This is a genomic window from Pseudomonas sp. 1176_21 (genome assembly GCF_052850635.1).
This window is the reverse complement of the sequence record NZ_VXCV01000002.1, coordinates 1-114727: the sequence shown is the minus strand read 5'-3', so window position 1 is coordinate 114727 and position 114727 is coordinate 1. Positions and strand designations below refer to the sequence as shown.

The following is a 114727-nucleotide window of genomic DNA, read 5'->3' as shown; positions in this document are numbered from 1 at the left end:
GGATGTCGGTCAGCAGCTCGCCCAGGCGCTTGGTGAAGCGCGCGGCAGCGGCACCGTTGATCACGCGGTGATCGTACGACAGCGACAGCGGCAGCATCAGCTTGGGCTGGAACGCCTTGCCATCCCACACCGGCTGGATGGTGGCCTTGGACACACCCAGGATCGCCACTTCCGGCGCGTTGACGATCGGCGTGAAGCCGGTGCCGCCAATGTGACCGAGGCTGGAGATGGTGAAGCAGGCGCCCTGCATGTCGTCGGCAGAAAGCTTCTTGGTGCGGGCCTTTTCAGCCAGGGCCGCCGCTTCTGCAGCCAGCTGCAGCAGGCTCTTCTGGTCGACGTTCTTGATCACGGGGACCAGCAGGCCGTCTGGCGTATCCACGGCGAAACCGACGTTGACGTACTTCTTGCGAATGATCGCCTTGCCGCTAGGGGCCAGCGACGCGTTGAAGTCCGGCAGTTCCTTGAGCAGGTGCGCACAGGCCTTGAGCAGCAAGGGCAGCACGGTCAGCTTGACGCCGGCTTTCTCGGCCACGGCCTTCTGCGCAACGCGGAAGGCTTCCAGCTCGGTGATGTCGGCGCTGTCGAACTGGGTCACGTGCGGCACGTTCAGCCAGCTGCGGTGCAGGTTGGTGGCGCCAGCCTGCATCAGGCGGGTCATCGGCACTTCTTCGGTTTCACCGAAGCGGCTGAAGTCGACTGCCGGGATCGGCGGGATGCCCGCACCACCGGTCGCGCCGGCAGCCGGTGCTTCCTTGGCCTTCTGCATCATGGCCTTGACGTACACCTGCACGTCTTCCTTGAGCACGCGGCCGTGCGGGCCGCTGGCAGCCACGGCGCTCAGCTCGACGCCGAACTCGCGGGCCAGCTGACGCACGGCAGGGCCGGCGTGAACCTTGGCACCGCTTGGCGCTGGCGCAGCGGCCGGGGCCGGTGCGGCTTCGGCCTTGGCAGCCGGTGCGGCGGCAGGCGCAGCAGCCGGGGCCGCTTCAGCCTTGGCAGCCGGTGCAGCAGCGGCAGGCGCTGCTGGCGCGGCGGCGCCCTGGACCTTGAGCTTGAGGATGAAGTCGCCAGTGCCGACTTCGTCTTCGAGCTTGACGCCGATGCTTTCCACCACGCCGGCAGCTGGCGACGGGATTTCCATCGAGGCCTTGTCGGACTCCAGGGTAATCAGCGACTGGTCGGCTTCGACGCTGTCGCCGACCTTGACCAGCAGCTCGATGATCTTGGCCTTGCCCGACGAGCCGATGTCCGGCACGTGGATGTCCTGCACAGTGGCAGCCGCAGGTGCAGCGGCCGGTGCCGGGGCAGCCTCTGCAGCCGGGGCGGCAGCAGGCTTTTGTTCGGCGGCAGGCGCAGCGTCAGCCGGTGCCTCGGGCGCCGCAGCGGCGCCCTCGACTTCCAGTTCCAGCAGTTCGTCGCCTTCTTTCAGGCGGTCGCCCAGCTTGACCTTCAGGGCCTTGATCACACCGGCCTTGGGGGCCGGGATCTCCATGGAGGCCTTGTCCGACTCCAGGGTCAGCAGGCTCTGGTCGGCTTCGATACGGTCGCCGACTTTGACGAACAGCTCGATGATTTCACCTTCACCGCTGCCGATGTCAGGTACGCGAATGAGTTCGCTCACTTAAAAATACTCCTCAGCAGTCCAGTGGGTTGCGCTTGTCCGGGTCGATGCCGAACTTGGTGATGGCATCGGCCACGACCTTCGGTTCGATCTCGCCACGGTCAGCCAGGGCTTCCAGGGCAGCCAGCACCACGAAGTGACGGTCGACTTCGAAGAAGTGACGCAGCTTCTTGCGGCTGTCGCTGCGACCGAAGCCATCGGTACCCAGGACCTTGAATTCCTTGCTCGGTACCCACTGACGAATCTGCTCGGCGAACAGCTTCATGTAGTCGGTAGAGGCGATGACCGGGCCCTTGCGGCCGCCCAGGCACTCCTCGATGTAGGTCTGCTTGGGCTTCTGGCCAGGGTGCAGGCGGTTGCTGCGCTCCACGGCCAGGCCGTCGCGACGCAGTTCGTTGAAGCTGGTGACGCTCCACACGTCGGCACCGACGTTGAACTCTTCACGCAGGATCTTCGCCGCTTCACGCACTTCGCGCAGGATGGTGCCGGAGCCCATCAGCTGGACGTGGTGCGCTGCGTCCTTGGTATCTTCCTCGAGCAGGTACATGCCCTTGATGATGCCTTCCTCGACACCGGCCGGAATGGCAGGCTGCTGGTAGGACTCGTTCATCACGGTGATGTAGTAGAAGACGTCCTGTTGCTCTTCGGTCATCTTCTTCATGCCGTCCTGGATGATCACCGCCAGCTCGTAGCCGTAGGTCGGATCATAGGTGCGGCAGTTCGGGATGGTCGCGGCCAGCATGTGGCTGTGACCGTCTTCGTGCTGCAGGCCTTCACCGTTGAGGGTGGTACGCCCGGCAGTACCGCCGATCAGGAAGCCACGGGTGCGGCTGTCGCCAGCGGCCCAGGCCAGGTCGCCGATACGCTGGAAGCCGAACATCGAGTAGAAGATGTAGAACGGCAGCATCGGCTGGTTGTGGTTCGAGTACGAGGTACCGGCGGCGATGAACGACGACATGGCGCCGGCTTCGTTGATGCCTTCCTCGAGGATCTGGCCCTTCTTGTCCTCGCGGTAGAACATCACCTGGTCCTTGTCGACGGGCTCGTAGAGCTGACCGACGGACGAGTAGATGCCCAGTTGGCGGAACATGCCTTCCATACCGAAGGTACGCGCTTCGTCCGGGATGATCGGGACGATGCGCTGGCCGATTTCCTTGTCCTTGACCAGCTGCGCGAGGATGCGCACGAAGGCCATGGTGGTGGAGATTTCACGGTCGCCCGAGCCGTCCAGGATTGCCTTGAGGGTTTCCAGTGGCGGGGTCGGGATGCTGAAGCTCTTGGCCCGGCGCTGTGGCACGAAACCGCCCAGGGCAGAACGGCGCTCGCTCAGGTAACGGGCTTCGGCGCTGCCTTCTTCAGGCTTGAAGAACGGCAGGTTCTCCAGGTCTTCGTCCTTGACCGGGATGTCGAAACGATCGCGGAAGTGACGCAGGCTGTCGACGTCGACCTTCTTGGTGTTGTGCGCGGTGTTCTTGGCTTCGCCAGCACCGGTGCCGTAACCCTTGATGGTCTTGGCCAGGATGACCGTAGGCTGGTCCTTGTGGTTGACCGCCTGGTGGTAGGCTGCATAGACCTTGTACGGGTCGTGGCCACCACGGTTGAGCTTCCAGATCTCGTCGTCGGACAGGTCGGCGACCATGGCCTTGAGTTCCGGGGTGTTGAAGAAGTGCTCACGGACGAACGCGCCGTCCTTGGCCTTGTAGTTCTGGTACTCGCCGTCGATGACTTCGTCCATGCGGCGCTGCAGGATGCCGTCGACGTCCTTGGCCAGCAGTGGGTCCCAGAAACGGCCCCAGACCACCTTGTTGACGTTCCAGCCACCACCACGGAACACGCCTTCGAGTTCCTGGATGATCTTGCCGTTGCCGCGAACCGGGCCGTCGAGGCGCTGCAGGTTGCAGTTGATGACGAAGATCAGGTTGTCCAGCTTCTCGCGGCCTGCCAGGGAGATCGCACCCAGGGATTCCGGCTCGTCGCACTCGCCGTCGCCCATGAAGCACCAGATCTTCTGCTTGCCGGCAGGGATGTAGCCGCGGCTTTCCATGTACTTCATGAAACGTGCCTGGTAGATCGCCTGGATCGGGCCCAGACCCATCGAAACGGTCGGGAACTGCCAGAAGTCAGGCATCAGCCACGGGTGCGGGTAGGACGACAGGCCTTGACCATCGACTTCCTGACGGAAGTTGTTCATCTGGTCTTCGCTGATGCGGCCTTCCATGAAGGCACGGGCGTAGACGCCCGGCGAGGCATGGCCCTGGAAGTAGATCAGGTCGCCGCCGTGCTCGTCGGTCGGGGCCTGGAAGAAGTAGTTGAAGCCGATGTCGTACAGCGTGGCGCTGGAGGCGAAGCTGGAGATGTGGCCGCCCAGGTCCGAGTCTTTCAGGTTGGTGCGCATTACCATGGCCAGCGCGTTCCAGCGGACCAACGAGCGAATGCGGCGTTCCATGAACAGGTCGCCAGGCATGCGTGCTTCGTGGGTGACGGGAATCGTGTTGCGGTATGGCGTGGTGATGGCATACGGCAGCTGGGAGCCACTACGGGTGGCCAGCTCGCCCATACGGGTCATCAGATAGTGAGCGCGGTCTTCGCCTTCTTTGTCGAGAACCGACTCCAGGGCGTCCAGCCATTCCTGGGTTTCGACGGGATCGAGGTCTTGCATGGCTTGCTCCAGGGCGGAAAGGCTTCCAGAATCGGTTGCCTGAGTTTGCGACTGGCCTTTTGGGCAGACGACATGAAATTCTTGGATTACCGGGCGTTGTACCGGCGGCGTGTAGTTTTACTACAAATCGATCCTCATTACATGCGTTGACAGTAAAAAAGCAGTAGTAAAACTACACGGATAAGGCTCGTGGCCCCTGTTCGGGTTGTGGGATAAAACGATACCGGTGGTTAAAAGCTGGTCGGCATGCGGTTGTTTGCGATGATTTCTATCAAAGAATTACGTTTTTCAGCTATTTATGACCTTTGTACGACAGTCGAACCGTACGCCGAGTTCCCTTGCCCAAGTGCCACCAACCCTTTCACGCCGATCAAGGATAGACCATGAGCCTGCCCCTGCTGGCCGAACTGCCCGCTGCCCTGCAACCGCTGGTCAGCCGTAATGCCACCTCTTTGCGCAACGCCGTCGCGGCCGTCGACGGGCTGAGCCTGGACGACTGGAACGAGCAGCGCTGGGCCGAGTTCGCCCGCGTGGCGGCAGCCAGCGATTTCGTGCTTGAACAGAGCGTGCGCGACCCGGCGATGCTGCTGGCCCTGGCCGCCAGCGGCGAGCTCGACCGCGCCTTCGCCGCCGGCGAGTTGTGTGCCCAGGTGGCCGGTGCGGCGCAGGCCGCCGGCAGCGAAGACGAACTGGCGCGCAACCTGCGCCGCCAGCGCACCCGCCAGCAGGTGCGCATCATCTGGCGCGACCTGACCCGCCAGGCCGACCTGGTGCAGACCTGCCGCGACCTGTCCGAACTGGCCGATGCCGCCATCGACCAGGCGTATCAATGGCTGTACCCGCGCCTGTGCGCGCAGTTCGGGACCCCCACCGGCAATCGCAGCGGCCTGCCCCAGCAGATGGTGGTGCTGGGCATGGGCAAGCTGGGGGCGGTGGAACTGAACCTGTCGTCGGACATCGACCTGATCTTCGCCTACCCCGAGGGCGGCGAAACCGTGGGCGTGAAGCGCCCGCTGGACAACCAGGAGTTCTTCACCCGGCTGGGCCAGCGCCTGATCAAGGCGCTGGACCCGATCACCGTCGACGGCTTCGTGTTCCGCGTCGACATGCGCCTGCGCCCCTACGGCTCGTCCGGCGCGCTGGTGCTCAGCTTCAATGCACTGGAGCAGTACTACCAGGACCAGGGCCGCGACTGGGAACGCTACGCCATGATCAAGGCCCGTGTGGTGGCCGGCGACCAGCAGGCCGGCGCGCAGCTGCAGGACCTGCTGCGCCCGTTCGTGTACCGGCGCTACCTGGACTTCTCGGCGATCGAGGCGCTGCGCACCATGAAGCAGCTGATCCAGCAGGAGGTGCGGCGCAAGGGCATGGCCGAGAACATCAAGCTGGGCGCCGGTGGCATCCGCGAGGTGGAGTTCATCGCCCAGGCGTTCCAGCTGATCCACGGCGGGCGCGACCTGAGCCTGCAGCAGCGACCGTTGCTCAAGGTGCTGGCGACGCTCGAAGGCCAGGGCTACCTGCCGCCGGCGGTAGTGAGCGAGCTGCGCGAGGGCTATGAGTTCCTGCGTTATACCGAACACGCCATCCAGGCCATCGCCGACCGCCAGACCCAGATGCTGCCCGACGACGAACTGGACCGCGCACGTATCGCCTTCATGCTCGGTTTTGCCGACTGGGCGAGCTTCCACGCGCAACTGATGCACTGGCGCGGGCGCATCGACTGGCACTTCCGCCAGGTGATCGCCGACCCCGATGAAGAGGAAGGCGAAGAGGGCGAAGTGGTGGTCGGTGGCGAGTGGCTGCCGCTGTGGGAAGAAGCCCAGGACGAAGAGGCCGCCTGCCGTCAGTTGACCGACGCCGGCTTCGCCGATGCGGCCAGGGCGCTCAAGCAGCTGGCCAGCCTGCGCGCCAGCCCGCAGTTGCGTGCCATGCAGCGCCTGGGCCGCGAACGCCTCGATGCCTTTATACCGCGCCTGCTGGCGCAGGCGGTGGAGCATGCCGACCCGGACCTGGTGCTCGAACGCGTGCTACCGCTGGTGGAGGCCGTGGCGCGGCGCTCGGCCTACCTGGTGCTGCTGACCGAAAACCCCGGTGCGTTGCGCCGCCTGCTGACCCTGTGCGCCGCCAGCCCGTGGATCGCCGAGCAGATCACGCGCTTCCCGCTGCTGCTCGATGAACTGCTCAACGAAGGCCGCCTGTTCAGCCCGCCCCAAGCACCGGAGCTGGCCGCCGAGCTGCGCGAGCGTCTCACGCGCATCCCCGAGGATGACCTTGAACAGCAGATGGAAGCGCTGCGTCACTTCAAGCTGGCCCACAGCTTGCGCGTGGCCGCCTCGGAAATCGCCGGCAACCTGCCGCTGATGAAGGTCAGCGACTACCTGACCTGGCTGGCCGAAGCCATTCTCAACCAGGTGCTGGCCCTGGCCTGGCGCCAGACCGTGGCGCGTCATGGCCAGCCAAAGCGCAGCGATGGCAGCCTGTGCGACCCCGGCTTCATCATCGTCGGCTATGGCAAGGTCGGCGGCATCGAGCTGGGCCACGGCTCGGACCTGGACCTGGTGTTCATCCACGACGGTGACCCCCAGGCCGAGACCGATGGCGCCAAGCCCATCGACAGTGCGCAGTTCTTCACCCGCCTGGGTCAGCGCATCATTCACCTGCTGACCACCCAGACCAACTCCGGCCAGCTGTATGACGTGGACATGCGCCTGCGCCCGTCCGGCGCTTCGGGTTTGCTGGTGAGTTCGCTGGGCGCCTTCGAGCGCTACCAGCGCAACGAGGCCTGGACCTGGGAACACCAGGCACTGGTGCGTGCGCGGGTGTTGGTGGGCTGCCCGCAGGTGGGGGCGGCCTTCGAGGGGGTGCGGGCGCAGGTGCTGGGACAGGCCCGCGACCTGGACAAGCTGCGGGCCGAAGTCAGCGACATGCGCGCCAAGATGCGCGACAACCTCGGCACCCGGGCGACCCAGGCCGGGCTTGGGCCCAACGCCTTCGACAGCGGGGTTGCCTTCGATATCAAGCAGGATGCCGGTGGTATCGTCGATATTGAATTTATGGTGCAATACGCGGCCCTGGCCTGGTCCCACACGCACCCGGCACTGCTGCGCTACACCGACAACATCCGCATTCTCGAAGGGCTGGAGGAGGTCGGGCTGATGCCGGCCAGCGATGCAATTTTGTTGCGTGAAGTGTACAAGGCCTTCCGCTCCGCCGCGCACCGCCAGGCCTTGCAGAAGCAGGCCGGGGTGATCGACGCCGGGCAGTTCGTCGACGAGCGCCGGCAGGTACGGCGCATCTGGGGCGAGCTGGGGTTGACCTGAACGCGGGCTGAACAGCCACCAGGCGATACGGCGCAATGAAGCGGCGGCGACCACGTCCTACACTGAGTGGCGTACACTGGTCGCACCACGCCTGATTATAAAGAGGGGAGGCCAGGCTGTTGGAAAACAGGCTGTAGCCTCCCTGATCGTTTCTGGATAAAGCATGAGAATTTTGATCATTGGGCCCAGTTGGGTGGGCGACATGGTAATGGCGCAGACGCTGTTCCATGTGCTGAAGCAGCGTCACCCTGCGTGCGTGATCGATGTGCTGGCACCCGAATGGAGCCGCCCGATCCTCGAGCGCATGCCCGAAGTGCGCCAGGCCTTGAGCTTCCCGCTCGGCCACGGCGCGCTGGAACTGGCCACGCGCCGGCGCATCGGCAAGTCGCTGGCCGGTCAGTACGACCAGGCGATCCTGCTGCCCAATTCGCTCAAGTCTGCGCTGGTGCCGTTCTTTGCCGGTATCGCGCAGCGCACCGGCTGGCGTGGCGAGCTGCGCTACGGCCTGCTCAACGATGTGCGCACCCTCGACAAGGCGCGCTACCCGCTGATGATCGAGCGCTTCATGGCCCTGGGCTACCCCGCCGGTGCCGAGCTGCCCAAACCCTACCCGCGCCCCAGCCTGCAGATCGAGACCGCCAGCCGCGATGCGGCGCTGGCCAAGTTCGGCCTGAGCCTGGACCGCCCGGTGCTGGCGCTGTGCCCCGGCGCCGAGTTCGGCGAGGCCAAGCGCTGGCCCTCGGAGCATTACGCCAAGGTCGCGGAAATCAAGATTCGCGAAGGCTGGCAGGTGTGGCTGTTCGGCTCCAAAAACGACCATGCGGTAGGTGAATCGATCCGCGAGTGGCTGATCCCGGGCCTGCGTGAAGAGTCGGTGAACCTCAGCGGCGAGACCTCGCTCGCCGAGGCGATCGACCTGCTGTCGTGCAGCGATGCGGTGGTGTCCAACGATTCGGGGCTGATGCACGTGGCTGCAGCGCTCAATCGCCCGCTGGTGGCGGTGTACGGGTCGACCTCGCCGGGCTTCACCCCACCGCTGGCCGACCAGGTCGAGGTGGTGCGCCTGGGGCTGGAATGCAGCCCGTGCTTCGACCGCACCTGCCGCTTCGGCCACTACAATTGCCTGCGTCTGCTGGAACCGGAGGCGGTGGCCTCGGCGTTGCAGCGGCTCAACGGTCCGTCGCTGGTCGACGTCACGGTCGAGGTCGATTAAGTTGCGGGTACTGCTGATCAAGACCTCCTCGCTGGGGGATGTCATCCACGCGCTGCCGGCACTGACCGACGCGGCGCACGCCATTCCCGGCATCCGCTTCGACTGGGTGGTCGAGGAAGGCTTCGCCGAAATCCCCACCTGGCACCCTGCGGTCGATCACGTGATCCCGGTGGCCATCCGTCGCTGGCGCAAGAACCTCTGGCAAACCTTGAAGAACGGCGAATGGCGCCAGTTCAAGAAGCGCCTGCGCGAGCGCAAGTACGACCTGGTGATCGACGCCCAGGGCCTGGTGAAAAGCGCCTGGCTGACCCGCTACGTCAAGGCGCCGGTGGCCGGGCTGGACCGCTACTCGGCACGCGAGGGGCTGGCCAGCCGCTTCTACGACCGGCGCCTGTCGGTGGCCCGCGGGCAGCATGCGGTGGAGCGGGTGCGCCAGTTGTTCGCCCTGGCGCTGGGCTACGACCTGCCCTCGGGGCTGGGTGACTACGGCCTGGATCGCTCGCGCCTGGAAGAGATACCCACCAAGCCCTACGTGGTGTTCCTGCATGGCACCACCTGGGACACCAAGCACTGGCCCGAACTGTACTGGCGCCAGTTGGCCGAACGCCTGGGGCGTGCCGGCCTGCATATCTGCCTGCCATGGGGCAACCCGGCCGAAAAGGCCCGCGCCGAGCGCATCGCCCAGGGCCTGAAGAACGCCCAGGTGCTGCCCAGGCTGAACCTGGCCGGGGTCGCCCGGGTGCTGGCTGCCGCCAAGGCCTGCGTGGCCGTCGACACCGGCCTTGGGCACCTGGCGGCGGCACTCGATGTGCCTACCCTGTCGCTGTTCGGCCCTACCAACCCGGGCTTGACCGGGGCCTACGGCAAGGCCCAGGTGCACCTGGGCAGTGACTTCCCCTGCGCCCCGTGCCTGCAGAAGAAGTGCACCTACAAGCCGAGCGCCGACGACCGGCGCCGGTTCGATCTCAAACGCGAGTGGCCGCTGTGCTTCACTCGCCTGAACCCCGAGCGTGTGGCGAGCCAGTTGAGCGCGTTGCTGCGGGCAGAGGATGTGCGTTGATGCAACTGGCCTTTGTGCTCTACAAGTATTTCCCCTTCGGCGGCCTGCAGCGTGACTTCATGCGCATCGCCCTGGAGTGCCAGCGCCGTGGCCACCAGATCCGGGTGTATACCCTGATCTGGGAGGGCGACGTGCCCGAGGGCTTCGAAGTGCTGGTGGCGCCGGTCAAGGCGCTGTTCAACCATCGGCGCAACGAGAAACTCACCGACTGGATGCAGGCCGACCTGGCCAGGCGCCCGGTCGACCGCCTGATCGGCTTCAACAAGATGCCGGGGCTGGACGTGTACTACGCCGCCGACGGCTGCTTCGAGGACAAGGCGCAGAACCTGCGCCACTCGCTGTACCGCCGCTGGGGCCGCTACCGCCACTTTGCCGAGTACGAGCGTGCGGTGTTCGGCAAGGACGCCAAGACCCAGATCCTGATGATCTCCGAGGTCCAGCAGCCGCTGTTCGTCAAGCACTACGACACCCCCGCCGAGCGCTTCCACCTGCTGCCTCCGGGCATCAGCCAGGACCGCCGGGCGCCGGCCAATGCCGCCGAGATCCGCGCCGAGTTTCGCCGCGAGTTCAACCTGGCGGACGACGAGCGCCTGCTGGTGCAGATCGGCTCGGGCTTCAAGACCAAGGGCGTGGACCGCAGCCTCAAGGCGCTGGCCGCCTTGCCCAACAGCCTGCGCAAGCGCACCCGGCTGATGGTCATCGGCCAGGACGACCCCAAGGTGTTCCAGCTGCAGAGCGCGACCCTGGGGCTGACCGAGCAGGTGCAGTTCCTCAAGGGCCGCAGCGATATCCCGCGCTTTCTGCTCGGGGCCGACGCACTGATCCACCCGGCCTACAACGAGAACACCGGCACCGTGCTGCTCGAAGCCGTGGTGGCCGGGTTGCCGGTACTGGTTTCGGCAGTGTGCGGCTATGCCCACTACATCGCTGAGGCCGATGCCGGCCTGGTGCTCGACGAGCCGTTCGAGCAGGAGCAACTCAACCGCTACCTGCAACGTATGCTCGAAGACGATGCGGCGCGTGCCGACTGGGGCCGCAACGGCCTGGCATTCGCCGACACCGCCGACCTGTACAGCATGCCGCAGCATGCGGCCGACGTGATCCTGGCGCAGGAGCGCGCATGAAACTGATACTGGCTGAACCCTTCAAGCGCCTGTGGGCCGGGCGCGATGCCTTCGACGCCGTCGAGGCCCTGCAAGGCGAGGTGTACCGCGAGCTGGAAGGCCGGCGCACGCTGCGCACCGAGGTCGAGGGCAACGGTTATTTCGTCAAGATCCACCGGGGCATCGGCTGGGGCGAGATCTTCAAGAACCTGTTCACCGCCAAGCTGCCGGTGCTCGGTGCCGGCCAGGAATGGCAGGCCATCCAGCGCCTGCACGAAGTCGGGGTGCCGACCATGACCGCGGTGGCCTACGGCGAACGCGGCAGCAACCCGGCGACCCAGCATTCGTTCATCGTCACCGAGGAGCTGGCGCCCACCGTCAGCCTCGAGGACTTCAGCCTCGACTGGGTCAGGACGCCGCCGGCGCCGCGTCTCAAGCGCGCGCTGATCGCCGAGGTGGCGCGCATGACCGGCATGATGCACCGCGCCGGGGTCAACCACCGCGACTGCTACATCTGCCACTTTCTGCTGCACACCGACCGCCCGGTAACCCCGGACGACTTCAGGCTGTCGGTGATCGACCTGCACCGGGCCCAGACCCGCGCCAGCATTTCCCGACGCTGGCGCGACAAGGACCTGGCCGCGCTGTACTTCTCGGCGCTGGACATCGGCCTGACCCGACGCGACAAGCTGCGCTTTCTGCGCGGCTACTTCCAGCAGCCGCTGCGCCAGATCCTGGCCGAGCACGCCACCTTGCTGCGCTGGCTGGAGGGCAAGGCAAACAAGCTCTACGAGCGTAAACAACGGTATGGGGACGCGCTCTGATGGCGGGTTGGACACTGGAACCGGCCTACTCGGCCCTGGCACAGGATTTCGGCAGCATCGACGCGGTGTTCGCGCTCAAGGGCGAACGCCTCACCCACGACCCGCTCAGCGAAGTGATTCGCGTGGAGCGCGGCGGGGTGAACTACTACGTCAAGCGCTACACCGGCGCCGGCAAGGGCCTGCGCCGCTACCTGGGGCGCCCGCGGATCAAGGCCGAGTGGCAGAACCTCAAGCAGTTCGCCAAGTGGGACATCCCCACCGCCGAGGTGGTGGCCTGCGGCCTGGAACGGCGAGGCTTCGCCTTCCACCGGGGCGCCATGATCACCCGCGAGCTGCCGCGCACCGAGGACCTCTCGGCGCTGGCCAAGCGCAACGACCCGCGCCTGGCAGATGCCGGCTGGGTCGACCATGTCAGCCGACAGCTGGCCCGCCACACGCGGGTGATGCACGACCATCACTTCACCCACAACGACCTCAAGTGGCGCAACCTGCTGGTCGATGACAAGGGCATGCTGTTCTTCATCGACTGCCCGACCGGTGCGTTCTGGGTCGGCTTCATGCTGCGCTATCGCATCACCAAGGATCTGGCCTGCCTGGACAAGGTGGCCAAGTATCACCTGTCGGCCACCCAGCGCCTGCGGTTCTACCTGCAATATCGCCGTCGCGATCGCCTGAACGCGTCGGACAAGCGCCGCGTGCGGCACGTCGTGACGTTTTTCGAGGGGCGCGAATGAGTGATTTCCTGGCCAGTGCCGAAGCTGCACTGCTTGAACGCCACGGCCTGAACAGCTTCGAGGCGCTGTGGGCGCTGCAGCTGGACGCCGTGGACGAGCCCAACACCGGGCGCGGCGGCTGGAGCCGCGTGTACCGCCTGGAGCTGGAGGGCAAGGGGTTCTACCTCAAGCGCCAGAGCGACTACCTCACGCGCACCCTGCACAGCCCCTTCGGCGAGCCGACCTTCGCCCGCGAGTTTCGCAACATCAAACGCTACCAGAAGCTGCAAATCCCGGCCTTGCAGGCGGTGTTCTACGCCGAGCGCCAGGTCGACGGCGAGCGCCGTGCGATCCTGATGACCCGTGCGCTGGATGACTGGAGCGATCTTGACCACCTGCTCGGGCAGTGGCCGCAACTGGCCCTGGAGCAGCGCCAGGGCATCCTGCGCGCCTGTGGCGAACTGGCCCGCACGGTGCACGCGGCGGGGCAGGTGCATGGCTGCTTCTACCCCAAGCACATCTTTTTGCGCGAGCGCAGCGAAGGCTGGCAGGCGCAGTTGATCGACCTGGAGAAAACCCGGCCGCTGCTGCTGGGCCAGCGTGATCGCCTCAAGGACCTGGAGCCGCTGCTGCGTCGTGCCGGCGCATGGAGCGAGAGCGATGTACGGCTGATGCTGGCCGCCTACCTGGAGCAACCGGCCGACAGTACGCTGGTGGATACCTGGCTGCAGCGCCTGCTGCATCGCCGTCGTGAAAAAGAGGCCCGCTGATGCGTTTGTCTGAACTCAAGGACGCCGGGCGCAGCCCGCAACTGCCATTGAGCATTGCCCTGGCCGACGCCGCCGGGCCGGCCGAGCTGCAACTGCTCAGCCTGCTGCGGGTGCTGCCGGGGCAGCGGTATGTCGGTGCCGGGATCTGGCGTGGCAAGCCGGTGCTGGCCAAGCTGCTGGTGGGCAGCAGTGCCGCCCGCCACTTCCAGCGCGAACTGGACGGTGCGCGCCTGCTGGCCAGCCAGGGGCTGACCACGCCGTTGCTGCTGGCCGACGGCCTGCGTGAAGGCGAGGGCGGCTGGCTGCTGTTCGAATTTCTTGAGCACGCCCACAGCCTGGCGGATGCCTGGGCGGCGGTCGAGGGCCTGCCGGTGCTTGCCGATGCCCAGCAGGAAGTGCTGGGCGAAGCCCTGCGCGCCGTGGCGCAGATGCATGCCAAGGGCCTGTGGCAGGCCGACCTGCACCTGGACAACCTGCTGCGCCATGGCGGGGAGCTGTACCTGATCGATGGCGCGGGGGTGAAGGCCGAAACCCCGGGCCAGCCGCTGTCGCGTCAGCAGGTGCTGCAGAACCTGGGGGTGTTCTTTGCGCAGTTGCCCAAGCGCCTGGAGCCCTTCGTCGAGGAACTGCTGGTGCACTACGTGCTGGTCAACGGCGAGCATGCGCTGCCGCTGGAAGCCTTGCAGAAGCAGATCGACAAGGTGCGCAGCTGGCGTCTGAAGGACTACCTGGACAAGGCCGGTCGCGAGTGCACGCTGTTCAGCGTGCAGCGCGGGGCCTCGGGCCTGCGCGCGATCCGTCGATCGGAGGTGGCGGCCATGCTGCCGGTGCTGGAGCAGGCCGACGCGCTGATCGACCAGGGCCACCTGTACAAGACTGGCGGCGCGGCGAGCGTGGCACGGGTCGAGGCGGGCGGTCGCAGCCTGGTGCTCAAGCGCTACAACATCAAGAACACCGCCCACTGGTTCAAGCGCTTCTGGCGCCCCAGCCGGGCCTGGCATTCGTGGATCGAAGGGCATCGCCTGGAGTTCCTCGGCATCGCCACGCCCAGGCCGCTGGCGGTGCTGGAGCAGCGCGTGCTGGGGCTGCGCAGCCGTGCGTACCTGGTGACCGAGTATGCCGACGGGCCGGACCTGATCGAGAGCTTTGCGCCCTACGTCGACAGCGCCGAGGTGCCAGAGGAGCAGCTGCAAGCGCTGCAGACCCTGTTGCAGCAGCTGATGGGCGAACGCATCAGCCACGGCGACCTTAAGGGCCACAACCTGTTCTGGCAGGACGGTCAATGGTCGCTGATCGACCTTGATGCGATGTGCCAGCACGCCACCCAGCTCAGTTTCGCCAAGGCCTTCGCCCGTGACCGGGCGCGGTTGTTGCGCAACTGGCCGGCGGACAGTGCGTTGCACCAGCGGCTGGATGAGTGCCTGCCGAAACTGGCTGACTGACCTGCGCCTTCGCCGACAAGGCCGGCTCCTGCAGACGACGTGAAACCTTGCAGGCGCCGGCCTTGCCGACCAAGACTATCGCGCGGCCGGCCAAAAACCTCGCAGGCTGTACCCCACCGGCAGGGCCAGCCCCACCCACGCCAGCACATCCCACGGGCCATCCCCCAGCAGCGCCGCGAACAGCCCCACTGCGCCCAGCAGGGCAATCAGGCCCGGCATGCCGAACACCTTCCAGAACCTCGATTCACGCTTCATCACGTCGCCTGCGTACCCACCACAAATACACGCCGCTGCCGAGCACGATGATCGTCAGCACATCCAGCAGCGCCCATAGAATCTGCATCGGCCGGCCGCCGTAGTCGCCAAAGTGCAGCGGCTGCGACAGGCCCATCGCGTCCATGTACCACGGCCGCTCGCCAATCGCCGTCACCTGCAAGGTGCTGGCATCGATCAGTACCGGGGTCAGCAGGTGAGCGGTCAGGTGGGTGCTGCCCTTCATGAACACCGCATAGTGGTGCTCGCTGGAAAAGCGCGTGCCGGGGAAGGCGATGAAGTCCGGCTGCATGCCCGGCGCCGCCTCGGCGGCAATGTCCAGCAGACGGCTGGCCGGGGCCAGTGCGGTCAGCGGCGGTGCATCGCGGTACGGTGCGATCATCGCGCTGAGGCTGTCGTTGCGCCAGGCGGCGATGACCAGGTCGGACAGCGCGCTGATCACCCCGGTCACGCCCACCACCAGCGTCCAGGTCAGGGTCACGATGCCGATCAGGTTGTGCAGGTCGAGCCAGCGCAGGCGCCGCGATTTGTCGTGGCGTACCGTGGCGAACTTCAGCCTGCGCATGAATGGCGCGTACAGCACCCCCCCGGAGATGATCGCCACCACGAACAGCAGGCCCATGAAGGCCAGCAGCAGCTTGCCCGGCAAGCCGGCGAACATGTCCACATGCAGGCGCAGCATGGTCAGCATGAAGCCGCCGTTGGCCGAGGGCATCTCCACCACCTCGCCAGTACGCCCGTCGAGCATGAAGGTGTGCGACGAGTTGGGCTCGGTACCGGCGGTGGCGGCCATGATCGCGATCACGCCGTTGCTGTCGTCCTCGTCCCAGCCGAAGTACTGCATCACCTCGCCCGGGCGATGGGCCTGGGCCTTGAGCACCAGGGCCTGCAGGTCGAGTCTGGGTGTGTCGGCCGGCATTACCTTGAGCTCGGGCGCATCGCCCAGCAGGTGGTCGATCTCGTGGTGGAAGATCAGCGGCAGCCCGGTCAGTGCCAGCAACAGCAGAAACAGCGTGCACACCAGGCTGCTCCAGGTATGCACCCACGACCAGCGACGTATGGTTTGGCTCTTCATCGTTGGCCCTAGAACGTGTAGTTCACGCTGGCGACCACGTTGCGCTGGTCGCCGTAGTAGCACCAGAACCCGTCGCAGTTGGCCAGGTAGTCCTTGTTGAACAGGTTCTTGGCTTCCACCGCCACGCTCAGCCCCTTCATGCTGCTGTCCAGGCGACCCAGGTCGTAGTGCACGGCAGCGTCGTACACGGTGTAGGAGCCTACATGCGCCACCTCGGTGTTGGCGGTGTTGCCGTAGGTATCGCCGACATAGCGAACCCCGGCGCCCATGCCGAAGCCGTCCAGCGGGCCGGCGTGCCAGGTGTAGTCGGCCCACAGGGTGGCCTGGTTGCGCGGGATCAGCGCCATGCGGTTGCCGACTTCGCCAGGCACGCCCTTGCGGATCTCGGTATCGGTGTAGGTGTAGGAGCCGACCAGTTTGAGGTTGTCGGTGATGGCGCTGGTGGCTTCCAGCTCGATGCCGCGCACCTGCAATTCACCGACACTGCGAGAGATGCTGCCTTCGGTGACCTTCACGTTGCTCTGGCGCAGGTCGTAGGCGGCTGCGGTCAGCAGGGTGTTGCTGCCCACCGGCTGGAACTTGACGCCCACTTCGTACTGGCGGCCTTCGGTGGGCTTGAACGACTGTGCTGCATCCACGTTGGCGCCGGTGGTCGGCTGGAACGACTCGGTGTAGGACAGGTACGGGGTGAGGCCGTTGTCGAACACGTAGCTCAGGCCCACGTTGCCGGTGAAGGCCTTGTCGCGCTGGGTGCTGGTGGCGTCGCCCTTGTTGTGGAAGGTGGTGCCGGTGTGAATCCAGTCCTCACGCCCGCCCAGGGTCAGGCGCCAGTTGTCCAGGGCGATCTGGTCCTGCACGTAGACGCCGGTCTGGCGGGTTTTCTGGCCGTAGTCCTGCAGTGCGAAGTAGTTCACGTTGGACATGTCGGCGCCATACACCGGTCGGATCACGCTGATTGGCGGCACGTTGATGCCGCTGATGTTGCCGTTGGCGTCGTAGTTGTACGAGCCGCCATACAGCCACTGGTAGTTGGTGTTGGAGCGCTGGTGGTCCAGGCCCAGCAGCAGGGTGTGCTCCAGCGCGCCGGTGCTGAAGTTGGCCTGCAGGTTGTTGTCGACAGCGAACTGGCTGATGTCTTCGTTGACGATCCCGGCCTCGCGGTTGACCGTACCGTCGGGTTCTACGGTATTGAAGGTGGCCACGTTGACCGCGCGAAACGACAGGTCGCTCTTGGTGTAGCGCAGGTTCTGGCGCAGCTGCCATACGTCGTCGAGGCGGTGCTCGAAAGCGTAGCCCAGGGCGTAATAGGTGCGGTCGTAGAAGTCCCAGCCCGGCTCACCGAGGTTCTTGTGATGGGAAATCTTCGCCCCGGCAGGCGAGGCCAGCCGGGTGCCCTGCAAGGGCAGGAACTGCCCGGTGATGCCGGTATCGTCGCGGGTGAACTGCGAGATGAAGGTCAGGCTGGTGTCGTCGTCGACGTTCCAGGTCAGGCTGGGGGCGAGGTTGTAGCGCTTGTCGGGAATATGGTCGACCGGTGCGTTGCTGTCGCGTACCACGCCGCTGACGCGGTACAGAAACTGGCCGGCGTCGTCGATCTTGCCGGTGCTGTCGAAGTTGATCTGCCGGTGTTCGTTGCTGCCGACCTGGGCTTCGATCTGGTGCGCGCTTTCGACCTGCGGGCGTCGGCTGAGCATGTCGAGCATGCCGCCGGGCGGGGTCTGGCCATACACCGAAGAGGCCGGGCCGCGCAGTACGGTGATGCGTTCCAGGTTCCAGGGTTCGACCTTGGGGTTGGCGAACGAACCCTTGGGCAGCGGCAGGCCGTCGAGAAACTGGGTGGGGTCGAAGCCGCGCACGCGCAGCCAGTCGGCGCGCGAGTCCGAGCCGTAGCCGCTGCTTTGCACGCCCGCGGTGTAACGCAGCGCGTCGTTGAGGTTGAGCACCTGGCGCTGGTCGAGCTGTTCGCGGGTGATCACCGACATCGAGCGTGGCGCCTCGACGATCGGGGTGTCGGTCTTGGTGCCGGCGGCGGTGCGGGTGGCGACGTAGCCGGTGGTCGGGCCCCAGGCGCTCTCGTAGTCGCCGGCGGCGTTGATGCTGGTTTCCGGCAGGGCCAGGCTGCCTTCGGGGGCGGCGATCAGGCTGTAGGTGCCGGCGCTGCTCTGCTGCAGTTGCAGGCCGGTGCCGCGCAGGGCGGCCTGCAGGGCGCCGAGGCCGTCGTACTGGCCGCTGACCGGCGCCGAGGTGCGTCCGCTGGCCAGGCTCGGGTCCAGGGTCAGGGCGATGCCGGCCTGGCTGGCGATCAGGTTGAGGGTGGTCGACAACGGCCCGGCGGGCAGGCTGTAGCTGCGCGCGGCGCTCGATTCGGCGGCGATGGCGGCGGTGCTGGTCAGGGCCAGGGTCAGTAGGCAATGACGCAACAGCTTTTCAAGGGGACGGGACATGCAGCGGTTCCTCGGCGCAATAGTGCTAACTAGCTTCCATGCCGAGTGAAAAGGGAAAAGTGTCAGGGGGTGGGCAAAAAATAATGTTGAGGCCTTCGCCGGCAACGCCCGCTCCTGCAGGAGGGCGTTGCCGGCGAAGGCGTTTTACGGGGTCTCGCCCTTGGCCACGATCGTCACCCACCATGGCGTGCGCTTTTGCACCTGCACCGGCAAGGTCGGCAGCAGCGACTGCAGCGCAAGGTCGGTGTCGTGCAGCGGGAAGCTGCCGGTAATGCGCAACCCGGCCACCTCCGGCGACACCCCCAGGTAGCCGCTGCGATAACGCCCCAGCTCCTGCACCAGCGCATCCAGGCGCACGTTGTCGACCACCAGCATGCCGTGGGTCCAGGCGTCGGCGCCCAGGGCCAGCGGATTGATGCTGCCCAGCTGGTCGTGGCTCATCATCACCTGCTGGCCTTCGCGCACGATCTGCTCGTCGCCGCTGTCCTGCGGCTTGGCCGCCACCGCCGACTGCAACACGCTCAGGCGCGTGCCCTGGTCTTCCAGGCGCACCAGGAAGCGTGTGCCCAGTGCACGCAGGCGCCCGTCGGCCGTGGCGACGATGAACGGACGGTCATCCTTGTGCCCGGTCTCGATGGAAATCTCGCCCTCGCGCAGCACGATCAGGCGCTGCTGGCCATCGAAGCGAACATCCACCGCCGAATGGGTGTTGAGGCTGAGCAGGGTGCCGTCCTCCAGGCGCAGGCTGCGCTGCTCGCCGGTGGCCGTGCGCTGGTCGGCCAGCCAGTAGTCCAGGCTCTGGTGGGTACTCAGCCAGCCGAGCAGGCCGCCCACCAGCACGATGCTGGCCAGCCCGCTGCCCAGCTTGCGCACGCGCTGGCGCAGGCCGGCCCGGGTTTCGCCCAGGGCCTTGCGCGCCGGGCCGGCCGCTGCGGCGAAGCGCTGGTTGAGCATGCCCAGCTGCATCCAGGCCCGCGCATGTTCTTCGTCTGCCGCGTGCCAGCGCTCGAAATCGGCACGCTCCTCGGCGCTGCCCGCATCCAGGCACAGCTGCCAGGCGATGGCGGCATCGAGCACCTTGGCCGATACCGGCCTGCTACTGAAGCCGTTCATGTCGGCTCGCCGTACAGCGCCACATAGCACTGGCGCATGCCCTGGGCCAGGTACTGGCGCACCCGCGACACCGACACGCCCAGGCGCTCGGCGATCTCGGCATGGCCCATGCCGTCGAGGCGGTTGTACAGGAACGCGGCGCGCGCCTTGCTCGACAGCTTGCCCAGCAGGCGGTCGATGGCCTTGAGGTCTTCGAGGATCAGGTGCTGTTCTTCCGGTGACGGCTGCTCGGCTTCGGGGATCAGCATCAGTTCGGCGAGGTACGCCTGCTCCAGTGCCGCCCGGCGAAAATGGTCGAACAGCAGGCCGCGCGCCACCGCGGCCAGGAACGCCCGCGGCTCGCGTGGTGCGGGCAGCTGCTCGCGCCCGAGCAGGCGCACGAAGGTGTCCTGGCTCAGGTCTTCGGCGCGCTCGGCACAGGCGACGTTGCGCCGCAGCCAGCCCAGCAGCCAGCCGCGATGGTCACGGTACAGCGCACCAACCAGCTCACCGTGTGGGCTTTGCACTGACGACAAGGTGTTCCCCGGAATAGATGCGTTAACTAACGAGAATTATTCGCGATTGTGTCAGAGCCGCTGGCACTGTGCAATTAACGCTCATCGGATGACGTATCCGGGGCTGGTCAGAAGCCGTGGCTGTGTTGCCGTCGCCGGCGCCAGCCTTGCAGGCGATGCTCCAGCAGCAGCGGGCTGTCGATGTGCTGGCGTCGCGCCTGGCTGAACAGGATCAGTGCCAGTTCGGCAGTGACCTGTGCATCGGCGCTGGCGTGGTGGCGTTCACCGGCCTGCAGGCCGAAGTGTGCGGTCCAGTCGTCGAGCCCGGCGTCGCGCAACACCACGTCGGGGTTGAGCAGCGGGGCCAGCTCGGCCACGTCGATGAACGGGTGCTGCAGGCGGTAGCCCAGGCTGTCCTTCAGGGCGCGGCTGAGCATGCGCTGGTCGAAGCCGGCGTGGAACGCCAGCAGCGGGCTGTCGCCGATGAACGCCATGAGGTCGAGCAGTGCATCGGCCGGCACGCAGCCGGCGGCAATCGCACTGGGCCCCAGGCCATGTATCAGCACGCTGGGGCCCGGCTTGTGGTCATGCCGGTGCAGGGTGCGCTCGAACTGCTGGCTGAAGTCGATGGCGCCGTCCTCGATCACCACCGCGCCAATCGACAGCACCTGGTCGCGGTTCAGGTTCAGGCCGGTGGTTTCCAGGTCCAGCACCACCCAGCGCTGGGCGCGCAGGGTGTGGTCCTGTAGCGGGGCGGGGCCGGGCAGTTGGGCCAGACGCTGCTGCTGGGCGGCGTCCAGTGCGGGTTGGCTGGGGCGCAGCCAGGCGAACAGGCTCATGACAGGTCGCTCATAGTTGGTAGCGCAGGGCCAGGCTGCTTTGCAGACGCTGGGCCTGGCGCAGCGATTCGCGCAGGATGCGCCGGTCCAGGTCGTTGAGGCTGTCGGGGTCGACGCGGTTGGAGTAGGGCAGGTTCTGGCGGGTCTGCAACTGGTGCTGCTGCATGCGGGTCTGCTGGATGAAGTGGTAGGCTTCTTCATAGGCGCCGCCATCGAGCTGGTCGATCACTTCCTTGCCTACCAGCTGGCGCAGGCGCTCCAGGGTGTTGTTGGCGTGCACGCCATTGGCCAGCGCCAGCAGGCGCGCGCCGTCGACGAAGGGCGTGAGGCCCTGCACCTTGAGGTCGAGGGTGGCGGCCTTGTCGTTGCCGCTGCGGGTCAGCACGAACTCGCGAAAGCGCCCCACGGGCGGGCGCTGGCGCAGTGCGTTGGCGGCCATCATGCGCTGGAACAGGCGGTTGTCGGCGACCTGGTCGAGGATGCCCTGGCGCAGTTGTTCGCACGCCTGTTCGTCGCCCCACACCACGCGCAGGTCGAAATAGATGCTCGAGGCCAGCAGGTTCTCGGGGGTGGCCTCGCGGATGAACGCGGCAAAGCGCCGTGCCCACTCGGCCCTCGACAGACACAGCTCGGGGTTGCCGGCCATGATGTTGCCCTTGCACAGGGTGAAGCCGCACTGCGCCAGGCCCTGGTTGATGTGCTGCGCCAGCGGCAGCAGGCGGGCGCGAATTTCGGCAGCCTGGGCCGCGTCGCGTGCCTCGAACAGGATGCCGTTGTCCTGGTCGGTGTGTAGGGTCTGTTCGCGGCGGCCTTCGCTGCCGAAGCACAGCCAGCTGAACGGCACGCCGGGGTCGCCCTTGTCCTGGATCGCCAGTTCGATCACCCGGCACACGGTGTGGTCGTTGAGCAGGGTGATGATGTGGGTGATCTGGGTGGACGAGGCGCCATGGGCGAGCATGCGCTCGACCAGCTGGCCGATCTCGCCGCGCAGCGACACCAGGTTCTCGACCCGCGCGGCGTGACGGATGGTGCGCGCCAGGTGCACCAGGTCGACCCGCTGCAGCGAGAACAGGTCGCGCTCGGAGACCACCCCGCACAGACGCTGGTCCTGCACCAGGCACACGTGGGCGATATGGCGCTCGGTCATCGCGATGGCGGCGTCGAAGGCGCTGGCCTGGGGGCTGAGGTAGAAAGGCGCGGCGGTCATGTGCGCGGCGATCGGCGCGGCGAAGTCGGCACTGGCATCGGCCACCACCTGGCGCAGGTCGCGCAGGGTGAAGATGCCGACCGGTGCGCGCTGCTCGTCGACGATCACGATGCTGCCCACCTGCTGCTCGTGCATCAGGCGTACGGCCTCGCGTACGGGCGTATCAGGCGCGCAGGTGACCGGATGACGCATGGCCAGCTCACCCAGGCGGGTATTGAGCGAATACTGGTTGCCGAGGGTTTCAACTGCGCGGCGCTGGACCTGCTGGTTGACCTGGTCGAGCAGGCTGCTGACACCCCGCAGGGCAAAATCCCGAAACACTTCTGAGAGTGCGAACAGGCGGATGAACGCCGCCTTGTTCAGTTGCAGGCAGAAGGTGTCTTCGGCGGCCAGGTGTTCGGTACGGGTGGCGCGCTCGCCCAGCAGGGCGGCCAGCGGGAAGCACTCGCCTCCGGTGATCTCGAAGGTGGTCTCGGTGCCGGTGGCGGCATGGTTGCGCTCGCCCACCACGCGTCCCTGCTTGACGATGTAGAAGTGCTCGACGGGTCCGTCGGCAGGCTTGATGATGCTCTCACCGCTGGCGTAGAAGCGCAGCTGGCATTGTTCCACCAGGTACGCCAGGTGGGCGTTTTCCATCTGGTTGAAGGGAGGAAAGCGTTGCAGGAACTGCATGGTGCCGTGAATATTCTGCAGTACTGCGGTTTTGCCGGCCTGGTCGAAGGCGTCCATCTTGCTCATGAGCTTTACCGCATCTGTGCGTCGGCGCCGAGGGCCGAGCATTTGTTTTTATCGTGCTGCATGGTCGGCCGCGGGGTGCGCAGTGCCCATTGGACGTTTGTCTAAAGTGGGTAAACGTCAATTATCCGACGAAAGGCGGGTTGCGGCACATGCGTTTGCGGTCTGAACTTGATTCAACGGATATTTTTACGATGGAACAGCCATGCCCGAAGCCGACGACATACTGAGCGAAGCCGAGCGCAAGGCGCTGGCGAGCGTGACTGCGCGCGGGACCGCGCTGCCCAAGGTGCTGATCGTCGAAGACGACAAAGGGTCGCGCGAAGCGCTGGCGAGTTACTTGAAGGCCCATGGCATTCGTTGCCTTGCCGCAGAAAACACCACGGTGGCGTTCGACTACCTCAAGCGCGAACCCAGGATCGGGCTGCTGATTACCGACCTGCGCATGCAGCCGGTGGGGGGCATCGAGTTCATCGAGCAGATTCGTGAGTCGGACCAGGCCGCGTTGCCGATCATCATCGTGTCGGGCGATGCCAAGGTGCAGGACGCGATTGCGGCAATGCACCTGAGCGTGGTCGACTTTCTGCTCAAGCCGCTCGACCAGGAGAAGCTGGAAAAGCTGGTGAAGCTGGTGAGGCATGAGCTGGGCATCGGCTGAACCCCTTCGCTGGCTTGCCAGCGAAGGGGTGCGTCAGGCAGCGCTGTAACGAGCTTACAGCCCGTTGCGCGCCTTGAACTCGCGACGACGGCGATGCAGTACCGGCTCGGTATAACCGTTCGGCTGCTTCGCACCCTCGATCACCAGCTCGACCGCCGCCTGGAAGGCGATGTTGCTGTCGAAGTCCGGTGCCATCGGGCGGTACAGCGGGTCGTTGGCGTTCTGCTTGTCGACCACCGGCGCCATGCGCTTGAGGCCTTCGATCACCTGCGCCTCGCTGATGATGCCGTGACGCAGCCAGTTGGCCAGCAACTGCGCGGAAATCCGCAGGGTGGCGCGGTCTTCCATCAGGCCCACATCGTTGATGTCCGGCACTTTCGAGCAACCCACGCCCTGGTCGATCCAGCGCACTACATAGCCAAGAATGCCCTGGGCATTGTTGTCCAGTTCGTTGCGGATCTCTTCGTCCGACCAGTTGGTGTCGGTGGCCAGCGGAATGGTCAGGATATCGTCGACCGAGGCCGGCGCACGCTTGGCAAGTTCCGCCTGGCGGGCGAACACGTCGACCTTGTGATAGTGCAGCGCGTGCAGCGCGGCGGCGGTCGGCGACGGCACCCAGGCGGTGTTGGCACCGGCCAGTGGGTGGGCGATCTTCTGCTCGAGCATGTCGGCCATCAGATCAGGCATGGCCCACATGCCCTTGCCGATCTGCGCGCGGCCCTGCAGGCCGGTGGCAAGGCCCACGTCGACGTTGTTGTTCTCGTAGGCACCGATCCACTTCTGGGTTTTCATGGCGCCCTTGCGCACCACGGCGCCCGCTTCCATGGAGGTGTGGATCTCGTCGCCGGTACGGTCGAGGAAGCCGGTGTTGATGAACACCACGCGCTCGCTGGCGGCCTGGATGCAAGCCTTGAGGTTGACCGTGGTACGGCGCTCCTCGTCCATGATGCCGACCTTCAGGGTGTTGCGCTTGAGGCCCAGCACGTCTTCGACGCGGCCGAACAGCTCGTTGGTGAAGGCGGCTTCTTCAGGGCCGTGCATCTTCGGCTTGACGATGTACACCGAGCCGGTACGGCTGTTCTTGCGGGTGGTGTTGCCGTTGAGGTTGTGCACCGCAGCCAGGTTGGTGACCAGCGCATCGAGGATGCCTTCGGGCACTTCGTTGCCATCCTTGTCGAGGATCGCGTCGATGGTCATCAGGTGACCGACGTTGCGCACGAACAGCAGCGAACGGCCATGCAGGCTCAGCGAGCCGCCATTGGGCGCGGTGTACTCGCGGTCCGGGTTCATGGTGCGGGTGAAGGTCTGGCCGGCCTTGCTCACGCTCTCGGCCAGGTCGCCCTTCATCAGGCCCAGCCAGTTGCGGTAGATCACCACCTTGTCGTCGGCATCCACCGCGGCCACGGAGTCTTCGCAGTCCATGATGGTGGTCAGGGCGGCTTCCATCAGCACGTCCTTGACCCCGGCGGCGTCGGTCTGGCCGACCGGGGTGCTGGCATCGATCTGGATCTCGAAGTGCAGGCCGTTGTTTTTCAGCAGCACGGCGACAGGGGCCGTGGCATCGCCCTGGTAGCCGACCAGTTGCGCGTCGTCGCGCAGGCCGCTGTTGCTGCCACCCTTGAGGGTGACCACCAGCTTGCCATCGGCAATGCTGTAGCGGGTGGCATCGACGTGGGAGCCGGCCGCCAGTGGCGCAGACTCGTCGAGGAAGGCGCGGGCGAAGGCGATGACCTTGTCGCCGCGTACCTTGTTGTAGCCCTTGCCCTTCTCGGCGCCACCGGCTTCGCTGATGGCGTCGGTGCCGTACAGCGCGTCGTACAGCGAGCCCCAGCGGGCGTTGGAGGCGTTGAGGGCGAAGCGTGCGTTCATCACCGGCACTACCAGCTGCGGGCCGGCCATGCGAGCGATCTCGTCATCGACATTCTGGGTGGAGGCCTGGAAGTCCGCCGCTTCTGGCAGCAGGTAGCCGATCTCCTGGAGGAAGGCCTTGTAAGCCGGAGCATCGTGGGCCTGGCCCTTGCGCGCCTGGTGCCAGGCGTCGATCTGCGCCTGCAGGGTGTCACGCTTGGCCAGCAGGGCTTTGTTCTTTGGAGCGAGGTCGTTGATGATCTTCTCTGCCCCGATCCAGAACTGCTCGGCGTTGACGCCGGTTCCGGGAATGGCTTCGTTGTTCACGAAGTCGAACAGGACTTTGGCGACCTGAAGGCCACCGACTTGAACGTGTTCAGTCATTGCTTGCCTCACTCTGCTCAGCTATTCAGCTCTTGTTTCAACATTTTTGTAGTGCGCGTCGCGGCATACTACATGAAGCGCTGCGCTTGGGAAAATCAGACTAAATACGCCGTTTTGCGACCATTTGGTCGCAAAACGTCGTTCTGGGAGCGGGCATGTTCTCAAAAATCGAGTGAATTGTTCCAGATAAATCTAAAAACAGTACACGATTTGTTGTTCGAGCCCGCTGCGGCAGGTTGCCGCGCCTTGCCTATACTTGATCGGCGCCCCCGGTATTCGGGGGCTGGAGAGAGGACTGGCGCGTGGATCATCTTGTCTTGACCGTGATTGCCCCTGACCGCGCCGGCCAGGTGGAACGGGTGGCCGAATGCATCGCCGAGCATAACGGCAACTGGTTGGAGAGTCGCATGTCGCGCATGGCAGGGCAATTCGCCGGCATCCTGCGCGTCGCGGTACCGGCCGAATCCTATGACGAACTGGTGGAGGCGTTGCAGGCGCTGGGCAAGCACGGGATTCGCGTGCTGATCGCCGAAAGCGGCATCGAGCCGTCGTGCACCTGGAAGCCGATCGCGATGGAGCTGGTGGGCAACGATCGCCCCGGCATCGTGCGCGACATCACCCGGCTGCTGGCCGAACAGGGGGTGAACCTGGAGCGCTTCAGTACCGACGTGCGGCCCGCGCCGATGAGCAGCGAGCCGCTGTTTCACGCCGATGCGCTGCTGGCCCTGCCGCTGACGCTGTCGCTGGATGACCTGCAACAGCGCCTGGAGGCCCTGGCCGACGACCTGATGGTGGAGCTCAAGCTGCGCCCCGAAGAGTCGGCGTAGGGGGTGGCGTAGCGCTCAGGTGCGCCGGCGAATGCTCAGCCAGGCATCCACGCTGTACAGTGCCAGGCCGGCCCAGATGAACATGAACGCCACCAGTGTGCTGCTCGACAGATGTTCGTCGAACAGCAGCACCGCCTGCAGCAGCACCAGGGTCGGCGCCAGGTACTGCAGAAAGCCCAGAGTGGTGTAAGGCAGATGCCGCGCGGCGGCGTTGAAGCACACCAGCGGTATCAGCGTGACGGGCCCGGCGGCGGCCAGCCACAGCGCGTCGCTGGTGCTGTAGAAGCTGGCCTGGGCGCTGTGGGCCATGGGGTTGAGCAGCAGCCAGCCGATGGCCAGCGGTACCAGCATCCAGGTTTCCACCACCAGCCCCGGCAACGCCGCCACTGGCGCCTGCTTGCGGATCAGCCCGTAGAAGCCGAAGCTCAGCGCCAGTACCAGCGACACCCATGGCAGGCTGCCCACCTGCCACACCTGCTGCGCCACCCCCACTGCCGCCAGGCCTACCGCCACCCACTGCAGGCGGCGCAGACGCTCGCCCAGCAGCAACATGCCCAGCAGCACGTTGACCAGCGGGTTGATGTAGTAACCCAGGCTCGCCTCGAGCATGCGCCCGTTGTTCACCGACCACACATAGGTCAGCCAGTTGCCCGCGATCAGCGATCCGCTCAGGGCCAGGATTGCCAGGCGGCGCGGGTTGTCGCGCAGTTCGCGCCACCAGCCCGGGTGCTTCCAGAACAGCAGCAGGATCGAGCCGAACAGGGCCGACCACAGCACCCGATGCACGATGATTTCCACGGCGGGCACGTTCTGCAGGGCTTTGAAATAGATGGGGAACAAGCCCCAGATGATGTAGGCGGTCAGGCCCAGTATGTACCCGCGGCGCGGGTTGGCGGCTTGCATGCTGATTCCTTGCTTAGGCAGCTATCTAAAACCCGGCTATTGTAGACAGACTGGCAGCAGGTTCTAGAACAATTTCAGCGGCTCTTCGGCCAGTGCGGCGGTCTGCTCACGCAGGGCCAGGACCTGGTCGCCCCAGTAGCGTTCGCTGCCAAACCACGGGAAGCTGCGCGGGAACGCCGGGTCGTCCCAGCGGCGCGCCAGCCAGGCGCTGTAGTGCAGCTGGCGCAGGGCGCGCAATGGTTCGATCAGGGCCAGTTCGCGGGGGTCGAAATCGTGGAACTCGTTGTAGCCATCCATCAGTTCGGCCAGCTGGCCCAGGCGCTCGTGACGATCGCCGGCGAGCATCATCCACAGGTCCTGCACGGCGGGGCCCATGCGGCAGTCGTCCAGGTCGACGATGTGGAACACCTCGTCGCGGCACATCATGTTGCCGGGGTGGCAGTCGCCGTGCAGGCGGATGCTCTTGTATGGGGTGCGGGCGTAGGCGTCCTCCACGCGCTTGAGCAGGTCGCGGGCCACCGACTCGTAGGCCGGCAGCAGGCTGCGCGGCACGAAGTTGCCTTCGAGCAGGGTGGCGAGGGAGGCGTGACCGAAGTTGGCCACGCCCAGCGCTTCACGGTGTTCGAACGGGCGCGTGGCACCGACCGAGTGCAGGCGACCGAGCAACTGGCCGAGGCGGTACAGCTGGTCGAGGTTGCCCGGCTCCGGCGCGCGGCCGCCACGGCGCGGGAACAGTGTGAAGCGAAAGCCTGCATGCTCGAACAGGCTCTGGCCGTTGTGCACCAGCGGGGCGACCACGGGGACTTCGCAGTCGGCCAGTTCGGCGGTGAAGGCGTGCTCCTCGAGAATCGCCGCGTTGCTCCAGCGGCCGGGGCGATAGAACTTGGCGATCAGCGGTTCGGCGTCTTCGATGCCCACCTGGTAGACACGGTTCTCGTAGCTGTTGAGTGCCAGAACACGAGCGTCGCTGAGAAAGTCGATGCTTTCGACAGCGTCCAGGACCAGGTCGGGGGTAAGGGTATCGAAGGGGTGTGACATGGGAACTCCTGCAGCGCGACGGGTGGCCGGGCGTATGAGAGCCATGGTACAGCACCCCGGGGACGCTGCATGCCCCATCGCGGGTCAAGCCCGCTCCCACAAGGAAATCGCTGAACCTGTGGGAGCGGGCTTGACCCGCGATGGGCTGTGCTGCAGCCCCAATAATCTAGAGCGGCGTACCCAGCAGCACATACGCCGGCGAGAACCGCACTGCCACTTCACTGCCTACCGCCACCCGGTTGTCCAGCAGCCACTGCGGCTCGGCAAATGCGCACAGCGTCTGGCCGTTGCTCAGGCTCAGGCGCACCTCGGTAGTCCCTTGCGGGTCATCGATCAGTTCCTGTACCACGGCGCTCAACTGGTTGACCTGCGCCGGCCCGGGCATCGCCACCTCCAGCCAGCCGGCCTTGATCAGCGCCACCACCGGCGTGCCCGGTTCCAGCTCCAGGCGCAAGGTGCTGTCATGAGTGATCTGCGCCTCGATGCGCAGCCCCCCGGCCAGGGTCAGATCCACGGTGTCGATGCGGCCCTGCGCGCGAATGGCGCTGACCCGCCCATGCAACTGATTGCGCGCACTGGTGCGCAGCATCAGGCGCCCGAGCAGGTCGAGATCGTCGGAGTCTTCGGCCGCTTCCAGCACCTGCGCCTGCAACAGTTGCAGCTTCTGGTACAGGCGCAACACCCGCTGCCCCTCCAGCGACAGTTTCGCCCCACCGCCCCCGCGCCCGCCCACGCTGCGTTCTACCAGCGGGCTGGCGGCCAGGTTGTTGAGCTCGTCGATGGCATCCCACGCGGCCTTGTAGCTGATGCCGGCGCTCTTGGCCGCCCGGGTGATCGACCCCTGCTCGGCGATGTGGGCAAGCAGGGCGATGCGTTGCGGGCGACGGACGATATGTTGGGTCAACAGGGCAGGCAGGGACATGGGCGGGCACGCAGTCGGGGCAGGGATGGCCCAGAAAGTGCCCGCCGCCCCGGCGCAAGTCAAGCGCCGCCGGGCTTGGGCGTGCGTGCCAGGCAGTATACGTCCACCCGCGTGGCACCCGCCGCCCGCAACAGGCTGGCCAATGCCTGCGCAGTGGCGCCGGTGGTGAGCACATCGTCGACGATCGCCACATGCTGCCCCCTGATCGCCGCCGAATCGGCCAGGGCAAAGGCGTGGCGCAGGTTGCGCTTGCGCGCCTTGGCCGTCAGCCCCTGCTGGGCCGCCGTTTCTTGCGGGCGTTGGAGCAGACGTGGCTCGCAGGCGATCTCCAACTGCCCGGCCAACCACTGGGCAAGCATCGCAGCCTGGTTGAAGCCGCGTTCGCGCAGGCGCCGGCGCGCCAGCGGTACCGGCAACAGCAGGCCGGGCCGCGGCAGGTCTTCGGCAAAGCGGTAGGCAAGCCAGTTGCCCAGCAGTTGCGCCAGCAATCGGCCCAGCGGCCACTGGCGCTGGTGCTTGAAGCGGGTGATCAGTGCATCCACGGGGAAGCCGTAGTGCCAGGGCGCCTCGACCCGGGTGAAGGCGGGTGGGCGGCGGCTGCACTGGCCGCAGGTCAGGCCCCGCATCGGCAAGGGCAGCGCGCAGGTTCGACAGCATTCTTCCAGCCAGGGCAGTTCGGCCTCGCAGGCCACGCAAATGGGGTGTGACTGCTGGGCAGGTTCATCGCACAGCAAACACGTTTGGTTGATATTTAGCCAGTTGTAAACCAGTTGTTTAAGGTGTGGTTGACAGTGCATGGCGCTTCCTTAACTATGCGAGCTATCCGTGATGCGCTGGCGGGCTTTCCTGTCCCGGCGCCAGTACAAGCCTAAACAAGGAAACACCCATGAGCGCCAGCACAACTGCAACGCTTCGTCACGACTGGTCCCTGGCCGAAGTCAAAGCACTGTTCCAGCTACCGTTCAACGACCTGCTGTTTCAGGCGCAGACCGTTCACCGCGCGCATTTCGACGCCAACCGCGTTCAGGTCTCGACCCTGCTGTCGATCAAGACCGGCGCCTGCCCGGAAGATTGCAAATATTGTCCGCAGTCCGGCCACTACAACACCGGCCTGGAAAAACAGAAGCTGATGGAGGTGCAGAAGGTGCTGGAGGAGGCCGCCCGGGCCAAGGCCATCGGCTCCACGCGCTTCTGCATGGGCGCGGCGTGGAAGCACCCGTCGGCCAAGGACATGCCCTACGTGCTGCAGATGGTCAAAGGGGTCAAGGCCCTGGGCCTGGAAACCTGCATGACCCTGGGCAAGCTCGACCAGGAGCAGACCGTGGCCCTGGCCCAGGCCGGCCTGGACTACTACAACCACAACCTGGACACCTCGCCGGAGTTCTACGGCAGCATCATCACCACCCGCACCTACGGCGAGCGCCTGCAGACCCTGGCCTATGTGCGCGATGCCGGGATGAAGATCTGTTCGGGGGGGATCCTGGGCATGGGCGAATCGCTGGACGACCGCGCCGGGCTGCTGATCCAGCTGGCCAACCTCCCGGAGCACCCCGAATCGGTGCCGATCAACATGCTGGTGAAGGTGGCGGGCACGCCGCTCGAGAATGCCGAAGACGTCGACCCGTTCGACTTCATCCGCATGCTGGCAGTGGCGCGCATCCTCATGCCGCAGTCCCATGTGCGCCTGTCGGCCGGGCGCGAGGCGATGAACGAACAGATGCAGGCACTGGCCTTCTTCGCCGGGGCCAACTCGATCTTCTACGGCGAGAAGCTGCTGACCACCGCCAACCCGCAGGCCGACAAGGACATGCAACTGTTCGCGCGCCTGGGCATCCAGCCTGAAGCGCGCGAAGAGCACGCCGACGAGGTGCACCAGGCGGCCATCGAGCAGGCGCTGATCGAGCAGAAGAGCAGCGAGCTGTTCTACGACGCCGCCTCCGCCTGAGGTCGCCATGAGCTTTGATCTGAGTGCGCGCCTGGAACAACGGCGCGCTGCGGCGCTGTATCGCCAGCGACCCCTGCTGCAGAGCCCGCAGGGGCCGCAGGTGATGGTGGACGGCACGCCGTTGCTGGCGTTTTGCAGCAACGACTACCTGGGCCTGGCCAACCACCCCGAGGTGATCGACGCCTGGCGTGCCGGCGCTGAGCGCTGGGGCGTGGGCGGCGGGGCGTCGCACCTGGTGATCGGCCACAGCTCGCCGCACCATGAACTGGAACTGGCCCTGGCCGAGTTTACCGGTCGCCCGCGCGCGCTGCTGTTCACCACCGGCTACCTGGCCAACCTGGGTGCGTTGACCGCGCTGGTGGGGCAGGGCGACAGCGTGCTGCAGGATCGCCTCAACCATGCTTCGCTGCTGGATGGCGGGTTGCTCAGTGGTGCGCGCTTCAGCCGCTACCTGCACAACGATGCCGACAGCCTCGGCAAGCGCCTGGACAAGGCCACCGGCAATGCGCTGGTGGTCACCGATGGCGTGTTCAGCATGGATGGCGACATCGCCGACCTGCCGGCGCTGGCTGCCCAGACGCAGGCCAGGGGCGCCTGGCTGATGGTCGACGATGCCCATGGCTTCGGCACCCTGGGCCGCCACGGCGGTGGCGTGGTGGAGCATTTCGGCCTGGACATGGGGCAGGTACCGGTGCTGGTCGGCACCCTGGGCAAGGCCTTCGGTACCGCCGGTGCGTTCGTCGCCGGCAGTGAGGAACTGATCGAGTGCCTGATCCAGTTCGCCCGCCCGTACATCTATACCACCAGCCAGCCACCGGCCCTGGCCTGCGCCACGCTCAGGAGCCTGCAACTGCTGCGTGACGAGCACTGGCGCCGCGAGCACCTGGCGGCGCTGATCCGCCAGTTCCGTCAGGGCGCCGAGCAGATCGGCCTGCACCTGATGGACAGTTTCACGCCGATCCAGCCGATTCTGATCGGCGATGCCGCAAGGGCCATGCGGCTGTCGGCGATGTTGCGCGAGCGCGGGCTGATGGTCACGGCGATCCGTCCACCGACGGTGCCGGCCGGCAGTGCCCGGCTGCGCGTGACCCTGACCGCCGCCCACAGCGCCGCGCAGGTACAGCTATTGTTGAATGCATTGGCCGAGTGCCATTCGCTGCTGGAGCCTGCTGATGCGTGATCGACTGATTCTGTTGCCGGGCTGGGGCCTGGGTACCGCTGCACTGGAGCCGCTGGCCGCGAGCTTGCGCGCCCTGGATGCCAAGCTGCATGTGGAGCTGGTGCCTCTGCCGGAGCTGGATGGCAGTGACGTGCCTGTATGGCTGGATCACCTGGACCGCACGCTGCCTACCGACACCTGGCTGGGAGGCTGGTCGCTGGGCGGCATGCTCGCCGCCGAGCTGGCGGCGCGACGCGGCGATCACTGCTGTGGGCTGGTGACGCTGGGCAGCAACGCCAGCTTCGTGGCCCGTGCGGACTGGCCCCATGGCATGCCGACCGACACCTTCAATACCTTTCTCGACGGTTGCCGTAGCCATACGCAAGTGACGCTCAAGCGCTTCAAGTCGCTGTGCAGCCAGGGCGCCCAGGCGCCGCGCAGCCTGGCGCGGTTGCTGGAGGTGGGGGTGCCGGCAACCGACCCGCTGTACCTGGCCACGGGCCTGGAGGTATTGCGGCAACTCGATACCCGGGCTGCGCTGAGCAACTTCGGCGGCCCGCAGTTGCACCTGTTCGCAGGCAGCGACGCGCTGGTGCCGGTCGAGGCGGCCAAGGCGCTGTTCGAACTGCTTCAGGACGTCGAGGTGGGCATTGTCGAGGACAGCGCCCACGCCTTCCTGCTGGAGCACGCCCAGGCGTTGGCGACCTTTATCAAGACCTTCCTGCACGAGAGTGGCGATGACTGATCTTTCCCTGCCCAGGCTGCCCGGCGCCTTGCCCGACAAGCGCCAGGTGGCGGCCTCGTTTTCCCGTGCTGCGGCCAGCTACGACAGTGTCGCCGCGTTGCAGCGGGCGGTGGGCGCTCATCTGCTGGCGCAGCTGCCCGCCGAGTTGCAACCGCGTTGCTGGATCGATCTGGGCAGTGGCACCGGGCATTTCAGCCGGCACTTGCAGCAACGTTATCCACAAGGGCTGGGTGTGGCGGTGGATATCGCCGAAGGCATGCTGCTGCATGCCCGTGAGCTGGGGGGCGCGCATTACCATGTGGCGGGCGATGCCGAGCGTCTGCCGCTGCGTGATGGCAGCGCCGGGCTGATCTTCTCCAGCCTGGCGGTGCAGTGGTGCGCCGACCTGGCTGCGGTACTGCGTGAAGCGCAGCGGGTTCTGCAGCCTGGGGGCGTGCTGGCGTTCGCCAGCCTGTGCGTGGGCACGCTGTTCGAGCTGCGTGAAAGCTGGCAGGCGGTGGACGGGCTGGTGCACGTCAATCGCTTCCGCCCTCTGGCGGACTACCAGCGTCTGTGTGCCGACAGCGGGCTGCAGGTGCTCGGGCTGGAGGCCCGGCCCCATGTACTGCATTACCCCGATGTGCGCAGCCTGACCCATGAGCTCAAGGCGCTGGGCGCACACAACCTCAACCCCGGTCGCCCCGCCGGCCTGACCGGCAGGGCACGCATGCAGGGCCTGCTGCAGGCCTACGAGCGCTTTCGCCAGCCGCAGGGACTGCCCGCCACCTATCAGGTAGTCTATGCGGTACTGCACAAGCCGCAGCACCAGGGGGATTGAGATGCATGCTGCCTATTTCATCGCCGGCACCGATACCGATGTGGGCAAGACCACCATTGCCGCCGGCCTGCTGCATGCGGCACGTCTGGCCGGCCTGAGTACCCTTGGGGCCAAGCCGGTAGCGTCGGGCTGCGAGGTGACCCCCAAGGGCCTGCGCAACGCCGATGCACTGGCCCTGATCGCGCAAAGCAGCCTCACGCTGCCCTATGCGCAGCTCAACCCTTTTGCCTTCGAGCCCGCCATCGCCCCGCACCTGGCGGCCCGCGAGGCGGGTGTTGCGCTGAGCGTGCAGGCGTTGCTGGCGCCGATGCGCACGGTGCTGGCGCACAACGCCGATTTCACCCTGATCGAAGGGGCGGGTGGCTGGCGGGTGCCGTTGTCCGATCAGGCCAATCTGTCGGACCTGGCGATTGCCCTCAAGCTGCCGGTGATCCTGGTGGTAGGCGTGCGCCTGGGTTGCATCAACCATGCGCTGCTCAGTGCCGAGGCGATTGCCCGCGATGGCCTGCAACTGGCCGGCTGGGTGGCGAACATCATCGAGCCGCGCACCTCGCGCCTGGAGGAGAACCTGGCTTCGCTTGCCGAACGCCTGCCGGCCCCCTGCCTGGGCCGGGTGCCAAAACTCAAGGTGGCCAGCGCCGAGGCGGTGGCCGCATACCTGCAGCTGGATTTGCTCGACTAGGCTGAGTCTATTGAAGGGCACTGTGCCATTAGTGTTTTTGACGGGCCTTTTGCCGGGTTGTCTGCTTCAATAGGGGCCATTGATGTCATCTGTGCCTTCCGTCACCTGGAGAGTTTGAAATGGAAATCTCGGGCAGTTCCGCATTCTATGCCGGCCTGGGCGCCATTCAGAGCGGCCAGAACCGCGTCGATCAGGCCGCCAGCCAGATCGCCAACACCACTGTCGAACGTGCTGCCACCAGCCAGTCCAGCGACTACCAGGCCGAACGCCTGCGCTCGGTCGACCGCAGCCAGCAGATGGACCTGGCCACCAGCACCGTCGAACTTGCCCTGGGCAAGCATCAGGTCGAGCTGGGTGTCAAAGTGGCCAAGGCCTCCGACGAAATGCTCGGCACGCTGATCGATACCTACGCCTGAGCCAGCCGGCCCTCGCATCTTCCCGGTTTTACCCCTACATCCTGACTCGACGCCCTGGCCCAAGGCCGGGCGCCTTGTCGTGCCTGCGTTCTGGCGAGCGGGGCCGGAGCGTAGCCTGCCATGGCAGAAATGCCCTCATGGGGGTGCTTGACAAGGTTTCAGCGTAAACGTATGTTTCAAACAACTGTTTGACCGAAAGCCGCCTAGAGCTGGTCGGTGTATGTCGCGGTCTCCCTATTCAAGGATCCATCAGCAGAGGTTCATCGCTATGCCTGATTACAAAGCCCCCTTGCGTGATATTCGTTTCGTTCGCGATGAACTGCTGGGCTACGAAGCGCACTATCAGAGCCTGCCGGCTTGCCAGGACGCCACCCCCGACATGGTCGATGCGATCCTCGAGGAAGGCGCCAAGTTTTGTGAACAGGTACTGGCCCCGCTGAACCGTGTGGGCGACCTGGAAGGCTGCACCTGGAGCGAGTCGGGCGTTAAGACCCCCACCGGCTTCAAGGAAGCCTACAAGCAGTTCGTCGAAGGCGGCTGGCCGAGCCTGGCCCATGACGTCGATCACGGCGGCCAGGGTCTGCCCGAGTCGCTGGGCCTGGCGGTCAGCGAAATGGTCGGCGAGTCGAACTGGTCGTGGGGCATGTACCCGGGCCTGTCGCACGGCGCGATGAACACCATCTCCGAGCACGGCACCGCCGATCAGCAGAACACCTACCTGACCAAGCTGGTATCCGGCGAATGGACCGGCACCATGTGCCTGACCGAACCGCACTGCGGTACCGACCTGGGCATGCTGCGCACCAAGGCCGAACCTCAGGCCGACGGTTCCTACAAGGTCACCGGCACCAAGATCTTCATCTCGGCCGGTGAACACGACATGGCCGACAATATCGTGCACATCGTGCTGGCGCGCCTGCCCGATGCACCGGCCGGCACCAAAGGCATCTCGCTGTTCATCGTGCCCAAGTTCCTGCCGACCGCCGAAGGCGGTGTGGGCGAGCGCAACGCCGTTTCCTGTGGCTCCATCGAACACAAGATGGGCATCCACGGCAACGCCACCTGCGTGATGAACTTCGACGCCGCCACCGGCTACCTGATCGGCCCGGCCAACAAGGGTCTGAACTGCATGTTCACCTTCATGAACACCGCTCGCCTGGGTACCGCGCTGCAAGGCCTGGCCCACGCCGAAGTGGCGTTCCAGGGTGGCCTGAAGTATGCCCGCGACCGCCTGCAGATGCGTTCGCTGACCGGCCCCAAGGCGCCGGACAAGGCGGCTGACCCGATCATCGTCCACCCGGACGTGCGTCGCATGCTGCTGACCATGAAAGCCTTCGCCGAAGGCAACCGCGCGATGGTGTACTTCACCGCCAAGCAGGTCGACATCGTCAAGTACAGCCAGGACGAAGAAGAGAAGAAGAAGGCCGACGCACTGCTGGCCTTCATGACCCCGATCGCCAAGGCGTTCATGACCGAAGTCGGCTTCGAGTCGGCCAACCACGGCGTGCAGATCTATGGCGGCCACGGCTTCATCGCCGAGTGGGGCATGGAGCAGAACGTTCGCGACAGCCGCATCTCGATGCTGTACGAAGGCACCACCGGCATCCAGGCGCTGGACCTGCTGGGCCGCAAGGTGCTGATGACCCAGGGCGAGGCGCTCAAGGGCTTCACCAAGATCGTGCACAAGTTCGTCCAGAACAACGAAGGCAACGAGGCCATCAGCGAGTTCGTCGCGCCATTGGCCAAGTTGAACAAGGAGTGGGGCGAACTGACCATGAAGGTCGGCATGGCCGCGATGAAGGACCGCGAAGAAGTCGGTGCCGCCTCGGTGGACTACCTGATGTACTCCGGTTACGCCTGCCTGGCCTACTTCTGGGCCGACATGGCGCGCCTGGCCGCCGAGAAACTGGCTGCCGGCACCAGCGAAGAGGCGTTCTACACCGCCAAGCTGCAGACCGCGCGCTTCTACTTCCAGCGCATCCTGCCGCGGACCCGCACGCATGTGGAAACCATGCTGTCGGGCGCGAGCAACCTGATGGACATGAACGAAGAGCACTTCGGCCTCTCGTACTGAGTCATCGCCTGAAGCAAGAAAGCCCGCCCTTACCGGCGGGTTTTTTTATGCGCCAGTCAGAACCTGAAACGAATACGTGCTAAGCCCTGCTCCTACCCTGCCGTTACAAGTGCTGCCGGCATATTCATCTATTCATGTGCGCTGCCGACACATTAAAGGCACAATGCCATTACTTGATCTGCCGGGTCGGAGATTCCCTTGTTTCGTTTATCCGCTGTACGACTGAGCCATTTTCTGCCGTCACTGTTCCTGCTGGTGTCGGGGCTCGCCGCTGCTTATGTCAGAGACCTCAACGTCTTCTTCACCTCGCTGTTCAACGTGCTGCCAACCCTGGTGCTGCTGCTGGGCGGGGCCTACTGCACGGTCTACCGCCGTCAGCGTGAACTGTTCCTGATGGTCACGGTGTATATCGCCTACTTCCTGCTCGACACCCAGACCGACTACTACCGCGACAATGGCGTGGTGCGCCAGGACGCCGCCGTGGTGTTCCACCTGGTGTGCCTGTTGCTGCCGATCCTGTTTGCGCTGTACGGCGCCTGGCAGGAACGCACGCACCTGTTCCAGGACATGGTGGCGCGCTTTGCCGTGCTGCTGGCGGTCGGCAGCACGGCGCTGGGGCTGGAGCAGAGCTACCCGCAGGCGCTGCTCAACTGGCTCGCGGAAATCCGCTGGCCGGCGCTGCACGGTCAGTGGATGAGCCTGATCCAGCTGGCCTACCCGGTGTTCCTGCTCGCCTTCATCCTGCTGGTGGTGCAGTACCTGCGCGAACCGCGCCCGCTGCATGCGGCGCAGGTGATCGGTCTGATGGGAATCTTCTGGATGCTGCCGCAGACCTTCATCCTGCCCTTCACCCTGAACATCATGTGCAGCCAGGTGATGCTGATGATCGCCGCCGCGGTCTCCCACGAGGCCTACCAGATGGCGTTTCGTGACGAGCTCACCGGCCTGCCGGGGCGCCGCGCGCTCAACGAGCGCATGCAGCGTCTGGGGCGCAACTATGTGCTGGCGATGACCGACGTCGACCACTTCAAGAAATTCAACGATACCCACGGGCACGACGTGGGCGACCAGGTGCTGCGCCTGGTGGCCAGCAAACTGTCCAAGGTCACCGGCGGGGGCCGCGCCTACCGCTATGGCGGCGAGGAGTTCGCCCTGGTGTTCGCGGCCAAGACCATCGAGGAATGCCTGCCGCACCTGGAGGCGGTGCGCGAGGTGATCGCCAACTACAATATCCAGCTGCGCAACCAGGACAGCCGCCCCCAGGACGACCAGCAGGGGCGACAACGCCGTGGGGCGGCCGGGGCCAGCAGCGTGTCGGTGACCATCAGCATCGGTGCCGCCGAGCGCCTGCCCGAGCACCGCAGCCCCGATGAGGTGCTCAAGTCGGCCGACCAGGCGCTGTACAGTGCCAAGGGAGCGGGGCGTAACTGCACCATGACCTACGGCCACCAGAGCAAGCGTGGAGCGGTGCGCACGGCGTGACCAGAAGTGACCATATGGTCGCCAGATGACCCTATGTGTCACAAAAGTTGTTAGGTTACACTGGCTCGCAACTGTGTAGCGGCCCTGCGGGGCCGTCCCGACTCAAGGTGTGAGAGGTTGCCATGGCTGACTATAAAGCGCCCCTGCGCGATATGCGCTTCGTCCTCAACGAAGTCTTCGAAGTATCCCGGCTGTGGGCACAACTGCCCGGGCTGGCCGAGGCGGTCGACGAAGAAACCGCACTGGCGGTGCTCGAGGAAGCCGGCAAGGTCACCAGCCAGCGAATCGCTCCGCTGAGCCGCAGCGCCGACGAAGAGGGCTGCCATTGGGACAACGGCGCCGTGCGCACCCCGGCCGGCTTCATCGATGCCTACCGCACCTACGCCGATGGTGGCTGGGTGGGCGTGGGCGGCGACCCTGCCTATGGCGGCATGGGCATGCCCAAGGTGATCTCTGCCCAGGTCGAAGAAATGGTCAACTCCTCGAGCCTGGCCTTCGGCCTGTACCCGATGCTGACCGCCGGTGCCTGCCTGTCGATCAACGCCCATGCCAGCGAGGAGCTCAAGACGCGGTACCTGCCCAACATGTACGCCGGGGTCTGGGCCGGCTCCATGTGCCTGACCGAGCCCCACGCCGGAACCGACCTTGGCATCATCCGTACCCGCGCCGAGCCGCAGGCCGACGGCAGCTACAAGGTCACCGGCACCAAGATCTTCATCACCGGCGGCGAACACGACCTGACCGAGAACATCATCCACCTGGTGCTGGCCAAGCTGCCTGACGCCCCGGCCGGGCCCAAGGGCATCTCGCTGTTCCTGGTGCCCAAGTTCCTGGTCAACCCCGATGGCAGCCTGGGCGAGCGCAACCCGGCCACCTGTGGCTCCATCGAGCACAAGATGGGCATCCAGGCCTCGGCCACCTGCGTGATGAACTTCGACAGCGCCGTGGGCTACCTGGTCGGTGAGCCGAACAAGGGCCTGGCAGCGATGTTCACCATGATGAACTACGAGCGTCTGGGGGTCGGCATCCAGGGCCTGGCATCGGCCGAGCGTTCCTACCAGAACGCCATCGAATACGCCCGCGACCGCCTGCAGAGCCGTGCACCTACCGGGCCCCAGGCCAAGGACAAGACTGCCGACCCGATCATCGTGCACCCCGACGTGCGGCGCATGCTGCTGACCATGAAGGCACTGAACGAAGGCGGCCGGGCTTTCTCCACCTATGTTGCGATGCAGCTCGATACCGCCAAGTTCAGCGAAGACCGCGAGGCCCGCAAGCGCGCCGAAGACCTGGTGGCGCTGCTGACGCCGGTGTCCAAGGCGTTTCTCACCGACCTGGGCCTGGAAGTGACCGTGCATGGCCAGCAGGTGTTCGGCGGCCATGGCTACATTCGCGAGTGGGGCCAGGAGCAACTGGTGCGCGACGTGCGCATCACCCAGATCTACGAAGGCACCAACGGCATCCAGGCCCTGGACCTGATGGGCCGCAAGGTGGTGGGCAGCGGCGGGGCGTTCTACAAGCTGTTCGCCGACGAGATCCGCCATTTCATCGCCACCGCCGACACGGCGCTGGGCGAGTTCGTCAAACCGCTGGAGACGGCGCTGGACAGCCTCGACGACCTGACCGCCTGGGTGCTCGACCGCGCCAAGGCGAACCCCAACGAAATCGGCGCGGCGTCGGTGGAGTACCTGCACGCCTTTGGCTACACCGCCTATGCCTACATGTGGGCACTGATGGCCCGCACGGCCCTGGCCAAACAGGGTGAGGACGACTTCTACGCCAGCAAACTGGGCACCGCGCGCTTCTACTTCGCCCGCCTGCTGCCGCGTATTCACTCGCTCAGCGCTTCGGTGAAGGCGGGCAGCGAGTCGTTGTACCTGCTCGACGCGGAACAGTTTTGATCTGACGGCGTCATGTAAGCATTTGCTTACATGACGTGGTGACGTTTGGCCTCTTCCGTAAGATTGGATCCACAGCTAATCTTCACCTCATGGACGTCGCGCAGGATGCGCACAGTACATAACAGGGACACGGAAGGATTTCCTGCCAGGACGGCGGGACGAAAGGGATGTCAGGGAAACAGTCTGCAAAACCCCGCTTCGGCGGGGTTTTCTTTTGCCCGGGTTTTTTCTAGCCGAGCACATCCAGAGGTGAACCGCCGATCTGGCGAGGGTCGATCTCTTCCTCCAGCAGATTGCGCAGCAGCTCCACCGACGCCTGCTGGCGCTGCGCATCGCGAAACACCAGGCCTACCTTCAGTGGCACCCGCGGCTCGCTCAGCGGCTTCCAGAGCAGCTCTGGATCGTCCGTGGCGTCGCGCGCACGCCCCGGCAACACGGTTGCCAGCGAGGTATGCGCCAGGCTGTCGAGAATCCCGCCCATGTTGTTCATCTCGGCCTGCACCTGCGGGCGGCGCCCGAGGTTGGCCAGTTGCGCCTGCCAGATCTGGCGTACCTGGAACTCTTCGCCCAGCATCAGCATGGGCAGTTCGGCGGCCTGCTTGAGCGAGACCTTCTTGAATTCGCGCAGCGGGTGCGTGTGCGGGATCACCAGTTGCAGCTCGTCTTCGTACAGCAGCAGGCCGTGAAGGCCCGGCTGGCGCGGCGGCAGGTAGCTGATGCCGATGTCCAGGGTGCCGTTGAGCAGGCGCCGTTCGATCTCCAGCCCCGACAGTTCGTAGATCTGCACAACCAGGTGTGGTTGCGCCTTGCGCAGGCGGTCGAGCAGTTGCGGCACCAGGCTCGGCCGTACCGTCTGCAGCACGCCGATGGCCAGGGTACGCAAGGCCTGCCCGCGGAAGTTGCGCAACGCCTCGCGGGCGCGTTGCAGGCCGTCGAGCAGGGGCAGGGCGTGGTTGTACAGTGTGTGTGCGGCCAGGGTTGGCAACAGGCGCTTGTTGCCCCGTTCGAACAGGCTCACATCGAGGCTGTGTTCGAGCTGGCGGATCTGCTGCGACAGCGCTGGCTGCGACAGTGAAAGGCGTTCGGCGGCCCGGCCCACATGGCCTTCTTCGTACACCGCGACGAAATAACGCAGTTGGCGAAAATCCATAAGCAATACTTATCAAAAAAGCTCGAAAAACGAAATGGCCGAAGGCCCGCGAGAAGCCTAGTCTATCCCGTATTCACAAGGTTTACAGGGCCAGAAGGCGCGATGAATACCGTGTATGTGGATGGCGTTTACATAGGCAAGGCAAAAAATGTCGGTTATGGGTTACTCACCGATATCGATAAGGAACAGGTTGCAAGAAGGCTGTGGTTATGGCCACAGGGGCTGGGCAGCGACGAACACGGCGACCCGCGCTTCCATACCGGCCCCGAGCGGGCCTTGCACCACTATCCGGCCGAGCACTACGCCTGGTGGCGGCGACGTTATCCACAGATCGACTGGTGCGCGCCGGGTTTTGGCGAAAACCTCTCGACCCGCGGCCTTACCGAAGAGCACGTCTGCCTGGGCGACATGTTCCGCTGGGGCGGGGCGCTGCTGCAGGTCAGCCAGCCGCGCTCGCCGTGCTACCGCCTGAGCCATCGCTGGGGCTTGCCGAACCTGCCGCAACAGGCGCAGGACGCGCTGCGCTGCGGCTGGTTCTACCGGGTGCTCAAGCCTGGCTTCGTCAGCGCCGACGAGCCGTTCGAACTGATACAACGCAGCTATCCGGGCCTGACCGTGGCCTGGGCACTGCATACTTTTTACCGTGAACCTCTGGAGCATGCGGGTTTGAAAAAGCTGGTGGATTGTCCGGCCCTCTCGTCACGCTGGCGCGACATCGCGATCAAGCGCCTGCGCAGCGGCCAGGTCGAGGACTGGACCGCGCGCCTGCTTGGCCTGCCGCTGGAAGGGCTGCGCGCATGAACCTGTTCAATCTGCGTCGCCAGGCGGCGCGCGCTGCCGAGCAGGCACCGGCGCCGGTGGCACTGGCCCAGGCCGAGCAGCTGTCGCGGGAATGCCTGATGCCGGCCACCGAGCGTGCGCCACAGGTGTTCGTGCGCGGCCAGGGTTCATGGCTGTGGGACAACGAAGGCCGCGCCTATCTGGATTTCACCCAGGGTTGCGCGGTGAACAGCCTCGGGCACAGCCCCAAGGCGCTGGTGCAGGCACTGAGCAGCCAGGCCCAGGCATTGATCAACCCCGGCGCCGGCTTTCATAACCGTGGCCTGTTGAGCCTGGTCAACCGCCTGTGCCAGAGCACCGGCAGCGATCAGGCCTACCTGCTCAACAGTGGTGCCGAAGCCTGCGAAGGTGCGATCAAGCTGGCGCGCAAGTGGGGCCAGCTGCATCGCAATGGCGCCTACCACATCATCACTGCGCGCCAGAGCTGCCACGGGCGCAGCCTGGGGGCGCTGTCGGCCTCCGACCCGTCGGCGTGCAACCGCTGCGAGCCCGGCCTGCCGGGTTTCAGCAAGGTGCCATTCAACGATCTGGCCGCGCTGCATGCAGCAGTGGACTCGCGTACCGTGGCGATCATGCTCGAGCCGATCCAGGGCGAGGCCGGGGTGATCCCGGCCACCCAGCAGTACCTCAAGGGTGTCGAGCGCCTGTGCCGCGAACTGGGCATCCTGCTGATCCTGGATGAGGTGCAGACCGGCGTGGGCCGTTGCGGCGCGCTGCTGGCCGAGCAGACCTACGGTGTGCGCGCCGATATCATCACCCTGGGCAAGGGCCTGGGCGGCGGTGTGCCGCTGGCCGCCCTGCTGGCGCGGGGTACGGCCTGCTGCGCCGAGGCCGGCGAGCTGGAAGGCAGTCACCATGGCAATGCACTGATGAGTGCGGCGGGCCTGGCGATTCTCGATGCCGTGCTGGAGCCGGGCTTCATGGAGCAGGTGCAGGCGTCGGGGCGGCACCTGCGTGATGGCCTGAGCCACCTGGCGGGGCGTTATGGCCAGGGCGAGGTGCGCGGCCAGGGCTTGCTGTGGGGCCTGGAGCTGAGCGACGACTCGGCCGCGGCCCTGGTCAAGGCGGCGCTGCAGGAAGGGCTGCTGCTCAATGCGGCGCAGGCCAATGTGCTGCGCTTTTCGCCGGCGCTGACCGTCAGCCGCGGCAACATCGACGAAATGCTGCTGCGCCTGGCGCGTGCCTTTGCCCGTGTGCACACGGCGCAACTCAACCAGCGGCGTGCCTGACCCGGTAGCGCCGTACCGAATTCAACGAACCGTCTCGCGTTCCTGCGCATCGCCCCGGGCCTGATCCTTTTGGCCTGGGGCGTTTTTTTATGGGGGATGGCTATTTGAACCAGTGGGGGGTGCTTGCAGTCTGTAGTTAGGACTTTAGACAAGGAGCTGCCCGATGGACCTGATCCGAATTATCTTCGCCATTCTGTTGCCGCCGCTGGGCGTGTTCCTGCAGGTGGGTTTTGGTGGCGCCTTCTGGCTGAACATCCTGCTCACCTTGTGCGGTTACATTCCGGGGATCGTGCACGCGGTGTACATCATCGCCAAGCGCTAGACCGCGTCGCGGCCATCGCGGGTCCAGCCCGCTCCCACAAGGATCATCGAGACCTTTGTGGGAGCGGGCTTGACCCGCGATGGGGGCATCAAGACTGGCCCAGTACCTCCCGGTAGAACTTCCACTCTTCTTCCAGCGCATGCGCCAGGTTCGCTGCCGTCCGGAACCCGTGCCGCTCGGTCGGGTAGAAATGCCCTTCGGCACGCACCCCGTTGGCCTTCAGCGCCGTCAGCATCGAACGGGTCTGCTCCGGTACCACCACCGCATCCAGTTCGCCCTGGAAGAAAATCACCGGCACCTTGATCTGCGCGGCATGCAGCAGTGGTGTGCGCGCCTGATAACGCTGCACATCCTGCTGCGGGTCGCCGATCAGCCAGTCCAGGTAATCGCCTTCGAACTTGTGCGTGGCGCGCGTCAGCGCCAGCGGGTCGCTGACCCCGTACAGGCTCGCCCCGCCACGGAACACATTCTGGAACGCCAGCGCACACAGCGTGGTGTAGCCCCCGGCGCTGCCCCCGCGGATGAACGCCTGCGTCGGGTCGGTCAACCCTTGCCCGGCCAGGAAGTCGACCACCGCGCAGGCATCCTGCACGTCCACTTCGCCCCAGCGCAGGTGCAGGGCCTGGCGATAGGCGCGGCCATAGCCGCTGCTGCCACGGTAGTTGAGGTCGGCCACTGCAAAGCCGCGCTGGGTCCAGTACTGGATGCGCGGGTCGAGCACCGGGAAGCACGCCGAGGTCGGTCCGCCATGCACGAACACCACCAGCGGCGGCGCCTCGACACCATTCATGGCCGGGTAGAAGAAGGCGTGCGCCTGGGCATCGCCGCTGGGGTAGGTGATGCTGCGCGGCTGGCTGACCTGTTCGCTGGGCAAGGGCATCGCACCGCCGGCCAGCACCTGAACGGCATGGCTGTGGCGGTCGATGGCGATGACGGCGGGCGTGCTGATGGCAGAGGCGGCGATGGCATACAGGTACCGGTCGTCGATCTCCAGGCAGCGAAAGCGGGTGTAGACGTCACTGAAGTCTTCCAGGGTGCCATCGGCATGATGCACGCCCAGGCGGCTGAAGCCGCCCTCGAACCAGCTCGCCAGATACCCGCCGCCGTCCAGGGGCAGCCAGGTGCTGGCGCCCAGTTGCCACGGTGCGCCGGCATGGTCGGCGCGCTCGGCCGGCAGTGCTGCCCAGCCCTGCGGGGTTTCGCCCCAGGGTTGCCAGTAGCCGTCACGATCCGACAGGCAGTACAGGCAACCGTCGGCATCGAAGCGCGGCTGCTGCAGCGATTCCGGTTGCGCCTCGCTGCCGGCGATGCAGCGCGGCGCTTCCCAGGTGTGTGCATCGCGGCGTTCGGCGCACAGCAGGCGGGTGGAAGTCCAGGGTTGGTGCGGGCGGCTCCATTCGATCCAGGCCAGGCGCTGGCCGTCGGCGCTGAGGGTGGGAGCGGCATAGAAGTCGGCGCCTTCGGCCAGTACCGTGCGGGTGCCGGCGGCGATCGATACCAGCCGGTGCACATCGGCGTCTTCTTCAACCGCCAGCACCTGGCCGGCGCCCCAGCGCAGGTCACCGTAGCGGCACTGGCCGTGGGTCAGCGGCTGCGGCTGCCCGCCGCCGAGCCCCTGGCTGTAGAGCTGCTGGTCGGCTTCGTTGACGAACACCAGCCCGTCGTCGCTCAGGCAGAAACCGCCGCCGCCATACTCGTAGACGCGGCTGCGCACGCTGAAGCCGTCGGGGGTCAGGCAGCGGGCCTGGCCGTCACGCCACTGCCAGATGCGGCAACCGCCGTCCTGGGGGCGAAACTCGTTCCAGAACAGCCCCAGTGGGCTGCGCTTGAGTTCGGCGTAGTCGGTGCCGGCGGCAACCGCCTGTTGTGCGCTGAAACGCTCAGCCGCGGGCGATGAGACGGGAGTTTCGATCATTGCGGAAGGTCATCTGGTCGATGGTCTGGGTGGCGGTTTCGGCCTCCTCCCGAGCAGCGAGGATGATCCCGTGGTCCGCCGATTTGGCGCAAACCGGGTCGGCATTGCTGGCGTCGCCGGTCAGCATGAAGGCCTGGCAGCGGCAGCCGCCGAAGTCCTTTTCTTTCTCGTCGCAGGAGCGGCACGGCTCGGGCATCCAGTCGTAGCCGCGAAAACGGTTGAAGCCGAACGAGTCATACCATATGTGCTGCATGCTGTGTTCGCGCACGTTGGGGAATTGTACCGGCAACTGGCGTGCGCCATGGCACGGCAGTGCGGTGCCGTCCGGGGTGACGGTGAGGAAGATGCTGCCCCAGCCGTTCATGCAGCCCTTGGGCCGTTCTTCATAGTAGTCGGGGGTGACGAAGATCAGCTTGCACGGGTTGCCCGCAGCCTGCAGCTTCTCGCGGTATTCGTTGGTGATGCGTTCGGCGCGCTCCAGCTGCGCGCGGGTGGGCAGCAGGCCGGCGCGGTTGAGCTTGGCCCAGCCGTAGAACTGGCACGTGGCGAGCTCGACGAAGTCGGCTTCCAGGGCGATGCACAGCTCGATGATGCGGTCGATCTTGTCGATGTTGTGCCGGTGGGTGACGAAGTTCAGCACCATCGGGTAGCCGTGGGCCTTGACCGCGCGGGCCATCTCCAGCTTCTGCGCGAAGGCTTTCTTCGAGCCGGCCAGCAGGTTGTTGACCTGTTCGTCGCTGGCCTGGAAGCTGATCTGGATGTGGTCCAGCCCGGCGCGCTTGAAGTCGGCGATCTTCTGTTCGGTCAGGCCGATGCCGGAGGTGATCAGGTTGGTGTAGTAGCCCAGGCGGCGCCCCTCGCCGATCAGCTCGGCCAGGTCCTGGCGCACCAGTGGCTCGCCGCCGGAAAAGCCCAGTTGCGCGGCGCCCATTTCACGCGCCTCGGCCATCACCTTGAACCACTGCTCGGTGCTCAACTCCTTGCCCTGCTCGGCGAAGTCCAGCGGGTTGGAGCAGTACGGGCATTGCAGCGGGCAGCGGTAGGTCAGCTCGGCCAGCAGCCACAGCGGCAGGTCGACTGCGGGCTTGGCCGGTACCTCACTCAAGGACGATCCAGTGTTGCTCACGGGCGACCTCCATGAATTGCTCGATGTCGTCACCGAGTTCGGGTACACCGGGGAACTGAACGTCCAGCTCGGCAATGATCGCGGCCACATCGCGCTTGCCGTCGATCAGCCCGCCAATCAGCGCGGCGCTTTCGTTGAGCTTGATCATGCCTTCGGGGTAGAGCAGCACATGGCCCTTCTGCGCCGGTTCGTACTGGAAGCGGTAGCCGGGGCGCCAGTGCGGCGTCTTCGAACGGTCGAAACTCATAAGGTGATCCCCTTGTGCCACACCCGCTCGCTGGTGACGCTGTGGTAGGGCGGGCGGTTCAGTTCATAGGCCATGCTCATGGCGTCGAGCATGCTCCACAGAATATCGAGCTTGAACTGAAGAATCTCCAGCATGCGCTGTTGACCCTGCACCGTGGTGTAGTGCTGCAGGGTGATGCTCAGGCCATGCTCCACATCGCGCCGGGCCTGGCCCAGGCGGGTGCGGAAGTATTCGTAGCCGGCCGGGTCGATCCAGGGATAGTGCTGTGGCCAGCTGTCCAGGCGTGACTGGTGGATCTGCGGGGCGAACAGTTCGGTCAGCGAGCTGCTGGCCGCTTCCTGCCAGCTGGCACGGCGGGCGAAGTTGACGTAGGCGTCGACCGCGAAGCGCACGCCGGGCAGCACCAGCTCCTGCGAGCGTAGCTGGTCGGGGTCCAGGCCCACGGCCTGGCCCAGGCGCAGCCAGGCTTCGATGCCGCCGTCTTCGCCGGGGGCGCCGTCGTGGTCGAGCAGGCGCTGGATCCACTCACGGCGGATCTCGCGGTCCGGGCAGTTGGCCAGGATCGCCGCATCCTTCATCGGGATGTTGACCTGGTAGTAGAAGCGGTTGGCGACCCAGCCCTGGATCTGCTCGCGGCTGGCGCGGCCTTCATACATGGCCACGTGGTAGGGGTGATGGATGTGGTAGTAGGCGCCCTTGGCGCGCAAGGCCTGCTCGAACGCGGCGGGGGAAAGCGGTACGGCTTCGCTCATGGGGGCTCCTACAGCTCGATGCTCATGCCGTCGAAGGCCACTTCGACGTTGCGGCGGGCCAGTTCGGCGCGCTCGGCGGAGTCTTCATCGAGAATCGGGTTGGTGTTGTTGATGTGGATAAGTACCTTGCGCTGGTCGGGGAAGCCTTCGAGTACCTCGAGCATGCCGCCGGGGCCATTCTGTGCCAGGTGACCCATCTCGCGGCCCGTGCGGGTACCGACACCGCGGCGCTGCATCTCATCATCCTCCCACAGCGTGCCGTCGACCAGCAGGCAATCGGCGTCGTGCATCAGTTGCAGCAGCTTGTCGTCGAACTGGCCAAGGCCCGGGGCGTAGAACAGCTTGCCGCCGGTGCGCAGGTCTTCGACCATCAGCCCCAGGTTGTCGCCCGGGTGCGGGTCGAAGCGGTGCGGCGAGTAGGGCGGCGCGGCGCTGCGCAGCGGGAACGGGGTAAAGCGCAGGTTCGGGCACGCCTGGATCACGAAGCTGCCTTCGAGCTCGATGCGGTTCCACTGCAGGCCACCGTTCCAGTGGCTGAGCATGGTGAACAGAGGGAAGCCGGTGCTCAGGTCCTGGTGGACCATGTCGGTGCACCACACCTGGTGCGGGCAACCTTCGCGCAGGCTGAGCAGGCCGGTGGTGTGGTCGATCTGGCTGTCGAGCAGGATGATCGCGTTGATCCCGGTGTCGCGCAGGGCGCGGGCCGGCTGCATGGGGGCGAAGCCTTGCAGCTGCGCGCGGATGTCCGGCGAGGCGTTGCACAGCACCCAGTGCACCCCGTCGTCGGACAGTGCGATCGAGGACTGGGTGCGTGCGCTGGCGCGCAAGGTGCCGTCGCGAAAGCCCTTGCAGTTGTCGCAGTTGCAGTTCCACTGCGGGAAACCGCCGCCGGCGGCGGAACCTAGAATCTGGATGTACATGGCCACTCCTGCTGCGTCCAAAAATGAAAACGCCCCGGCTGACCGAGGCGTTGTACCGCAAGCAGACTCAGCGACTTGCGAAATACATGGTCACTTCAAAGCCAATACGCAGGTCAGTGTAAGCAGGTTTGGTCCACATGGGAGTACTCCTTCCGGATAGGTCTGGGGGCGGGTGGCTACATATTTAGGCCCCCCTTTGAAACAAGGGGTTACAACGGCCCGGGTAGCGCCATCTTACTAAAATTAATGGACAGTTTGGTTAAACCTGCGAGAAAGGCTGTTGCGTTGCCGGTAACAATCCGCCCTGTGCGGCGCTGGCCAGGTACAGGGCGTTGTCGAACAGGTGCCGGGCGGCGTGTTCGAGCTGCTGTGCGGTGACGGCCAGCAGCTGCTGTCGCAGCGTGTCCAGGCTGGGGGTGTCGCTGCCGGCCAGCCGGGCCTGCCAGGCCCATTCGGCGACGTCGGCATTGCCCATGTCCGGTTCGTGGAACTGCGCCGCCAGGGCCTGACGCGCCTCGGCATCATCGGTCATGTCATGGGTGAAGCCTGCGACCACGCAGCGCATGTGCTCGAGAATCTGTGCCGGGTCGGCCTTGGGCGACTGCACGCCCAGCAGCAGGCCGGTATGGCCCTGCACCTGGCGCAATGCGCTGAACACTGCATAGCCCAGTTGCAGCTCCACCCGCAGGCGCTGGTAGAAGGGCCCTTGCAGTCGATGTGCCAGCAGCCGGTACACCGCCTCGCTGCCGGGCGGGGCGGGGCAGAACACCAGCAGTGCGTGCTCGCCTTCGGGCAGCGGCACATGCTGCCAGGGCCCTGTGGCATCGCCGGTTATCGGCTCGGCCATGCCCGGCTGTCCCGGTACCTGGGCCAGCAGCGCATTCAGCGTCGGCTGCACCGCTTCGGTGAAGCCGCAGGTCATGCCCTGCCAGCGGGCATGCTGCCAGAGCGCATCCAGCTCGGGCTGGGCGATCAGGCAGGTCGGCAATGGCCCCGGGTCACGCCCGACGATATAGCCCGGCAACTGCTTTAGCAGCAGGCGGATCGGGATCAGCGCCGGCTCGGTACCTGAGCCTGCGCTCCAGTCCTGGGCGGCAGGCAGGCGCAGCAGCGCCAATGCCTGCTCGACGACTGCGACCACGGCGGGCGGTGACCCGGCGCAGCGCAGTTGCCAGAGGTGCTCGCACTCGCTCCATTGCAGCTCCACCGAGGCGCGGGTGGCGCGCTCGACCAGTGGGCGCAGGGCACCTTCGAGTACGCGCCACAGCCGCGCGCGCAACGCCGAGCGCACCTGCCAGCGCAGGTAGATCACGCCGTACTGCAGCACGGCCGGCAGCGCCGGGCTGTGGATAACCCCGGCGGGTGTCGGCGTGGCGGGTGCATCGCTGAACCCGACGGCCAGCAAGGGCTCGGCAGGTGGCAGTCGCCAGGGCTGGCGGGCTTGCTCGGTGAAGGGTTCGAGCAGGCCTTGCAGTGCCGCCAGGCCCTGGGCGTCGAGTGCACTGAATGGCTGGCCGCTGCTGTCGCGGCGCGCCAGTTCCAGGGCGCCGGCGGCCAGCGCGCGTGCCTGCTGGATACGTGCATATTCGCTGTTCAGCGCCGTCAGGTCGGCATCGCGCAAGAAGCTCAGCCAATCCCGGAACAGGTCTTCGACCTGGTCGGCAGGTGCCGCGTCATTGAGCTTGAAGCGCGCGTGCAGCAGTGCCTGTGCGGCGAACTGATGCAATGCCGAAAAACTGAAATCCTCCAGCCAGCGCCGTTCGCGCAAAGCGGCCAGCAGCCCGCCCGGGCGGGTGTCCGAAAGCCAGGTGTCGAGAAAGGCGATCGCCTGGGCAGCGCCAGCGGGCAGCCGTTCATAGCCGAGCAGCACATCCCGTTGCCCGGGCAGCTGTTCAACCCGCGCAGCGCGAAGCTGCAGCGCCGGTGCCGGGCCTTGTTCGGTGGCCTGCCCGGGTGCGAAGACGGCGCCGTACTGCATGGCCAGGGCTTCAAGGGTGGCCAGCGGCTGTGGGCCGACCAGGCTCAGGGTCATCTGCCCGGCCTGATAGTAGCGTTGGTGAAAGGCTTGCAGGGCGCTCTGGAAGGCCGCGTCGGGTACCGGCAGGCTGTAGCGGTTGCCAGCGTGAAAACCGCTCAGCGGATGCTGCGCCGACACGCTCTGCAGCAGTGCGTGCTGACGCTGCGCTTCGGGGTTGCGCGCCCAGGCAATGAACTCGGCATGGATCACTTCGCGCTCGCGCAGCTGTTGCGCAGGGTCGGCCTGGGGGTTGGCGAGCATTTCGCACAAGCGCTCGATGCCCCCCTCGAAGGCGGCAGCCGGCACTTCGAAGAAGAAGTCGGTGGTGCGCTCCCGCGTGCTGGCATTGACCTGGCCGCCCTGGCGCTGCACGTAGCGCATCAGGGCGTCGTCGATGGCAAAGCGCCGGTTGCCGAGAAAGAACAGGTGTTCGAGAAAGTGCGCCAGCCCCGGCCAGGCGTTGGGAGCATCGTGGCTGCCGGCGCGTACCCGCACTGCCGCTGCACAGCGCTTGAGCCGCGGTGCATGGCGCAGGGTGACGTGCAGGCCGTTGGGCAGGGTGAGGTGGGCGCAGGACATGACGGCTCCGGTAACGTGCGAACCGTCATGCTAGCGGATAAATCAGTGCTTGCGCGGGCCGCCGTGGAGTTCCACACGCAGGTCGTGCAGGTACGGTGTGCTGGCGCGGCCTTCGTGCACCCGTTGCAGCTCGAGGTCGGCCACCAGCAGCGTGGGCTCATGCCCGGCCATGGCCAGCAGGCTGCCGTCCGGGCCGATGATGCTGCTTTGGCCGCAGTAGTGGATCTGCTCCTCGGCGCCGCAGTAGTTGGCATACACCAGGTAGCACTGGTTCTCCTGGGCGCGTACGCGCACGGTGAACTGGCAGATGAAATCGTAGGGCTGCATGTTGGCTGTCGGCACCACGATCAGCTCGGCCCCGGCCAGGGCCAGGCGGCGGGCGTTTTCCGGGAACTCGATGTCGTAGCAGATCAACAGGCCCAGCTGCCAGCCATTGAGCGTGACCACCGGGAAATGGTCGGGGCCGGGGCTGAACATGGCGCGGTCCAGCCCGCCGAACAGGTGGGTCTTGCGGTAGTTGGCCAGGCTGCTGCCGTGGGCGTCGATCAACTGCACGCTGTTGTACACCTGGCCGTCCTCGCCAAGCTCGGGGTAGCCGTAGACGATGGCGATGCGGTTGGCCTGGGCAATTTCCACCACGGCCATGGCCGATGCGCCGTCCTGCGGCTCGGCCAGGCGTGCGACCGCTTCGCTGCCGATGTTGTAGCCGCTGAGGAACATCTCGGGGCACACCAGCAGTTCGGCGCCGCGTGCCGCCGCCAGCTGCGCCTGCTGGTGCAGGCGCTCGAGGTTGCCGGCCACGTCCATCGGGTGGGGCTGGCCCTGGTACAGGGCTATGCGCATGGGTCTCTCCTTTCAGTCGGCCAGGGCGATCGGGCCGATCTCGTTGAATACATCGCCAGGGCCGGGGTTGTCGGCGTGGGTGCGGCCACCGAAGTGGTTCATGATGCCCCATACCGCGTTGAGCGAAGTCTGCACCGCGCCTTCGACCCAGGCCGGGGTCCAGGAGACGTCGTCGCCTGCGATAAAGATGCCGCGCTGCTCGGCAGGCAGGTCCTGCTGCATGAAGTGCGCGTACATGCGCTGATTGTAACGATAATGGCCGGGCAGGGCGCCCTTGAACGCCCCCAGGAAATGCGGGTCGGCTTCCCACGACACGGTGATCGGGTCGCCGATGATGTGCCCGGCGATATCGACCTTGGGGTAGATCTTCTTCAGGGCGTCCAGCGCCAGTTTCACGCGTTTTTCCACCGGGTGCGGCAGCATCTTGAGCGCATCGCTCATCCACGAGTACGACAGGCAGATCACCCCCGGCCTGTCGTCGCCGTTGTCGAACAGGTAGGTGCCGCGGGTGAGGCGGTCGGTGAGGGTCATGCTCATCAGGTCGCGGCCGGTCTGCGGGTCCTTGTCCTTCCAGAACGGGCGGTCGACCATCACGAAGGTCTTGGACGACTGCATGTAGCGGGTGCGGTCCAGGGCCATCCACATCTTCTGCGAGAACAGCGACTCCTCGCACTCGATCTGGGTGGTCAGCAGCCAGCTCTGACAGGTGGTGAGCACCGCGGCGTAATGGCGGGTGACGCCCCAGGTGTCGGTGACGGCCAGGCGCCCATCGTCGGCGCGGGCGATGCTTTTCACCCCTGAATGTGGCGTGCCACGGTGCAACGAGCTGAGGCTGGTGCCTTGCGGCCAGTGGGCGCAGCGTTGCGGTACATGCCGCCAGATGCCCAGGGGCACCTGCTCGACACCGCCCACCACCAGGTGCTGGTGATCGTCGCAGTTGGTCATCACCACGCGGAAGATCTCGAGCATCGAGTTGGGGAAGTCGGAGTCCCAGCCGCCGGTGCCAAAGCCCACCTGGCCGAACACTTCGCGGTGCAGGAAGCTGAGCTTGGCGAAGGCCTTGGAGGTGGCGACGAAGTCGTAGAAGGTGCGGTCGTCCCACAGCGGCACCAGGGTGTTCCACAGCGCCTTCAGGCGCGGCACGTCGCGATCGCGGATTGCCTGCTGGATGTCGCCGAAGCGTGCGCCATCCTCCAGCGCATCGGCCCAGGCATCGGCCACTTCCTGGAACAGTGCCGGCAGGTCGCTGAGTTTTTCGGCGTAGTGGGTCTGGCCCTCGAGGTCGATCACCGTGCTGCCGGAGGCGGGGGTCAGCGGGTTGGGGAAGGGTCTGGTCTCCAGGCCCAGCTTGTCGACGTAGTGATAGAAGGCCGTGGAAGACACCGGGAAGCGCATGCCACCCAGCTCGGCGACGATGCCTTCGGCGCCGGAGAAGGTCTGCGAGCGCAGGCGCCCGCCCATTTTCGACGCCTCGTACACCACCGGCTTGAGGCCCAGCTTCATCAGCTCGTAGGCGGCCACCAGGCCGGCGATGCCGGCACCGACGATGGCCACCTCCTCACCGTGGCGCTCGGCGGGAATGCTGCCCAGGCCGGCCGGGTGCTCGATCCAGTCGTCGAAGGCGAAGGGGAAGTCCGGGCCGAAGATGGTGACCGGTTTTTTGCCGTCGGCGGGGTGGCGATTGTTCTTGTTCATGGGAGACCTTGCCAGGGCTGCGCGGGGAGCGGAGCTTGAGTATAGGAAATGCTGGCGGTCATTCTACGAGGGGAGGGTGTTGGTTATTAAGATGCAGAGTGTCGTCGTTTTGTGGGTATTTTTGTCATTATGACGGGATGCTTGAGCAGAGTGATGCCTTCGCCGGCAAGGCCGGCTCCTACAGGTTTGCGAGCACCGTTAGCATGCTTGCCAGCGAAGGGCCCTATCTGTTCCCCGCTAACCCATGTCAAACCGGTTGGCCGCGGTCCACCTTGCTGCTGAGGATGATCGAGGTGGTGGTTTTCTCCACGCCCTCGACACTGCCGATCTGGTCGAGCAACTGGTCCAGTTGTTCGGGCGAATCGCTGCGCAGCCACGCCACATAGTCGAACTCGCCACTGACCGCACACAACTGCTGGATCTGCCCCATGGCGCTCAGGCGGCGTACCACCTCCTTGCCCGAGCGGGGGCGCACGGTGATGCCCACATAGGCCTGCAGGCCGCCGTCGATCACGCGCTGGCCAAGGCGCACGCCGTAACCGCTGATGACGTTGGTTTTCTCCAGGCGCGCCAGGCGCGAGGTCACGGTGGTGCGGGCAATGCCCAGTTGCCGGGCAAGCATGGCCACGCTTTCGCGGGCATTGATCTGCAGGGCGGCGATCAGTTGACGGTCGATTTCATCGAGGGCGACAGGGCGGGTGGGCATGGACAGGGATCGTTTCTTTCGCTTGGGAAGTGGGCCGATTAAGGCAGCTAATCGACCCACTGTCCACGCCGGTGCTATCAGGGCGCGGCCTTGAAGCAGTGCTCCAGCCCCGGGAACTCCCCGCTGCGCACCTCGCGGGCGTAGTGCTCCAGTGCCTGTTCGATCTGCGGTTGCAGCTCGGCATAGCGTTTGACGAAGCGCGGCTGGTACTCGCCGAACAGGCCCAGCAGGTCCTCGGTCACCAGCACCTGCCCATCGCACGCAGGGGATGCGCCAATGCCGATGGTGGGGATGTGCAACGCTTCGCTCAGGCTGCGGGCCAGCGGCTCGGCGATGCCCTCGAGCACCACCGAGAACGCCCCCGCCGCCTGCATGGCCAAGGCATCGTCGCGCACCTTGGTTGCGCTTTGTTCATCCCGCCCCTGGGCCTTGAAGCCGCCCATGCTGTTGACCTGCTGCGGCATCAGGCCCACGTGCGCCATCACCGGAATGCCACGGCGCACCAGAAATTCGACGGTGTGGGCCATTTCGGCGCCGCCTTCGAGCTTGATTCCCTGTGCACCGGTTTCGCGCAGCACCCGGGCGGCGCTGACAAATGCCTGCTCCGGCGAGGCCTGATAGCAGCCGAACGGCAGGTCGACCACCACGCAGGCGCGCTCTGCCCCGCGCATCACCGCCTGGCCATGGGCAATCATCATGTCCAGGGTCACGCCCAGGGTGCTGGGCATGCCGTACAGCACCATGCCCACCGAATCGCCGACGATGATCAGGTCGGCATGGGCATCCACCCAGCGGGCTATGGGCAGGCTGTAGGCGGTCAGCACCACCAGGCTGCCGGCGCCCTTGCGCTGCTGGATGGCGGGAATGGTCAGGCGGTTTTGACGTACATGGGTGCTCATCGACAAGTCTCCGATCAGGTTGTGCAACGGGTCGCGGCGCAGGCTACCATCGGCACTTTTGGCTCACTTGAGCAAAGGGGACAGCTGATGCCGCAAGCGGGACAGATACCGCAGGTGCCACCCGTACCGCTGGCGCTTTCGCGCCCGGTGCAGCGGCGCATGTTCGGCATACCGGCAGGTTATGAAGTGCAGATGCACAGCCATGACTGGGTGCAGTTCACCTATGCCAGCGCCGGGATCATGCAGGTGCTGACCGAGCGCCACAGCTATCTGCTGCCGCCGCAGTGCGCGTTGTGGATTCCGCCGGGGGTGCAGCACACGGCGTTCAGCGAGCAGGCGCTGGCGTTTCGCGGGCTGTACCTGGATGCCGCGGTGCTGCCGGGCGCTCGCCGTGACTGCGCGGTACTGCAGGTGACGCCGCTGGTGCGCGAGCTGATCGAACGGGTCAGCCACTTTCCCGCCGACTACCCTGACGACGGGCCGCAGGCGCGCCTGCTGCAGGTGCTGGTGGACGAGTTGCAGGGGCTGGCCGAAGCACCGTTCAGCCTGCCGCTGCCCAGCGACCCGCGCCTGCGCCGGATCACCGATGCACTGCAGGCCGAGCCTGGGGACAACCGCACCCTCGAGCAATGGGCGCAGCAGGTGGGGGCATCGCGGCGCACCCTGGTGCGCCTGTTTCAGGCGCAGACCCAGCTTTCATTCCGTGAATGGCGCCAGCGCCTGCGCTTGCTGGCCGCATTGCCGTTGCTGGCGCAGGGCATGAGCGTGACTCGGCTGGCGAATGAACTGGGGTATGACTCGGTGTCGGCGTTCATCGGGTTGTTTCAGCGCCACTATGGGAAGACGCCGGGGGTGTATGCGGCCAGTTTGGGGGCGTGATTGTGAAGTTCTGAGGGCCAAAAACGCAAAAGCCGCGCAATGCGCGGCTTTGAGTATGGTGGGCCCACACGGACTAGTGTTTAGCGTAATTGGCGAAATGGTTGGAAGCTGGGCACTGTACCGCCAGGGTATGTTTTTTGTACCGCGGAGCGGTCAGGTTTTGCGGCCATGACGTTGTTCTCCTGGTAAAAATGTGATCAAGGTTGTTGCAGGGTGGCAATTACCCACCTAAGATGCCCGCCTTCTCTCACCCGACAGCAAAGGAGGTACATCATGCAACAGTTGATCACCCTTTGCAGGTCGCGCCTGGCTTGAACGCATTCGCCGCTACTCGTTAGCGGTACCGCAACGCCCGGCCTCTGGCCTGCCAATCCGAACATCTTTTTGTTTCAACCCATCAGGATTGGACTATGGGCACTTGCATTCGCAATTTGTCCGACGGCGCCGTATTGGTCGCCGCGGACGACACCTGGATCGAAGGAAAAGCGATCCAACAACTCGAAACCACCGCTCGCCTAGGGGGCATGCATCGGGTGGCCGGCATGCCGGACCTGCATCCGGGGCGTGGCTATCCGGTCGGCGCGGCATTCTTTTCCGTGGGGCGTTTGTACCCGGCGCTGGTCGGCAATGACATCGGCTGTGGCATGGCGCTGTGGCGTACGGACATCCCGACCGCCAAGCTGCATCTGGACAAGCTGGAGAAACGCCTTGGCAACCTCGACCTGCCGCTCGACGAGACGTGGCAGGAGGCCGTCGCCAGCTTCGGTTTGCCTGCCACGGGGCACGAGCGTTCTCTAGGCACCATTGGTGGTGGTAACCACTTCGCCGAGCTGCAGCAACTTGATGAAAGCTACGACGATGCGGCCCTGGCAGCCTTGGGCATCGAGCGCAAACACCTGCTGTTGCTGGTGCACAGCGGCTCGCGTGGTTTGGGCGAGGCGATCTTGCGTGAGCAGGTCGACCTGTTCGGTCATCACGGGCTGGAGGCGGGCAGTGAGGCCAGCACTTATTACCTGGGCCGGCACGACGGCGCGCTGCGTTTTGCCGAAGCCAACCGTCAGTTGATTGCCCGGCGCATGCTCGACCGCTTGCGTGCCGATGGCGATGTACTGCTCGACATCAACCACAACCTGGTGTCGCCAGCGCAGGTCGACGGGCTCGATGGTTGGCTGCATCGCAAAGGCGCCACACCGTCGGATCAGGGGGCGGTGGTGATCCCTGGTTCGCGCGGCGACTACAGCTACTTGGTACAGCCGATCGCCGACGAGCGCAGCCTGTTGTCCCTGGCCCATGGCGCCGGACGCAAATGGATGCGCAGCGAGTGCAAGGACCGCCTCGCCTCGCGCTACAGCGTTGAGCAACTGAGTCGTACGGCACTAGGCAGCCGCGTGATCTGCGCCGACCGGGCGCTGATCTACGAGGAAGCGCCGGAGGCCTACAAGGCTATCGGCTCGGTGGTGGGTGCCTTGCGTGAAGCGGGGTTGGTTCGCGTGCTGGCACGCCTGAAACCGGTGCTGACCTACAAGACGCGCGGAGGGTGCTGCTGATGATCCTGCTGCAACTCTCGGCGGCTCAGGGGCCGGAAGAATGTGCCCTGGCAGTGGCCAAGGCATTGCTCAGGCTGCAGGCCGAAGCGGATGCCCAGGCCGTGGCGGTACGGATACTCGAAGAAGAGCCGGGGCCGCGGCGCGGTACCTTGCGCTCGGTGTTGCTGGCACTGGATGGCGAGCAGGCCGAGCGCCTGGCGGATCACTGGACGGGCTCGCTGCAATGGACGTGCAGCAGTCCGTACCGGCCGGGGCATGCGCGCAAGAACTGGTTCTTTGGGGGCGCACGGTTTGCGCCACCGGCACCGGAATTGTCGAGCGAGATCCACTTCGAGACCTTGCGTTCGTCCGGGCCGGGTGGTCAGCATGTCAACACCACCGACTCGGCAGTGCGCGCCACGCACCTGGCCAGCGGCGTCAGCGTCAAGGTACAGAGCGAGCGTAGCCAGCACGCCAACAAACGCTTGGCGCTGCTGCTCATCGGGCAACGCCTGGCGCAACAGGCAGAGCAGGTCGACAGCGAACTGCGCGCGGAGCGGCGGTTGTTCCATCACCGCATCGAGCGTGGCAATCCACGTCGGGTGTTTCGCGGCGAGCGCTTCGAGCCGGCTGACGAGTAGATTGTGTGCGAATAGTCGTCGAGCAAAAGTCAGGCCGAGCGGCGTAGGCGATGCCGGCCCCACAAAAACGGATGAGGAAAGGACCCGGCTCGCACTCGGGTTTACGAGTTGCCAATGAGCACTGCGTATTTGAGGCGATCCCGCCAAAAACGCAAAAGCCGCGCAATGCGCGGCTTTGAGTATGGTGGGCCCACACGGACTTGAACCGTGGACCAAAGGATTATGAGTCCTCTGCTCTAACCAACTGAGCTATAGGCCCCAGTGGTCGCGGATTATAGCGAGGGTTTCGAGGCTGTGCTATCCGAAAGATCCGAAACTGCCCGGCGTAGAAAGGTCGCGGCGAATTCAGGCGCCGCCAGCGGCAGGCTGACGATGTAGCCCTGGATCTGTTCGCAACCCTCGGCCGCCAGAAATTGCTGCTGCGCCTGGTTCTCCACGCCCTCGGCGATGATGGTCAGCTGCATGCTGCGCCCCAGCGCAATGATCGCCCGCGCAATCGCCGCATCGTGCGGGTCATCCGGCAGGCCGCGGATAAACGACTGGTCGATCTTGAGGATGTCCAGAGGCAGGCGTTTGAGGTAACTGAGCGAGGAGTAGCCGGTGCCGAAGTCGTCGATGGCCAGTTGTACACCGATGCGCTTGAGCTGGTGCAGGATGGCCAGCGCCTCCTCGGCCTGGCTCATGATGAAGTTCTCGGTGATCTCCAGCTGCAGGTCACCCGCCTTGAGCTGGTGAGTGCGCAGCAATTGCTCGATGCGCTGTACCAGCAACGGCTGACGCAACTGCGCGCCCGCCAGGTTGACCGACAGTGGCCCGAACGCAAGGTAGCTGTGCTTCCACGCTTGCATCTGCCGGCACGCCTGCTCCAGCACCCAGTCGCCCAGCTGCAGAATCATGCCGTTTTCTTCAGCCAGCGAGATGAAGTGCTCCGGCGGTACGTCGCCGAAGGTCGGGTGGCGCCAGCGAATCAGTGCCTCGGCGCCCACCAGGCTCTGGGTCTTGAGGCTGAACTTGGGCTGGTAGCTCAGGCTCAGTTCCTTGCGCTCGATGGCGCGGCGCAGTTCGTGCTCCAGCGCGATGCGCTCGGCGGCCTGGGCGGTCAGGTCGCGGGTGTAGCTCTCGACCCGGTTGCGCCCCTTGGCCTTGGAGCGGTACATGGCCGCATCGGCGTTGCGGATCAACGAGGCCACGTCGGTGCCGTCCTGGGGGTACAGGCTGGTGCCGATACTGGCACTGGTGAAGAACTCGTGTTCGCCGGCCTGGAACGGCGCGCCAAAGCAGGCCAGTAGCTTGTTGGCGATATGCTCGGCATCGCTTGGCTGGTGCAGGCCGGGCAGCAGGATGATGAATTCGTCCCCGCCCAGGCGTGCCACGGTGTCGTTGTCGCGCACCTGTTCTTTCAGGCGCTGCGCGATTGCCTTGAGCAGCAGGTCGCCGACCGGGTGGCCGAGGCTGTCGTTGATGTGCTTGAAGCGGTCCAGGTCGAGGAACAGTACCGCGCCCTGGCGACCCGAAGGCTGCGTGCTGCTGAGGGCGGCCTGCAGCCGGCTTTCGAACAGGGTGCGGTTGGGCAGGCCGGTGAGGGGATCGTGGTGGGCCTGGTAGTCGAGCTCGGCCTGGGCATGCTTGAGGCTGGAGATGTCGGCGAACACGGCGACGAAGTGGGTGATCTCACGCTCGTGGTTGCGCACGGCGCTGATGGTCAGCCACGCAGGGTAGAGCTCGCCGCTCTTGCGCCGGTTCTGGATTTCGCCCTGCCAGTGGCCCTCGGCGGTCAGCTGGTGCCACAGGGCGGCGTAGAAGGCGCTGTCGTGCTGGCCCGAGGCGAGCAGGCGCGGGGTCTGGCCCAGCGCTTCGAACTCGCTGTAGCCGGTGATTTCGCTGAACGCGCGGTTGACCGCACTGATGTGCTGGTCGATGTCGGTGATCAGTACGCCTTCGGCCGTGTTTTCGAACACAGTGGCCGCCAGTTGCAGTTTTTCCTGCATCAGATGGCGCTCGGTGATGTCGCGGGCGATGGTCAGCATGCAGTCCACGCCGGCAATCGGCAGCGGCCGCGCCGAGACTTCGCACAGGCGGATCTGCCCGTCGGCGCGGCGGATGTGGCAGCTGAAGTCGCGTACGAAGCCGTTTCGGTTCAGCAGCTCGAGCAGTTGCCGGCGCTCGTTGAGGTCTACCCAGATGCCCAGCTCCAGGGTGCTGTGGTCCAGTACCTGGCTATCGAAGCCGGTGATGCGGCAGAACCCGTCGTTGACCTCGATCAGCAGCCCGTCGCTCTGGCGCGACAGCAGCAGGCCGTCAGGCGAGGCGTGGAAGGCCTTGGCGAACTTTTCTTCGGAGGTCTGCAGTTGCTCCTGGGTCTGTTTGAGCTGGCTGATGTCGCGCACCGCCACCACCAGCGCCGGGGTGCTGTCCAGGTCGAATATCTCCGCCGAGGTGAGCCCGGTGAACAGCTGGCCGTTGCTGCGCCGAAAAGGCATTTCGAGGTTGCGGATGTTGCCGCCCTGCAGGCGCTGCAGCGGGGCTGGCCCCTGGTCTTCGATGCCCCACAGGTTGAGCTCGGCGGCGGTGCGGCCGATCACCTGGTCCTGGCTCAGGCCGATCTGGTCCTCGAAGGCTTCGTTGACCTCCAGCAGGCAGCCATCGCTGACCCGGGCGATCAGCAGGATGTCGGGGCATTGCTGGAACACCGAGGCGAACTTCTGCTCCGACAGACGCAGGGCCTGCTCGGTGTTCTTGGTTTCGCTGATGTCGATCATCAGCCCGCGCATCACCGGGGTGTGCCCATGCTCGATCAGGCTGACGATGTCGCGTACCCACAGCACCCTGCCATCGGCGCGGATCACCCGGTAGTCCAGGCTGTGGTCCCGGCCGGCGGCGGTTTCGCTGTCGCAGTAGGCCTGTGCCCAGAGGGCGTCGTCCGGGTGCAGGATGTCGCGCCAGAAGCCGGGCTTGAGCCATTGGCTGATCGGGTAGCCAAGCAGGTCTTCGGCGTGGGGCGAGACATAGCTGTAGGTGAAGTTGTTGGCATCGGCTTCCCAGGCAATCGCCGAGAGGCTCTCGACCAGGCCGCGGTAGTGGTACTCGCTGCTGCGCAGCTCCTGTTCCAGGGCTATGCGCCGGGAAATTTCCGAGCTTAGCCGGCGGTTGACGCGCATCACCGCCGCCAGTATCGCCACCAGCAGCAGGATGCCGGGCAGGCCGTAGAGCAGCAGGTCGCGCCAGCGGTTGCTGTTTTCCAGCACTTTGCCGACCCAGCGCTCCTGGATATGACTGAGCTCGGCCGGGCTCATGTCGGCAATCACCTTGTCGAGGATGCCGATCAGCATCTTCTGTTGGCGCGGGGCCGCCATGGCCAGCTGGTAGCGGTAAGGGGTTTCGCCGCTGACGTAGAGCCCTTCGAGCTTTAGCTGGCGCAGGCTCCAGACGCTGGAGGCGAGGTCGCCGACCACGGCATCGACTTCGTCGGTGGCCAGGGCCTGAAGCGCCGAGCTGACATTGGGCAGCGCCACCAGGTTGAGGTCGGGGTGGTGGGTACGCAGCAGTTCGTGTGGGGCGTAGTTCTCCACCACGGCGACTTTCAGGCCGTACAGCTCCTTGAGGTCACGGGGCCTGGGCCCGCCTTCGTGGGCCAGGATCACGATGGGGAAGTCGAGGTAAGGGCGGGTGAAGGCCAGGTAGCCCTGGCGTTCGGGGGTGGACATGATGCCGGGCAGCAGGTCCAGCTGGCCCTGCCGGGCCTGTTCGAGCACGGCCGACCAACTGCTCGGCTCGATCGGCGTGAACACAACACCCAGGCGCTCCTGGATCAACGCAATGTAGTCGGCGGCCAATCCCTGGTACTTGCCGTCCTGGTCACGGTATTCGAAGGGTGGCCAGGATGCGTCGACGCCCAGGCGCAGCTGCGGATGCGCACTGAGCCAGGCTTTCTCTTCGTCGTTCAGGGTCAAGGCGCCGGCCGCTGCACTCCACATCAGCAGGAGGGGCAGCACGAGGGCCGGCAGTCTGGGCATAGCGGCCTCGTCACTCAAGTGGATAGATTCGAGTGTAGACGGGGGTTTGACCGAAGAGCGAAGAACGCAGGGGTTAAAACGTCAGGGCCTGAAAAAGAAAAACCCCGGCATTTGCCGGGGTTCGTCATTACTCGTCGAGGAAGGAGCGCAGATGCTCGCTTCGCGTCGGGTGGCGCAGCTTGCGCAACGCCTTGGCTTCGATCTGACGGATCCGCTCGCGGGTCACGTCAAACTGCTTGCCTACCTCTTCGAGGGTGTGGTCGGTGTTCATGTCGATACCGAAACGCATGCGCAGCACCTTGGCTTCACGTGCGGTCAGGCCGGAGAGCACGTCCCGGGTCGCTTCCTTCAGGCTTTCGACCGTGGCCACATCGATTGGCGACTGCATGGTCGAGTCCTCGATGAAGTCACCCAGGTGCGAATCTTCGTCGTCACCGATCGGGGTTTCCATGGAGATCGGCTCTTTGGCGATCTTCAGTACCTTGCGGATCTTGTCCTCAGGCATCTCCATGCGCTCACCCAGCTCTTCCGGGGTCGGTTCACGACCCATTTCCTGCAGCATCTGCCGGGAAATGCGGTTGAGCTTGTTGATCGTCTCGATCATGTGCACCGGAATACGGATGGTGCGGGCCTGGTCGGCGATCGAGCGAGTGATCGCCTGACGGATCCACCAGGTGGCATAGGTCGAGAACTTGTAGCCACGACGGTATTCGAACTTGTCCACCGCTTTCATCAAGCCGATGTTGCCTTCCTGGATCAGGTCGAGGAATTGCAGGCCACGGTTGGTGTACTTCTTGGCGATGGAGATCACCAGACGCAAGTTGGCTTCGACCATCTCTTTCTTCGCGCGGCGGGCCTTGGCCTCACCGATCGACATGCGACGGTTGATGTCCTTGATCTCGGCGATCGTCAGGCCGGTCTCTTCCTGCAGGTCGATCAGCTTTTGCTGGCAACGCACGATATCGGCGTCCAGGCGGCCCAGTGCTTCGGCCCACTTGGCGCTGCGCTTGGACAGATCGCCGCTCCAGGTGGTGTCCACTTCGTTGCTCGGGAACAGACGCAGGAAGTCGGCACGTGGCATGCGGGCATCACGCACACACAGTTGCATGATGGCGCGTTCCTGGGCGCGCAGGCGCTCCAGGGCGCTGCGCACGCGCTCAACCAGTACTTCGAACTGCTTGGGTACCAGCTTGATCGGCATGAACAGCTCGGCCAGTTGCAGCAGCTCGGCAATGCCTTGCTTGCTGTGGCGACCGTGCTTCTTCAGGACCTTGGCGGTTGCTTCCAGCTGGTCGGCGACAGCGCCGAAACGCTGCTGGGCGACGACCGGATCGGGGCCGCTTTCGACCTCGTCCTCTTCATCGCTGGCGCCTTCCTTCTCTTCTTCCTCGTCGTCGTCCGCATCGGCCTTGGCCGGGGCTTTCGGATCGACAGGCGGCGGTACTTCGGCCGGCGGCGCGATGCCGTCATCCGGGTCGATGTAGCCACTGAGCACGTCGGACAGACGGCCACCTTCGGTGGTGACGCGGTCGTATTCGCCGAGGATGTAGTCGACGGTGCCCGGGAAGTGCGCAATGGCGCCCATCACTTCACGGATACCTTCTTCGATACGCTTGGCGATTTCGATTTCGCCTTCGCGGGTCAGAAGCTCGACGGTACCCATTTCACGCATGTACATGCGCACCGGGTCTGTCGTGCGACCGATATCGGTCTCCACGGCCGCCAACGCTGCGGCAGCTTCTTCGGCGGCGGCTTCGTCGGTATCGGCCTCGGCCAACAAAAGGGCATCCGCATCCGGAGCACTCTCGAATACGTTGATCCCCATGTCGTTGATCATGCGGATGATGTCTTCCACCTGCTCCGGATCTGAAATATCCTCTGGCAGGTGGTCGTTGACCTCCGCGTAAGTCAGGTAGCCCTGCTCACGACCGCGGGTGATCAACTCTTTGATGCGAGACTGCTGTTGCGCTTTTCCGGACATAACACCCTATCCACTGAAGGTCTTGGCGGGCAAAAAACAAGCCGAGGATTATACCCGAGCTAGGACCTCACGCGCCAGTTGAGGTCGGGGTTTGTGCGGGAACATTCCGGCTTAACAGGTCACGCAGCTGATTTTTCTCGTCTGCGCTCAACTCACTTTGACGTGCTTTCCTGAGCAGATGTTCCAGGCTGCGCTCGCGTTGGCGAGCGGACAAGCTAGTTATGGTGTCGAAAAACTGTTGTTCAAGGTTGTCGGCATCGATCAGCCATTCCTTTTCTGCCAATGCGCGCAACAATCGGCCCTGTTCGGTGCCGTGCCAACGCGCGATCAGCTGTAAGGAGCGTAGCTCAGGATTCTTTTGCAAGGCTTCGAGCAACGCCACCAGCAACTGGGCATACACATGCTCTTCAGCGGCGAAATGGCTGGCATCCTCGACCTTCTTGGCCAGTTGTGGGTGGTGCATGAGGGTGCGCAGGGCGCTCAAGGTCGGCGGTTCCACCGACGTCGGCACCCGCGGCGGTGGCTGGAAGTCGCGTTTGCCGTTCTTGTCCCACGGCTTGCCCTTCTTGTCCCAGGGCTTGCCTTCCCACTTCTTCTTCTGCCCGCCCTGGCTTGGTGTCCATTGTTGCTGCTGCGGCTGGAAATGCTCGGGCTGGTGGAAGTCGCTGTAATCCGGGCTGTAGTCGGGAATCGCATCGTAGTCGATGCCCGGGTCGTACGCCGGTGGCGCCTCGCTGGGGGCGCTGTGGGCGAGCTGTTCGACCTGGTGCAGGTCCAGGCCGGTTATTTCGCGCAGGCGGTTGCGCATCAGGGCCTTGAGGTTGGCACCGGGCACTTTGTCGATCAACGGCGCGGCCAGGGTCACCATGTGCGCCTTGCCTTCGAGCGACCGCGGGTCGGCTTCTTCGGTCAGTTGCTGGAAGAAGTAATCGGCCAGCGGCTGGGCATGCTGGTTGATGCGCGCACGGAAGGCGTCGGTGCCCTCGGCACGCACCAGGGTGTCCGGGTCTTCGCCTTCGGGCAGGAACAGAAAGCGCGCCTTGCGCCCGTCCTGCAGGCTCGACAGCGTGGCTTCCAGGGCGCGCCAGGCGGCATTGCGGCCGGCCTGGTCGCCGTCGAAGCAGAACAGCACGCTGGGCACCACGCGGAACAGGCGCTTGAGGTGGTCTTCGCTGGTGGCGGTGCCAAGGGTGGCCACGGCATTGCGCAAACCTTGCTGGGCCAGGGCGATGACGTCCATGTAGCCCTCGACCACGATGATCTCGTCGAGGTTGCGGTTGAACTTGCGTGCCTCGTACAGCCCGTAGAGCTCCTGGCCCTTGTGGAACACAGGGGTTTCGGGGGAGTTCAGGTACTTGGGCTTGTCGTCGCCCAGCACCCGCCCGCCGAAGGCGATGACCCGGCCACGGCTGTCGCGGATGGGGAACATCACGCGGTCGCGGAAGCGGTCATAGCGCTTGCCGGTCTCGGCATTCTCGATCAGCAGGCCGGCGTCGACCATGGCCTTTTGCTGCAGGGCGTCGCTGCTCAGGTGCTTGAACAGGTTGTCCCAGCCCGGCGGCGCGAAGCCCAGGCCGAAGTCGCGGGCGATTTCGCCGGACAGGCCGCGGCCCTTGAGGTATTCGACGGCCGAGCGGCGTGTCGGGTGGTTCTTCAGGGCCTGGCGATAGAACTCGGCAGCGGCTTCGAGCAGCGGGTACAGCGGCGAATCGGTGGGCTGGCGGGGCTTTTGCCCGCGGCTGCTCTCTTCGCGCGGCACTTCCATGCCGGCGGCCTTGGCCAGCTCTTCGACAGCCTGGGGGAAGTCCAGGTTGTCGTGGTCCATGATGAAGCCCAGGGCGTTGCCGCCGGCGCCGCAACCGAAGCAGTAGTAGAACTGCTTGTCGGGGCTGACGCTGAAGGAGGGGGTCTTCTCCTTGTGGAACGGGCAGCAGGCCGTGTGGTTCTTGCCGGACTTTTTCAGGTTTACACGCGAACTCACCACGTCGACGATGTCGGTGCGGTTGAGGAGGTCGTCAATAAAACTCTGGGGAATCAGCCCGGCCATGGCACTCTCGTCATCAGGCGACAATCAAGTGTAATCGCTAATGCTGCGGGAACAGCGACGCATTCGATGCAAGCTCGAATGACGTGACACAAAAAAGGAAAGGGGTGTGCTCGTCTGCAGCCGGTGAAGGCTCGTCAGGGGTGACGTGCACTGCTGGCGGTTAGGCCAGGTCTGACGTGTGAGGCAGGCTTGCCCTTGCTGCATAGCAGTTTGGGCATCTCAGGCGCTCGACCCGAAGGTCCAGGCCAGAGGAAACAGCATCAACTGCCGACAGCCCGGCTTGCACCGGGCATGGCAGAAGCTGGCGACGAACGTCTGTAATCAGTACAGACGAACGGCGCGGCGCTGTTCGCGCTGAACTTTCTTGGCGTGGCGTTTGACAGCGGCTGCTGCCTTGCGCTTACGCTCGGAAGTTGGCTTCTCGTAAAATTCGCGGCTACGAACTTCAGCCAGTACACCGGCTTTTTCGCAGGAGCGCTTGAAACGACGCAGAGCTACGTCGAAGGGTTCGTTCTCTTTAACTTTGACGGCTGGCATCCAGAGCTACCTTCATTCATTACCGGGGGTCAACGAACTCGTGGCAAATATGTGCACTGGAGAACGTCGGTTTTTAAGGGTTGCGGATGTTAACCCTTAGCTGGCCTGAATGCAAAGCCTCTGATCGAAAACCGCTGGTCGGCACCGGGAGCGAGGACTATCATGCGCGCCTTCGAATTCAGCCCCAACAAGGCGCAAACCCATGCTAGTACTGGGATTGGAAACATCCTGCGACGAAACTGGTGTCGCATTATACGACAGCGAACGCGGCCTGCTGGCCGATGCACTGTTCAGTCAGATCGACCTGCACCGCGCGTATGGCGGGGTTGTGCCGGAGCTGGCCTCGCGTGATCACGTCAAGCGCATGCTGCCGTTGATCCGCCAGGTGCTGGCCCAGGCCGACTGCGTGGCCACCGAGATCGACGCCATCGCCTACACGGCAGGCCCTGGCCTGGTCGGGGCGCTGCTGGTGGGGGCTTCGTGCGCCCAGGCGCTGGCCTTTGCCTGGGGCATCCCGGCCCTGGGCGTGCACCACATGGAGGGCCACCTGCTGGCACCGATGCTCGAGGCGCAACCGCCGGAATTTCCGTTCGTCGCCTTGCTGGTGTCGGGCGGCCATACGCAGTTGGTACGTGTGGATGGCATCGGCCAGTACGAACTGCTTGGCGAGTCCCTCGATGATGCGGCCGGCGAAGCGTTTGACAAGACGGCCAAGATGATGGGCCTGAACTATCCCGGTGGCCCGGAGATCGCGCGCCTGGCGCTGCAGGGCGTGCCGGGTCGGTTCGTGTTCCCGCGGCCGATGACCGATCGTCCGGGCCTGGATTTCAGCTTCAGCGGCCTGAAGACCTTTGCCCTGAACACCTGGCAGCAGTGCCAGCGTACCGGGGACGACACCGAGCAGACCCGTTGCGACATCGCTCTGGCGTTCCAGCAGGCGGTGGTGGAGACTTTGACCATCAAGTGCAAGCGCGCCCTCAAGCAGGCCGGGCTCAAGCGCCTGGTGATCGCAGGTGGGGTGAGTGCCAACAAGGCCCTGCGTGCCTCGCTGGAGGAGATGCTGGCCGGGCTCAAGGGCAATGTGTACTACGCGCGCCCCGAGTTCTGCACCGACAACGGCGCGATGATCGCCTATGCCGGGTGCCAGCGTCTGGCGGCCGGGCAGCGGGAAACCCTGGCGATCAGCGTGCAGGCACGCTGGCCGATGGAGCAGTTGCAGGGGCTGTGAGCATGAGCGCCGCTCATGTGAACGCCTCAGAAATGCCGTTCGCGCCCGGCAAAAAGGTCGCGTAGATTGCCGCGATGGCGCCATACGATGAGCACGGTCAGCACGCTCATCGGCAGAAGCGCCTCGGGCTCGCGCCAGGCCAGCAGGGGCAGGGCCAGGGGCGTTGCGATCAAGGCGGCCAGCGAGCTGGTGCGGGTCAGGTAGAAGGTCAGCAGCCATGCGCTGATGGCCAGCAGGGCGGCCGGGGGGTAGAGCCCCAGCAGCACGCCGGCGGCAGTGGCCACGCCCTTGCCGCCGCGAAAGCGGAAGTACAGCGGAAACAGGTGGCCGACCACCGCGCACAGGCCTATCCAGGCCTGCTGCTGCTCGTTGAGGCCGACCAGGCTGGCGATCAGCACGGGCAACAGGCCCTTGCACAGGTCGCCAAGCAGGGTCAGGATCGCCAGCTTGCGGCCTGCCAGACGCAGCATGTTGGTGGCGCCGGCATTGCCTGAGCCGCAGGCACGCGGGTCGGGGCTGCCGCTCAGGCGGCTGAGAACGATGGCGAAGGACAGCGAGCCGAGCAGGTAGGCGAGCGACGCCAGTAACCAAAACATGCTAACTATTCCGGGCGAGGACGCCCTGATTCTAGCGGCGCAAGGCGCCCTTGTCGTGCTGTGGAGAGAAGTGCTTGGACAGAGTGTTCATCGAAGGGCTGGAAGTCGACACCGTGATCGGCGCCTATGACTGGGAACGCGGTATTCGCCAGTGCCTGCGCCTGGACCTGCGGTTCGCCTGGGACAATCGCCCGGCGGCGGCCGGCGACGACCTGAGCCTGGCCCTGGACTATGCCAGCGTCACGGCACGTATCCAGGCATTTGCCGAACAGGCCAGCTATGAGCTGGTCGAGACGTTCGCCGAACGCCTGGCCAAGGTGCTGATGGACGAGTTCCAGATTCCCTGGCTGCAACTGAAGCTGACCAAGCCTGGCGCCATCGCGGCGGCAAGCGGGGTGGGCGTGGAGATCGAGCGCGGATGTCTCTGACCCCGGTATACCTAGGCCTTGGCAGCAACATCGAGCGCGAGCGGCACCTCGGCGCCGGGCTCGATGCGCTGGCTGCGATGCTCAGGGACATGCGCTGCTCGACGGTGTTCGAAAGCCAGGCGGTGGGCATCAAGAGCGGGCCGTTTTTCAATCTGGTGGTCACCGGCCTGACCGACCTGCCATTGCTTGAACTGGACCGTCGCCTGAAGTTCATCGAGGCCGACAACGGCCGTTATGCTCCGGATCGCAAGGGGCTGCCGCTGGATATCGACGTGCTGATGTATGGTGACCTGCACGGCAGTTTCGACGGCCTGGTGTTGCCAAGGGCCGAAATTCTCAAGAATGCGTTCGTCTTGTGGCCATTGTCGTTGATCGCGCCGGAACTCGTGCACCCTGGAGCAGGCAAGAGCATGGCCCAGTTGTGGCAGCAGGCGCAGATCGACCAGGTACTCGAACCGGTGCCATTCACCTGGAATGGCAAGGCGCTGCCGCTGGACTGACGGTCAGGGGCGGCAATCAGGAATCGCCGCCCTTGCCGGCCTAACTATTCAGGGTTTGGCGCTTTCCTTGTAGGCCTTGAGCGCATTCAGCCGCTCGCGCTTGATCGCCTCGCCCAGGCCCTGGCCGGCAAAGCCCTTCTCTACCAGTGGCTGCACCGCCACTGCCCGCGCGGCATCTGCTGCGCCACGCAGGTAGGTGGCCTGTGGATAATCACGCTCCTCCAACCCCAGTCGCCCGCGCGCGTCCATCTCGCACGCGGCGATGAACTCTTCAAAGCGTTGCGGGCGCCGGTACACGTCGAAGCGCTGCAGCAACTCCAGCAAGGTCGATGCCTTCAGCTCCAGGGCCCGGTGGCCATGGGTATGGTACTCGCCCACCAGCAAGGCCAGTTCCTGGCAGTCGCGCGGTACCTTGAAGCGCTGGTTGACCGCCTTGATCGCCTTCAGCCCGCGGTGCTCATGGGCGATATGCCGCGGCCACTCCTCTTCGGGGGTCAGGCCTTTGCCCAGGTCATGCAGCAGGCAGGCCCAGCGTACCGTCAGCGGCTGGTTGTGACGGGCCGCCTGCTCCAGCACCGACAGGGTATGCACGCCGGTGTCGATTTCAGGATGATGCGCCGCAGGTTGCGGAACGCCGAACAGCACGTCGAGTTCGGGCATCAACTGCTTCAGTGCCCCGCAATCACGCAGCACCTGAATGAACACCTGGGGTTGCTCTTCCATCAGGGCGCGGGCGATTTCCTTCCAGCTGCGCTCGGCGGTAAGGGCTTGCAGTTCACCCGACTCGCTCAGCTCGCGCATCAGTGCGAGGGTTTCGGGGGCTACCTGGAAACCCAGCCCGGCATAGCGCGCGGCGAAACGCGCTACGCGCAGCACACGCAGGGGATCTTCGGCGAACGCGGGGGAAACGTGGCGTAAAATCCGGTCTTGGAGATCCTGCTGGCCCTTGTACGGGTCGGTGATCCGGCCCTGTTCGTCCTCGGCCATTGCATTGATGGTCAGGTCGCGCCGCACCAGGTCTTCTTCCAGTGTGACCTCGGGGCTGGCATGGAAGGTGAAGCCGCCATAGCCGCGCCCGCTTTTGCGCTCCGTACGCGCCAGTGCATATTCTTCACCGCTGTGAGGGTGAAGGAAGACGGGGAAGTCGGCCCCCACCGGACGGTAGCCCTGGGCCTGCATCTGCTCGACCGTCGCACCCACCACCACCCAGTCGATATCGGTGACCGGCCTGCCCAGCAGGCGGTCGCGCACGGCACCACCGACTTTATAGATCTGCATGAAAAAACCTCCGTTGAGGCCACAGGATACCCTGTCTGGCCACAACGGAGGTTGGCGCGGGCGGCTACAGGTGGACGACAGCCAGGTCCAGCCGTCCGTAGTCACCTTCGCCGTGTTCGCCCTTTGGGGGGACGTGGTGGGTCTTCATCACCTGGTCGCCTTGCAGGGTCTCCAGATGGATGTCGAAGCCCCACAGGCGGTGCAGGTGCTTGAGCACCTCGTCGGTGGAGTCGCCCAGCGGTTTGCGGTCATGTTGCTGGTGACGCAGCGTCAGCGAGCGGTCGCCACGCCGGTCTATGCTCCAGATCTGCACGTTGGGTTCGCGGTTGCCCAGGTTGTATTGCGCGGCCAGGATCTCGCGGATGGTGCGGTAGCCTGCTTCGTCGTGGATGGCCGGTACCAGCAGGTCGTCCTTCTGGTCGTCGTCCAGGATGCTGAACAGCTTGAGGTCGCGAATCACCGTGGGCGACAGGTACTGCAGGATGAAGCTCTCGTCCTTGAAGCTGCTCATGGCGAACTTGATGGTCGACAGCCAGTCGCTGCCGGCAATCTCGGGGAACCACCGGCGGTCTTCCTCTGTGGGGTGCTCGCACATGCGCCGGATGTCGCGGTACATGGCAAAACCCAGGGCATAGGGGTTGATGCCGCTGTAATAGGGGCTGTCGAAGCCTGGCTGGAACACCACGCTGGTGTGCGACTGCAGAAACTCCATCATGAAGCCCTCGGTCACGAGGCCTTCGTCGTACAGGTCGTTCATCAGGGTGTAGTGCCAGAAGGTCGCCCAGCCTTCGTTCATCACCTGGGTCTGGCGTTGCGGGTAGAAGTACTGTGCGATCTTGCGCACGATGCGCACGATCTCGCGTTGCCAGGGTTCGAGCAGCGGGGCGTGCTTCTCGATGAAGTACAGGATGTTTTCCTGCGGTTCGGCCGGGAAGCGCGCGTTGTCTTTCTCGTTGTACTTGTCGGTGCCCTTGGGAATGGTGCGCCACAGGTCGTTGATCTGCTTTTGCAGGTGTTCTTCGCGGTCCTTCTGGCGGCGACGCTCTTCTTCGGCGGAGATCGGGTAGGGCCGCTTGTAGCGGTCGACGCCGTAGTTCATCAGGGCATGACAGGAGTCCAGCAGGTCTTCCACCGCGTCGATGCCGTGGCGCTCCTCGCACTGGGTGATGTACTGCTTGGCGAACACCAAATAGTCGATGATCGAGCTGGCGTCGGTCCAGGTGCGGAACAGGTAGTTGCCCTTGAAGAAGCTGTTGTGCCCGTAGCACGCGTGCGCCACCACCAGCGCCTGCATGCAGATGGTGTTCTCCTCCATCAGGTAGGCGATGCAGGGGTCGGAGTTGATCACGATTTCGTAGGCCAGGCCCATCTGGCCGCGGCTGTACGATTTTTCTGTGCTCAGGAAATGCTTGCCGTAGGACCAGTGGTGATAGCCCAGCGGCATGCCGACCGACGCATAGGCGTCCATCATCTGCTCGGCGGTAATCACCTCGATCTGGTTGGGGTAGGTGTCCAGGGCGTAGCGCTCGGCCAGGCGACTGATTTCGCGGTCGTATGCCTGGATCAGCTCGAACGTCCACTCGGACCCGGTGGAAAGGGGTTGGCGCTTCTGCTCTCTGGCGGTCATGTGGCTAACCTGCGCTGGAAGAGTTCACGGAAGACCGGGTAGATATCGCCGGCCGACACCAGCTGCTGCTGGGCGAAGGTATCGGCGAAGGCTTCGCCGATGCGTTCGTATTCGAACCACAAGGCCTGGTGCTCGCGAGGGGTGATCTCGACGTAAGTGTAGTACTGCACGAACGGCATGATCTGCTTGGTGAGGATCTCGCGGCAGATGGGCGAGTCGTCATTCCAGTTGTCACCGTCCGAAGCCTGGGCCGCGTAGATGTTCCATTCGCTGGCCTGATAGCGCTCGGCCATGATTTCCTGCATCAGTTTCAGGGCGCTGGAGACGATGGTGCCGCCCGTCTCGCGGGAATAGAAGAACTCTTCCTCATCCACTTCGCGCGCGCTGGTGTGATGGCGGATGAACACCACCTCGATCTTGTCGTAGTTTCGCTTCAGGAACAGGTACAGCAGGATGAAGAAACGCTTGGCGATGTCCTTGGTGGCCTGGGTCATGGAGCCGGACACGTCCATCAGACAGAACATCACGGCCTTGGAACTGGGGTTGGGCTGCTTGACCAGCAGGTTGTACTTGAGGTCGAAGGTGTCGAGAAAGGGTACGCGGTGGATACGTGCACTCAGACGTTCTATTTCCCCTTCGATTTCCTGGATATCGCCGAAGTTGTCCGGCTCTTCGCGCTTCAGGCGTGCCAGCTCTTCCTGGGCGGCGCGCAGTTTGGCGCGGCTGCTGCCCGACAGTGCAATGCGCCGCGCATGGGCTGAGCGCAGGGTGCGGATGATATTGATGCGCGACGGGTTGCCTTCATTGCTGATGCCCGCGCGCACGGTCTTGAAGGTGTCGGTGCCGGTCAGGTGACGCTTGACCAGGTTGGGCAGCTCGAGGTCTTCGAACATGAACTCGAGGAATTCTTCCTGGGTGATCTGGAAGACGAACTCGTCCATGCCTTCGCCGGAATTGCCGGCCTTGCCCTTGCCGCCGCCTCCACCGCCGCCCTGCGGACGCGCGATATGCTCGCCGGCGGTGAACTCCTTGTTGCCCGGGTGTACGACGGTCTGCTTGCCGCCGCGTCCATGGTGCAGTACCGGTTCGTCGATATCCCGGCCAGGAATGCTGATCTGCTCGCCATGCTCCATGTCGGTGATGGAGCGACGGCTCACGGCCTCTTCGACGGCCTTCTTGATGTGGTCACGGTAACGCCGCAGAAAGCGCTGGCGGTTGACCGTGCTCTTGTTCTTGCCGTTCAGGCGTCGGTCGATCACATAGCTCATAGGCCCCTCCGGGAGTAGGCATTAGCTGCAAGCTTCAAGCTTCTAGCTTCAAGATGGGCAGCGCTGTCGCTGCAGGCCCGGCGCATACTCCGGGCTTGCAGTTGACAGCCTGACGCTTGCCGCTTATTGCGATTTCCTGACCCGCAGGTACCATTCCGAGAGCAGCCGGACCTGTTTGTCCGTGTAGCCGCGTTCGACCATTCGCGTAACGAAGTCGTTGTGCTTCTGCTGGTCCTCCTTGCTCGCCTTGGCGTTGAAGCTGATGACCGGCAGCAGGTCTTCGGTGTTGGAGAACATTTTCTTCTCGATCACCACCCGCAGTTTTTCGTAGCTCAGCCAGGTCGGGTTCTTGCCGTTGTTGTTGGCCCGGGCGCGCAGCACGAAGTTGACGATCTCGTTGCGGAAATCCTTCGGATTGCTGATGCCAGCCGGTTTCTCGATCTTCTCCAGCTCCTCGTTGAGGGCGATGCGGTTGAGGATCTCGCCGGTTTCGGGGTCGCGGTACTCCTGGTCCTGAATCCAGAAGTCGGCGTACAGCACATAACGGTCGAAGATGTTCTGCCCGTATTCGCTGTAGGACTCCAGGTAGGCGGTCTGGATTTCCTTGCCGATGAATTCGATGTAGCGCGGTGCCAGGTATTCCTTGAGGTAGCGCAGGTAGCGCTCGCGCACCTCGGCCGGGAACTGTTCCTGTTCGATCTGCTGCTCCAGCACGTACAGCAGGTGCACCGGGTTGGCCGCGATTTCATGGGGGTCGAAGTTGAACACCTTGGACAGGATCTTGAAGGCGAAGCGGGTCGACAGACCGTTCATGCCTTCGTCGACACCGGCCGAGTCGCGGTACTCCTGGATCGACTTGGCCTTCGGATCGGTGTCCTTGAGGTTCTCGCCGTCATACACGCGCATCTTGGAGTAGATGTTCGAGTTCTCCGGCTCCTTGAGGCGCGACAGCACCGTGAACTGGGCCAGCATCTTCAGGGTGTCGGGTGCGCAGTGGGCCTTGGCCAGGGAGCTGTTGAACAGCAGCTTGTCGTAGATCTTGATCTCGTCGCTCACGCGCAGGCAGTACGGCACCTTGACGATGTAGATCCGGTCGATGAACGCCTCGTTGTTCTTGTTGTTGCGAAAGCTGTGCCATTCCGATTCGTTGGAGTGGGCCAGCAGAATCCCGGAGTAGGGGATGGCGCCGAGGCCCTCGGTGCTGTTGTAGTTGCCCTCCTGGGTGGCGGTGAGCAGCGGGTGCAGGACCTTGATCGGTGCCTTGAACATCTCGACGAATTCCATCAGGCCCTGGTTGGCCCGGCACAGTGCGCCCGAATAGCTGTAGGCGTCGGCGTCGTTCTGCGGGAATTCCTCGAGCTTGCGGATATCGACCTTGCCCACCAGCGCCGAGATGTCCTGGTTGTTCTCGTCGCCCGGCTCGGTCTTGGCCACGGCGATCTGGTTGAGGATCGAGGGGTAGAGCTTGACCACCTTGAACTGGCTGATGTCGCCGCCGAACTCGGCCAGGCGCTTGGTCGCCCAGGGCGACATGATGGTGTTCAGGTAGCGGCGCGGGATGCCGAAGTCCTCTTCGAGGATGGCGCCGTCCTCGGTGGCGTTGAACAGCCCCAGCGGGGACTCGAACACCGGCGAGCCCTTGATGGCGTAGAAGGGCACCTTTTCCATCAGTTGCTTGAGTTTTTCAGCCAGGGACGACTTGCCGCCACCCACCGGGCCGAGCAGGTAGAGGATCTGTTTCTTTTCCTCCAGGCCCTGTGCGGCATGGCGGAAGTAGGAAACGATCTGGTCGATGCATTCTTCCATGCCATGGAAGTCTTCGAAGGCGGGGTAGCGCCGGATCACCTTGTTGGAGAAGATCCGCGACAGCCGCGAATTGTTCGACGTGTCGACCAGTTCCGGCTCACCAATAGCCATCAACAGGCGTTCGGCCGCCGACGCATAGGCACTACGGTCCTGCTTGCAGAGCTCAAGATACTCCTGCAGCGAGAGCTCTTCCTGACGGGTGGACTCGAAACGTTGTTGGAAGTGGCTAAAAATACTCATGACGTCACCTCGCTCGATACGTGGAGCCGACGTCGGATCGATCAGTTGATGCTGGCATGCAGACGGCACTGCCGCCTGCTGTATACCCCCCAGAACACCCTTGGAACCTTACCGATGACCCGCACGCCGGTGTACCGGCTCTCCCCTTTTTGGATGGCCTGGGCTTAAGGATAGTTGGTAATCGGCGAGGTCAAGGGCGGTTGGGCGATTAGTTCGCCACGACCGTTCGTCTGGTCTGGCGCGAGCCCGCGCAGGGCGCGGGCTGCAGGCCAACAAAAAAATTATTCGGCAGAGCCCTGGGCGGTTTCTGCCGGGAAGGTGGCGCGCCACAGCTCGAAGCCGCCGTCGAGGCTGTAGACGTCGGAAAAACCCTGGCTGACCAGATACGCGGCCGCGCTCTGGCTGGAGTTGCCGTGGTAGCAGACCACCACGGTGGGGGCGTCGAGGTCGGCGCCGCGGATGAAATCGGCGACCGACTGGTTGTCCAGGTGGCGGGCGCCGGTGATGTGGCCGTTGGCAAAGGTGGGCTGGTCGCGGATATCGACCACCACGGCGCCTTGCGCACGCAGCGCCTGAGCCTGCTCTGGAGGGATACGTTTGAATTCGCTCATGGGCGGGTCCTTCAGGATTGATCGGCTATTCTAGCCGGTTGCACGGGGCTGGCCAGCGGGCGTACGGTGCCTTCTTCGGTGCACTCGCAGCGGTGGTACTGGCCGGTATCGACATTGAACAGGGTCATCGCACCGCCCCACACGCAGCCGGTATCCAGTGCGTACACGCCTGGCTCGGTGCAGCGGCCCTCGAGGGCTGCCCAGTGTCCAAAGATGATCTTCACGTGACGCGAGCGACGGCCCTTGTGGGCGAACCACGGTTTGTAGCCGGGTGGGGCGGTGTCGGCGCCTTCCTTGCCCTTGAGGTCCAGTTTGCCCTCGGCGGTGCAGAAGCGCATGCGGGTGAAATAATTGGTGATGACCCGCAGGCGTTCGACCCCGCCCAGGTTCTTGTTCCACTTGTTCGGCTCGTTGCCGTACATGCCGTCCAGATAGAGCTTGAGCCGATTGTCATCGCGTAGCACTTCTTCGACCTCGCCAGCCAGCTCCAGCGCCTTGCCCAGGGTCCACTGCGGTGGAATGCCGGCATGCACCATCGCCACGCCGCGCTGCTCGTCGTAATGCAGCAGCTTTTGCCGGCGCAGCCAGTCGAGCAGTTCGTCGGCATCCGGGGCATCGAGAATCTCGCGCAGGGTGTCGCTTTTCTTCAGGCGCTCGATGTTGTGCCAGGCGGCCAGCAGGTGCAGGTCGTGGTTGCCCAGCACGCACACCAGCGAGTCGCGCATGGCGTACAGATAGCGCAGGGTTTCCAGCGACTCGGGGCCGCGGTTGACCAGATCGCCGACCAGCCACAGGCGGTCGACCGACGGGTTGAAGTTCACCCGCTCGAGCAGGCATTTGAGCGGTTGCAGGCAGCCCTGGAGATCGCCGACGGCATACACCGCCATCAGTGCAGCGACCCGGGTACGGCCAGGCGGAACGCCTTGATCGGGGCCTCGAAACGGATGCCATCCTCGGCGAACATCTGATAGCTGCCTTCCATGGTGCCCACCTGGGTGCTTAGCACGGCACCACTGCTGTAGGTGTGGCTCTGGCCAGGCTCGATCAGAGGCTGCTGGCCGATCACCCCGGCGCCCTTGACCTCTTCCACCTGGCCATCGCCATTGGTGATGAGCCAGTGACGCGACATCAGCTTGGCCGCCACCGAACCGTTGTTGTGCACGGTAATGGTATAGGCAAAGGCAAAGCGGTCGTTTTCGGGATCGGAATGTTCTTTGAGGAAGCGGGTGACGACGTCGACGTCGACCTGATAGCGGGGATCGGACATTCAAGAGGGCCTTGGCAACAGACGCGAATACGGCAATGGCATCAGTCTAGGCTATCGGCGGGGTTGCCGGCCAGTCATGCGGGCATGACCGGCCGTTATCAGGTGTTACTGCGGCTGTTCGGCCAGCTTGTCGGCCAGGCGCACGAAGGCGGCCAGGTCCAGTTGCTCGGGGCGCAGGCTGCCATCGACACCGGCGGCGGCGATCTCGTCGCTGCTGAGCAGGGCCTTCAAGGTGTTGCGCAGTGTCTTGCGGCGCTGGTTGAACGCTTCGCGCACGATGCGCTCGAGCAGGCGATGATCCTTTGCCGGGTGCGGCAGGGTGGTGTGGGGTACCAGGCGCACGATGGCCGAATCGACCTTGGGCGGTGGGTTGAACGCCCCCGGGCCGACGTTGAACAGGTGTTCCACGCGGCAGTGGTACTGCACCATGATCGACAGGCGGCCCCAGTCGCCACCGCCCGGGCCGGCGGCCAGGCGCTCGACCACTTCCTTCTGCAGCATGAAGTGCATGTCGCGGATCAGCTCGGCGTTGGCCAGCAGGTGAAAGATCAGTGGGGTGGAGATGTTGTACGGCAGGTTGCCGACCACCCGCAGGCTGCGCGGCGCAGCGCCCAGGCTGGTGAAGTCGAACTTGAGCGCATCGCCCTGGTGCAGGCGGAAGTTGTCACGGCCGGCGAACTGCTGGTTGAGGATCGGTACCAGGTCCTTGTCCAGTTCCACCACATCCAGCTGGCCGCCGCTGTTGAGCAGGCCCTGGGTCAGGGCGCCCTGGCCCGGACCGATTTCCAGCAGGCGCTCACCTGCCTTGGCGCTGATCGAGCGCAGGATGCGGTCGATGACGCCGGCGTCGTGCAGAAAGTTCTGGCCGAAGCGCTTGCGCGCCTTGTGTTGGTATTGCTCGGTCATAAATGGGTCTCGGCCATCTGGTAGGCGGTTTCCAGTGCTACCTGCAGGCTGCCGGTGTCGATCCTGCCGGTGCCGGCAAGGTCCAGGGCAGTGCCGTGGTCCACCGATGTGCGAATGATCGGCAGGCCCAGGGTAACGTTCAAGGCGGCGCCGAAGCCCTTGTACTTGAGCACCGGCAGGCCCTGGTCGTGGTACATCGCCAGCACTGCGTCGCAGTGCTCCAGATATTTGGGGGTAAACAGGGTGTCGGCAGGCAACGGGCCGCGCAGGTCCATGCCTTCGCTGCGCAGGCGCGCCAATGTCGGTTCGATGATGTCTATTTCTTCGCTGCCCAGGTGGCCGCCTTCACCCGCATGCGGGTTGAGCCCGCACACCAGGATGCGTGGCTGGGCGATGCCGAACTTGCTCTGCAGGTCGGCATGCAGGATCCGCGTGACCCGCTCCAGGCGTTCGGCGGTGATGGCGTCGGCCACTGCGCGCAGCGGCAGGTGCGTGGTCACCAGGGCCACGCGCAGCCCGCGGGTGGCAAGCATCATCACCACTTGCGTGGTGTGGGTCAGCTCGGCGAGGAATTCGGTATGCCCGGAAAACGCAATGCCGCTTTCGTTGATCACGCCCTTGTGCACGGGCGCGGTGATCATCCCGGCAAAGTGCCCGTCAAGGCAGCCCTGGCCCGCACGGGTCAGGGTTTGCAGTACGAAGGCGGCGTTGCGTTTGTCCAGCTGCCCGGCGACTACCCGGCTTGCCAGCGGCGTGTCCCACACGTACAGGCTGCCCGCAGGGGCAGGCGCATCCGGGAAGGCGTCGGGGCTGACAGGCAGCAGCGTGACGGCCACGCCCAGTTGCGCGGCCCGCTCGACGAGCAGGTCACGACTGGTAATGGCGATCAGGGGGTGGGGCTGGGCGTGCTCGGCGAGCAGCAGGCACAGGTCAGGTCCTATGCCGGCCGGCTCGCCGGGTGTCAGGGCGAAGCGCTGGTGTTTCACTGGGCTGCCTGGTCGGCGCCAGGAAGCTTGATTTCAACATAGGCTTCGTCGCGGATCTGACGCAGCCAGCTTTGCAGCTCTTCGTCGTACTTGCGGTTGCGCAGCACGTTCATGGCTTGCTGCTCGCGTGCCTGTTCGGTGCTGTCGGTGGAGCGACGGCCCAGGACTTCCAGTACGTGCCAGCCGTATTGGGTCTGGAACGGCTTGGACAGCTGACCCTGAGGGGTGCTGGCCATGACTTCGCGGAACTCGGGTACCAGTGCGTTCGGATCGACCCAGTTGAGGTCGCCGCCATTGAGCGCTGAACCCGGATCTTCGGAGAAGCTCTTCGCCAGCTCGGCGAAATCTTCGCCGGCGCTGATGCGTTCATAGAGCTTTTCCGCCAGTTGCTGGGTGGCGGCTTCGCTGCGCACTTCGCTTGGCTTGATCAGGATGTGGCGAACATGCACTTCGTCGCGCAGCTGTGTCTGGCCGCCGCGCTTTTCCTGCAGCTTCAGGATGATGAAGCCACCCGGTGTGCGTACAGGCTCGGTGACGTCACCCACAGCCATGGTGCTGAGCAGGCGATCGAAAGGAGGTGGCAGCTGGGCGGCCTTGCGCCAGCCCATCTCGCCACCTTCCAGTGCGTTCTCGCTGGCCGAACGGGCAGTCGCCAGCTGGGCGAAGTCGGCGCCTTGCTTGAGCTGCTGGTAGATCGCGGCCGCTTGCTGGCCAGCCGCCTGGATAGCCGCCGAGTTGGCGCTTTCCGGGGTCGGGATCAGGATGTTGGCCAGGCGGAACTCTTCGGACAACTGCATCTTGCCCAGGTCCGAGGCGAGGAAGTTCTTCACTTCCTGTTCCGAAACCTGGATGCGTTCGGCTACCCGGCGCTGGCGCACGCGGCTGATGATCATCTCGCGACGGACCTGCTCGCGGGCGTCATCGAACGACAGGCCGTCATGGGCCAGGGCCGCACGGAACTGGCTCATGTTCATGCCGTTGCGCTGGGCAATGGTGTCCATGGCCTGGTTGAGTTCTTCGTCGGTGATGCGGATGCCGGAACGATCGCCAATCTGCAGTTGCAGGTTTTCCACGATCAGGCGCTCCAGCACCTGCTGGTCGAGCACGCCGGGCGGAGGTGTGGCGCCGCCGCGCTTGGCGATGGTCTGTTCGACCTCGCGCACGCGCTGGTCCAGCTGGCTTTGCATGACCACGTCGTTGTCGACGATGGCCACCACCTTGTCCAGGGTCTGCACCGCGGCGTGCGCGGTGCTGCTCAGTAATACAGCGCCCAGCATCAGCGGGCGCAGACAGTCAATAAGCTTGGTCTTCACGTGCACGGTAACCTTGAATGCCTTCGTCGAGGAAAGTTTCGACCTTTTTACCCACTACACCACCGAGGCCTTTCAGCACGATCTGCAGGAAGATCCCATGGTCGCCTTTTTCGTTGGAGGGTGCGTCCTGGCTGTATTCGTCGTAATCGATCCAGTAGCGGTTGATCAGACGCAGCTTCCAGCAGCAGTTGTCGTACTCGAAACCGCCCATGGCTTCCAGGGTGCGGTTGCGGTTGTAGTCGTGCTGCCAGCGGGCGATTGCAGTCCACTGCGGAACGATCGGCCACATGACGGAGAAGTCATGTTGCTGGATCTTGTAGTAGTCCTTCACGTAGTTCGGAGTGCCAGGTGTGCCGTAGTCGCCGCCACCTACCTGCCAAAGACCGGTGCTCTGGTCATAGCGGACCAGGTCATTGCGGTAGCGATAGCCAAGATTGACGATTTTGTTGACATTGTCTTCCGGCTGGTAGTGGAACATCGCGCTACCCGAGCGAGTGCTGCGGCTGTCCGGATCCCAGTTGAAGTCGGAGTTGAAGCGCCAGTCGCGGTTGAAATTGTATTGATACTCCAGCGCGTAAGGCGACACATTCGAATGTGAGTCGGTGCGGGTGCGGTAGTCAATACGTGGCAGCTGGACTTTACGGTCTTTAAAGTAGAGGGCCTGGCCAATGCTGAAACGCTGACGTTCGAATCCGCTATCTTCTATCCAGCGATTAGTGATACCGAGTGACAGCTTATTTTCGTCGCCGATACGATCTGAGCCGCTGAAGCGGTTTTCTCGGAATAGCGACGAGTAGCTGAAAACCGACTCACCAGTATCGAACACTGGAATGTCCGTCTGGTCCTTGTAAGGTACGTACAGATAGAAGAGGCGAGGTTCCAGAGTTTGACGGTAGTCCTTGCCAAACCACTGGGTATCACGATCAAAATAAAGCCCGCTATCGACACTAAAGATCGGCACGCTGCGGTCTTGTGAACTACTGAACTCTTCGTTGGCGGCGAGGGTATCTTTGCCGCGTTGGTCAAGATCGAGTTGGTAGTTGGTGTAAACGTATTTCAACGACGGCTTGACATAGCCAAACGAGGCGTTCAGCGGAAGGCTGATTGACGGTGCCAAGTTGATACGATCGCCGTTGGATCGAGCTAGGCCACGTACACGTGTGTCATACCATGGGGCTGACACGCCATTTTCGTCCACGAAGTTACCTTTACGCAGATCACGATCGAAACGCACAAACTCGGTATTGTAGGCGATGTTCAGGCCGCCCGGCTGATAGGGGAGTTTGCCTCCGAAGGTAACCTGCGGCAAACGGCCATAGGGAGTGATCTTGCTGATGGTCGCCAGCTTGTAGTCCTGCACATTCAACCGCGCAGTGTAATCGTCGCCTCGATAGGTCAACGCACCTTGCTGGTTGATGTAGTCCTGGCTCTGTACGCCGATCTGATCCGATTCCAGATCCTGGAAATAGTACGGATCGCTGATGTCGGTGTAATCGACCTCGGTCATCAGGCGCTCGTCCAGGCCACCCTTGTGCTGCCAGTTGATCAGCCAGCGTTTTTCCTTGTAGTCGGACTGGCGCTTGCGCTCGTCCTCCTCGTCATTCAGCCACGCACCACCGAACTGCCCTTCGCTGGACTTGGTCAGGTAGCGGAACTCGCCTTCCATCAACAGGCCGCGCTTGGCCATGTAGCGTGGATACAAGGTGGCGTCGTAGTTCGGTGCCAGGTTGAAGTAGTACGGCGTGACCAGCATGAAGCCGGTGTCGCTGCTGGTACTGAACGATGGCGGCAGGAAGCCGGACTGGCGACGGTCATCGATCGGGAAGTAGATGTACGGGGTGTAGAACACCGGTACATCCTTGACCCGCAGGGTGACGTTGGTCGCGGTACCGAAGCCGGTGGCCGGGTTCAGTGTGATGTTGTTGCCCTTGAGCTGCCAGGCGTTGCTGTTCGGCTCGCAGGTGGTGTAGGTACCGTCCTTGAGGCGAATGATCGCGTTTTCGGCACGCTTGGCGTACAGCGCGTTACCGCGGATACGCGACTTGTGCATCACGTACTCGGCGTTGTCGACCTTGGCTTCACCGGTGTCGAGCTGGATGTCGGCGTGATCGCCAACCACCAGCGAACCATTGTCGCGGATCTTCACGTTGCCGCTCAGTTCGCCACGGTTCTCGGCCTGATACAGATTGGCCTCGTCGGCCTCGACCTGCATGCTGCCCTGGCGCATCACCACGTCACCGGCGAGGGTGGCGATCTGCTGCTCCTGCTGGTAGCGCGATACCTTGGCACCGATGAAGGTCGGCGCCTCGTCCTTGGGCGTGGTGTCATCCATGCCCGGACGGGTTGGCTCGATGTAGGCACCGGAGCAATACGGGCCGGCTTCGGCGAGCTGGGCAGGGGTCAGCTGATCGCGTGGTACCCAGTCCAGATGGCTGTAGTCGGCGCTGCGTGCCTTCAGGCCGCGCCCCTTGGTTTCGGTGACGAGTGCTGGGCCCTTGCCCGCCGCTTCGGCACTGCCGTCGGCGCTCTGGGCAGGCGTTTCGCCGGTCGAGCTGACCGCCGCACCGTCATGCACAGGGCGTGGTGGCAGGTTCGCGGTGCTGGTCTTGGGCTTGCAGTCCCAACCTCCGGCAGCGGAAACTTGGCAGTCGAACTGCTCGGCAGCCACCACGTACGACGTGGCCAGGGGTTGCATCGCCAGCAGACCGCCGGTGACGAGCAACGGGAATTTTTTACGAAACGCGGGGGATTTCAATGCCATCTTATTAGTCCGGGCTTCCTGCGTGCCATCTGCCCGCGTGTGGGGCCGCACGCCTCTCGATGGTCTGAAAAAGATGCTGGATAATAAAGCATGACCCGCTTGACGGCTAGGGCCGTCGGAGACCCATGTAATGCCCGAACATGATGTACGCCTGCAACACCTGAATGTATGGCTGGCCGAACAGCTGGCAAATCTTTTCCATAAACAGGGCTGGGGTCCGGTTCCAGCGGGCTGCCTGACCGCTGCCAGCAGCGACGCGAGCTTTCGCCGCTACTTCCGCTGGGCCGCCGAAGGACGCAGTTTTATTGTGATGGATGCCCCGCCGCCGCAGGAAAACTGCCGGCCTTTTGTGGAAATTGCTCATTTATTGGCCAGCGCCGAGGTCAATGTGCCGCAAATTCACGCTCAGGATCTCGAGCGCGGCTTCCTGCTGCTGAGTGATCTGGGCAACCACACCTACCTCGATGTGATCACCAGCGACAACGCCGATGGCCTGTTCGACGATGCCATCCAGGCGCTGCTGGCCTTCCAGCAACTGCCGATGCAGGCGCCGTTGCCCAGTTATGACGTGGCCCTGCTGCGCCGTGAGCTGGAGCTGTTCCCAGAGTGGTACGTGGGCCGTGAACTGGGCCTGCAGATGAACAATGAGCAGCAGGCGGCCTGGCAACGCATCAGCACCCTGCTGATCGACAGCGCCCTGGCCCAGCCCAAGGTGCTGGTGCACCGTGACTATATGCCGCGCAACCTGATGCAGAGTGTGCCCAACCCGGGCGTGCTGGATTTCCAGGATGCGGTGTACGGCCCGGTGACCTACGACATCACCTGTCTGTTCAAGGATGCCTTCCTCAGTTGGCCGCAGGCACGGGTGGAGGGCTGGCTCAAGGACTACTGGCAGCGGGCGCAGGCTCTGGGCGTTCCGGTGCAGGCCGATTTCGAGGACTTCCAGCGTGCCAGCGACCTGATGGGCGTGCAGCGCCACCTCAAGGTGATCGGCATCTTCGCGCGCATCTGCCACCGTGACGGCAAGCCGCGCTACCTGGCCGATGTGCCGCGGTTCTTTGCTTATATAGATGAAGTGATCGCCCGCCGCCCTGAGCTGGCCGAGCTGGATGAACTGATCGACAGCCTGCAGGCCGCAGGCGGGGCGCGCGCATGAAGGCGATGATTCTGGCCGCAGGCAAGGGCGAGCGCATGCGCCCGCTGACCCTGCATACACCCAAGCCGCTGGTGCCGGTGGCCGGCGTGCCGTTGATCGAGTATCACCTGCGCGCCCTGGCGAGGGCGGGCTTCACCGAGGTGGTGATCAATCATGCCTGGCTGGGACAGCAGATCGAAGAGCACCTGGGCGATGGCGCGCAACTGGGCCTGAGCATCCGCTATTCCGCCGAAGGCGAACCACTGGAAACCGGTGGCGGGATCTACAAGGCGCTGCCGCTGCTTGGCGACGCGCCTTTTGCGCTGATCAACGGCGACATCTGGACCGAGTACGACTTCAGCCGCCTGCCTGCGTCGCTGTCCGGGCTGGCGCACCTGGTGCTGGTGGACAACCCGGGCCATCACGGCAAAGGTGATTTCCGCCTGCAGGCCGGGCAGGTCAAGGATGCCGACGCGGTTTCGCCGACCTTGACCTACAGCGGGATCGCCGTGCTGCACCCGGAACTGTTCGACGGTTGCCAGGCCGGCGCCTTCAAGCTGGCACCGCTGTTTCGCCAGGCGATGGCCAAGGGCCTGGTCAGTGGGGAGCATTTCACTGGCCAGTGGGTGGATGTGGGTACCCTCGAACGCCTTGCCGAAGTCGAGCGCCTGCTCGCCGAGCGCCGCTGACATGTTGTGGCCGAGCACAGTGATTGGTGCCGGAGCGGGTTTTGCCATCGCCAGCATTCCAGGGGCGTTGCTGGGGGCATTGCTCGGTCAGGCGATGGACCGCCGTCTGCAACTGCACAGTTGGGCGCACCTGCGCGAGCGTCTGGGCGGGCGCGCGGTGCTGCGCGACGACGAAGTGCTGTTCGTGCTGCTTGGGCGCCTGGCCAAGAGTGAAGGGCGGGTGGTCGACGGACATATCCAGCAGGCGCGTCAGGAAATGCAGCGCCTGGAGATGAGCGAACCGGCACGTCTGCGCGCGATTGCCGCATTCAACCGGGGCAAGAGCGGCAGCGAGCGCCTGCATCCGCACCTGCGTCGCCTCAAGCAGCAACCCCATGCTGCCGAAGGCTTGCTGCGTGCCTGCTGGCGCATGGTCTGGGCCGATGGCCGGGTAGGGCGTCACGAGCGCGAACTGTTGATGCAGTGGGGGCAGCAGTTGGGCTGGTCGACGACCCGGGTGCAGGCACTGGCCAGCGACTACGAGCCGCACCGGGCGGCCCTGGGCAATCAGGGCATCAGCTATCCCGAGGCCCTGCGCTTGCTGGGGGTGTTACCCGAGACCGAGCCTGTACAGGTCAAGCAGGCCTACCGGCGCCTGCTCAGCCGGCATCATCCGGACAAACTGGTGGGTAGCGGCGCGAGCCCGGCGCAGGTGCGCGACGCCACCGAGCGTACCCGCGACCTGCATCAGGCCTACGCGGTGGTACGCAAGCGGCGCGGCTTCTAGTCGACCGCTTGCGGGCTCAGCCAGCCGCGAATGCGGCGGAACAGTTGCTCCTGCTCGGCAGCCTGGTTGCCGGGCATGGCCGTCAGGGCGACCTGGTGGTAGCTGCTGTCCTTGAGTCGCTTGCTGGCCTGCAGGCGGTTCACGGCCGCCTGCCTGGCGCCGGCCTGGTTGGCATAGTAGAAGTCGGCGGTCGGCAGCTTGAGCGTGGCGGCCAGGCTGTCGAGGCTGTGTTCGACGCGGGCCGGGTTCTGCGCAGCGACCATCACCAGCTTTTGCACCTGCGGCGGTTGCCGTTCGCTGATGTAACGGGCTGACCAATAGGCACCGCTGCCGCTGCCCAGCAGCACCACGCTGCGTGCGTTCTGCTGCTGTGCGTAGGCGACGGCGGCATCCAGGCGGGCGAAGATACGCTCGGCGTCGGCCTTTTCACTGGCCGCCGGATCGGTACTGGCGGGCGCTTCGGCGCTTTCGCTGTTTTCGGTTTCTGCTGCGGTGGCCTGGGCGATGTTGGCATTGGCATCGGCCGGCGTGGCCTTGGCCGGTGCGCCCTTCACGTCCTTGTCCGGTTGCGGGGGCGGTGCCGGGGTTTCCTTGCGGGCCACCGGGCTCTCGGCCAGCAGATCCGGCAGGCTCAGGCTCAGACTGGCCCACTTTGCATCGGGGAACTTGCGCCGCAGGGGGCCGACGGTGCGTGGCCAGTCGGCGCTCTCGCCGGCACCCGGGACGATGATCACCACGCCTTCGGGTGCCGGGGTGTTGGCAGGTTTCCACAGGGCCAGGAAGCTGTCGCTGCCGGCCTGCAGGGTTTGCTGCTCGTCCTTGGGCAATTGCCGCTCCAGGGCCTGGGCGTCTTCTTGGCTGCGCTCGGACAGCGCCTGGCGCGTGGCCGGCGCGGCATCGGCGTCGGCGGCCGGCGTTTCCTGCGCCAGAACTTGTGCGGTACAAGGTAGTATCAAGGACAGGCATAGCGCCGAAAGCGCCGTGCGTTTGAGTACGAACATTGATCGATCCAGGCCAGAGTGATACCGGCAGCCTAATGGTATTTGTCGACGACGGCCATGTTCGATGGCGGTCCCTTCATTGACGAGATTCAAGATGATGCGTTTGCGCTGCCTGTTGTTTATCGGCTGCTTGTGCTGGCCCTTTATGGCGAACGCGGAGCAGGCATCCGTACCGGCTGCGGTACGCCTGGCCCCGGCGCAACAGCAATGGCTCGACCAGCACCGCAGCTTGCGGGTGGGCCTGGTGTTGCAGGCTCCGTTCGCGCAGTTCGACCGGCGCCTGCAGCAGCTGTCGGGTGTCAACGTCGAGCTGATGAACTGGCTGGGCAGGGCATTGGACCTGGACCTGACGTGGCGCAACTTCCCCGACCAGGCCGCGCTCGAGCATGCCCTGGCCGGCGGCGAGATCGACCTGGCGCCAGGGCTGACCCAGACCCCGGCCAGCCTGCGTCGCTGGTTGTTCAGCGACCCCTACATGCGCGTACCGCAGTTGATCGTGGGCCCGCGCAACGGCTCGATGGCAGTGGACCTGGAGCGGCTCGCCGAAAACGAGCGGGTGGCAGTGCGCATGCCCAGTTCACTGGCCGACTATCTGCGCGCGACCTATTCCAACCTGAATCTTCAAGGCGTGCCGGCCGAGCGCCAGGCCTTGCAGCTGTTGCTCAGCGAGCAGGTGCGCTACGCGGTGCTGGATGAAGCGCAGTTGAGCCGGTTGTCGCGCGAGAACGAATTCAGCGATCTGGTGGTGGTGGGCGACATCGGTTTGCCGCAGTTGCTGCGGGTGGGCTCGCGGCGTGACTGGCCGATACTGGCCGACATCATCGAGGTCGGCCTGCAGGCCATCCCGGCCAAGGACCTGGAGCAATTGCACAACCGCTGGCTGCAACCCCGCTACCCGCGCCTGAGCGAGTCACCGGGGTTCTGGCAGAACCTGGCGTTGCTGTTCGCGGCGCTGTTCTTCAGCTGCGTCTTCATCGTGATCTGGCAGCGGCGCCAGCAACAGCAGTTGGAACTCAATCTGCTGGCTGCGCGGGAAAACATCGCCAAGCGCCTGGCCCGCGAAGAGGCGCTGCGCCTGAGCCAGTTCTCCCTCGACCAGAGCACCGTGGGCATCCTGTGGGTGCATTGGGACAGCCATGTGCGCTACGCCAACCGCGCGGTCGAAAACATGCTCGGCTATACCTCGGGGGCGCTGAACGATCGCCCGCTGATCGATATCGAGCCCAACCTGCACATGGACCGCTGGCTGGACCTGTGGAAGCGTGCACGGGCCAGCGACGAGGCGGCGCAGCGCTTCGAGACCCAGTGCCTGCGCGCCGATGGCAGCCTGGTACCGGTGGATGTGTCGTTGAGCTTCTTGCGCTTTCGCGATGCCGAATACCTGGTGGTGTTCATCAATGACGTCACCGAGCGCCGCCGTGCCCTGGCGGCGCTGCGCGAGAGCGAGGCGCGGCTCAAGGGCATTGCCGGCAACGTGCCGGGGCTGGTGTTCCGGCTGGAACGCAACCCGGCGATCGGCGACCTGGAGTTCCCCTATATCAGCGAAGGCAGCGAGGCCCTGGTCGGCTACTCGCCCATCGAACTGCAGCACCCGGACATGGGCTTGCGCAACCTGGTGCACAGCGAAGACCGCGCCGACTATCACCGCGTGCAGGACCAGGCGCTGGCCACCGACCAGGACTGGTCGTGGCAGGGCCGCATCGTCACGCGCCAGGGTGAGCAGCGCTGGGCCGACATCAAGGCCAGTACCCGCAATCTGCGCGACGGCCGCGTGGTGTGGGACGGGGTGGTATGGGACATCAGCCAGAGCAAGCGCGCCGAGCTGGAACTGGCGCGCTCCCAGGAGCAGCTGCGCGAACTGTCGGCGCACCTGGAGAGCGTGCGCGAGGAAGAGAAAGCGCGGATCGCCCGCGAGGTGCATGATGAGCTCGGGCAGATGCTGACCGTGCTCAAGCTGGAAACCTCGATGTGCGAGCTGGCCTATGCCGGGCTGGACCCGGGCCTGAACGAGCGCCTGGGCAGCATGAAGCGTCTGATCGCGCAGCTGTTCCAGCTGGTGCGCGACGTCGCCACGGCCTTGCGCCCGCCGATTCTGGATGCCGGCATTGCCTCGGCCATCGAGTGGCAGGCCCGGCGTTTCGAGGCCCGCACGCAGATCCCGTGCCTGGTCGAGGTACCGGACAACCTGCCGCCGCTCAGCGACGCCAAGGCCACCAGCCTGTTCCGCATTCTGCAGGAGGCCCTCACCAACGTCATGCGCCACGCCCACGCGCATACTGTGCAGATCAACCTGGGCCTGGACGGTGCGATGCTGTGCCTGACCATCAGCGACGACGGCGTGGGTTTCGTGCAGAGTGACCAGCGCCCGACCTCGTTCGGCCTGGTGGGCATGCGCGAGCGCGTGCTCATGCTGGGCGGCAGCATGCGCCTGGACAGCGAACCGGGCGAGGGCACCACGTTGAGCGTACGCATCCCCCTGAACAACGACAGGAGCTGACAGTGATTCGAGTATTGGTTGCCGAAGACCACACCATCGTGCGCGAGGGCATCAAGCAGTTGATCGGCCTGGCCAAGGACATGCAGGTGGTGGGCGAGGCCGGCAATGGCGAGCAGTTGCTCGAAGCCTTGCGCCACACCGAATGCGAGGTGGTGTTGCTGGATATCTCGATGCCGGGGGTGAACGGGCTGGAGGCGATACCGCGAATTCGCGCGTTGAGCGCGCCGCCGGCGATCCTGGTGCTGTCGATGCATGACGAAGCGCAGATGGCGGCGCGGGCGCTGAAGATCGGCGCGGCGGGGTACGCGACCAAGGACAGTGATCCGGCGCTGCTGCTGACCGCGATTCGCCGGGTGGCGGGGGGCGGGCGCTACATCGATCCGGACCTGGCCGACCGCATGGTGTTCGAGGTGGGGCTGACGGATTCGCGCCCCCTGCACTCGATGCTGTCGGAGCGCGAGTTCTCGGTGTTCGAACGGTTGGCCCAGGGGGCGAACGTCAACGACATTGCCCAGCAGCTGGCGCTGAGCAACAAGACCATCAGCACCCACAAGGCGCGCTTGATGCAGAAGCTGAATGTGACTTCGCTGGCGGAGTTGGTGAAGTATGCGATGGAGCACAAGCTGGTGTGAGTGTTCCAAAAACGACATCGGGTTGATCCCTTCGCTGGCAAGCCAGCCGCCACCGGTTCGGCGTGTACCGACAAACCTTGTGGGAGTTGGCTTGCCAGCGAAGGGGGCAGCACGGCTATCAACGTGTCTGAAAACGCCACCCTTGTAGGGCAATCCCTACCCGCAAGTTTCCATCCGGCTGATGGCATTCTCTCAGCACCCCCGATTTGCGCCACCTTCTGCCTTCTCTAGTCTTGGGTCACAGCAGTCATCCAACAAGAAGGTGCAGGTATGAGTGAGGTGAATTCGAACGCTGCAACCGGCGAAGTGCTGGTCAGCTTCCGTGGTGTGCAGAAGAGCTACGACGGCGAGTCGCTGATCGTCAAAGACCTGAATCTGGATATTCGCAAAGGCGAGTTCCTGACCCTGCTCGGCCCCTCGGGCTCGGGCAAGACCACCAGCTTGATGATGCTGGCAGGGTTCGAAACCCCTACCGCCGGCGAGATCCTGCTGGACGGGCGTTCGATCAACAACGTGCCGCCGCACAAGCGCGACATCGGCATGGTGTTCCAGAACTATGCGTTGTTCCCGCACATGACCGTGGCCGAGAACCTGGCCTTCCCGCTGAGCGTGCGCAACCTGAGCAAGACCGACATCAGCGAGCGGGTCAAGCGCGTGCTGAACATGGTGCAGCTCGAAACCTTCGCCCAGCGCTACCCCGGCCAGCTTTCAGGCGGCCAGCAGCAGCGTGTTGCGCTGGCTCGCGCCCTGGTGTTCGAACCGCAACTGGTACTGATGGACGAACCCCTCGGCGCCCTCGACAAGCAGCTGCGCGAACACATGCAGATGGAAATCAAGCACCTGCACCAGCGTCTGGGCGTGACCGTGGTCTACGTGACCCACGACCAGGGCGAAGCGCTGACCATGTCCGACCGCGTGGCCGTGTTCCACCAGGGCGAGATCCAGCAGATCGCCGACCCGCGCACCCTGTATGAAGAGCCGAAGAATACCTTCGTGGCCAACTTCATCGGCGAGAACAACCGTATCAACGGGCGTCTGCTCAGCCAGACCGGCGATCGCTGCCTGGTGGCGCTGCCCCGTGGCGAGAAGGTCGAGGCACTGGCCGTCAACGTCGGCCAGCCGGGCGAGCCGGTCACCCTGTCGATCCGTCCGGAGCGCGTGCGTCTGAACGGTCACAGCGAAAGCTGCGTCAACCGCTTCTCTGGGCGGGTGGCCGAATTCATCTACCTGGGCGACCACGTGCGGGTGCGTCTGGAAGTGTGCGGCAAGGCGGACTTCTTCGTGAAGCAACCCATCGCCGAACTCGACCCGGCCCTGGCCGTGGGCGATGTGGTGCCACTGGGCTGGGAGGTCGAGCACGGTCGCGCACTCGATCCTATTCTGGAAGCCCAGTGAGGATCGCCTCACCCATCCCAGCAACGCGGAGAGAACAATAATGAACAAACACTTGAAGCTGACCGCTCTGACCCTGGGCCTGTTCGCAGCAAGCCAGGCCATCGCCGCCGACCTGACCGTGGTCGCATTCGGGGGGGCCAACAAGGCCGCCCAGGTCAAGGCGTTCTACGAGCCGTGGGAAAAGGCCGGCAACGGCAAGATCATCCCCGCCGACTACAACGGTGAAATGGCCAAGGTCAAGGCCATGGTCGACACCAAGAGCGTGAGCTGGAACCTGGTGGAGGTGGAGTCGCCGGAACTGGCCCGCGGTTGTGACGAAGGCATGTTCGAGCAGCTCGACCCGGCCCTGTTCGGCGATGAGTCCGACTATGTGGCCGGCGCCATCCAGCCGTGTGGCGTGGGCTTCTTCGTGTGGTCGACCGTCATGGCCTACAACGCCGACAAACTCAAGACTGCGCCCACCAGCTGGGCGGATTTCTGGGATACCCAGAAATTCCCGGGCAAGCGCGGCCTGCGCAAGGGTGCCAAGTACACCCTGGAATTCGCGCTGATGGCCGACGGTGTGGCACCTAAAGACGTCTACAAGGTGCTGGGCACCAAGGAAGGCCAGGACCGCGCCTTCAAGAAGCTCGACGCCCTCAAGCCAAACATCCAGTGGTGGGAAGCAGGTGCACAGCCGCCGCAGTACCTGGCCTCGGGCGACGTGGTGATGAGCTCGGCCTACAACGGTCGCATCGCTGCGGTGCAGAAGGAAAGCAACCTGAAGGTGGTATGGAACGGCGGTATCTACGACTTCGATGCCTGGGCCATTCCGAAGGGCGCGAAAAACCTCGAGGACGCCAAGAAGTTCATCGCCTTCTCGATCCAGCCCGAGCAGCAGAAGGTGTTCTCCTCGAACATCGCCTACGGTCCGGCCAACAGCAAGGCCGTGGCGTTGCTGACGGACGAGGTCAAGAAGGACATGCCGACCACGCCGGAGAACATCGCCAATCAGGTGCAGATCGACGTGGTGTTCTGGGCTGACAACAGCGAGCAGCTGGAACAACGCTTCAACGCCTGGGCGGCCAAGTAAGCCGTGCCAATGGGGCGTCGGCATCGTGCTGACGCCTCTTGTTTCCAAGATTTTCGGAGTTCGCTATGGCCATCGCAGTGCCCCTGAACGAAGGCGCAGGTTCCAACCTCAAGAAGCGCCTGGCGCGTGCTGAACGCGTCAACCGCTGGAAGGCAAAAGCATTGATCGCACCGCTGGCAGTGTTTCTGCTGCTGGTTTTCATCGTGCCGATCGCCGCGCTGCTGTACAAGAGCGTCGGCAACCCCGAGGTGGTTGGCGGCTTGCCGCGCACCGTCGCCGCGGTGGCTGAATGGGACGGCAAGAGCCTGCCTGGCGAGGACGTGTACAAGGCCCTCAGCGAAGACCTCGCCGAATCGCGCAAGAACCAGACCCTGGGCGATGTTTCCAAGCGTCTGAACATGGAGCTGGCCGGCTACCGCAGCCTGCTGGCCAAGACTGCCCGGGCCCTGCCGTTCAAGACCGAGCCGCAATCCTACAAGGATGCGTTGCAGGAGCTGGACGAGCGTTGGGGCGACCCGGCCTACTGGCAGGCGATCCGCCGCAACACCAGCAGCGTGACGCCGTTCTACCTGCTGGCCTCGGTGGACCACCGTATCGATGACCTGGGCGAGCTGGCGCCGACCACCCCGGACCAGGCCATCTACCTCGACATCTTTGCCCGCACCCTGTGGATGGGCCTGGTGATCACCGTCATCTGCCTGGCGTTGGCGTACCCGCTGGCCTACCTGCTGGCCAACCTGCCGACCCGGCAGAGCAACCTGCTGATGATCCTGGTGTTGCTGCCGTTCTGGACCTCGATCCTGGTGCGGGTGGCGGCGTGGATCGTGCTGCTCCAGTCCGGGGGGCTGATCAACAGCGGCCTGATGGCGCTGGGGCTGATCGACAAGCCGATGGAACTGGTGTTCAACCGTACCGGCGTGTACATCTCGATGGTCCACATTCTGCTGCCGTTCATGATTTTGCCGATCTACAGCGTGATGAAGGGCATTTCCCCGACCTACATGCGTGCGGCGATCTCCCTGGGTTGCCATCCGTTCGCCAGCTTCTGGCGGGTGTACCTGCCGCAGACCTATGCCGGCGTCGGCGCAGGGTGCCTGCTGGTGTTCATCCTGGCGATCGGCTACTACATCACCCCGGCACTGCTGGGCAGCCCGAACGACCAGATGGTCAGCTACTTTGTCGCCTTCTACACCAACACCAGCATCAACTGGGGCATGGCCACCGCGCTGGGCGGGTTGCTGTTGCTGGCCACCGTGCTGTTGTACCTGATCTATAGCTGGCTGGTTGGCGCAAGCCGCCTGCGTCTGAGCTGAGGAGCGTTGTCATGCTGAGCCCTTACATGTCGCCCGTCGAACGGGTCTGGTACTACAGTTTGCGCATCCTTTGCGGGCTGGTGCTGCTGTTCCTGGTGTTGCCGGTACTGGTGATCATCCCGTTGTCGTTCAACTCGGGGAGCTTCCTGGTGTATCCGCTGCAAGGCTTCTCGCTGCAGTGGTACCAAGACTTCTTCGGTTCGGCCGAGTGGATGCGCGCCCTCAAGAACAGCATCATCGTGGCCCCGGCCGCGACGCTGCTGGCGATGGTGTTCGGCACCCTGGCCTCGATCGGCCTGACCCGTGGCGACTTCCCCGGCAAATCGCTGGTGATGGCCCTGGTGATCTCGCCGATGGTAGTACCGGTGGTGATCATCGGTGTGGCCAGCTACCTGTTCTTCGCCCCGCTGGGCCTGGGCAACAGCTTCACCTCGCTGATTCTGGTGCATGCGGTGCTGGGTGTACCGTTCGTGATCATCACGGTGTCGGCCACCCTGCAAGGCTTCAACCACAACCTGGTACGGGCTGCGGCCAGCCTGGGCGCCTCGCCGGTCACCACGTTCCGCCGGGTGACCCTGCCGCTGATCGCCCCGGGTGTGATCTCGGGGGCCCTGTTCGCCTTCGCGACATCGTTCGACGAGGTGGTGGTGACGCTGTTCCTCGCCGGGCCGGAGCAGGCCACGCTGCCACGCCAGATGTTCAGCGGTATCCGCGAGAACCTGAGCCCGACCATTGCTGCAGCGGCGACCTTGCTGATCGCGTTCTCGGTGGTGCTGTTGCTGACCCTGGAATGGCTGCGCGGGCGTGGCGAGAAGCTGCGTACCCAACAGCCGGGCTGAAACAGATGACCCTTCGCCGGTAGGGCTGGCTCCTGTAGGAGCCGGCCTTGCCGGCGAAGTGGGCACCACCGATCCTGATCCAGGCTTGATGCCAGTCAGCCCCTGACGGTTTGCCTGAGGTACAATGCGCGCCACCGTGATTCTGCCCAACAGGTGCGCCATGCAGCCCTACGCTATTGCCCCCTCCATCCTCTCAGCCGACTTTGCCCGCCTGGGCGAAGAAGTCGACAAGGTGCTCGAAGCCGGCGCCGACATCGTCCACTTCGACGTGATGGACAACCACTACGTTCCCAACCTTACCATCGGTCCGATGGTGTGCAGCGCCCTGCGCAAGTACGGCGTGACCGCGCCGATCGACGCACACCTGATGGTCACCCCGGTGGACCGCATCATCGGCGACTTCATCGAAGCCGGCGCCACCTACATCACCTTCCACCCCGACGCCACCCTGCACGTCGATCGCTCGCTGCAGCTGATCCGTGACGGCGGCTGCAAGGCGGGCCTTGTGTTCAACCCGGCTGCCTCGCTGGATGCGCTCAAGTACGTGATGGACAAGGTCGACATGATCCTGCTCATGAGCGTCAACCCGGGCTTTGGCGGCCAGAAGTTCATTCCGGCCACCCTCGACAAGCTGCGCGAAGCCCGCGCGCTGATCGATGCCAGCGGGCGTGATATCCGCCTGGAGATCGACGGTGGGGTCAACGTCAACAATATCCGGGAAATCGCCGCTGCTGGCGCCGACACCTTCGTGGCCGGCTCGGCGATCTTCAATGCCCCGGACTACAAAGAGGTGATCGCCAGGATGCACGCCGAACTGGCCCTGGCCCGCCCATGAGCGGCTTCGAGCAGCTGTTCCCCGGGGGCCTGCCCAAGCTGGTGATGTTCGACCTGGATGGCACCCTGATCGATTCGGTGCCGGACCTGGCGGCCGCCGTGGATCACATGCTGCTCGAAATGGGGCGCCAGCCCGCCGGTGTCGCCGCCGTGCGCGAATGGGTCGGTAATGGCGTGCAGGTGCTGGTGCGCCGCGCCCTGGCCGGCAGCATCGAGCATGCCGGGGTGGACGACGATGAGGCCGCGCGCGGGCTCGAGCTGTTCATGCAGGCCTATGCCGACAACCATGAATTGACGGTGGTCTACCCCGGCGTGCGTGACACCCTCAAGTGGCTGCACAAGCAGGGCGTGGAAATGGCCCTGATCACCAACAAGCCGGAGCGCTTCGTCGCTCCCTTGCTGGACCAGATGAAGATCGGGCGATACTTTCGCTGGATCATCGGCGGCGACACCCTGCCGCAGAAGAAACCCGACCCCGCCGCATTGCTGTTCGTGATGCAGATGGCTAACGTGGCGCCGGCCCAGGCGCTGTTCGTGGGCGACTCGCGCAGTGATGTGCTGGCGTCCCGGGCGGCAGGGGTGCAATGCGTGGCGCTCAGCTACGGCTACAACCATGGCCGCCCGATCAGCGAGGAGTCGCCCGCGCTGGTGATCGATGACCTGCGCGCGCTGCTGCCTGGTTGCTTAGATTCGGCCACTGAGCTAATGTCGGACGATCAATCCCCCCCTGATAGAGATTCCATCGTGGTGGCACCCGGCAAACTCTGGATGAAAGTCATCAAGGCCCTGGCCCGTTGGCGTTGGCGCGCCTGACTTTTTTCTGGCCGGCCTGATCCGGCGCGTTTGCCTGTACGACTTATTGCCCCATTGCCACGAGGCTATCATGACCCGCGAAGAATTCCTGCGCCTGGCCACTGCCGGCTACAACCGCATTCCCCTGGCCTGCGAAACCCTGGCCGACTTCGACACGCCGCTGTCGATCTACCTGAAACTGGCCGACCAGCCCAACTCCTACCTGCTCGAATCGGTGCAGGGCGGCGAGAAGTGGGGGCGTTATTCGATCATCGGCCTGCCATGTCGCACCGTGTTGCGCGTGCATGACCATCAGGTGCGCATCACCCATGACGGTGTCGAGATCGAACAGCATGAAGTCGAAGACCCGCTGGCCTTCGTCGAGACGTTCAAGGAACGCTACAACGTACCGACCATCGACGGCCTGCCGCGCTTCAACGGTGGCCTGGTGGGGTATTTCGGCTACGACTGCGTGCGCTATGTAGAGAAGCGCCTGGGCAAGTGCCCTAATCCCGATCCGCTGGGCGTGCCGGACATCCTGCTGATGGTGTCGGACGCCGTGGTGGTGTTCGACAACCTGGCCGGCAAGATGCACGCCATCGTGCTGGCCGACCCCGCTCAGGACAACGCCTACGAAAATGGCCTGGCGCGTCTTGAAGAACTGCTCGAACAACTGCGCCAGCCGATCGCCCCGCGTCGCGGCCTGGCCCTGGGCGGCCCTCTGGCTGCTGAGCCGGAGTTTCGTTCAAGCTTCACCCAGGCCGACTACGAACGCGCCGTCGATACCGTCAAGGAGTACATCCTGGCCGGCGACTGCATGCAGGTGGTGCCCTCGCAGCGCATGTCCATCGACTTCAAGGCCGCGCCCATCGACCTGTACCGCGCGTTGCGCTGCTTCAACCCCACGCCGTACATGTACTTCTTCAACTTCGGCGACTTCCATGTGGTGGGCAGCTCGCCGGAAGTGCTGGTGCGGGTCGAAGACAACCTGGTCACCGTGCGCCCGATCGCCGGCACCCGGCCGCGTGGTGCCAACGAGGAGGCCGACCGAGCGCTGGAGCAGGACCTGCTGTCGGACGCCAAGGAGATCGCCGAGCACCTGATGCTGATCGACCTGGGCCGCAACGACACCGGTCGCGTTTCCGAAACCGGCTCGGTCAAGGTCACCGAGAAGATGGTGATCGAGCGTTACTCCAACGTGATGCACATCGTGTCCAACGTCACCGGCCAGCTCAAGCAGGGCCTGAGCGCGATGGACGCGCTGCGCGCCATTCTGCCCGCCGGTACCCTGTCGGGGGCGCCGAAGATCCGCGCCATGGAAATCATCGACGAGCTGGAGCCGGTCAAGCGTGGCGTGTACGGCGGCGCCGTCGGCTACCTGGCCTGGAACGGCAACATGGACACCGCCATTGCCATCCGCACCGCCGTGATCAAGGACGGTGAGCTGCATGTGCAGGCTGGTGGCGGCATCGTCGCCGACTCGGTGCCGGCGCTGGAGTGGGAAGAAACCATCAACAAGCGTCGGGCGATGTTCCGCGCGGTAGCCTTGGCTGAACAGACACCGCTCAGCTGAGAAGGGCGCCGCTGCGGCGCAACACAGAATTCAGAGTCGCCAGACTCAAGAGGTTGACCCAGATGTTACTGATGATCGACAACTACGACTCCTTCACCTACAACGTCGTGCAGTACTTCGGCGAGCTGGGTGCAGAGGTCAAGGTCATTCGCAATGACGAACTGACCATCGCCCAGATCGAGGCACTGCAACCCGAGCGCATTGTGGTGTCTCCTGGCCCGTGCACCCCGACCGAGGCCGGTGTATCGCTCCAAGCCATCCTGCACTTTGCCGGCAAGCTGCCGATCCTGGGCGTGTGCCTGGGCCACCAGTCCATCGGCCAGGCCTTTGGCGGTGATGTGGTACGGGCGCGCCAGGTGATGCACGGCAAGACCAGCCCCGTGTCGCACATCGACCAGGGTGTGTTCGCAGGCTTGAACAACCCGTTGACGGTGACCCGCTACCATTCCCTGGTGGTCAAGCGCGAAACGCTGCCCGAGTGCCTGGAAGTGACTGCCTGGACCACCCTGGACGACGGCTCGGTCGACGAGATCATGGGCCTGCGTCACAAGACACTGAACATCGAAGGGGTGCAGTTCCACCCCGAGTCGATCCTCACCGAGCAGGGCCACGAGCTGTTCGCCAACTTCCTCAAGCAGACCGGCGGCCGCCGCTAAGGATTTGACACCATGGATATCAAGAGCGCGCTGGGCCGCATCGTCGGTCACCTGGACCTGAGCACCGAGGAAATGCGCGATGTGATGCGCGAGATCATGACTGGCCAGTGCAGCGAGGCGCAGATCGGCGCCTTCATGATGGGCATGCGCATGAAGAGCGAAAGCATCGACGAGATCGTCGGTGCGGTATCGGTAATGCGCGAGCTGGCCGACCAGGTACAACTGCAGACCCTGGACCAGGTGGTCGATGTGGTCGGTACCGGTGGCGACGGCGCCAATATCTTCAACGTTTCCACCGCCTCGGCATTTGTCGTGGCCGCTGCCGGCTGCACCGTGGCCAAGCACGGCAACCGTGCGGTATCGGGCAAGAGCGGCAGCGCCGACCTGCTCGAGGCCGCCGGTATCTACCTGAACCTGACGCCGGTGCAGGTCGCGCGTTGCATCGACAGCGTCGGTATCGGCTTCATGTTCGCCCAGACCCACCACAAGGCGATGAAATATGCCGCCGCCCCGCGTCGTGACCTGGGGCTGCGCACGCTGTTCAACATGCTCGGCCCGCTTACGAATCCGGCCGGGGTCAGGCACCAGGTGGTCGGCGTGTTCACCCAGGCATTGTGCCGGCCGCTGGCCGAGGTGCTGCAACGCCTGGGCAGCAAGCATGTGCTGGTGGTGCACTCCAAGGACGGCCTGGACGAATTCAGCCTGGCCGCGCCGACCTTCGTTGCGGAACTGAAGAACGGCGAAATCACCGAGTACTGGGTAGAGCCCGAAGACCTGGGCATGAAGAGCCAGAGCCTGCACGGCCTGGCGGTAGACAGCCCGGCCGCGTCGCTGGAGTTGATTCGCGATGCCCTGGGGCGCCGCAAGACCGAAAACGGTCAGAAGGCGGCAGAAATGATCGTGCTCAATGCCGGCGCTGCGCTGTATGCCGCCGACCATGCCATGAGCCTCAAGCAAGGCGTCGAGCTGGCCCATGATGCACTGCACACCGGGCTGGCGCGAGAAAAGCTCGAAGAGCTGGGCGCCTTTACCGCGGTATTCAAGCAGGAGAATGAAGAGTGAGCGTACCGACGGTTCTGGAAAACATCCTGGCGCGCAAGGTTCAGGAAGTGGCCGAGCGCAGTGCCCGCGTCAGCCTGGCTGAACTCGAGCGCCTGGCGGCCGTCGCCGATGCGCCGCGCGGGTTCGCCAATGCGCTGATCGAGCAGGCAAAGCGCAAGCAGCCGGCAGTGATCGCCGAGATCAAGAAGGCATCGCCGAGCAAGGGCGTGATTCGCGAAGACTTCGTGCCGGCCGACATTGCCGTCAGTTATGAAAAGGGCGGGGCCACCTGCCTGTCGGTGCTTACCGATATCGATTACTTCCAGGGCGCCGATGCATACCTGCAGCAGGCGCGCGCCGCGTGCACGTTGCCGGTGATCCGCAAGGACTTCATGATCGATCCTTATCAGATCGTCGAGGCCCGTGCGCTGGGTGCCGATTGCGTGCTGCTGATCGTCTCGGCGCTGGATGACGTGAAGATGGCCGAGCTGGCGGCCACGGCGAAGAGCGTAGGGCTGGATGTATTGGTCGAAGTGCACGACGGCGACGAGCTGGAGCGTGCGCTGAAAACCCTGGATACACCGCTGGTGGGCGTGAACAACCGCAACCTGCACACCTTCGAGGTGAGCCTGGAAACCACCCTCGACCTGCTGCCGCGCATCCCGCGTGATCGCCTGGCAATCACCGAAAGTGGCATTTTCAATCGGGCAGACGTCGAGCTGATGGAGATCAACGAGGTCTACTCGTTCCTGGTGGGCGAAGCGTTCATGCGTGCCGAGCACCCGGGGTTGGAACTGCAGCGCCTGTTCTTCCCCGAGCGCGTGGTGCACAACCCGGCGCAAGGCCTGGACTGATCCACACTGAAGCCGGCGTTGCCGGCTTTTTTGTATCGACAAGGTGGGTGTGATGACTGAACAAGCTGTTGCGGTGACGGTGGAGGCGGGCTTGCAGGCCGAGCAGGACCTGCTGGCGGCTGTGTGCAAGGGCGAAAAGCAACATGGCCTGCTGTTCTGGCAGCCGACGGACCGCGCGCTGGTGATGCCGCGGCGCATGAGCCGGCTGGAAGGTTTCGAGGCCGCCTGCACCGAATTGGCCGTTGCCGGCTGGCCGGTGCTGCTGCGCGAGACCGGCGGTGAGCCAGTGCCGCAGTCGGCTGCGACAATCAATATCGCGTTGGTGTATGTGGCGCCGCGCAGCGAGGGTGATCACGGTCGTATCGAGAAGGCCTACGAGCGCCTGTGCCTGCCGCTATGCGAGGTGTTGCGCGAATGGGGCGGGCTGGCGTCGGTGGGGGAGATCGAGGGGGCGTTCTGCGATGGGCGCTACAACGTCAACCTCAATGGTCGCAAGCTGGTCGGCACGGCGCAGCGCTGGCGTCAGGGCCTGGGCGGCAAGCGCCCGGTGGTGCTGGTGCATGGCGCCTTGCTGCTGGACAACGAGCGCGAGTCGATGGTGGCGGCAGTCAATCGCTTCAATGAATGCTGCGAGCTTGAGCAGCGCTGCCGCGCCGACAGTCATATCGCTCTGCATGAAGTGGTGCCCCAGGCACCGCTGCTGGCGCGCCTGGAGCAGGCCTACTCGCAGGTGATCGCGGCGATCGAGCGCGATTAACGGGTGCCGAAGACCACCATGGTCTTGCCTTTGACATGCACCAGGTTACGTTCTTCGAGGTCCTTGAGCACGCGGCCGACCATCTCTCGCGAGCAGCCGACGATGCGGCCGATTTCCTGGCGGGTGATCTTGATCTGCATGCCGTCGGGGTGGGTCATGGCATCGGGCTGCTTGCACAGCTCCAGCAGGCAGCGGGCCACCCGACCGGTCACGTCGAAAAACGCCAGGTCGCCCACCTTCTGCGTGGTGTTGCGCAGGCGCTGGGCCATCTGGCTGCCCAGGGCGTAAAGGATGTCCTGGTCCTGGCGGGCCAGTTCACGGAATTTCTCGTAGCTGATTTCAGCCACTTCGCATTCGGTCTTGGCGCGTACCCAGGCGCTGCGCTGGTGTTCCTTGCCGATGGGTTCGAACAGGCCCAGCTCACCGAAAAAATCGCCACTGTTGAGGTAGGCGATGATCATCTCGCGGCCTTCCTCGTCCTCGATCAGGATGGTCACCGAGCCCTTGACGATGAACGACAGGGTATCGGCCCGATCACCAGCGCAGATGATGTTGTTCTTGGCTGCAAAGCGGCGACGCTGGCAGTGGGCGAGCAACTTGTCGATGTTCTTGATCTTGGCTGGAAGGGTTGTTGCAACCATGGCTGAATCCTGGAAAGACGCGACGCGTGGGCATTCTTGTCGACCGCTGGGCGCGGGTGCCAGCAGTTTGGCGCCAGCTTATCAGACGCCTGTAGGTGTATCGGCATATTTACTCGAACGCTTAGCCTTTTCGCACGTGCGCGCAAGGTCTAAGCTGACAGCCTTTTTTCAAAGCAAGGGAATCCGGGTGATGAAGGCGCGTATCCAGTGGGCAGGCGAAGCCATGTTTCTTGGCGAATCGGGCAGTGGCCATGTAGTGGTCATGGATGGTCCACCCGAGAGTGGTGGGCGCAACCTGGGCGTGCGGCCGATGGAGATGCTCCTGCTGGGCCTGGGTGGCTGCAGCAATTTCGACGTGGTGAGCATTCTGAAGAAATCGCGCCAGGCGGTAGAGAGCTGCGAGGCGTTTCTCGAGGCCGAGCGGGCCGACGAGGACCCCAAGGTGTTCACAAAGATTCATCTGCGCTTTGTGGTCAAGGGCCGCGGCCTGAAGGAGGCCCAGGTCAAGCGCGCGGTGGAGTTGTCGGCCGAGAAGTACTGCTCGGCATCGATCATGCTGGGGCGCGCCGGGGTCGAGATCACCCACGCCTACGAGATTGTCGAGCTGGGTTGATCGTCGCGTGGCCATTCGCCGGTAACGCGGGCTGCTACAGGCGGATGCCGCTTCCCTTGTAGGAGCCAGCCTTGCTGGCGAAGCGCTCCAGCGCAAACAGCAGCATCAGCCCCGGTACCAGCGCCAGCAACCACCAGTGCAGGTTCAGCACCAGCAGCCCGAGTACTTCGCTTGTGCTCCAGGTATTGCCGAACGCGGTGGAGAACAACTCGCACAGCAGCCAGGCACTGACGGCCGCAATGGCAGCAAACACGCCGCCTAATACGCGGCGCCGGCGGATGATACTGCCCAGCAACACGAACAGCAGCATTCCGGGTACACAGAACAGCGCCAGATCCAGCGCGCTGTTGTCGGAATCGCCGAGATAGGGCAGCGACATGCTGAAGGGCGTTTCGCGCAGGCTTGCGGTCATCGCCAAGATGAACAGGTAGCCCACCAGCACCAACCCCATGCTTTGCAGCGCTCGAATCAGCAGCAGGCGCACCCTCATCGACGAAGCCCCGGCAACAGGTCGAGCAGGCCGTTCGGCAGCAGTGCGCGAAGGTTTGTACTCAGGCGTTCGCGATGCTTCTGGTAGAGCAGGCCAAGGCCGATGACCCCCAGGCCGATCATGCTCAGCACTACCGGGAACAGCAGCGAGTCGGCGAATACGTCATACGACAGGTAGCCAAGGTAGGCCGAAACGCCCATGGCCCCGAACACCATGAACAATGGCCGGCGCAGCAGCACGGCGACCGCCATCAGCCCCAGGTTGATCAGGCAGTACAGCGCCTTGCCGACCTCGCTGTCACTGTCCATCGAGGTCAGCCCGCCCCAGAAGGCCAGCAGCCCGGCCAGATAACCCCAGAACGCATAGTCCTCGCGGGTTCGGCCATCGATGCCGAGGAACACCAGCAACAGGCCGAGGCCGAACCAAAGCGAAACCTTCTGGCGTTGCGCCCAGTTGAACGGCTCGCCGTAGATCCACTCGGTCAGGTCCATCGACATGAACCACAGCGCCACGGCGATGGGCATCACGATGAACGGGAAGGGGATCAGGCGCAGCATCAGCAGGCCGGCGATCACGGTGGCCGCTTCCATCAGCAGCCAGCCGCCCTGCACGTAGGTGTAGTAGCTGTGGTAGTGAGTCTGGGTATCGTCCAGGGGCCAGAAGCCGGTAAGGCGCTCGAGGGCGAACACCGCCAGCGGTACGATGCTGACCGCCACCGCTGCCAGCAGACCGGCAGGAATACGCTGGCCGCGGCGCTGAAGTGCCAGGCCACCGCCAGTCAACACGGCCATGTAGGCCAACGCGATCAGCAACAGTGCGCTGTCGCCGATGCGCATCCAAGCCTCGCTCAGCAGCCAGCCCATGGCCCCCATGATCAGCAGGGCGCCGAAGTAGAACGCGACATGGGCCAGCTGGAAACTGGGCCGTTGTGCGGGCTGGCGCTTGAGGAATTCAAGCAGGGCCTTGTCCTGGCCCGGGTTCAGTACGCCGGCATCGACGGCGCGGGCCAGGTCCCTGGCATCGAAGTGTTCCATCAGATTCGATAGGTGCTCTTGGTCATGACCTTGGCCATCAGGCTCATGCCGAACTTGACCGGTGCGGGGAAGCGAAAGCCGCCGGCATCCAGTGCCGACTCGGCGTGCTGCTCTTCATCAACGCGCATCTGTTCGAGGATTGCGCGGGACTTTTCGTCCTCGGCCGGGATCTGTTCCAGGTGCTCGTCCAGGTGCTTGCACACCTGGTGCTCGGTGGCCGCGACGAAACCGAGGCTGACCTTGTCGCTGATCAGGCCGGCGACAGCGCCGATGCCGAACGACATGCCATAGAACAGCGGGTTGAGAACGCTCGGGTGGCTGCCCAGTTGGCGGATGCGCTGCTCGCACCAGGCCAGGTGGTCGATTTCTTCCTCGGCGGCATGTTCCATCGCCTTGCGTACCTGCGGCAGCTTGGCAGTCAGGGCCTGGCCTTGGTACAGCGCCTGGGCACAGACTTCACCGGTGTGGTTGATGCGCATCAGGCCGGCGACGTGGCGGGTCTGGTCGTCGCTCAGGTCGGCGTCTGGCTGGATGATCGCAGGCGACGGGCGGGACGGTTGGCCGCTGAAGGGGAGCAAGGTGCGCATGGCGGTATCGGCCTGCAGCAACAAGCGGTCGAGCGGCGAATAGTGACGTTCGGTAGCCATCGGGCACCTCCGCAAGAATGTGCCCGACAGTTTAACCCAATCCAGATGACAGGGCTTGCGTTGGATCAGCCCGGCGGCCAGGTCATCTGGCGCTGGCCGAGCACGTGCATGTGGATGTGGTAGACGGTCTGTCCACCCTGCTCGTTGCAGTTCATCACCACGCGGAAACCTTCCTCGCAACCCAGTTCCCGGGCCAGTCGCTGGGCGGTGAACAGGATATGACCGGCCAGACCTTTGTCTTCTTCGGTGAGGTCGTTGAGGGTGCGGATCGGCTTTTTCGGGATGACCAGAAAGTGCACCGGCGCCTGGGGGGCGATATCGTGGAAGGCCAGAACCTGGTCGTCCTCGTAGATGATCCTGGCCGGAATCTCCCGGTTGATGATCTTGGTGAACAGAGTTTCCACAACGCTTGCTCCATGGTGGGGTTCGGGCTTGAGTGTACTCAGGCGCCGCTTGCTCGCCCAGTGCCGATTCGCTTCAGCGTGGGCAGTAGGCCCGGTTGATTGCGCCGGCCAGCTTGCGCGCAAGCCAGCGTGACAGCCAACGCGGGCTGGCGGCCAGCCAGCGGTTGCGCCGACCGGGGATGATCAGTGCGCGGTTCTTTTCCAGTGCGCGCACGGTGTACAGGGCCACTTCCTCGGGGCTCATGCAGCGGTTGCCGTTGTCCAGCCGGGGGATGCGCCGCAGCGGCGATCGAACCGGGCCGGGGCATAACACCGAAACCTTGATACCGGTCTGCTTGAGTTCCTCGCGCAGGCCTTCGGAAAAATGCAGCACATAAGCCTTGCTCGCCGCATAGGTGGTCATCCAGGGGCCGGGAGCGAAGGCGGCCAGCGACGCGACATTGAGGATCTGCCCGCCACCCTGCACCGCCATCGCGTTGCCCAGCGCATGGCACAGGCGGGTGAGGGCGAGGATGTTGACCTCGATGATGTCCTGCTCGTCGCCCCATTCCTGGGCCAGGAAGTGCCCGTAGGTGCGGATGCCGGCGCAGTTGACCAGCAGGTCGATCTGTCTGTCACCTTCCTCGAGCTCCAGCAGAAAGCCGGACAGGCGCAATGGCTCGCCCAGGTCGCAGGCGCGCAGTAGCACTTCCACGCCGAAGCGCTGGGTCAGTTCCAGGGCGATGCTTTCCAGCAGGTCGCGCTGCCGGGCCACCAGTATCAGGTTGCGCCCCCGGCGCGCGAGGGCCTCGGCCAATGCCAGGCCCAGGCCACTGGAGGCGCCGGTGATCATGGCGTAACGGGTCATGCAGTTCTCCAATCGGCAGGGGGCGGTGCGGCTGGCGCCTAGTTTACAGACTGGAGCAGGTAAAGGCTGCGGTCAGCCGTTGAGGGCAGTCATGTAGATACCCCACGCCATGAACGGTATCCACAGCGAGGCCACCACGATAACCGCCTTGGTGTTGGGGGGCGGTGGCGGCCCGTAACGATTGCTGGCGGGGTTGCCGGGAATCAACAGCAGGGCCAGGAAAACCAGGTTGCCGATGTAGTAGGGGATCAGGGTCAACAGGCTGTACCAGCCATTGAAGCCCAGGTCGTTCAGGCGCCGGGCGATGAACACCAGGCTGAAGATCTTGGCGGCCAGCAACATCGGCACGATGGCGGCGGCCAGGTCTTTGGAGAGCGAGGACATCAGTGCAACCAGCAGCACTGTCCCGAACACTGCGCCAATCAGCACCAGGCTCCAGGCCAGTAGCCGCACCCTGCCAATGCGGCCGCGCACGCTCATGACCCTGAGCTTTTCGTTGTTCAGTTGAAGGGGGTTGATGTAGGTGTCGCGCATCAGGCTTCCTTTGCCGTTGAGAGTGGTTCAGCCAGGCCGGTGCTGGCCCAGCTGGATCGCCGCGGCCTGGGCCTGGCGGTATTCGTGGTCGAGTCGAGCGATCAGTTGATCAACCGTGCCCAGGCTGTCGATGGCGCCGACGCCCTGGCCGGCGGACCATACGGTCTTCCAGGCCTTGGCCTCGTCATCCAGTGGCTTGAGCCGGCTTTCGCCCGACTTGCCCAGAGCGTTGAGGTCGAACCCGGCGTTTTCCAGGCTCTGACGCATGAAGCTGGCCGGCACCCCGGACACTGCGGCGGTGTGGATGATATCGGCTGCCTTGGCATCCAGCAGCATTTGTTTGTAGGCGTCAGGCGCCTGGCTTTCGGTACTGCCAATGAAGTGGGTGCCCATGTACGCGAGATCCGCGCCCAGCAGTTGCGCGGCCAGAACTTCGTGACCGCTGTTCAGGCAGCCTGCCAGCAGCAGCGTCTTGTCGAAGAACTGGCGAATTTCGGCAATCAGGGCAAAAGGGCTCCACGTACCGGCGTGACCACCGGCGCCCGCCGCCACGGCGATCAGGCCGTCTACGCCGGCCTCGGCGGCTTTCTCGGCATGGCGCCGGGTGGTGACGTCATGGAACACCAGGCCGCCATAGCCGTGGACGGCATCGACCACTTCCTTTGCCGCACCCAGGCTGGTGATGACGATGGGCACGCGGTGCTCGATGCAGATCGCAAGATCGGCCTGCAGGCGCGGGTTGCTGGGGTGCACGATGAGGTTCACCGCATAGGGCGCGGGGTTGTCGAGCCCGGCCAGGCCCGCCTCTATCTGCTCCAGCCAGGCCCTGAAGCCGGCACTGTCACGCTGGTTGAGCGCCGGGAAGCTGCCCACCATGCCATTGCTGCAGCAGGCCAGGACCAGCTGTGGATTGGAAATCAGGAACATCGGCGCTACCACCACGGGCAGGCGCAGGCGTTGTTCAAGCAGGGCGGGCAATGACATGGCGGGCTCTCGGAGTGGAGGATCAGAACGGTTTGACCACGACCAGGATGACGATGAGCAACAGGATGACCACAGGCACTTCATTGAACCAGCGGAAGTACACATGGCTGCGGGTGTTTTCGCCGCGCGCGAAGCGCTTCACGTTGGCGCCGCACATGTGATGGTAGCCGGTCAGCAGAATGATCAGGGTCAGCTTGGCGTGCATCCAGCCCTGCTTGAGGAAGTCGGGGTTGAGGCTGAGCAGCCAGATGCCGAACACGAAAGTCGCGATCATTGCCGGGCCCATGATGCCGCGGTACAGCTTGCGCTCCATGGTGACGAAGCGTTCCTGGCTGATGGTGTCCTGGCTCTGGGCGTGATAGACGAACAGGCGAGGGAGGTAGAACAGGCCGGCAAACCAGCAGACGACACTGACGATGTGCAGGGCTTTGATCCAGAGAAACAGCATTTTTAGGTAGTCCTTCAGGTTCACGGTCGTCAGATAGTAGTGGCTTGTGTGTGCAGGCGTCACCCGAACGGTTGTTACCAAGGCTGTGGGCCCATATTATCCGTGGTTTTCCAGTCGGTTCGTTGAAAGGGGCAGGTATATGGTCAAGGTCGGTATCGTCGGCGGCACGGGTTACACCGGTGTCGAGCTGCTGCGTCTGTTGGCACAGCATCCACAGGCTGAAGTGGCAGTCATCACCTCGCGTTCCGAAGCGGGCCTGCCGGTGGCCGAGATGTACCCGAACCTGCGTGGCCACTACGACAACCTGGCTTTCAGCGTGCCGGACACCAAGACCCTGGCGGCCTGTGACGTGGTGTTCTTCGCCACCCCGCACGGCGTGGCCCATGCACTGGCCGGCGAGTTGCTGGCAGCCGGCACCAAGGTCATCGACCTGTCGGCCGACTTCCGACTGCAGGACGCCGATGAGTGGGCGCAGTGGTACGGCCAGCCCCACGGCGCGCCAGAGCTGCTCAAGGATGCGGTGTATGGCCTGCCGGAGGTGAACCGCGAGCAGATCCGCAGCGCCCGCCTGATCGCCGTGCCGGGTTGCTACCCCACCGCGACCCAGCTGGGGTTCCTGCCGTTGCTGGAAGCGGGCATTGCTGATGCCTCGCGCCTGATTGCCGACTGCAAGTCTGGGGTCAGTGGTGCGGGCCGCGGTGCCAGCGTTGGCTCGCTGTTCTGTGAAGCCGGTGAAAGCATGAAGGCCTACGCGGTGAAAGGCCACCGCCATCTGCCCGAGATCCGTCAGGGCCTGCGCCGGGCAGCCGGTGGTGATGTCGGCCTGACGTTCGTGCCTCACCTGACGCCGATGATCCGCGGTATTCATTCGACCTTGTATGCCACCGTCGCCGACACCTCGGTCGACCTTCAGGCGCTGTTCGAAAAACGCTACGCCAATGAGCCGTTCGTCGACGTGATGCCAGCCGGCAGCCACCCGGAAACCCGCAGCGTGCGCGGGGCCAACGTATGCCGCATTGCCGTGCATCGCCCGCAAGGAGGTGATCTGGTGGTGGTGTTGTCGGTAATCGACAACCTCGTGAAGGGGGCCTCGGGCCAGGCGGTACAGAACCTGAACATTCTGTTCGGTCTGGACGAGCGTATGGGCCTGTCCCACGCCGGGCTGCTGCCTTAAGGCGCAACTGGCAGGCTGCAAGCGGGCATAGGGCGGCATTTGCCGCTTGTCGCTTGCGGCCTGCCGCTGCTTCTATTGTTGACCGATTTTCTCGGAGAAGCGGATAATGCACGTCATCACGCATTAAGGCGGCAACAGCGCCGGGAGAAAGTCAGCATGAGCGTCGAATCCTTCACCCCCACGATTTTGCAATTCACGCAGGGTGCCGCGCACAAGGTGAAGACCCTCGTCGATGAAGAGGGCAATGATCGCCTCAAATTGCGCGTGTTCGTGACCGGTGGCGGTTGCTCGGGCTTCCAGTACGGCTTCACCTTCGACGAAGATGTGGCTGAAGACGACACCATCGTCGAGCGCGAGGGTGTTGCCCTGGTGGTCGACCCGATGAGCTTCCAGTACCTGGCGGGCGCGGAAGTGGACTACCAGGAAGGTCTGGAAGGTTCGCGTTTCGTCATCAAGAACCCGAACGCCACCACCACCTGCGGTTGCGGCTCTTCGTTCTCGATCTGAGTTACAGGCAGTACTGCTGACGCCGCGCCTCTGCGCGGCGTTTTGCTGTGTGCGTTCAGGCGGGGTAGATCGCGCCCAGAACGCGCAGGCCCTTGGCGCCAGTAACACTGGGGCGGTTGGCGGCGATGCCCTCCAGGCAGCAGTGTGCCAGCCAGGCGAAGGCCATGGCTTCCACCCAGTCTGGATCGACGCCGTTGATGGCAGTGCTGCTGACCCGGGCGTTGGGCAGCAGGCAGGCCAGACGCTTCATCAGTGTGCCGTTGTGGGCGCCGCCGCCACAGACCAGCAGCGCCTGGGTGGCTGTCTGCGCCGCCTGCAGCGAGCTGACGATGCTATGGGCGGTAAGTTCGAGCAGGGTGGCCTGCACGTCGGCATCGCTGCCGGGGGGCTGGCCGGCCAGGTGCTTGCGCAGCCATGTCAGGTTGAACACCTCGCGGCCGGTACTCTTGGGACCGGTGCCGGCAAAGAACGGATCGCTGAGCAGGCTGGCGAGCAGCCCGGGGATGACGTGGCCTGTGGCCGCCCAGGCGCCGTCGGCATCATAGCCGTGACCTTGTTTCTCGTTGATCCAGGCATCCAGCAGTACGTTGCCCGGGCCACAGTCGAAGCCGCTGACCGGCTTGCCGGTCTCGATCAGGCTCAGGTTGCTGAAGCCGCCGACGTTGAGTACTGCCAGGCGCTCGCCCTGATTGTCGAACAGCGCTTCATGAAAGGCCGGCACCAAGGGGGCCCCCTGGCCGCCGGCAGCCACGTCGCGGCGGCGAAAATCGCTGACCACTGTAATCCCGGTCAGCTCTGCCAGCAGCGCCGGGTTGCCGATCTGAACGGTGAAGCCCTGGGCAGGCTCGTGGCGAATGGTCTGTCCGTGGCTGCCAATAGCGCGGATATCTGCAGGCTGCAGGTGCTGTTCGGCCAGCAATTGCTGAATGCCCTCGGCGGCCAGTCTCACCCAGGCAGCCTCGGCCAGGGCGGCGCGGGCAATTTCGTCGGGGCCGCTGGCGCACAGCGCGAGCAAGTCGTCGCGCAGCGCCTGGGGCATCGGAATGTAATGGGTAGCGAGCAGCGTGAGACGCTGCTCCTGTCTGATCAAGGCGATGTCCAGGCCATCGAGGCTGGTGCCGGACATCACTCCCAGATACAGGGCCATGGCTTAGCGCTTGGCCGAGGCCAGCATGGTGGCCTTCTCTTGTTCCATGCGCGCCATCAGCGGCTGGCTTTGCTGCAGGAAGCGCTGGCGTTCAGCCTTGGCGATCGGATCGGCCATTGGCAGCTTCTGTCCGAGCGGGTCGACGTGCACGCCATTGACCTGGAACTCGTAGTGCAGGTGCGGCCCGGTGGACAGCCCCGTGGTGCCGATGTAGCCGATCACCTGGCCCTGCTTGACCGTGCCGCCGGTCTTGATGCCCTTGGCGAAGCCCTGCATGTGCCCGTACAGGGTCTGGTAGGTATTGCCGTGCTTGATGATCACGGTGTTGCCGTAGCCTCCACGACGACCGGCCAGCAGTACCTTGCCGTCACCGGCGGCCTTGATCGGCGTGCCGCGCGGCGCTGCATAGTCGACGCCCTTGTGGGCGCGGATCTTGTTCAGGATAGGATGCTTGCGACCTGCCGAGAAGCGCGAGCTGATGCGGGCGAAGTCCACCGGGGTACGAATGAACGCCTTGCGCATGCTATTGCCGTCGGCGGTGTAGTAGCTGGTGTTGCCCTGCTTGTTGGTATAGCGCACCGCAGTGAAGCTCTTGCCGCGGTTGGTGAAGCGTGCCGACAGGATGTTGCCGTTGCCGACCACCTTGCCATTGACCACTTTCTGTTCGTAGATCACGTCGAATTCGTCACCCTGGCGGATGTCCTGGGCGAAGTCGATGTCGTAGCCGAAGATGCGGGCCATGTCCATGGTCAGCGAATGGTTCAGGCCGGCACGCTGCGCGGAAGCCGACAGCGAACTCTTGATGACGCCGTGCACGTAGGCCGAGCGAACCACAGGCTTGGTGATTTCACGGTTGAAGGCATAGCCCTTGTCGCCCTTGGTCAGGCGGATGGTCTCGAGATCGCTGACCTTGCTGTGCAGGCTGGCCAGTTGGCCGTCCTTGTCCAGTTCGATTTCCAGTACCTGGCCATGCTTGAGCTGGCTGAATTGCTTGGCCTGCTTGTTGCTGGCAAGCACCTCGTGCACCACATTGGCCGGCAGGCCGACCTTGGCGAACAGTGTCGACAGGGTGTCGCCACGGGCCACGGTGACTTCGCGGTGGCTTGGATCCTTGGCGGGTTCGGCAGTTGGGGTGGGTTCGGTCTTGGCGGTTTCTTCGGTGGGCGCGGGGGCAGTGTCAATCTGGGCGAACGGCGAGGCGGTGGTTTCTTCGCGGACGTCGGCCTGGGTGGTTTCCTGTTGCTTCAGCTGCTCGGCAGGGGATTCCAGCTCGAGGTTAAGGGTGGTTTTCTTGGCTTCGACCTCGCTGGAGGGGAACACCAGCAAGGCCAGGCTGAGCAGGGCGGCGATACCGCTGGCGGCCAACAGGTGGCTCTTCGGATAAAGCGGAGGCGCTTTAGTCGGTTCGTTGGTCATAGGTAGATTGACTTTGAAAAAGATGGATTGGAAAAGATGAATGACATGATGAAGATGAAATAACTGTATAAAATATAACCAAATCCCCTTCAGCGCAAGCGCGCAGACGTCATCAGTCGGGTGTGCGGTCACATCCGGGGCAAAAACTTGTATTTGATGGCTGATCTTGTATGGTTGGGGCCCTTTGAATCTGAGCCTTGCGGGTCTGTTATGAAGTCGGTTGAAGAGCAGCTAGCGCTGATCAAGCGTGGTGCGGAAGAGGTACTGGTCGAGGCCGAACTGGTCGAGAAGCTCAAGCGCGGGCAACCGCTGCGGATCAAGGCGGGTTTCGACCCGACTGCGCCGGATCTGCACCTGGGGCACACCGTCCTTATTAACAAGCTGCGCCAGTTCCAGGAACTGGGGCATCAGGTGATCTTCCTGATCGGCGACTTCACCGGCATGATCGGTGACCCGAGCGGCAAGAGCGCCACACGCCCGCCGCTGACCCGCGAGCAGGTGCTGGAGAACGCCGAGACCTACAAGCAGCAGGTGTTCAAGATTCTTGATCCGGCCAAGACCGAGGTCGCGTTCAACTCTACCTGGATGGACGCGCTGACCCCGGCCGACTTCATTCGCCTGGCTTCACAGTACACCGTGGCGCGCATGCTCGAGCGCGACGACTTCGACAAGCGCTATACCAGCAACCAGCCGATCGCGATTCACGAGTTCCTCTATCCGCTTGTGCAGGGCTATGACTCGGTGGCGCTGAAGGCCGATGTCGAGCTGGGCGGTACCGACCAGAAGTTCAACCTGCTGATGGGGCGCGAGCTGCAGCGTGGCTACGGCCAGGAGGCGCAGAACATCGTCACCATGCCATTGCTCGAAGGGCTGGATGGCGTGAAGAAGATGTCCAAGTCGCTGGGTAACTATGTAGGTATCCAGGAAGCACCAGGGGTGATGTACAGCAAGCTGGTGTCGATCCCGGATACGTTGATGTGGCGTTACTTCGAGCTGCTGAGCTTTCGCTCCATGGAAGAGATCGATGGGTTCCGTGCTGAAGTGGCTGCTGGTGCCAACCCGCGGGATATCAAGATCAAGCTGGCTGAAGAGATCGTGGCACGCTTCCATGGTGAGGAGGCTGCGGCCAATGCCCACCGCGCAGCGGGTAATCGCATGAAGGATGGCGAGCTGCCGGAGGACCTGCCGCAGATCGACGTGCTGGCTGCCGAGGCCATGCCGATTTCTGCTGTGCTGAACAAGGCGGGCCTGGTCAAGAACTCGGCGGCAGCCCGTGATCTGCTGGCGGCAGGAAGCGTGAAGGTCGATGGTGAGGTCGTTGATCGTGGCTTCGTCTTCGAGCTGGGCTCCACCCATGTGTGTCAGGCGGGCAAGAAGGCGTTTGCACGTATCAGTCTGAAGGCTGAATAAAGAGAGGGCGGCGTAAGCCGCCCTTCCTATATAGAGAAGGGCTGGTTTGCTTTGTTTTGCGAAAGTTTCAAATTAGCCCTTGACGCACGATTTAATCTCTCTATAATTCGCCCCACTTCCGGCGCAGTCGGAACGAAAAACTCCTTGAATATCAATGAGTTGGACGTTTCAGGTCAGGCTGGAAGTGTTTCGATCGAAAA

General features: G+C 64.4%; 102 protein-coding genes and 1 tRNA gene (1 of these 103 cut by a window edge). 48 read left to right on the top strand and 55 right to left on the bottom strand.

The window, feature by feature from the left end:
• Positions 1–1621, bottom strand: the 5' portion of a protein-coding gene (aceF, locus tag FW760_RS05540) for a dihydrolipoyllysine-residue acetyltransferase (protein ID WP_058541811.1). It extends 17 nt beyond the left edge of the window; the window shows 1621 of its 1638 coding nt (coding positions 1–1621); the start codon lies at positions 1619–1621; its stop codon lies beyond the left edge, outside the window.
• 13 nt (positions 1622–1634) lie between these two features.
• A complete protein-coding gene (gene aceE, locus FW760_RS05535; RefSeq protein WP_043863655.1) occupies positions 1635–4280 on the bottom strand; it encodes a pyruvate dehydrogenase (acetyl-transferring), homodimeric type in 2646 nt (881 codons plus the stop codon).
• A gap of 383 nt (positions 4281–4663) precedes the next feature.
• On the opposite strand from aceE, the gene glnE reads away from it, so the two are divergent.
• The 8 genes from glnE (at position 4664) to FW760_RS05495 (ending at position 14725) form a co-directional block, all read left to right on the top strand.
• Complete coding sequence (gene glnE, locus FW760_RS05530) at positions 4664–7600, top strand: bifunctional [glutamate--ammonia ligase]-adenylyl-L-tyrosine phosphorylase/[glutamate--ammonia-ligase] adenylyltransferase (RefSeq protein WP_446443687.1); 2937 nt, start codon at positions 4664–4666, stop codon at positions 7598–7600.
• Positions 7601–7763: 163 nt separating this feature from the next.
• On the top strand, positions 7764–8813 hold the full coding sequence (gene waaF / locus FW760_RS05525) for a lipopolysaccharide heptosyltransferase II (RefSeq protein ID WP_043863657.1): 1050 nt from the start codon (positions 7764–7766) through the stop codon (positions 8811–8813).
• Position 8814: 1 nt separating this feature from the next.
• The gene (waaC, locus tag FW760_RS05520; protein ID WP_054915991.1) at positions 8815–9873 is read left to right on the top strand and encodes a lipopolysaccharide heptosyltransferase I; all 1059 of its coding nucleotides are present in this window, start codon (positions 8815–8817) and stop codon (positions 9871–9873) included.
• Positions 9873–10997, top strand: coding sequence for a glycosyltransferase family 4 protein (locus FW760_RS05515; protein ID WP_088514278.1), 1125 nt, complete (start codon positions 9873–9875; stop codon positions 10995–10997). Before waaC ends, FW760_RS05515 begins: the two co-directional genes overlap by 1 nt.
• Positions 10994–11800: a lipopolysaccharide core heptose(I) kinase RfaP gene (gene rfaP / locus FW760_RS05510; protein WP_058541815.1), complete on the top strand. Its 807-nt coding sequence runs from the start codon at positions 10994–10996 to the stop codon at positions 11798–11800. Before FW760_RS05515 ends, rfaP begins: the two co-directional genes overlap by 4 nt.
• Positions 11800–12534 carry a lipopolysaccharide kinase InaA family protein gene (locus FW760_RS05505; protein ID WP_078480851.1) on the top strand — a complete coding sequence of 245 codons (735 nt, stop codon included), beginning with the start codon at positions 11800–11802 and terminating at the stop codon, positions 12532–12534. Before rfaP ends, FW760_RS05505 begins: the two co-directional genes overlap by 1 nt.
• Positions 12531–13283 (top strand): lipopolysaccharide kinase InaA family protein, encoded by a 753-nt coding sequence (locus FW760_RS05500; RefSeq protein ID WP_100634796.1) that lies wholly within the window; start codon positions 12531–12533, stop codon positions 13281–13283. The genes FW760_RS05505 and FW760_RS05500 overlap by 4 nt, the downstream gene beginning before the upstream one ends.
• Positions 13283–14725, top strand: coding sequence for a lipopolysaccharide kinase InaA family protein (locus FW760_RS05495; RefSeq protein WP_043863663.1), 1443 nt, complete (start codon positions 13283–13285; stop codon positions 14723–14725). The genes FW760_RS05500 and FW760_RS05495 overlap by 1 nt, the downstream gene beginning before the upstream one ends.
• A gap of 75 nt (positions 14726–14800) precedes the next feature.
• On the opposite strand, the gene FW760_RS05490 is transcribed toward FW760_RS05495, so the two are convergent.
• The 7 genes from FW760_RS05490 to FW760_RS05460 all read right to left on the bottom strand — a co-directional run bounded on the left by FW760_RS05490 (position 14801) and on the right by FW760_RS05460 (position 22908).
• On the bottom strand, positions 14801–14980 hold the full coding sequence (locus tag FW760_RS05490; RefSeq protein ID WP_043863664.1) for a hypothetical protein: 180 nt from the start codon (positions 14978–14980) through the stop codon (positions 14801–14803).
• Positions 14970–16073 (bottom strand): PepSY-associated TM helix domain-containing protein, encoded by a 1104-nt coding sequence (locus FW760_RS05485; protein WP_446443686.1) that lies wholly within the window; start codon positions 16071–16073, stop codon positions 14970–14972. Before FW760_RS05485 ends, FW760_RS05490 begins: the two co-directional genes overlap by 11 nt.
• An 8-nt stretch (positions 16074–16081) precedes the next feature.
• Positions 16082–18517 (bottom strand): TonB-dependent siderophore receptor, encoded by a 2436-nt coding sequence (locus FW760_RS05480; RefSeq protein WP_116052354.1) that lies wholly within the window; start codon positions 18515–18517, stop codon positions 16082–16084.
• A gap of 144 nt (positions 18518–18661) precedes the next feature.
• Positions 18662–19630, bottom strand: a complete 969-nt coding sequence (locus FW760_RS05475) for a FecR family protein (RefSeq protein WP_116052353.1) — start codon at positions 19628–19630, stop codon at positions 18662–18664.
• A complete protein-coding gene (locus tag FW760_RS05470; RefSeq protein ID WP_043863668.1) occupies positions 19627–20145 on the bottom strand; it encodes an RNA polymerase sigma factor in 519 nt (172 codons plus the stop codon). The genes FW760_RS05475 and FW760_RS05470 overlap by 4 nt, the downstream gene beginning before the upstream one ends.
• Positions 20146–20252: 107 nt before the next feature.
• Positions 20253–20963 (bottom strand): 3'-5' exonuclease, encoded by a 711-nt coding sequence (locus FW760_RS05465; RefSeq protein WP_043863669.1) that lies wholly within the window; start codon positions 20961–20963, stop codon positions 20253–20255.
• Between the two features lie 10 nt (positions 20964–20973).
• Positions 20974–22908: a DUF294 nucleotidyltransferase-like domain-containing protein gene (locus tag FW760_RS05460; protein ID WP_446443685.1), complete on the bottom strand. Its 1935-nt coding sequence runs from the start codon at positions 22906–22908 to the stop codon at positions 20974–20976.
• Between the two features lie 202 nt (positions 22909–23110).
• Between FW760_RS05460 and FW760_RS05455 the strand changes: the two genes are divergently transcribed.
• Complete coding sequence (locus FW760_RS05455; protein ID WP_054915983.1) at positions 23111–23563, top strand: response regulator; 453 nt, start codon at positions 23111–23113, stop codon at positions 23561–23563.
• A 54-nt stretch (positions 23564–23617) separates the two neighbouring features.
• Here FW760_RS05455 and FW760_RS05450 read toward each other — a convergent pair whose 3' ends face one another.
• On the bottom strand, positions 23618–25795 hold the full coding sequence (locus FW760_RS05450; RefSeq protein ID WP_043863672.1) for a malate synthase G: 2178 nt from the start codon (positions 25793–25795) through the stop codon (positions 23618–23620).
• A 302-nt stretch (positions 25796–26097) separates the two neighbouring features.
• Here FW760_RS05450 and FW760_RS05445 point away from each other — a divergent pair, with 302 nt between their 5' ends.
• Positions 26098–26622 (top strand): glycine cleavage system protein R, encoded by a 525-nt coding sequence (locus FW760_RS05445; RefSeq protein ID WP_043863673.1) that lies wholly within the window; start codon positions 26098–26100, stop codon positions 26620–26622.
• A gap of 15 nt (positions 26623–26637) precedes the next feature.
• On the opposite strand, the gene rarD is transcribed toward FW760_RS05445, so the two are convergent.
• From rarD to FW760_RS05425, 4 genes are all read right to left on the bottom strand, one after another.
• Positions 26638–27525 carry an EamA family transporter RarD gene (gene rarD, locus FW760_RS05440; protein ID WP_054915981.1) on the bottom strand — a complete coding sequence of 296 codons (888 nt, stop codon included), beginning with the start codon at positions 27523–27525 and terminating at the stop codon, positions 26638–26640.
• Positions 27526–27588: 63 nt separating this feature from the next.
• The gene (locus tag FW760_RS05435) at positions 27589–28563 is read right to left on the bottom strand and encodes a serine/threonine protein kinase (protein ID WP_446443684.1); all 975 of its coding nucleotides are present in this window, start codon (positions 28561–28563) and stop codon (positions 27589–27591) included.
• Between the two features lie 166 nt (positions 28564–28729).
• Positions 28730–29485, bottom strand: coding sequence for a TOBE domain-containing protein (locus tag FW760_RS05430; protein ID WP_415377906.1), 756 nt, complete (start codon positions 29483–29485; stop codon positions 28730–28732).
• Positions 29486–29544: 59 nt separating this feature from the next.
• A complete protein-coding gene (locus FW760_RS05425; protein ID WP_058541819.1) occupies positions 29545–30282 on the bottom strand; it encodes a ComF family protein in 738 nt (245 codons plus the stop codon).
• A gap of 89 nt (positions 30283–30371) precedes the next feature.
• Here FW760_RS05425 and bioB point away from each other — a divergent pair, with 89 nt between their 5' ends.
• The 9 genes from bioB (at position 30372) to FW760_RS05380 (ending at position 40706) form a co-directional block, all read left to right on the top strand.
• Complete coding sequence (gene bioB / locus FW760_RS05420) at positions 30372–31430, top strand: biotin synthase BioB (protein WP_043863678.1); 1059 nt, start codon at positions 30372–30374, stop codon at positions 31428–31430.
• Between the two features lie 7 nt (positions 31431–31437).
• Positions 31438–32610 (top strand): 8-amino-7-oxononanoate synthase, encoded by a 1173-nt coding sequence (gene bioF, locus FW760_RS05415; RefSeq protein WP_255001554.1) that lies wholly within the window; start codon positions 31438–31440, stop codon positions 32608–32610.
• Positions 32603–33334, top strand: a complete 732-nt coding sequence (locus FW760_RS05410; protein ID WP_043863680.1) for an alpha/beta fold hydrolase — start codon at positions 32603–32605, stop codon at positions 33332–33334. Before bioF ends, FW760_RS05410 begins: the two co-directional genes overlap by 8 nt.
• The gene (bioC, locus tag FW760_RS05405; RefSeq protein WP_058541821.1) at positions 33327–34151 is read left to right on the top strand and encodes a malonyl-ACP O-methyltransferase BioC; all 825 of its coding nucleotides are present in this window, start codon (positions 33327–33329) and stop codon (positions 34149–34151) included. Before FW760_RS05410 ends, bioC begins: the two co-directional genes overlap by 8 nt.
• 1 nt (position 34152) lies before the next feature.
• A complete protein-coding gene (bioD, locus tag FW760_RS05400) occupies positions 34153–34833 on the top strand; it encodes a dethiobiotin synthase (RefSeq protein WP_043863682.1) in 681 nt (226 codons plus the stop codon).
• Positions 34834–34952: 119 nt separating this feature from the next.
• Complete coding sequence (locus FW760_RS05395) at positions 34953–35249, top strand: hypothetical protein (RefSeq protein WP_043863683.1); 297 nt, start codon at positions 34953–34955, stop codon at positions 35247–35249.
• 268 nt (positions 35250–35517) lie between these two features.
• Positions 35518–37323, top strand: coding sequence for a phenylacyl-CoA dehydrogenase (locus FW760_RS05390; protein ID WP_446443683.1), 1806 nt, complete (start codon positions 35518–35520; stop codon positions 37321–37323).
• 198 nt (positions 37324–37521) lie between these two features.
• Entirely contained in the window at positions 37522–38805 is a 1284-nt protein-coding gene (locus tag FW760_RS05385) for a GGDEF domain-containing protein (RefSeq protein WP_043863685.1), read from the top strand.
• A gap of 122 nt (positions 38806–38927) precedes the next feature.
• Positions 38928–40706 carry an acyl-CoA dehydrogenase C-terminal domain-containing protein gene (locus FW760_RS05380; protein WP_054915975.1) on the top strand — a complete coding sequence of 593 codons (1779 nt, stop codon included), beginning with the start codon at positions 38928–38930 and terminating at the stop codon, positions 40704–40706.
• 229 nt (positions 40707–40935) lie between these two features.
• Here FW760_RS05380 and FW760_RS05375 read toward each other — a convergent pair whose 3' ends face one another.
• Positions 40936–41856: a LysR family transcriptional regulator gene (locus tag FW760_RS05375; protein WP_043863687.1), complete on the bottom strand. Its 921-nt coding sequence runs from the start codon at positions 41854–41856 to the stop codon at positions 40936–40938.
• Between the two features lie 102 nt (positions 41857–41958).
• Between FW760_RS05375 and FW760_RS05370 the strand changes: the two genes are divergently transcribed.
• The 3 genes from FW760_RS05370 (at position 41959) to FW760_RS05360 (ending at position 44247) form a co-directional block, all read left to right on the top strand.
• A complete protein-coding gene (locus FW760_RS05370; RefSeq protein WP_043863688.1) occupies positions 41959–42657 on the top strand; it encodes an MOSC domain-containing protein in 699 nt (232 codons plus the stop codon).
• On the top strand, positions 42654–43925 hold the full coding sequence (locus FW760_RS05365; protein ID WP_043863689.1) for an aspartate aminotransferase family protein: 1272 nt from the start codon (positions 42654–42656) through the stop codon (positions 43923–43925). Before FW760_RS05370 ends, FW760_RS05365 begins: the two co-directional genes overlap by 4 nt.
• A 163-nt stretch (positions 43926–44088) precedes the next feature.
• Positions 44089–44247 carry a YqaE/Pmp3 family membrane protein gene (locus FW760_RS05360; protein ID WP_011063854.1) on the top strand — a complete coding sequence of 53 codons (159 nt, stop codon included), beginning with the start codon at positions 44089–44091 and terminating at the stop codon, positions 44245–44247.
• Between the two features lie 88 nt (positions 44248–44335).
• On the opposite strand, the gene FW760_RS05355 is transcribed toward FW760_RS05360, so the two are convergent.
• The 11 genes from FW760_RS05355 to panB all read right to left on the bottom strand — a co-directional run bounded on the left by FW760_RS05355 (position 44336) and on the right by panB (position 55946).
• The gene (locus FW760_RS05355; protein ID WP_446443682.1) at positions 44336–46162 is read right to left on the bottom strand and encodes a S9 family peptidase; all 1827 of its coding nucleotides are present in this window, start codon (positions 46160–46162) and stop codon (positions 44336–44338) included.
• Entirely contained in the window at positions 46128–47288 is a 1161-nt protein-coding gene (pqqE, locus tag FW760_RS05350) for a pyrroloquinoline quinone biosynthesis protein PqqE (protein WP_446443681.1), read from the bottom strand. Before pqqE ends, FW760_RS05355 begins: the two co-directional genes overlap by 35 nt.
• Positions 47260–47535 (bottom strand): pyrroloquinoline quinone biosynthesis peptide chaperone PqqD, encoded by a 276-nt coding sequence (gene pqqD / locus FW760_RS05345; RefSeq protein ID WP_043863692.1) that lies wholly within the window; start codon positions 47533–47535, stop codon positions 47260–47262. Before pqqD ends, pqqE begins: the two co-directional genes overlap by 29 nt.
• Positions 47532–48287 carry a pyrroloquinoline-quinone synthase PqqC gene (gene pqqC / locus FW760_RS05340; protein WP_054915971.1) on the bottom strand — a complete coding sequence of 252 codons (756 nt, stop codon included), beginning with the start codon at positions 48285–48287 and terminating at the stop codon, positions 47532–47534. Before pqqC ends, pqqD begins: the two co-directional genes overlap by 4 nt.
• 8 nt (positions 48288–48295) lie before the next feature.
• On the bottom strand, positions 48296–49207 hold the full coding sequence (gene pqqB / locus FW760_RS05335) for a pyrroloquinoline quinone biosynthesis protein PqqB (RefSeq protein WP_078480867.1): 912 nt from the start codon (positions 49205–49207) through the stop codon (positions 48296–48298).
• A 67-nt stretch (positions 49208–49274) separates the two neighbouring features.
• The gene (gene pqqA / locus FW760_RS05330) at positions 49275–49346 is read right to left on the bottom strand and encodes a pyrroloquinoline quinone precursor peptide PqqA (protein WP_008365141.1); all 72 of its coding nucleotides are present in this window, start codon (positions 49344–49346) and stop codon (positions 49275–49277) included.
• 120 nt (positions 49347–49466) lie between these two features.
• On the bottom strand, positions 49467–51803 hold the full coding sequence (pqqF, locus tag FW760_RS05325; protein ID WP_446443680.1) for a pyrroloquinoline quinone biosynthesis protein PqqF: 2337 nt from the start codon (positions 51801–51803) through the stop codon (positions 49467–49469).
• Positions 51804–51845: 42 nt separating this feature from the next.
• The gene (locus FW760_RS05320; RefSeq protein WP_043863696.1) at positions 51846–52646 is read right to left on the bottom strand and encodes a carbon-nitrogen hydrolase family protein; all 801 of its coding nucleotides are present in this window, start codon (positions 52644–52646) and stop codon (positions 51846–51848) included.
• Between the two features lie 12 nt (positions 52647–52658).
• Positions 52659–54341 carry a flavin monoamine oxidase family protein gene (locus FW760_RS05315; RefSeq protein WP_043863697.1) on the bottom strand — a complete coding sequence of 561 codons (1683 nt, stop codon included), beginning with the start codon at positions 54339–54341 and terminating at the stop codon, positions 52659–52661.
• A gap of 247 nt (positions 54342–54588) precedes the next feature.
• On the bottom strand, positions 54589–55047 hold the full coding sequence (locus FW760_RS05310; RefSeq protein WP_054915967.1) for an Lrp/AsnC family transcriptional regulator: 459 nt from the start codon (positions 55045–55047) through the stop codon (positions 54589–54591).
• 77 nt (positions 55048–55124) lie between these two features.
• On the bottom strand, positions 55125–55946 hold the full coding sequence (panB, locus tag FW760_RS05305) for a 3-methyl-2-oxobutanoate hydroxymethyltransferase (RefSeq protein ID WP_446443679.1): 822 nt from the start codon (positions 55944–55946) through the stop codon (positions 55125–55127).
• Positions 55947–56033: 87 nt separating this feature from the next.
• On the opposite strand from panB, the gene FW760_RS05300 reads away from it, so the two are divergent.
• The 3 genes from FW760_RS05300 (at position 56034) to prfH (ending at position 58992) form a co-directional block, all read left to right on the top strand.
• Complete coding sequence (locus FW760_RS05300; RefSeq protein WP_236177180.1) at positions 56034–56825, top strand: AraC family transcriptional regulator; 792 nt, start codon at positions 56034–56036, stop codon at positions 56823–56825.
• 410 nt (positions 56826–57235) lie between these two features.
• Positions 57236–58372, top strand: a complete 1137-nt coding sequence (locus FW760_RS05295) for an RNA ligase RtcB family protein (RefSeq protein ID WP_286898798.1) — start codon at positions 57236–57238, stop codon at positions 58370–58372.
• Positions 58372–58992: a peptide chain release factor H gene (prfH, locus tag FW760_RS05290; RefSeq protein WP_446443678.1), complete on the top strand. Its 621-nt coding sequence runs from the start codon at positions 58372–58374 to the stop codon at positions 58990–58992. The genes FW760_RS05295 and prfH overlap by 1 nt, the downstream gene beginning before the upstream one ends.
• A gap of 182 nt (positions 58993–59174) precedes the next feature.
• On the opposite strand, the gene FW760_RS05285 is transcribed toward prfH, so the two are convergent.
• The 5 genes from FW760_RS05285 to rpsU all read right to left on the bottom strand — a co-directional run bounded on the left by FW760_RS05285 (position 59175) and on the right by rpsU (position 67570).
• A tRNA-Ile gene (locus tag FW760_RS05285) sits at positions 59175–59251 on the bottom strand.
• A gap of 13 nt (positions 59252–59264) precedes the next feature.
• Positions 59265–63005, bottom strand: a complete 3741-nt coding sequence (locus FW760_RS05280) for an EAL domain-containing protein (RefSeq protein WP_446443677.1) — start codon at positions 63003–63005, stop codon at positions 59265–59267.
• A 127-nt stretch (positions 63006–63132) separates the two neighbouring features.
• Entirely contained in the window at positions 63133–64986 is a 1854-nt protein-coding gene (rpoD, locus tag FW760_RS05275) for an RNA polymerase sigma factor RpoD (RefSeq protein WP_043863742.1), read from the bottom strand.
• 67 nt (positions 64987–65053) lie between these two features.
• The gene (gene dnaG, locus FW760_RS05270; protein WP_043863743.1) at positions 65054–67033 is read right to left on the bottom strand and encodes a DNA primase; all 1980 of its coding nucleotides are present in this window, start codon (positions 67031–67033) and stop codon (positions 65054–65056) included.
• A 321-nt stretch (positions 67034–67354) separates the two neighbouring features.
• Entirely contained in the window at positions 67355–67570 is a 216-nt protein-coding gene (rpsU, locus tag FW760_RS05265; RefSeq protein WP_002551877.1) for a 30S ribosomal protein S21, read from the bottom strand.
• A 202-nt stretch (positions 67571–67772) separates the two neighbouring features.
• Between rpsU and tsaD the strand changes: the two genes are divergently transcribed.
• Positions 67773–68798 (top strand): tRNA (adenosine(37)-N6)-threonylcarbamoyltransferase complex transferase subunit TsaD, encoded by a 1026-nt coding sequence (tsaD, locus tag FW760_RS05260; protein WP_446443676.1) that lies wholly within the window; start codon positions 67773–67775, stop codon positions 68796–68798.
• A 26-nt stretch (positions 68799–68824) separates the two neighbouring features.
• Here tsaD and plsY read toward each other — a convergent pair whose 3' ends face one another.
• Entirely contained in the window at positions 68825–69394 is a 570-nt protein-coding gene (gene plsY, locus FW760_RS05255; RefSeq protein WP_043863745.1) for a glycerol-3-phosphate 1-O-acyltransferase PlsY, read from the bottom strand.
• Between the two features lie 74 nt (positions 69395–69468).
• On the opposite strand from plsY, the gene folB reads away from it, so the two are divergent.
• Both folB and folK read left to right on the top strand, forming a co-directional pair.
• A complete protein-coding gene (folB, locus tag FW760_RS05250; protein ID WP_043863746.1) occupies positions 69469–69822 on the top strand; it encodes a dihydroneopterin aldolase in 354 nt (117 codons plus the stop codon).
• Entirely contained in the window at positions 69813–70322 is a 510-nt protein-coding gene (gene folK / locus FW760_RS05245) for a 2-amino-4-hydroxy-6-hydroxymethyldihydropteridine diphosphokinase (RefSeq protein ID WP_043863747.1), read from the top strand. Before folB ends, folK begins: the two co-directional genes overlap by 10 nt.
• Positions 70323–70370: 48 nt before the next feature.
• Here folK and FW760_RS05240 read toward each other — a convergent pair whose 3' ends face one another.
• From FW760_RS05240 to FW760_RS05190, 11 genes are all read right to left on the bottom strand, one after another.
• Positions 70371–71600 (bottom strand): multifunctional CCA addition/repair protein, encoded by a 1230-nt coding sequence (locus FW760_RS05240; RefSeq protein ID WP_236177190.1) that lies wholly within the window; start codon positions 71598–71600, stop codon positions 70371–70373.
• 64 nt (positions 71601–71664) lie between these two features.
• Positions 71665–73227 (bottom strand): SpoVR family protein, encoded by a 1563-nt coding sequence (locus FW760_RS05235; protein ID WP_043863749.1) that lies wholly within the window; start codon positions 73225–73227, stop codon positions 71665–71667.
• Entirely contained in the window at positions 73224–74495 is a 1272-nt protein-coding gene (locus tag FW760_RS05230) for a YeaH/YhbH family protein (RefSeq protein WP_043863750.1), read from the bottom strand. Before FW760_RS05230 ends, FW760_RS05235 begins: the two co-directional genes overlap by 4 nt.
• Before the next feature lie 123 nt (positions 74496–74618).
• On the bottom strand, positions 74619–76541 hold the full coding sequence (locus FW760_RS05225) for a PrkA family serine protein kinase (protein ID WP_043863751.1): 1923 nt from the start codon (positions 76539–76541) through the stop codon (positions 74619–74621).
• A 281-nt stretch (positions 76542–76822) separates the two neighbouring features.
• Positions 76823–77152 carry a thiosulfate sulfurtransferase GlpE gene (gene glpE, locus FW760_RS05220; RefSeq protein WP_043863752.1) on the bottom strand — a complete coding sequence of 110 codons (330 nt, stop codon included), beginning with the start codon at positions 77150–77152 and terminating at the stop codon, positions 76823–76825.
• An 11-nt stretch (positions 77153–77163) separates the two neighbouring features.
• Positions 77164–78039, bottom strand: coding sequence for a symmetrical bis(5'-nucleosyl)-tetraphosphatase (locus FW760_RS05215; RefSeq protein WP_116052338.1), 876 nt, complete (start codon positions 78037–78039; stop codon positions 77164–77166).
• Complete coding sequence (gene apaG / locus FW760_RS05210; protein ID WP_043863754.1) at positions 78039–78419, bottom strand: Co2+/Mg2+ efflux protein ApaG; 381 nt, start codon at positions 78417–78419, stop codon at positions 78039–78041. Before apaG ends, FW760_RS05215 begins: the two co-directional genes overlap by 1 nt.
• A 105-nt stretch (positions 78420–78524) precedes the next feature.
• A complete protein-coding gene (gene rsmA / locus FW760_RS05205) occupies positions 78525–79325 on the bottom strand; it encodes a 16S rRNA (adenine(1518)-N(6)/adenine(1519)-N(6))-dimethyltransferase RsmA (protein ID WP_043863755.1) in 801 nt (266 codons plus the stop codon).
• Positions 79322–80311, bottom strand: a complete 990-nt coding sequence (gene pdxA / locus FW760_RS05200; protein ID WP_116052337.1) for a 4-hydroxythreonine-4-phosphate dehydrogenase PdxA — start codon at positions 80309–80311, stop codon at positions 79322–79324. Before pdxA ends, rsmA begins: the two co-directional genes overlap by 4 nt.
• Positions 80308–81624: a peptidylprolyl isomerase gene (locus FW760_RS05195; protein WP_043863757.1), complete on the bottom strand. Its 1317-nt coding sequence runs from the start codon at positions 81622–81624 to the stop codon at positions 80308–80310. The genes pdxA and FW760_RS05195 overlap by 4 nt, the downstream gene beginning before the upstream one ends.
• Positions 81605–84385: an LPS-assembly protein LptD gene (locus tag FW760_RS05190; RefSeq protein WP_116052336.1), complete on the bottom strand. Its 2781-nt coding sequence runs from the start codon at positions 84383–84385 to the stop codon at positions 81605–81607. Before FW760_RS05190 ends, FW760_RS05195 begins: the two co-directional genes overlap by 20 nt.
• A 130-nt stretch (positions 84386–84515) precedes the next feature.
• On the opposite strand from FW760_RS05190, the gene FW760_RS05185 reads away from it, so the two are divergent.
• The 3 genes from FW760_RS05185 to FW760_RS05175 are packed head-to-tail and all read left to right on the top strand — an operon-like array spanning position 84516 to position 86975.
• On the top strand, positions 84516–85541 hold the full coding sequence (locus FW760_RS05185; protein WP_058541836.1) for an aminoglycoside phosphotransferase family protein: 1026 nt from the start codon (positions 84516–84518) through the stop codon (positions 85539–85541).
• Positions 85538–86209, top strand: a complete 672-nt coding sequence (gene murU, locus FW760_RS05180) for an N-acetylmuramate alpha-1-phosphate uridylyltransferase MurU (RefSeq protein WP_043863760.1) — start codon at positions 85538–85540, stop codon at positions 86207–86209. The genes FW760_RS05185 and murU overlap by 4 nt, the downstream gene beginning before the upstream one ends.
• Before the next feature lies 1 nt (position 86210).
• The gene (locus FW760_RS05175; protein WP_043863761.1) at positions 86211–86975 is read left to right on the top strand and encodes a TerB family tellurite resistance protein; all 765 of its coding nucleotides are present in this window, start codon (positions 86211–86213) and stop codon (positions 86973–86975) included.
• Here FW760_RS05175 and FW760_RS05170 read toward each other — a convergent pair.
• On the bottom strand, positions 86972–87976 hold the full coding sequence (locus FW760_RS05170) for an alpha/beta hydrolase family protein (RefSeq protein ID WP_100634759.1): 1005 nt from the start codon (positions 87974–87976) through the stop codon (positions 86972–86974). The two genes, FW760_RS05175 and FW760_RS05170, sit on opposite strands and share 4 nt — an antisense overlap.
• A gap of 94 nt (positions 87977–88070) precedes the next feature.
• Here FW760_RS05170 and FW760_RS05165 point away from each other — a divergent pair, with 94 nt between their 5' ends.
• From FW760_RS05165 to FW760_RS05105, 13 genes are all read left to right on the top strand, one after another.
• Positions 88071–90473, top strand: coding sequence for a PAS domain-containing sensor histidine kinase (locus tag FW760_RS05165; protein ID WP_100634758.1), 2403 nt, complete (start codon positions 88071–88073; stop codon positions 90471–90473).
• Positions 90474–90475: 2 nt separating this feature from the next.
• Positions 90476–91105 (top strand): response regulator, encoded by a 630-nt coding sequence (locus FW760_RS05160; RefSeq protein WP_043863764.1) that lies wholly within the window; start codon positions 90476–90478, stop codon positions 91103–91105.
• A 270-nt stretch (positions 91106–91375) separates the two neighbouring features.
• Positions 91376–92500, top strand: a complete 1125-nt coding sequence (locus tag FW760_RS05155) for an ABC transporter ATP-binding protein (RefSeq protein WP_043863765.1) — start codon at positions 91376–91378, stop codon at positions 92498–92500.
• A gap of 40 nt (positions 92501–92540) precedes the next feature.
• Complete coding sequence (locus FW760_RS05150) at positions 92541–93572, top strand: ABC transporter substrate-binding protein (RefSeq protein ID WP_054915954.1); 1032 nt, start codon at positions 92541–92543, stop codon at positions 93570–93572.
• Positions 93573–93637: 65 nt separating this feature from the next.
• Positions 93638–94885 (top strand): ABC transporter permease, encoded by a 1248-nt coding sequence (locus tag FW760_RS05145; protein WP_043863767.1) that lies wholly within the window; start codon positions 93638–93640, stop codon positions 94883–94885.
• Between the two features lie 11 nt (positions 94886–94896).
• Positions 94897–95724, top strand: coding sequence for an ABC transporter permease (locus tag FW760_RS05140; RefSeq protein ID WP_043863768.1), 828 nt, complete (start codon positions 94897–94899; stop codon positions 95722–95724).
• 160 nt (positions 95725–95884) lie between these two features.
• The gene (gene rpe, locus FW760_RS05135; protein ID WP_043863783.1) at positions 95885–96559 is read left to right on the top strand and encodes a ribulose-phosphate 3-epimerase; all 675 of its coding nucleotides are present in this window, start codon (positions 95885–95887) and stop codon (positions 96557–96559) included.
• Positions 96556–97371, top strand: coding sequence for a phosphoglycolate phosphatase (locus FW760_RS05130; RefSeq protein WP_043863769.1), 816 nt, complete (start codon positions 96556–96558; stop codon positions 97369–97371). Before rpe ends, FW760_RS05130 begins: the two co-directional genes overlap by 4 nt.
• 70 nt (positions 97372–97441) lie before the next feature.
• Complete coding sequence (trpE, locus tag FW760_RS05125; RefSeq protein WP_116052335.1) at positions 97442–98923, top strand: anthranilate synthase component I; 1482 nt, start codon at positions 97442–97444, stop codon at positions 98921–98923.
• Between the two features lie 62 nt (positions 98924–98985).
• Positions 98986–99579 (top strand): aminodeoxychorismate/anthranilate synthase component II, encoded by a 594-nt coding sequence (locus FW760_RS05120; protein WP_043863771.1) that lies wholly within the window; start codon positions 98986–98988, stop codon positions 99577–99579.
• A 12-nt stretch (positions 99580–99591) separates the two neighbouring features.
• Positions 99592–100641 (top strand): anthranilate phosphoribosyltransferase, encoded by a 1050-nt coding sequence (gene trpD / locus FW760_RS05115; protein WP_043863772.1) that lies wholly within the window; start codon positions 99592–99594, stop codon positions 100639–100641.
• Entirely contained in the window at positions 100638–101474 is an 837-nt protein-coding gene (gene trpC, locus FW760_RS05110; RefSeq protein WP_054915953.1) for an indole-3-glycerol phosphate synthase TrpC, read from the top strand. Before trpD ends, trpC begins: the two co-directional genes overlap by 4 nt.
• A gap of 52 nt (positions 101475–101526) precedes the next feature.
• Positions 101527–102231 carry a lipoate--protein ligase family protein gene (locus tag FW760_RS05105; RefSeq protein WP_058541841.1) on the top strand — a complete coding sequence of 235 codons (705 nt, stop codon included), beginning with the start codon at positions 101527–101529 and terminating at the stop codon, positions 102229–102231.
• On the opposite strand, the gene crp is transcribed toward FW760_RS05105, so the two are convergent.
• A complete protein-coding gene (crp, locus tag FW760_RS05100) occupies positions 102228–102872 on the bottom strand; it encodes a cAMP-activated global transcriptional regulator CRP (protein WP_043859825.1) in 645 nt (214 codons plus the stop codon). The genes FW760_RS05105 and crp overlap by 4 nt on opposite strands.
• A 190-nt stretch (positions 102873–103062) precedes the next feature.
• On the opposite strand from crp, the gene FW760_RS05095 reads away from it, so the two are divergent.
• The gene (locus FW760_RS05095; protein ID WP_043859826.1) at positions 103063–103485 is read left to right on the top strand and encodes an OsmC family protein; all 423 of its coding nucleotides are present in this window, start codon (positions 103063–103065) and stop codon (positions 103483–103485) included.
• 34 nt (positions 103486–103519) lie between these two features.
• Here FW760_RS05095 and FW760_RS05090 read toward each other — a convergent pair whose 3' ends face one another.
• The 8 genes from FW760_RS05090 to hemJ all read right to left on the bottom strand — a co-directional run bounded on the left by FW760_RS05090 (position 103520) and on the right by hemJ (position 108873).
• Complete coding sequence (locus FW760_RS05090; protein WP_446443675.1) at positions 103520–103969, bottom strand: hypothetical protein; 450 nt, start codon at positions 103967–103969, stop codon at positions 103520–103522.
• A 2-nt stretch (positions 103970–103971) separates the two neighbouring features.
• Positions 103972–105012 carry a DUF2157 domain-containing protein gene (locus FW760_RS05085; protein WP_058541843.1) on the bottom strand — a complete coding sequence of 347 codons (1041 nt, stop codon included), beginning with the start codon at positions 105010–105012 and terminating at the stop codon, positions 103972–103974.
• Positions 105009–105656: a 2-polyprenyl-3-methyl-6-methoxy-1,4-benzoquinone monooxygenase gene (gene coq7 / locus FW760_RS05080; RefSeq protein WP_054915949.1), complete on the bottom strand. Its 648-nt coding sequence runs from the start codon at positions 105654–105656 to the stop codon at positions 105009–105011. Before coq7 ends, FW760_RS05085 begins: the two co-directional genes overlap by 4 nt.
• A 65-nt stretch (positions 105657–105721) precedes the next feature.
• The gene (locus tag FW760_RS05075; protein ID WP_116052334.1) at positions 105722–106060 is read right to left on the bottom strand and encodes a histidine triad nucleotide-binding protein; all 339 of its coding nucleotides are present in this window, start codon (positions 106058–106060) and stop codon (positions 105722–105724) included.
• A 73-nt stretch (positions 106061–106133) separates the two neighbouring features.
• Positions 106134–106907, bottom strand: a complete 774-nt coding sequence (locus tag FW760_RS05070) for an SDR family NAD(P)-dependent oxidoreductase (protein ID WP_043859830.1) — start codon at positions 106905–106907, stop codon at positions 106134–106136.
• Between the two features lie 72 nt (positions 106908–106979).
• A complete protein-coding gene (locus FW760_RS05065; protein ID WP_058541845.1) occupies positions 106980–107441 on the bottom strand; it encodes a DUF805 domain-containing protein in 462 nt (153 codons plus the stop codon).
• 27 nt (positions 107442–107468) lie between these two features.
• Positions 107469–108425, bottom strand: coding sequence for an NAD(P)H-dependent flavin oxidoreductase (locus tag FW760_RS05060; RefSeq protein ID WP_116052333.1), 957 nt, complete (start codon positions 108423–108425; stop codon positions 107469–107471).
• 22 nt (positions 108426–108447) lie between these two features.
• Positions 108448–108873 (bottom strand): protoporphyrinogen oxidase HemJ, encoded by a 426-nt coding sequence (gene hemJ / locus FW760_RS05055; protein WP_043859832.1) that lies wholly within the window; start codon positions 108871–108873, stop codon positions 108448–108450.
• A gap of 139 nt (positions 108874–109012) precedes the next feature.
• On the opposite strand from hemJ, the gene argC reads away from it, so the two are divergent.
• Both argC and erpA read left to right on the top strand, forming a co-directional pair.
• Positions 109013–110047: an N-acetyl-gamma-glutamyl-phosphate reductase gene (gene argC / locus FW760_RS05050; RefSeq protein WP_043859833.1), complete on the top strand. Its 1035-nt coding sequence runs from the start codon at positions 109013–109015 to the stop codon at positions 110045–110047.
• 156 nt (positions 110048–110203) lie between these two features.
• A complete protein-coding gene (gene erpA, locus FW760_RS05045) occupies positions 110204–110554 on the top strand; it encodes an iron-sulfur cluster insertion protein ErpA (RefSeq protein WP_043859834.1) in 351 nt (116 codons plus the stop codon).
• A gap of 55 nt (positions 110555–110609) precedes the next feature.
• Here the strand turns inward: erpA and FW760_RS05040 are convergent, their stop codons facing one another.
• A complete protein-coding gene (locus FW760_RS05040; protein ID WP_043859835.1) occupies positions 110610–111701 on the bottom strand; it encodes an anhydro-N-acetylmuramic acid kinase in 1092 nt (363 codons plus the stop codon).
• Positions 111702–111704: 3 nt separating this feature from the next.
• Positions 111705–113117, bottom strand: a complete 1413-nt coding sequence (locus FW760_RS05035) for a peptidoglycan DD-metalloendopeptidase family protein (RefSeq protein ID WP_043859836.1) — start codon at positions 113115–113117, stop codon at positions 111705–111707.
• Between the two features lie 210 nt (positions 113118–113327).
• Between FW760_RS05035 and tyrS the strand changes: the two genes are divergently transcribed.
• Positions 113328–114527 (top strand): tyrosine--tRNA ligase, encoded by a 1200-nt coding sequence (gene tyrS / locus FW760_RS05030; protein WP_054915947.1) that lies wholly within the window; start codon positions 113328–113330, stop codon positions 114525–114527.
• Positions 114528–114727: the final 200 nt, after the last annotated feature.

Coding starts and splice junctions, on each gene's coding strand:
- FW760_RS05065 (WP_058541845.1), bottom strand. CDS start 107,441: ATGCGCGACACCTACATCAACCCCCTTCAACTGAACAACGAAAAGCTC.
- FW760_RS05315 (WP_043863697.1), bottom strand. CDS start 54,341: ATGAACAAGAACAATCGCCACCCCGCCGACGGCAAAAAACCGGTCACC.
- rpe (WP_043863783.1), top strand. CDS start 95,885: ATGCAGCCCTACGCTATTGCCCCCTCCATCCTCTCAGCCGACTTTGCC.
- pqqD (WP_043863692.1), bottom strand. CDS start 47,535: ATGAGTTTCGACCGTTCGAAGACGCCGCACTGGCGCCCCGGCTACCGC.
- FW760_RS05430 (WP_415377906.1), bottom strand. CDS start 29,485: ATGTCCCTGCCTGCCCTGTTGACCCAACATATCGTCCGTCGCCCGCAA.
- panB (WP_446443679.1), bottom strand. CDS start 55,946: ATGAGCACCCATGTACGTCAAAACCGCCTGACCATTCCCGCCATCCAG.
- FW760_RS05150 (WP_054915954.1), top strand. CDS start 92,541: ATGAACAAACACTTGAAGCTGACCGCTCTGACCCTGGGCCTGTTCGCA.
- glnE (WP_446443687.1), top strand. CDS start 4,664: ATGAGCCTGCCCCTGCTGGCCGAACTGCCCGCTGCCCTGCAACCGCTG.
- waaF (WP_043863657.1), top strand. CDS start 7,764: ATGAGAATTTTGATCATTGGGCCCAGTTGGGTGGGCGACATGGTAATG.
- FW760_RS05190 (WP_116052336.1), bottom strand. CDS start 84,385: ATGGCATTGAAATCCCCCGCGTTTCGTAAAAAATTCCCGTTGCTCGTC.
- FW760_RS05095 (WP_043859826.1), top strand. CDS start 103,063: ATGAAGGCGCGTATCCAGTGGGCAGGCGAAGCCATGTTTCTTGGCGAA.
- rsmA (WP_043863755.1), bottom strand. CDS start 79,325: ATGACCGAGCAATACCAACACAAGGCGCGCAAGCGCTTCGGCCAGAAC.
- tyrS (WP_054915947.1), top strand. CDS start 113,328: ATGAAGTCGGTTGAAGAGCAGCTAGCGCTGATCAAGCGTGGTGCGGAA.
- FW760_RS05230 (WP_043863750.1), bottom strand. CDS start 74,495: ATGAGCTATGTGATCGACCGACGCCTGAACGGCAAGAACAAGAGCACG.
- FW760_RS05070 (WP_043859830.1), bottom strand. CDS start 106,907: ATGACCCGTTACGCCATGATCACCGGCGCCTCCAGTGGCCTGGGCCTG.
- FW760_RS05475 (WP_116052353.1), bottom strand. CDS start 19,630: ATGAACGGCTTCAGTAGCAGGCCGGTATCGGCCAAGGTGCTCGATGCC.
- trpD (WP_043863772.1), top strand. CDS start 99,592: ATGGATATCAAGAGCGCGCTGGGCCGCATCGTCGGTCACCTGGACCTG.
- FW760_RS05515 (WP_088514278.1), top strand. CDS start 9,873: ATGCAACTGGCCTTTGTGCTCTACAAGTATTTCCCCTTCGGCGGCCTG.
- FW760_RS05105 (WP_058541841.1), top strand. CDS start 101,527: ATGACTGAACAAGCTGTTGCGGTGACGGTGGAGGCGGGCTTGCAGGCC.
- pqqF (WP_446443680.1), bottom strand. CDS start 51,803: ATGTCCTGCGCCCACCTCACCCTGCCCAACGGCCTGCACGTCACCCTG.
- FW760_RS05300 (WP_236177180.1), top strand. CDS start 56,034: ATGCCGCAAGCGGGACAGATACCGCAGGTGCCACCCGTACCGCTGGCG.
- prfH (WP_446443678.1), top strand. CDS start 58,372: ATGATCCTGCTGCAACTCTCGGCGGCTCAGGGGCCGGAAGAATGTGCC.
- rfaP (WP_058541815.1), top strand. CDS start 10,994: ATGAAACTGATACTGGCTGAACCCTTCAAGCGCCTGTGGGCCGGGCGC.
- FW760_RS05295 (WP_286898798.1), top strand. CDS start 57,236: ATGGGCACTTGCATTCGCAATTTGTCCGACGGCGCCGTATTGGTCGCC.
- FW760_RS05500 (WP_100634796.1), top strand. CDS start 12,531: ATGAGTGATTTCCTGGCCAGTGCCGAAGCTGCACTGCTTGAACGCCAC.
- FW760_RS05490 (WP_043863664.1), bottom strand. CDS start 14,980: ATGAAGCGTGAATCGAGGTTCTGGAAGGTGTTCGGCATGCCGGGCCTG.
- FW760_RS05040 (WP_043859835.1), bottom strand. CDS start 111,701: ATGGCCCTGTATCTGGGAGTGATGTCCGGCACCAGCCTCGATGGCCTG.
- crp (WP_043859825.1), bottom strand. CDS start 102,872: ATGGTTGCAACAACCCTTCCAGCCAAGATCAAGAACATCGACAAGTTG.
- bioC (WP_058541821.1), top strand. CDS start 33,327: ATGACTGATCTTTCCCTGCCCAGGCTGCCCGGCGCCTTGCCCGACAAG.
- FW760_RS05060 (WP_116052333.1), bottom strand. CDS start 108,425: ATGTCATTGCCCGCCCTGCTTGAACAACGCCTGCGCCTGCCCGTGGTG.
- FW760_RS05320 (WP_043863696.1), bottom strand. CDS start 52,646: ATGCGCATAGCCCTGTACCAGGGCCAGCCCCACCCGATGGACGTGGCC.
- rpoD (WP_043863742.1), bottom strand. CDS start 64,986: ATGTCCGGAAAAGCGCAACAGCAGTCTCGCATCAAAGAGTTGATCACC.
- bioD (WP_043863682.1), top strand. CDS start 34,153: ATGCATGCTGCCTATTTCATCGCCGGCACCGATACCGATGTGGGCAAG.
- pqqB (WP_078480867.1), bottom strand. CDS start 49,207: ATGTACATCCAGATTCTAGGTTCCGCCGCCGGCGGCGGTTTCCCGCAG.
- FW760_RS05240 (WP_236177190.1), bottom strand. CDS start 71,600: ATGCAGATCTATAAAGTCGGTGGTGCCGTGCGCGACCGCCTGCTGGGC.
- pqqC (WP_054915971.1), bottom strand. CDS start 48,287: ATGAGCGAAGCCGTACCGCTTTCCCCCGCCGCGTTCGAGCAGGCCTTG.
- murU (WP_043863760.1), top strand. CDS start 85,538: ATGAAGGCGATGATTCTGGCCGCAGGCAAGGGCGAGCGCATGCGCCCG.
- FW760_RS05145 (WP_043863767.1), top strand. CDS start 93,638: ATGGCCATCGCAGTGCCCCTGAACGAAGGCGCAGGTTCCAACCTCAAG.
- trpE (WP_116052335.1), top strand. CDS start 97,442: ATGACCCGCGAAGAATTCCTGCGCCTGGCCACTGCCGGCTACAACCGC.
- glpE (WP_043863752.1), bottom strand. CDS start 77,152: ATGAGCGAATTCAAACGTATCCCTCCAGAGCAGGCTCAGGCGCTGCGT.
- FW760_RS05185 (WP_058541836.1), top strand. CDS start 84,516: ATGCCCGAACATGATGTACGCCTGCAACACCTGAATGTATGGCTGGCC.
- aceE (WP_043863655.1), bottom strand. CDS start 4,280: ATGCAAGACCTCGATCCCGTCGAAACCCAGGAATGGCTGGACGCCCTG.
- FW760_RS05435 (WP_446443684.1), bottom strand. CDS start 28,563: ATGTCACACCCCTTCGATACCCTTACCCCCGACCTGGTCCTGGACGCT.
- hemJ (WP_043859832.1), bottom strand. CDS start 108,873: ATGCTGTTTCTCTGGATCAAAGCCCTGCACATCGTCAGTGTCGTCTGC.
- FW760_RS05165 (WP_100634758.1), top strand. CDS start 88,071: ATGATGCGTTTGCGCTGCCTGTTGTTTATCGGCTGCTTGTGCTGGCCC.
- FW760_RS05235 (WP_043863749.1), bottom strand. CDS start 73,227: ATGACCGCCAGAGAGCAGAAGCGCCAACCCCTTTCCACCGGGTCCGAG.
- FW760_RS05140 (WP_043863768.1), top strand. CDS start 94,897: ATGCTGAGCCCTTACATGTCGCCCGTCGAACGGGTCTGGTACTACAGT.
- FW760_RS05390 (WP_446443683.1), top strand. CDS start 35,518: ATGCCTGATTACAAAGCCCCCTTGCGTGATATTCGTTTCGTTCGCGAT.
- erpA (WP_043859834.1), top strand. CDS start 110,204: ATGAGCGTCGAATCCTTCACCCCCACGATTTTGCAATTCACGCAGGGT.
- FW760_RS05175 (WP_043863761.1), top strand. CDS start 86,211: ATGTTGTGGCCGAGCACAGTGATTGGTGCCGGAGCGGGTTTTGCCATC.
- FW760_RS05155 (WP_043863765.1), top strand. CDS start 91,376: ATGAGTGAGGTGAATTCGAACGCTGCAACCGGCGAAGTGCTGGTCAGC.
- FW760_RS05485 (WP_446443686.1), bottom strand. CDS start 16,073: ATGAAGAGCCAAACCATACGTCGCTGGTCGTGGGTGCATACCTGGAGC.
- FW760_RS05425 (WP_058541819.1), bottom strand. CDS start 30,282: ATGCACTGTCAACCACACCTTAAACAACTGGTTTACAACTGGCTAAAT.
- FW760_RS05505 (WP_078480851.1), top strand. CDS start 11,800: ATGGCGGGTTGGACACTGGAACCGGCCTACTCGGCCCTGGCACAGGAT.
- plsY (WP_043863745.1), bottom strand. CDS start 69,394: ATGTTTTGGTTACTGGCGTCGCTCGCCTACCTGCTCGGCTCGCTGTCC.
- rpsU (WP_002551877.1), bottom strand. CDS start 67,570: ATGCCAGCCGTCAAAGTTAAAGAGAACGAACCCTTCGACGTAGCTCTG.
- argC (WP_043859833.1), top strand. CDS start 109,013: ATGGTCAAGGTCGGTATCGTCGGCGGCACGGGTTACACCGGTGTCGAG.
- FW760_RS05495 (WP_043863663.1), top strand. CDS start 13,283: ATGCGTTTGTCTGAACTCAAGGACGCCGGGCGCAGCCCGCAACTGCCA.
- FW760_RS05460 (WP_446443685.1), bottom strand. CDS start 22,908: ATGAGCAAGATGGACGCCTTCGACCAGGCCGGCAAAACCGCAGTACTG.
- FW760_RS05120 (WP_043863771.1), top strand. CDS start 98,986: ATGTTACTGATGATCGACAACTACGACTCCTTCACCTACAACGTCGTG.
- rarD (WP_054915981.1), bottom strand. CDS start 27,525: ATGCAAGCCGCCAACCCGCGCCGCGGGTACATACTGGGCCTGACCGCC.
- bioF (WP_255001554.1), top strand. CDS start 31,438: ATGAGCTTTGATCTGAGTGCGCGCCTGGAACAACGGCGCGCTGCGGCG.
- FW760_RS05370 (WP_043863688.1), top strand. CDS start 41,959: ATGAATACCGTGTATGTGGATGGCGTTTACATAGGCAAGGCAAAAAAT.
- FW760_RS05130 (WP_043863769.1), top strand. CDS start 96,556: ATGAGCGGCTTCGAGCAGCTGTTCCCCGGGGGCCTGCCCAAGCTGGTG.
- FW760_RS05480 (WP_116052354.1), bottom strand. CDS start 18,517: ATGTCCCGTCCCCTTGAAAAGCTGTTGCGTCATTGCCTACTGACCCTG.
- FW760_RS05465 (WP_043863669.1), bottom strand. CDS start 20,963: ATGAGCCTGTTCGCCTGGCTGCGCCCCAGCCAACCCGCACTGGACGCC.
- FW760_RS05360 (WP_011063854.1), top strand. CDS start 44,089: ATGGACCTGATCCGAATTATCTTCGCCATTCTGTTGCCGCCGCTGGGC.
- FW760_RS05455 (WP_054915983.1), top strand. CDS start 23,111: ATGCCCGAAGCCGACGACATACTGAGCGAAGCCGAGCGCAAGGCGCTG.
- FW760_RS05170 (WP_100634759.1), bottom strand. CDS start 87,976: ATGTTCGTACTCAAACGCACGGCGCTTTCGGCGCTATGCCTGTCCTTG.
- FW760_RS05280 (WP_446443677.1), bottom strand. CDS start 63,005: ATGCCCAGACTGCCGGCCCTCGTGCTGCCCCTCCTGCTGATGTGGAGT.
- coq7 (WP_054915949.1), bottom strand. CDS start 105,656: ATGGCTACCGAACGTCACTATTCGCCGCTCGACCGCTTGTTGCTGCAG.
- FW760_RS05380 (WP_054915975.1), top strand. CDS start 38,928: ATGGCTGACTATAAAGCGCCCCTGCGCGATATGCGCTTCGTCCTCAAC.
- FW760_RS05450 (WP_043863672.1), bottom strand. CDS start 25,795: ATGACTGAACACGTTCAAGTCGGTGGCCTTCAGGTCGCCAAAGTCCTG.
- FW760_RS05035 (WP_043859836.1), bottom strand. CDS start 113,117: ATGACCAACGAACCGACTAAAGCGCCTCCGCTTTATCCGAAGAGCCAC.
- FW760_RS05410 (WP_043863680.1), top strand. CDS start 32,603: ATGCGTGATCGACTGATTCTGTTGCCGGGCTGGGGCCTGGGTACCGCT.
- folK (WP_043863747.1), top strand. CDS start 69,813: ATGTCTCTGACCCCGGTATACCTAGGCCTTGGCAGCAACATCGAGCGC.
- FW760_RS05365 (WP_043863689.1), top strand. CDS start 42,654: ATGAACCTGTTCAATCTGCGTCGCCAGGCGGCGCGCGCTGCCGAGCAG.
- tsaD (WP_446443676.1), top strand. CDS start 67,773: ATGCTAGTACTGGGATTGGAAACATCCTGCGACGAAACTGGTGTCGCA.
- FW760_RS05215 (WP_116052338.1), bottom strand. CDS start 78,039: ATGGCGGTGTATGCCGTCGGCGATCTCCAGGGCTGCCTGCAACCGCTC.
- FW760_RS05225 (WP_043863751.1), bottom strand. CDS start 76,541: ATGAGTATTTTTAGCCACTTCCAACAACGTTTCGAGTCCACCCGTCAG.
- FW760_RS05395 (WP_043863683.1), top strand. CDS start 34,953: ATGGAAATCTCGGGCAGTTCCGCATTCTATGCCGGCCTGGGCGCCATT.
- dnaG (WP_043863743.1), bottom strand. CDS start 67,033: ATGGCCGGGCTGATTCCCCAGAGTTTTATTGACGACCTCCTCAACCGC.
- FW760_RS05375 (WP_043863687.1), bottom strand. CDS start 41,856: ATGGATTTTCGCCAACTGCGTTATTTCGTCGCGGTGTACGAAGAAGGC.
- bioB (WP_043863678.1), top strand. CDS start 30,372: ATGAGCGCCAGCACAACTGCAACGCTTCGTCACGACTGGTCCCTGGCC.
- apaG (WP_043863754.1), bottom strand. CDS start 78,419: ATGTCCGATCCCCGCTATCAGGTCGACGTCGACGTCGTCACCCGCTTC.
- FW760_RS05355 (WP_446443682.1), bottom strand. CDS start 46,162: ATGATCGAAACTCCCGTCTCATCGCCCGCGGCTGAGCGTTTCAGCGCA.
- FW760_RS05310 (WP_054915967.1), bottom strand. CDS start 55,047: ATGCCCACCCGCCCTGTCGCCCTCGATGAAATCGACCGTCAACTGATC.